Origin of the sequence: Pseudomonas sp. CFBP 8771 (assembly GCF_014841695.1) — a bacterium.
In the GTDB taxonomy this organism is placed as follows: domain Bacteria; phylum Pseudomonadota; class Gammaproteobacteria; order Pseudomonadales; family Pseudomonadaceae; genus Aquipseudomonas; species Aquipseudomonas baltica.
Window position 1 is genome coordinate 1 of record NZ_JACYUJ010000004.1, and the last position, 115,343, is coordinate 115,343.

Annotated in this window: 87 protein-coding genes, 1 tRNA gene, 1 rRNA gene and 4 pseudogenes (1 of these 93 running past the window's edge); 50 read left to right on the forward strand and 43 right to left on the reverse strand. The window is 62.3% G+C overall.

The annotated features are described in order from the left end of the window. Positions 1–134: 134 nt before the first annotated feature. Positions 135–250, forward strand: a 5S ribosomal RNA gene (gene rrf, locus IFT80_RS09925). A gap of 74 nt (positions 251–324) precedes the next feature. On the opposite strand, the pseudogene IFT80_RS09930 reads toward rrf, so the two are convergent. Then, positions 325–942 (reverse strand): annotated as a pseudogene (locus IFT80_RS09930) (GntR family transcriptional regulator); the annotation flags it as partial. A gap of 260 nt (positions 943–1,202) precedes the next feature. On the opposite strand from IFT80_RS09930, the gene lapG reads away from it, so the two are divergent. Together lapG and lapD are read left to right on the forward strand one after the other, a co-directional pair. Then, positions 1,203–1,865 (forward strand): cysteine protease LapG, encoded by a 663-nt coding sequence (gene lapG, locus IFT80_RS09935; RefSeq protein ID WP_240998858.1) that lies wholly within the window; start codon positions 1,203–1,205, stop codon positions 1,863–1,865. Between the two features lie 11 nt (positions 1,866–1,876). Then, complete coding sequence (gene lapD / locus IFT80_RS09940; RefSeq protein WP_192058787.1) at positions 1,877–3,829, forward strand: cyclic di-GMP receptor LapD; 1,953 nt, start codon at positions 1,877–1,879, stop codon at positions 3,827–3,829. A gap of 72 nt (positions 3,830–3,901) precedes the next feature. On the opposite strand, the gene IFT80_RS09945 is transcribed toward lapD, so the two are convergent. Next, positions 3,902–4,240 (reverse strand): tryptophan synthase subunit beta, encoded by a 339-nt coding sequence (locus IFT80_RS09945; RefSeq protein ID WP_122480651.1) that lies wholly within the window; start codon positions 4,238–4,240, stop codon positions 3,902–3,904. Positions 4,241–4,361: 121 nt separating this feature from the next. Next, the gene (locus IFT80_RS09950; RefSeq protein ID WP_192137478.1) at positions 4,362–17,366 is read right to left on the reverse strand and encodes a retention module-containing protein; all 13,005 of its coding nucleotides are present in this window, start codon (positions 17,364–17,366) and stop codon (positions 4,362–4,364) included. An 847-nt stretch (positions 17,367–18,213) separates the two neighbouring features. On the opposite strand from IFT80_RS09950, the gene IFT80_RS09955 reads away from it, so the two are divergent. The 7 genes from IFT80_RS09955 (at position 18,214) to IFT80_RS09985 (ending at position 27,014) form a co-directional block, all read left to right on the forward strand. Then, a complete protein-coding gene (locus IFT80_RS09955; RefSeq protein ID WP_122480649.1) occupies positions 18,214–20,367 on the forward strand; it encodes a type I secretion system permease/ATPase in 2,154 nt (717 codons plus the stop codon). Then, positions 20,357–21,733, forward strand: coding sequence for an HlyD family type I secretion periplasmic adaptor subunit (locus tag IFT80_RS09960; RefSeq protein ID WP_122714232.1), 1,377 nt, complete (start codon positions 20,357–20,359; stop codon positions 21,731–21,733). The genes IFT80_RS09955 and IFT80_RS09960 overlap by 11 nt, the downstream gene beginning before the upstream one ends. A gap of 212 nt (positions 21,734–21,945) precedes the next feature. Continuing rightward, positions 21,946–22,398: a MarR family winged helix-turn-helix transcriptional regulator gene (locus IFT80_RS09965; RefSeq protein ID WP_192137629.1), complete on the forward strand. Its 453-nt coding sequence runs from the start codon at positions 21,946–21,948 to the stop codon at positions 22,396–22,398. Next, on the forward strand, positions 22,395–24,485 hold the full coding sequence (locus tag IFT80_RS09970; protein ID WP_192137479.1) for an FUSC family protein: 2,091 nt from the start codon (positions 22,395–22,397) through the stop codon (positions 24,483–24,485). The genes IFT80_RS09965 and IFT80_RS09970 overlap by 4 nt, the downstream gene beginning before the upstream one ends. Further along, entirely contained in the window at positions 24,482–24,691 is a 210-nt protein-coding gene (locus IFT80_RS09975) for a DUF1656 domain-containing protein (RefSeq protein WP_043191852.1), read from the forward strand. The genes IFT80_RS09970 and IFT80_RS09975 overlap by 4 nt, the downstream gene beginning before the upstream one ends. Beyond that, on the forward strand, positions 24,688–25,578 hold the full coding sequence (locus IFT80_RS09980) for an efflux RND transporter periplasmic adaptor subunit (protein WP_192137480.1): 891 nt from the start codon (positions 24,688–24,690) through the stop codon (positions 25,576–25,578). The genes IFT80_RS09975 and IFT80_RS09980 overlap by 4 nt, the downstream gene beginning before the upstream one ends. Next, on the forward strand, positions 25,575–27,014 hold the full coding sequence (locus tag IFT80_RS09985; RefSeq protein ID WP_192137481.1) for an efflux transporter outer membrane subunit: 1,440 nt from the start codon (positions 25,575–25,577) through the stop codon (positions 27,012–27,014). The genes IFT80_RS09980 and IFT80_RS09985 overlap by 4 nt, the downstream gene beginning before the upstream one ends. A 46-nt stretch (positions 27,015–27,060) precedes the next feature. Here the strand turns inward: IFT80_RS09985 and IFT80_RS09990 are convergent, their stop codons facing one another. From IFT80_RS09990 to IFT80_RS10010, 6 genes and pseudogenes are all read right to left on the reverse strand, one after another. Then, positions 27,061–28,056, reverse strand: coding sequence for a zinc-binding alcohol dehydrogenase family protein (locus IFT80_RS09990; protein WP_192137482.1), 996 nt, complete (start codon positions 28,054–28,056; stop codon positions 27,061–27,063). A gap of 78 nt (positions 28,057–28,134) precedes the next feature. Continuing rightward, positions 28,135–29,022, reverse strand: coding sequence for a bestrophin family protein (locus IFT80_RS09995; RefSeq protein WP_192058793.1), 888 nt, complete (start codon positions 29,020–29,022; stop codon positions 28,135–28,137). Positions 29,023–29,133: 111 nt separating this feature from the next. After that, a pseudogene (locus IFT80_RS10000) lies at positions 29,134–29,763 on the reverse strand (LysE family translocator). 222 nt (positions 29,764–29,985) lie between these two features. Then, a complete protein-coding gene (locus IFT80_RS21865) occupies positions 29,986–30,858 on the reverse strand; it encodes a methyl-accepting chemotaxis protein (protein WP_425312020.1) in 873 nt (290 codons plus the stop codon). Continuing rightward, a pseudogene (locus tag IFT80_RS21870) lies at positions 30,841–31,956 on the reverse strand (methyl-accepting chemotaxis protein); the annotation flags it as partial. The pseudogene IFT80_RS21870 and the gene IFT80_RS21865, both read right to left, overlap by 18 nt. A gap of 326 nt (positions 31,957–32,282) precedes the next feature. Beyond that, positions 32,283–32,359, reverse strand: a tRNA-Arg gene (locus IFT80_RS10010). A 308-nt stretch (positions 32,360–32,667) separates the two neighbouring features. Between IFT80_RS10010 and gabD the strand changes: the two genes are divergently transcribed. The 3 genes from gabD to IFT80_RS10025 all read left to right on the forward strand — a co-directional run bounded on the left by gabD (position 32,668) and on the right by IFT80_RS10025 (position 36,921). Then, a complete protein-coding gene (gene gabD / locus IFT80_RS10015) occupies positions 32,668–34,110 on the forward strand; it encodes an NADP-dependent succinate-semialdehyde dehydrogenase (protein ID WP_122480676.1) in 1,443 nt (480 codons plus the stop codon). Between the two features lie 124 nt (positions 34,111–34,234). Then, complete coding sequence (gene gabT / locus IFT80_RS10020) at positions 34,235–35,515, forward strand: 4-aminobutyrate--2-oxoglutarate transaminase (RefSeq protein WP_192137484.1); 1,281 nt, start codon at positions 34,235–34,237, stop codon at positions 35,513–35,515. A 188-nt stretch (positions 35,516–35,703) separates the two neighbouring features. After that, positions 35,704–36,921: an HDOD domain-containing protein gene (locus tag IFT80_RS10025; protein WP_192137485.1), complete on the forward strand. Its 1,218-nt coding sequence runs from the start codon at positions 35,704–35,706 to the stop codon at positions 36,919–36,921. Positions 36,922–36,999: 78 nt separating this feature from the next. On the opposite strand, the gene IFT80_RS10030 is transcribed toward IFT80_RS10025, so the two are convergent. From IFT80_RS10030 to desA, 3 genes are all read right to left on the reverse strand, one after another. After that, positions 37,000–37,395: a hypothetical protein gene (locus IFT80_RS10030; RefSeq protein WP_192102763.1), complete on the reverse strand. Its 396-nt coding sequence runs from the start codon at positions 37,393–37,395 to the stop codon at positions 37,000–37,002. Positions 37,396–37,674: 279 nt separating this feature from the next. Continuing rightward, the gene (locus tag IFT80_RS10035; protein WP_240998864.1) at positions 37,675–38,664 is read right to left on the reverse strand and encodes a GGDEF domain-containing protein; all 990 of its coding nucleotides are present in this window, start codon (positions 38,662–38,664) and stop codon (positions 37,675–37,677) included. Positions 38,665–38,824: 160 nt separating this feature from the next. After that, complete coding sequence (gene desA / locus IFT80_RS10040) at positions 38,825–40,009, reverse strand: delta-9 fatty acid desaturase DesA (protein WP_122480636.1); 1,185 nt, start codon at positions 40,007–40,009, stop codon at positions 38,825–38,827. Positions 40,010–40,155: 146 nt separating this feature from the next. Here desA and dibA point away from each other — a divergent pair, with 146 nt between their 5' ends. From dibA to IFT80_RS10100, 12 genes are all read left to right on the forward strand, one after another. Beyond that, on the forward strand, positions 40,156–42,021 hold the full coding sequence (gene dibA, locus IFT80_RS10045) for a phosphodiesterase DibA (RefSeq protein WP_192137486.1): 1,866 nt from the start codon (positions 40,156–40,158) through the stop codon (positions 42,019–42,021). 117 nt (positions 42,022–42,138) lie between these two features. Then, positions 42,139–42,321: a sulfur starvation response protein OscA gene (gene oscA / locus IFT80_RS10050; protein WP_043191814.1), complete on the forward strand. Its 183-nt coding sequence runs from the start codon at positions 42,139–42,141 to the stop codon at positions 42,319–42,321. A 58-nt stretch (positions 42,322–42,379) separates the two neighbouring features. Further along, positions 42,380–43,390 carry a sulfate ABC transporter substrate-binding protein gene (locus tag IFT80_RS10055; protein ID WP_192137487.1) on the forward strand — a complete coding sequence of 337 codons (1,011 nt, stop codon included), beginning with the start codon at positions 42,380–42,382 and terminating at the stop codon, positions 43,388–43,390. A 141-nt stretch (positions 43,391–43,531) separates the two neighbouring features. After that, complete coding sequence (cysT, locus tag IFT80_RS10060) at positions 43,532–44,350, forward strand: sulfate ABC transporter permease subunit CysT (RefSeq protein WP_056844570.1); 819 nt, start codon at positions 43,532–43,534, stop codon at positions 44,348–44,350. Between the two features lie 14 nt (positions 44,351–44,364). Next, a complete protein-coding gene (gene cysW, locus IFT80_RS10065; RefSeq protein ID WP_122480633.1) occupies positions 44,365–45,231 on the forward strand; it encodes a sulfate ABC transporter permease subunit CysW in 867 nt (288 codons plus the stop codon). A 3-nt stretch (positions 45,232–45,234) separates the two neighbouring features. Then, complete coding sequence (locus IFT80_RS10070; RefSeq protein WP_122480632.1) at positions 45,235–46,224, forward strand: sulfate/molybdate ABC transporter ATP-binding protein; 990 nt, start codon at positions 45,235–45,237, stop codon at positions 46,222–46,224. A gap of 408 nt (positions 46,225–46,632) precedes the next feature. Further along, entirely contained in the window at positions 46,633–47,214 is a 582-nt protein-coding gene (locus tag IFT80_RS10075; protein ID WP_192137488.1) for an alpha/beta hydrolase, read from the forward strand. Between the two features lie 53 nt (positions 47,215–47,267). Next, complete coding sequence (locus tag IFT80_RS10080) at positions 47,268–48,215, forward strand: sigma 54-interacting transcriptional regulator (RefSeq protein WP_192137489.1); 948 nt, start codon at positions 47,268–47,270, stop codon at positions 48,213–48,215. 100 nt (positions 48,216–48,315) lie between these two features. Continuing rightward, complete coding sequence (locus IFT80_RS10085; protein WP_192137490.1) at positions 48,316–49,098, forward strand: MetQ/NlpA family ABC transporter substrate-binding protein; 783 nt, start codon at positions 48,316–48,318, stop codon at positions 49,096–49,098. A gap of 156 nt (positions 49,099–49,254) precedes the next feature. After that, on the forward strand, positions 49,255–50,334 hold the full coding sequence (locus IFT80_RS10090; protein WP_192137491.1) for an efflux RND transporter periplasmic adaptor subunit: 1,080 nt from the start codon (positions 49,255–49,257) through the stop codon (positions 50,332–50,334). After that, the gene (locus tag IFT80_RS10095) at positions 50,331–51,401 is read left to right on the forward strand and encodes an efflux RND transporter periplasmic adaptor subunit (protein WP_192137492.1); all 1,071 of its coding nucleotides are present in this window, start codon (positions 50,331–50,333) and stop codon (positions 51,399–51,401) included. Before IFT80_RS10090 ends, IFT80_RS10095 begins: the two co-directional genes overlap by 4 nt. Next, a complete protein-coding gene (locus IFT80_RS10100; RefSeq protein ID WP_192058817.1) occupies positions 51,398–54,457 on the forward strand; it encodes an efflux RND transporter permease subunit in 3,060 nt (1,019 codons plus the stop codon). Before IFT80_RS10095 ends, IFT80_RS10100 begins: the two co-directional genes overlap by 4 nt. A 141-nt stretch (positions 54,458–54,598) precedes the next feature. Here IFT80_RS10100 and IFT80_RS10105 read toward each other — a convergent pair whose 3' ends face one another. The 7 genes from IFT80_RS10105 to rpiA form a co-directional block, all read right to left on the reverse strand. Next, entirely contained in the window at positions 54,599–55,243 is a 645-nt protein-coding gene (locus IFT80_RS10105; protein ID WP_192137493.1) for a methionine ABC transporter permease, read from the reverse strand. Beyond that, entirely contained in the window at positions 55,233–56,363 is a 1,131-nt protein-coding gene (locus tag IFT80_RS10110) for a methionine ABC transporter ATP-binding protein (protein WP_192137494.1), read from the reverse strand. Before IFT80_RS10110 ends, IFT80_RS10105 begins: the two co-directional genes overlap by 11 nt. 2 nt (positions 56,364–56,365) lie before the next feature. Next, positions 56,366–57,157, reverse strand: coding sequence for a MetQ/NlpA family ABC transporter substrate-binding protein (locus IFT80_RS10115; RefSeq protein ID WP_122480623.1), 792 nt, complete (start codon positions 57,155–57,157; stop codon positions 56,366–56,368). A 118-nt stretch (positions 57,158–57,275) separates the two neighbouring features. Next, the gene (locus IFT80_RS10120; RefSeq protein WP_192137495.1) at positions 57,276–58,634 is read right to left on the reverse strand and encodes an LLM class flavin-dependent oxidoreductase; all 1,359 of its coding nucleotides are present in this window, start codon (positions 58,632–58,634) and stop codon (positions 57,276–57,278) included. Further along, positions 58,634–59,839 (reverse strand): SfnB family sulfur acquisition oxidoreductase, encoded by a 1,206-nt coding sequence (locus IFT80_RS10125; protein WP_192137496.1) that lies wholly within the window; start codon positions 59,837–59,839, stop codon positions 58,634–58,636. The genes IFT80_RS10120 and IFT80_RS10125 overlap by 1 nt, the downstream gene beginning before the upstream one ends. Before the next feature lie 20 nt (positions 59,840–59,859). Further along, positions 59,860–61,110, reverse strand: coding sequence for an SfnB family sulfur acquisition oxidoreductase (locus IFT80_RS10130; RefSeq protein ID WP_192137497.1), 1,251 nt, complete (start codon positions 61,108–61,110; stop codon positions 59,860–59,862). A 306-nt stretch (positions 61,111–61,416) separates the two neighbouring features. Continuing rightward, positions 61,417–62,094, reverse strand: a complete 678-nt coding sequence (gene rpiA / locus IFT80_RS10135) for a ribose-5-phosphate isomerase RpiA (protein ID WP_192137498.1) — start codon at positions 62,092–62,094, stop codon at positions 61,417–61,419. A gap of 137 nt (positions 62,095–62,231) precedes the next feature. Between rpiA and ilvA the strand changes: the two genes are divergently transcribed. Further along, on the forward strand, positions 62,232–63,746 hold the full coding sequence (ilvA, locus tag IFT80_RS10140) for a threonine ammonia-lyase, biosynthetic (protein WP_185794838.1): 1,515 nt from the start codon (positions 62,232–62,234) through the stop codon (positions 63,744–63,746). 171 nt (positions 63,747–63,917) lie between these two features. Then, positions 63,918–64,364 carry a DUF2269 family protein gene (locus tag IFT80_RS10145; RefSeq protein WP_185794839.1) on the forward strand — a complete coding sequence of 149 codons (447 nt, stop codon included), beginning with the start codon at positions 63,918–63,920 and terminating at the stop codon, positions 64,362–64,364. 263 nt (positions 64,365–64,627) lie between these two features. Here the strand turns inward: IFT80_RS10145 and IFT80_RS10150 are convergent, their stop codons facing one another. After that, positions 64,628–65,281, reverse strand: a complete 654-nt coding sequence (locus IFT80_RS10150) for a histidinol-phosphatase (protein ID WP_185794840.1) — start codon at positions 65,279–65,281, stop codon at positions 64,628–64,630. 140 nt (positions 65,282–65,421) lie between these two features. Here IFT80_RS10150 and IFT80_RS10155 point away from each other — a divergent pair, with 140 nt between their 5' ends. Then, complete coding sequence (locus IFT80_RS10155) at positions 65,422–65,901, forward strand: RNA pyrophosphohydrolase (protein WP_043191776.1); 480 nt, start codon at positions 65,422–65,424, stop codon at positions 65,899–65,901. A gap of 22 nt (positions 65,902–65,923) precedes the next feature. Then, positions 65,924–68,203 carry a phosphoenolpyruvate--protein phosphotransferase gene (gene ptsP, locus IFT80_RS10160; protein ID WP_043191774.1) on the forward strand — a complete coding sequence of 760 codons (2,280 nt, stop codon included), beginning with the start codon at positions 65,924–65,926 and terminating at the stop codon, positions 68,201–68,203. Positions 68,204–68,323: 120 nt separating this feature from the next. Here the strand turns inward: ptsP and IFT80_RS10165 are convergent, their stop codons facing one another. Continuing rightward, positions 68,324–69,250, reverse strand: coding sequence for a 2-hydroxyacid dehydrogenase (locus tag IFT80_RS10165; RefSeq protein ID WP_192137499.1), 927 nt, complete (start codon positions 69,248–69,250; stop codon positions 68,324–68,326). A gap of 275 nt (positions 69,251–69,525) precedes the next feature. Then, positions 69,526–70,605 carry a tartrate dehydrogenase gene (locus IFT80_RS10170; protein WP_192137500.1) on the reverse strand — a complete coding sequence of 360 codons (1,080 nt, stop codon included), beginning with the start codon at positions 70,603–70,605 and terminating at the stop codon, positions 69,526–69,528. 107 nt (positions 70,606–70,712) lie between these two features. On the opposite strand from IFT80_RS10170, the gene IFT80_RS10175 reads away from it, so the two are divergent. The 3 genes from IFT80_RS10175 (at position 70,713) to IFT80_RS10185 (ending at position 74,635) form a co-directional block, all read left to right on the forward strand. Then, positions 70,713–71,627, forward strand: a complete 915-nt coding sequence (locus tag IFT80_RS10175) for a LysR substrate-binding domain-containing protein (protein ID WP_192137501.1) — start codon at positions 70,713–70,715, stop codon at positions 71,625–71,627. A gap of 283 nt (positions 71,628–71,910) precedes the next feature. Further along, complete coding sequence (locus IFT80_RS10180) at positions 71,911–72,948, forward strand: ABC transporter substrate-binding protein (RefSeq protein ID WP_122480612.1); 1,038 nt, start codon at positions 71,911–71,913, stop codon at positions 72,946–72,948. Between the two features lie 13 nt (positions 72,949–72,961). Further along, the gene (locus IFT80_RS10185) at positions 72,962–74,635 is read left to right on the forward strand and encodes a GMC family oxidoreductase (protein WP_192137502.1); all 1,674 of its coding nucleotides are present in this window, start codon (positions 72,962–72,964) and stop codon (positions 74,633–74,635) included. Between the two features lie 321 nt (positions 74,636–74,956). Here the strand turns inward: IFT80_RS10185 and IFT80_RS10190 are convergent, their stop codons facing one another. Beyond that, the gene (locus IFT80_RS10190) at positions 74,957–76,384 is read right to left on the reverse strand and encodes an aldehyde dehydrogenase family protein (RefSeq protein ID WP_192137503.1); all 1,428 of its coding nucleotides are present in this window, start codon (positions 76,382–76,384) and stop codon (positions 74,957–74,959) included. 173 nt (positions 76,385–76,557) lie between these two features. Between IFT80_RS10190 and IFT80_RS10195 the strand changes: the two genes are divergently transcribed. The 4 genes from IFT80_RS10195 to IFT80_RS10210 all read left to right on the forward strand — a co-directional run bounded on the left by IFT80_RS10195 (position 76,558) and on the right by IFT80_RS10210 (position 80,424). Then, the gene (locus IFT80_RS10195) at positions 76,558–77,505 is read left to right on the forward strand and encodes a LysR family transcriptional regulator (protein ID WP_192056601.1); all 948 of its coding nucleotides are present in this window, start codon (positions 76,558–76,560) and stop codon (positions 77,503–77,505) included. Positions 77,506–77,644: 139 nt separating this feature from the next. After that, positions 77,645–78,349: an HAD-IA family hydrolase gene (locus IFT80_RS10200; RefSeq protein WP_122480608.1), complete on the forward strand. Its 705-nt coding sequence runs from the start codon at positions 77,645–77,647 to the stop codon at positions 78,347–78,349. 47 nt (positions 78,350–78,396) lie between these two features. Further along, positions 78,397–79,680, forward strand: coding sequence for an NAD(P)/FAD-dependent oxidoreductase (locus tag IFT80_RS10205; protein ID WP_163007704.1), 1,284 nt, complete (start codon positions 78,397–78,399; stop codon positions 79,678–79,680). Positions 79,681–79,713: 33 nt separating this feature from the next. Then, entirely contained in the window at positions 79,714–80,424 is a 711-nt protein-coding gene (locus IFT80_RS10210; protein WP_192137504.1) for a cupin domain-containing protein, read from the forward strand. Positions 80,425–80,531: 107 nt separating this feature from the next. Here IFT80_RS10210 and IFT80_RS10215 read toward each other — a convergent pair whose 3' ends face one another. The 8 genes from IFT80_RS10215 to IFT80_RS10250 form a co-directional block, all read right to left on the reverse strand. Beyond that, the gene (locus tag IFT80_RS10215; protein WP_043191751.1) at positions 80,532–81,023 is read right to left on the reverse strand and encodes an Lrp/AsnC family transcriptional regulator; all 492 of its coding nucleotides are present in this window, start codon (positions 81,021–81,023) and stop codon (positions 80,532–80,534) included. A 38-nt stretch (positions 81,024–81,061) separates the two neighbouring features. Continuing rightward, entirely contained in the window at positions 81,062–81,748 is a 687-nt protein-coding gene (locus tag IFT80_RS10220) for a hypothetical protein (protein WP_185794848.1), read from the reverse strand. A 320-nt stretch (positions 81,749–82,068) separates the two neighbouring features. Next, positions 82,069–83,361 carry a 4-aminobutyrate--2-oxoglutarate transaminase gene (gabT, locus tag IFT80_RS10225; RefSeq protein WP_192058845.1) on the reverse strand — a complete coding sequence of 431 codons (1,293 nt, stop codon included), beginning with the start codon at positions 83,359–83,361 and terminating at the stop codon, positions 82,069–82,071. Between the two features lie 214 nt (positions 83,362–83,575). Further along, the gene (locus IFT80_RS10230) at positions 83,576–84,664 is read right to left on the reverse strand and encodes an ABC transporter ATP-binding protein (RefSeq protein WP_192056596.1); all 1,089 of its coding nucleotides are present in this window, start codon (positions 84,662–84,664) and stop codon (positions 83,576–83,578) included. Positions 84,665–84,844: 180 nt separating this feature from the next. Next, positions 84,845–86,305 carry an NAD-dependent succinate-semialdehyde dehydrogenase gene (locus tag IFT80_RS10235; RefSeq protein WP_192137505.1) on the reverse strand — a complete coding sequence of 487 codons (1,461 nt, stop codon included), beginning with the start codon at positions 86,303–86,305 and terminating at the stop codon, positions 84,845–84,847. 137 nt (positions 86,306–86,442) lie between these two features. Further along, positions 86,443–87,240 carry an ABC transporter permease gene (locus IFT80_RS10240; RefSeq protein ID WP_122480602.1) on the reverse strand — a complete coding sequence of 266 codons (798 nt, stop codon included), beginning with the start codon at positions 87,238–87,240 and terminating at the stop codon, positions 86,443–86,445. Beyond that, positions 87,240–88,160, reverse strand: a complete 921-nt coding sequence (locus IFT80_RS10245; RefSeq protein WP_122801315.1) for an ABC transporter permease — start codon at positions 88,158–88,160, stop codon at positions 87,240–87,242. Before IFT80_RS10245 ends, IFT80_RS10240 begins: the two co-directional genes overlap by 1 nt. Before the next feature lie 304 nt (positions 88,161–88,464). Then, entirely contained in the window at positions 88,465–89,517 is a 1,053-nt protein-coding gene (locus IFT80_RS10250) for an ABC transporter substrate-binding protein (protein ID WP_192137506.1), read from the reverse strand. Between the two features lie 291 nt (positions 89,518–89,808). On the opposite strand from IFT80_RS10250, the gene IFT80_RS10255 reads away from it, so the two are divergent. Next, positions 89,809–90,435, forward strand: a complete 627-nt coding sequence (locus IFT80_RS10255; RefSeq protein WP_192137507.1) for a glutathione S-transferase family protein — start codon at positions 89,809–89,811, stop codon at positions 90,433–90,435. Positions 90,436–90,449: 14 nt separating this feature from the next. Here IFT80_RS10255 and IFT80_RS10260 read toward each other — a convergent pair whose 3' ends face one another. From IFT80_RS10260 to IFT80_RS10305, 10 genes are all read right to left on the reverse strand, one after another. Then, the gene (locus tag IFT80_RS10260; RefSeq protein WP_192137508.1) at positions 90,450–92,042 is read right to left on the reverse strand and encodes a M48 family metallopeptidase; all 1,593 of its coding nucleotides are present in this window, start codon (positions 92,040–92,042) and stop codon (positions 90,450–90,452) included. Further along, positions 92,039–92,398, reverse strand: a complete 360-nt coding sequence (locus IFT80_RS10265; RefSeq protein ID WP_122801319.1) for a hypothetical protein — start codon at positions 92,396–92,398, stop codon at positions 92,039–92,041. Before IFT80_RS10265 ends, IFT80_RS10260 begins: the two co-directional genes overlap by 4 nt. Further along, a complete protein-coding gene (locus tag IFT80_RS10270; RefSeq protein ID WP_192137509.1) occupies positions 92,395–93,768 on the reverse strand; it encodes a CHASE2 domain-containing protein in 1,374 nt (457 codons plus the stop codon). Before IFT80_RS10270 ends, IFT80_RS10265 begins: the two co-directional genes overlap by 4 nt. A gap of 203 nt (positions 93,769–93,971) precedes the next feature. Then, a complete protein-coding gene (locus IFT80_RS10275) occupies positions 93,972–94,262 on the reverse strand; it encodes a HigA family addiction module antitoxin (RefSeq protein WP_192137510.1) in 291 nt (96 codons plus the stop codon). Positions 94,263–94,275: 13 nt separating this feature from the next. Then, positions 94,276–94,554, reverse strand: coding sequence for a type II toxin-antitoxin system RelE/ParE family toxin (locus IFT80_RS10280; protein WP_122480594.1), 279 nt, complete (start codon positions 94,552–94,554; stop codon positions 94,276–94,278). 173 nt (positions 94,555–94,727) lie between these two features. After that, positions 94,728–95,003: a hypothetical protein gene (locus IFT80_RS10285; RefSeq protein WP_122480593.1), complete on the reverse strand. Its 276-nt coding sequence runs from the start codon at positions 95,001–95,003 to the stop codon at positions 94,728–94,730. A gap of 96 nt (positions 95,004–95,099) precedes the next feature. Beyond that, on the reverse strand, positions 95,100–96,368 hold the full coding sequence (locus IFT80_RS10290; protein ID WP_342214287.1) for an NAD(P)/FAD-dependent oxidoreductase: 1,269 nt from the start codon (positions 96,366–96,368) through the stop codon (positions 95,100–95,102). 5 nt (positions 96,369–96,373) lie between these two features. Beyond that, on the reverse strand, positions 96,374–97,126 hold the full coding sequence (locus tag IFT80_RS10295) for an amino acid ABC transporter ATP-binding protein (RefSeq protein ID WP_122480591.1): 753 nt from the start codon (positions 97,124–97,126) through the stop codon (positions 96,374–96,376). Beyond that, positions 97,123–97,791: an ectoine/hydroxyectoine ABC transporter permease subunit EhuD gene (gene ehuD / locus IFT80_RS10300; protein WP_122480590.1), complete on the reverse strand. Its 669-nt coding sequence runs from the start codon at positions 97,789–97,791 to the stop codon at positions 97,123–97,125. Before ehuD ends, IFT80_RS10295 begins: the two co-directional genes overlap by 4 nt. A 14-nt stretch (positions 97,792–97,805) precedes the next feature. Continuing rightward, entirely contained in the window at positions 97,806–98,570 is a 765-nt protein-coding gene (locus IFT80_RS10305; RefSeq protein ID WP_122480589.1) for an ABC transporter substrate-binding protein, read from the reverse strand. A gap of 215 nt (positions 98,571–98,785) precedes the next feature. On the opposite strand from IFT80_RS10305, the gene IFT80_RS10310 reads away from it, so the two are divergent. Next, positions 98,786–99,565: an IclR family transcriptional regulator gene (locus tag IFT80_RS10310; RefSeq protein WP_122480588.1), complete on the forward strand. Its 780-nt coding sequence runs from the start codon at positions 98,786–98,788 to the stop codon at positions 99,563–99,565. A gap of 28 nt (positions 99,566–99,593) precedes the next feature. Here IFT80_RS10310 and IFT80_RS10315 read toward each other — a convergent pair whose 3' ends face one another. Then, a complete protein-coding gene (locus IFT80_RS10315; RefSeq protein ID WP_192137512.1) occupies positions 99,594–100,724 on the reverse strand; it encodes a Fic family protein in 1,131 nt (376 codons plus the stop codon). Positions 100,725–101,345: 621 nt separating this feature from the next. Between IFT80_RS10315 and IFT80_RS10320 the strand changes: the two genes are divergently transcribed. The 3 genes and pseudogenes from IFT80_RS10320 to IFT80_RS21880 all read left to right on the forward strand — a co-directional run bounded on the left by IFT80_RS10320 (position 101,346) and on the right by IFT80_RS21880 (position 105,519). Further along, complete coding sequence (locus IFT80_RS10320; RefSeq protein ID WP_192137513.1) at positions 101,346–103,301, forward strand: hypothetical protein; 1,956 nt, start codon at positions 101,346–101,348, stop codon at positions 103,299–103,301. Positions 103,302–103,497: 196 nt separating this feature from the next. Next, positions 103,498–104,652, forward strand: a pseudogene (locus IFT80_RS21875) (FIST signal transduction protein); the annotation flags it as partial. A 372-nt stretch (positions 104,653–105,024) separates the two neighbouring features. Then, positions 105,025–105,519: a methyl-accepting chemotaxis protein gene (locus IFT80_RS21880; RefSeq protein ID WP_446730989.1), complete on the forward strand. Its 495-nt coding sequence runs from the start codon at positions 105,025–105,027 to the stop codon at positions 105,517–105,519. A 53-nt stretch (positions 105,520–105,572) separates the two neighbouring features. Here the strand turns inward: IFT80_RS21880 and IFT80_RS10330 are convergent, their stop codons facing one another. Further along, entirely contained in the window at positions 105,573–106,427 is an 855-nt protein-coding gene (locus IFT80_RS10330; protein ID WP_122714447.1) for a LysR family transcriptional regulator, read from the reverse strand. Positions 106,428–106,522: 95 nt separating this feature from the next. On the opposite strand from IFT80_RS10330, the gene IFT80_RS10335 reads away from it, so the two are divergent. From IFT80_RS10335 to IFT80_RS10375, 9 genes are all read left to right on the forward strand, one after another. Further along, entirely contained in the window at positions 106,523–106,756 is a 234-nt protein-coding gene (locus IFT80_RS10335; RefSeq protein ID WP_192137515.1) for a DUF1127 domain-containing protein, read from the forward strand. 154 nt (positions 106,757–106,910) lie between these two features. Then, positions 106,911–107,750, forward strand: coding sequence for an alpha/beta hydrolase (locus tag IFT80_RS10340; RefSeq protein WP_192137516.1), 840 nt, complete (start codon positions 106,911–106,913; stop codon positions 107,748–107,750). A gap of 99 nt (positions 107,751–107,849) precedes the next feature. Beyond that, positions 107,850–108,347: an RNA polymerase sigma factor gene (locus IFT80_RS10345; RefSeq protein ID WP_122480580.1), complete on the forward strand. Its 498-nt coding sequence runs from the start codon at positions 107,850–107,852 to the stop codon at positions 108,345–108,347. Beyond that, the gene (locus IFT80_RS10350; RefSeq protein WP_192137517.1) at positions 108,344–109,306 is read left to right on the forward strand and encodes a FecR family protein; all 963 of its coding nucleotides are present in this window, start codon (positions 108,344–108,346) and stop codon (positions 109,304–109,306) included. The genes IFT80_RS10345 and IFT80_RS10350 overlap by 4 nt, the downstream gene beginning before the upstream one ends. 109 nt (positions 109,307–109,415) lie before the next feature. Further along, entirely contained in the window at positions 109,416–111,836 is a 2,421-nt protein-coding gene (locus IFT80_RS10355) for a TonB-dependent siderophore receptor (RefSeq protein WP_192137518.1), read from the forward strand. A gap of 184 nt (positions 111,837–112,020) precedes the next feature. After that, on the forward strand, positions 112,021–112,935 hold the full coding sequence (locus IFT80_RS10360; RefSeq protein WP_192137519.1) for an alpha/beta hydrolase: 915 nt from the start codon (positions 112,021–112,023) through the stop codon (positions 112,933–112,935). A gap of 271 nt (positions 112,936–113,206) precedes the next feature. After that, entirely contained in the window at positions 113,207–113,440 is a 234-nt protein-coding gene (locus IFT80_RS10365) for a type II toxin-antitoxin system Phd/YefM family antitoxin (protein WP_192137630.1), read from the forward strand. Between the two features lie 87 nt (positions 113,441–113,527). Continuing rightward, positions 113,528–113,737 (forward strand): type II toxin-antitoxin system RelE family toxin, encoded by a 210-nt coding sequence (locus tag IFT80_RS10370; protein WP_342214282.1) that lies wholly within the window; start codon positions 113,528–113,530, stop codon positions 113,735–113,737. Positions 113,738–114,767: 1,030 nt separating this feature from the next. After that, positions 114,768–115,343 carry the 5' portion of a hypothetical protein gene (locus IFT80_RS10375; protein ID WP_192137520.1) on the forward strand. Its footprint extends 165 nt past the window's final position, so the window shows 576 of its 741 coding nt (coding positions 1–576); the start codon lies at positions 114,768–114,770; its stop codon lies beyond the right edge, outside the window.

Genomic DNA, 115,343 nt, shown 5'->3' on the forward strand with positions numbered 1-115,343 from the left:
CCATGTGAGAGTAGGTCATCGTCAAGATTCAATTCCGAAACCCCTATCTGCGCAAGCAGGTAGGGGTTTTGTCTATAAGTAGAAGTCCCAATATTTCGCTGAGGTTGGCTAAGCCAACCCGGCACACGGAATTTCTTGACGACCATAGAGCATTGGAACCACCTGATCCCATCCCGAACTCAGCAGTGAAACGATGCATCGCCGATGGTAGTGTGGGGTTTCCCCATGTGAGAGTAGGTCATCGTCAAGATTCAATTCCGAAACCCCTATCTGCGCAAGCAGGTAGGGGTTTTGTCTATAAGTAGAAGTCCCAATATTTCGCTNGACAGCCCGTACTGCATCGCGCTGTCTTGCAGCCTGCAACAGGTTCCGGTGATCGTCCTGAGCCGTGTTGCGCAATCCCATGGCTTCCAGATTGAAGCGCAGGAAGCGCTCCTCCTCGATCAGCCCTTCATCTATTAGGTTCAACAACCGGCGGTTACCGGCCTGTGCGTAAAGCGTCCAGTGGAAGGCCCGGTTGAGACGACTGATCTCGACGTAGTCCGAGGTTCGTTCCAGGCGCTCGATACAGTCCTGGGCGAAGGCGAAATCAGGCTCTTCCAGCAGGGGCACCGACAGGCGCAAGGCTTCGCACTCCAGAAGCATGCGCAGGGCGTAGGTTTCCACGGAATCGTGGTTGATCAGGGGGGCTACCACCGCGCCCTTGTGATGCACGACTTTCAGCAGGCCTTGTGCTTCGAGTTGACGCAGGGCTTCGCGCACGGGCATTCGACTGACGCCGAACAATGTGGCGAGTTCTTGCTGCCGGATGGCCATGCCACAGGGCAGGCGCCCGTCGTAGATCGCTGCGCGAATCCTTTCTTCGATCACCGAGCGTGCCAAGTGCGCGGGCACCTGTTCACTGCCCAGGATGCTGGCCAGCACAGTGGATTTTTCAGTCACGCCAAACAGCCTCAGTCAATTTGCGCCATCCTGACGTAAGCAGTTACACATTGAAAGATGGCAGGTTTGAATAACGTCCCAGCCAAGCCGATAGCCAGACGAAGTGCAGTGCCGAAGCGACGAACAGGCTGCACAGGGTCATGAGAAAGTGATTTCATCGTGCCATTGTTTTTTGTCATGCGCCCCCGCACCATGGTGGGCTGAATTGCCTCCCTGGCGGATCGAACACGTTGGTTACACGGCTGAAGTACCTACAGACGGTGCGCTGTCTCGCGATCGCCTTTGCCTTGGCAGGCACGTTGCTGGGCGGGCTTCGCGCCGACTGGGACTTCAATCAGATCAGTCGCCGTGCCGAGGCGCTGTATGGGCCTTTAGGTGAAGGTGCGCAGCGCATTGATGCGTGGCAACGGTTGTTGGCAACCCAGAAGCCGCTCAGCGAGGGCGAGCAGCTGGAAGTGGTGAACCAGTTCTTCAATCATCAACTGCGGTATCGAGAGGATCTCGATCTGTGGCGCGAAGTCGACTATTGGGCCACGCCGGTGCAGTCGCTGCTCAAGGGTGCCGGCGACTGCGAGGACTACGCGATCGCCAAGTACTTCAGCCTGCGCCATTTGGGCGTTGCCGCCGACAAGCTGCGCATCACTTACGTCAAGGCGTTGCGACAGAACCGTGCGCACATGGTACTCACCTATTACGCCACACCGACGGCCATGCCCCTGGTGCTGGACAGTCTGATGGACCCAATTCTGCCTGCCAGCCAGCGCCAGGACCTGCTGCCCGTCTACGCCTTCAACGGTGAGGGGTTGTGGCTCACCGGCGCTGGTGGCAACAAGAAGGTAGGGGATACCAAGCGCCTGTCGCGTTGGCAGGACGTACTGAAGAAAATGACCGCAGAAGGCTTTCCGGCGAGTCTGGATAATTAAGTGGAGCAACGATGTCTCTGTTCAAACAACTGTTGATCGCGATATGCCTGTTTCTGGTGGTGGCTTTCACTGGCAGCTTCATGGTCAGCCTGGAAAGTTCGCGCACTCAGTACGTCAACCAGCTGCGCTCCCACGCCCAGGATGCGGCCACGGCGCTGGCGTTGTCGCTCACGCCCAATATCGATGACCCGGCAATGGTCGAACTGATGGTCAGCTCGATCTTCGACAGCGGGTATTACGCCAGTATTCGCGTGGTCAACCTGGCGGACGACAGTGTCATCGTCGAACGTGCGGCCGAGCCGGACGGCAGCGGCGTGCCGGCCTGGTTCGTCAAGATGATCAACCTGGCGCCGGCCGGCGGTGACGCGATCGTCAGCCGCGGTTGGGAGCAGGCAGCCCGGGTCGAGGTGGTCAGCCACCCGATGTTTGCCGTGGCCAAGCTGTGGCAGGGCGCGTTGGGCAGCCTGGGCTGGTTGTTGCTGTGCGGCGCGGTCAGCGCCGCGCTGGGCGCGCTGCTGTTGCGGCGCCAGCTGAAGCCGCTGGACTACATGGTCGAGCAGTCGCACGCCATTGCGCGCAGGGAATTCCTCAGCCTGCCGGATCTGCCGCGCACTCCCGAGCTGCGCCGGGTGGTGCAGGCGATGAACCAGATGGTGGAAAAACTCAAGGCACTGTTCCACGAGCAGACCGTGCGCAGCGAACGGCTGCGTATCGAGTCGTACCAGGACAGTCTGACGGGCCTGGCCAACCGACGCTATTTCGAGATGCAGCTGCACACCCGTGTCAGCAATCTCGAGGAAGCCAGTGCAGGCTATCTGGTGCTGTTGCGCATCAACGACCTTGCGGGCCTCAACCAGCGCCTGGGCGGACAGCGAACCGATCAGTTGCTGCAGGCGGTGGGGCAGCAGTTGCTGCGCACCTGTGCGCGCCACCCTGAGACGCACAACCTGATCACCCGCAGCCGTGGTGGCGAGTTTTCCATACTGGCACCGGGCATGGTGCGCGAAGAGGCGCAGCAGCTCGCTCAGGAGCTCGACGCGAACCTGCGCAGTCTGGCGCAGACCGGCGCTACCGATCTGCTGCCGGTGGCTCACCTGGGACTGGCGCCGTACACCCCCGGTGACGACCCGCAGGCATTGCTCAAGCTGGCGGACGAGGCCCTGGCGCAAGCCGAGGGTGCCGGCGAGTGCAATTGGGTGTGTCTGGAGCACATGGCGCTGGCGACCGTGGAGAACGATCACCACGCCTGGCACATGCTGCTCGACGAGGCCTTGGCCAAAGGCCGCTTCCAGCTGTACTTCCAGCCGGTAGTGAGCAGCGTGGATACCACGCATGTGCTGCATCACAAGGTGCTGTCGCGGCTGATCGACGAGCAGGGCCAGGCGGTCGCTGCTGGGCGATTCCTGCCCTGGCTGGAACGCTTCGGCTGGTCGGCGCGACTGGATCGGCTGATGCTGGAGCTGGTCCTTGAGCATCTGCGCAAGCACGATGCCACACTCGCCTTGAACCTGTCGGCGGCCACTTTGAACGATCCCCAGGCGCTGGAGGGTTTGTTCGACAGACTGGCGCAGTATCCTGCCCTGGGCCCGCGCCTTACCCTGGAGATAGGCGAGGAGCAGATTCCCGAGCAGAACGTGCTCGAGCAGCTCACGCGGCGTTTGCGCAGCCTGGGCTACAGCCTGAGCCTGCAGCGTTTTGGCGGGCGTTTCAGCATGATCGGCAACCTGGCCCACCTGGGCCTTGGCTACCTGAAGATCGACGGTAGCTACATTCGCGCGATCAACGAGGAAAGCCACAAGCGTCTGTTCATCGAAGCCATTCAGCGGGCAGCGCACAGTATCGACTTGCCGCTGATTGCCGAGCGGGTCGAGACGGAAGGGGAGTTGCAGGTGATTCGCGAGATGGGTATTGCCGGCGTCCAAGGACAGCTGGTGGGCGAGCCGCAGCCCTGGAAGCTTGGCTAGGGCTGTTGCGCGTGCCTTCGCCTACCTTCGGACCGTGCCGTTGCCGGCGCGGTGGTGGAGGGGACGCAGGCTTCAGATCAAGCCGGTTTCGTCGTCGTTGATCAATTGATTCAGGCCGCCAAGCGCCACCCGTGCGCTGGAACGATCCTTGAGCTTGGCCTGGGCCGCTGCCGGTAGATCGGTCACACGGATGATGCCTTTGCTGGTCAGTACCTGGATCAGGTCATCGAGTACCCGAATCATGTCCAGATCGCTCTGCTTGAGCTGTTTCAGGCTGGTTTCGACCACATCGTTGGCGTACCACGCCTGTATCTCATGATGATCGGCAGGCAGGGTTTCTGTGGCCTCGGCAAAGGCTGCCGCTTCCACGCGGACCAATGCACCTTGTCGATCGCGTTGCACGTAGAACATCGAAGCGCTCCCATCGAAAAAAACCTGCCGAGACTGCAGGGCAGTCTCGGCAGAGATTACACGGATTCAGAACCAGTGGATGCCGCTGGCGGCCGACTTGCTGGGCCGGCCGCCGACTGCATCAGTCGTGGTGCTTGACCAGCAGGTCGCCACCGGAAATCAGCGACTTGATGGCATCGGTGCCGCTGCCCCAGTGCGCATTGTCGACCTTGATGGTGACGTCTGGCGTGACCGTGGCCGAAGCCGAGGTCATGCCGCCCTTGGTGCTGATCTGCAGGGTCGAGTTGCCGGCCGTGTCGGTGCTCAGCTTCAGGTAGTTCGCCAGGTTGGTCTCGGCGTCCGATGGCAACAGGTCGGACAGATCAAGCTTGTCGCCCTCGGCATGGCTGAAGTCCTTGATGGTGTCGGTACCTACGTCACCGGTCTTCCACACGAACGTATCTTTGCCGGCACCGCCGAAGAGCACGTCGTTGCCCGCGCCGCCGCGAATGGTGTCATCGCCGCGCTGGCCATAGATGATGTCGTTGCCATCACCACCGTTGAGGAAGTCGTTGCCCCCCTTGGCGACGGTGAACAGGCCGGCCTGGCCGTCTGAGCTGGCAGCGCCGACGTTGAACTCGCTGGCGTGCTTGGTGATGTAGTCATGCACCTGCTCGGAGGTGACGGAGCTGGTGTTGGTGACCGACTTCACGTACTCGCTCAGCGCCGTCGTGCCCTCGGTGGTGACGCCTGCCTTGGTGAAGGAGATGGTGTCGCCGAACAGGATGTCGTGACCGTCGCCGCCGTTGATGGTGTCGCCACCGGCAGTGATGAGGCTGTTTTTCAGTGCCGCAGCGATATTGGTGACGTCGATCTTGCTTTGTACTTCGCCATCGCTGTCGAATTTCTGCAAGGTTGCCACGGTGGCGCTGTTGGCGTTGTTGCCAACACCGATGGCTTCCACGGTCGACACCTTGGCCAAGGCTGCGAAGCCTTCGGCGGAGCCATCGATGACGGCACTGGTGGTGGTAGAGCCGTTGCCCTGGCGATTGCCGGCAGCGTCGAGGTAGTAGTTCGGTTCGCCGTCGGTGATCAGGTAGCTGAGCTTCACCGCGCCAGTGTTGCTGGTGGCCTCGGTACCGTTGAACCAGGTCGCCGCCTTGAAGAACGCCGACTCGTAGTTGGTGCCACCGGTTGCCGTGATCGCATTGAGGCCCAGGCCTGCCTTGATGGCATCCACCGACATGTTCGGCGTCAGCGTCAGCGTGGCGCCTTGCTTGGAGTCGGTGCCGAAGTCGACGATGGTCACCTTGACCGTGCCGCCGCCCAGGTTCTGCGAGAGCTGCTGGATCGCGGTGGCGACCGAGTCCTTCGCACTGGCCAGGGTGTCCTTCATGCTGCCCGAGCGATCCAGGATGTAGGCGATGTTGTAGCTGGCGCCGTTCTGGGTCTGGGTCGGGGTCACGTCGCCGACGATGATGTCGCGGCCGGTGGTACCGTCCAGCGTTTCGGTGCCGGCGTTGCCGGTGATCACACTGTAGCTCTGCTGGGTCGCCACGACGTGCACGGTCAGCGTTTGCTCGGCCGCCGATGCGGCCTCGGCACTGCCGTCCTTGGCAGTGGCATTGACCTTCAGGTTGATGTCGCCGACCGGGGCGTTGGCTGCGGTGGTAAGCGTCAGGGCAGACAGGTTCCAGGTGCTGACATCCGCCGTCTGGGCAGTGCTGCTGGCGGTGAAGCTGTGGGTACCGTCGCTGAGGGTGGCACCGGCCTGAATGTTGGAGATGGTCGTGGTCAGGGTTTCGGAGCCGTCACGGTCGACCAGTTCCGAAGAGATCGCTGACAGCGCGATTGCCTTGCCGGCCACGCCGGTGTTGCTGGTGGTGGCCAGCGTAATGTTGTCCAGCAGGCCGCCGAACGAGTTCTTGTCCACCGAAGCGAAAGTCAAGGTCTTGCTCGCCGTGCTGTCCACCGGCAATTGCAGGCTGTAATGCACCATGCCCGGTGTGGTGCCGTTGATCACGGCCACAACCTTGTCGCCCCACATGACCTTGATGTCGGAATCGCCTTCATGGCCTTTACGCGGCGAGTAGTCGAAGTCCAGCGTGTACAGGGAACCGGCCTTGGCGTTGGACACGACGGTGTAGAGGTCGCTGGCATCGCTTTCGCGGCCTTCCAGTTCGATGACCTTGGTGGTGCTGGCCGTGCCGTTGTAGACGCTGTAGGGATTGACCTCGATGTAGTTGCCGGCGTTGTTGGTTTTCCATGCCTCGCCCAGTTGGCTGACCTGAGCGCTGGTAACGGTGTTGGCATCGGCTGCCAGCGACCAGGTGGTCGGGCTGGCAACGCTGAGCAGCGGGGTGTCGCTGACGGGCGCCACGGTGACGTTCAAGGTGCTCACGGCACCGGTATCAGTGGTGTAGGTGACCGTCGGCAGGCTGCCGCTCCAGTTTTCGTAGGCCTTGATCGGGGTGTAGGTGTAGCTGCCATCGCTGGCGATGGTCAGGTTGCCGACCGTTACCGACTGGTTGCCGACGGTTGCGGTGACCGGCGCCGAGGCATGGCCGCTGGCGTCCATCGCGTAGCTGGTGCCGCCGATGCTGAACTTGGCCACGGTCAGGCTGTTGTCGCCGTCGCGATCATTGGTCAGCACGTTGCCGTTCAGTGTGACGCCTTCATCGACCGTGGCGGTATCGACCACCAGGTTGTTGTCGATGATGTTGATGGCGACACTGGCGTGGGCCGGATCTGTGGTCAGGCTCTGGAAGTTGCCACCGGTGACCGAGTCGATGGTCACCACCAGCTGTTCGGTGCCTTCGCGCAGTTGATCGCTCAGGGCGCTGATGGGGAAGGTCGCGGAGGACTTGTCGGCGTCGATGACCACGGTGGTCTGACCCTGGAAGTCGGCGCCGTTGGCGGCCTTGCCCGAGTAGTTCAGAGTGACGGTAACCTGGCTCTTGGTTTCGTTGCTCAGGGTCAGGGTGTAGATCGCCGACTGACCTTCGATGATCCGCTCGGCGCCCGTGATACCGATGGTGGTTTGTGGACCGGTTACGGCGGTGGTGGCCGAAACGCCCTGGTACTGCAGGTTTTCGAAGTTGCCGTCGATCAGCTTGCCGTCGGCAGCGCTGGCGATGCCGGCAATGGCAACGGTCAGGATACCGGCGCGCGATGCATCGTTGCCCACCGTGTAGTTGACGAAGCCTTGCTTGGCATTGGCAGCGATATCGATGGTCTGGCCGTTCGACAGTACCAGTTTCAATGCCTTGTCGGCGGCATGGTCGAGCGTGGCGGTGTACGTGATCACGCCGCCGTCGTTGACCGCCGAGGTGGCGTTCAAGGTGACCTTGGTGGCGTCGATGGTGTCGTTTACCAGCACATTGACCGGCGTGGTGCCTGGGACCAGCGTGACGTCGCCGCCACCGGTCACATTTTGGATAGTGCGGCTGACCGAGTCGGCATCCTTGTAGACGTCATCCAGCGGCGCAGCGACCGTGATGGCGCTTGCCGAGGCACCTTTGGCAATGCTGATGCTGTCGCCATTGCCGATGTCGACCCGGACGGTTTCCAGGGCGTTGACGGTATTGCCGTGCAGGTCGGTCAGGGTCGCGGTGTATTTGATCACACCGCCTTCGACTGCCTGCGGTTCGGCGGACAGGGTCACGACCACCGCTGGCTTGACTGCCAGCATGCTGTTGGCGACCACCGAAGTCGCGCCGTTCACGCCATTGCTCTGCACGCCAGTATCGGTCACTTCGACCGACACCTGGCGCACGGTGCTTTCCGGATGCTCGCCGGTCGCCTGGAACTTGATCGAGTTGATCAGCTCCTGATACGCGGCACGGCTGGCCATGCCTTCCAGGGTGATGGTCATGGTGCCATCGCTGGCAACGCCACCGACCTTGTAGCCAATGCCCTGGGCAGTGGTGCCATTACCGGTTTCGAACGCCGAGCTCAGGGTGTCACCGGCCATGGTGTTCTGGATGACGATCTTCGCACCCTGCAGTTGATCGCCGGCGCTGTTGTCCTTGTCGCTGATGCTCAGGCCCGAGACCAGGTTGACCGATTCTGCCGAGCCTTCGTTGAAGACTACCTGCTCGTCCATGACCACCACTGGCGCGGTGTTCACGGCGTCGACGATGACGTTGAGCGGCTGGGTGACCGACGCAGGGTTGGCCAAGTCAGCGCTCTCGGTGGCGATGGCCTTGACTGTCAGGGCCAGAGTGCCGATGAAGTCGGTCGGCGGCGTGATGGTGAGGGTCTTCAGATCCCACTGGGTGATATCGGCCGTGCCGTTGCCACCGGCTTCGGAAACATAGCTATGGTTGGCACCGTCGCGCAGCACCGCGCCCTCCGGGATACCGCTGATCTGAAGCACATGCTGCTCGGATTTATCGGCGGTGTCGCCAAAAGTCACGTTGATGGTGCTCAACTGGATCGCAGTGTTTTCGGCGCCGTGGTTCAGTTCGTAGCCGGCGTAGTAGCCATCACCATTGCCGTCGACGTGCGAGGTGACGGTGATGCCCTGGTTCACCAGGTCGGCGATGTCGGTGTACAGCGGCACGCCGCTCTGACCGATCGAGGTCGCAGGACCCTGGTCGACCGACAGGTTCAGGTCGTAGAAGCCTGGACCGTTCTGGTTGTGATGGTACAGGTCGAGGCTGTAGTAGCCGGTTTCAGCCGGCGTGATGCTGCCGCTGAAATCGCCCGAGGTTGGGTCGACACCGGCACCCCAATGGGCGGTGCCCAGGTCCTTGCCGCCAACGTTGATCAGCAGGCCGTCGTCGGCCTTGCCGCTGAAGGTGTAGGTCTTGCCGGCTTCGAGGAAGATCACGCCGGTGACCTTGGTCCCGGTGCCTTGCACGATGTTGGTGTCACCGACATCGGCGATGACCACGCCCGGACGACTGCCTGCTGCTTCGATGGTGGACTTGATCTGCGCGGGATCGGCGCCTTCGCCGGTCGTGCCCAGGCCCTGCAGGTCGGTGTAGGTGTACTTGATCAGACCGGTCGGAACGACGTAGCCCGGGGTCAGGCTCAGGATCGGCGCGTCGGCCACCGGCGCGATGTCGATGGTGACGGTGCCCGGCTTGCCCACCAGGGCATCGACCGTCGGGGTAAAGGTGAAGCTGGCGTAGTCGCTGCGCTGATCACCGGTGCCGGCGTTGTTGTAGGCATCGCTGCCCGACTCGTCGGCCACCGGGACAAAGCGCAGGACGCCGGTGTCGATCTGGGCCTTGCTGAAGGTAGTGCCCACGTCGGCCTGGGTCAGATCTCTCCAGCCCGTGCCGTCGTTGAACTGCAGCGAGCCGTTCGCCGGCAGGCTGGTGAACTTGATACCCAGGTCGAGGCCGGGGTTGGCGGTTGGCTGGATGTTGAACGAGGCCCAGTCCAGTGCCACGGCGGTGTCCTCGGTGCCGCTGAGCTTGTTGCCCGCCACGCCGTTGTTGTCGCCGTTGTCGCCGTTGTCGCCGACTACCGGAGCATCGTTGTCGATGATGGCGGTGTTGACGCTGGCAGCCTGCGGGTTGACCACCAGGCTTTCGAAGTTGTCGCCGGTTGGCGTGGCGATGGTCACCACGACGTTTTCGCGACCTTCGACCAGGCTGTCATCGACGATGGGCAGCTGGAACTGGACGCTGGTCTGGCCCTTCGGAATGGTCACGGTGATGCTGTCCTGACCTTGGTAATCGGCACGTGTCGCGCTGCCGCCGTAGGTCAGGTTCAGGGTCACCTGGGTGTCGGTGTTGGTCGGGTTGCTCAGGGTCAGGGTGTAGACGGCCGACTGGCCTTCGGTAGCCGACGCATCGCCAGTCAGCCCGATGGTGGTCACGTCGATGCTGTCGCCGACCGGGGTCACGACCGGGGTGGTGTTCGGGGTCAGTTGCTCGTAGGTGCCGCCGGTGGCGCCAGTGATCGTGGTGGAGATCGAGTCGGCGCCTTTGTACACATCGTTGCCAACCACGTAGGACACCGAACCCGACGTCTGACCCACGGGAATGGTGATGGTCTGGTTGTTCGACAGCGTCACGACGACCGGTGTGCCGGTCACGGTGTCACCTACGGTCGCGGTGTAGACGATGGTGCCGTTTTCCAGCACGCCGCCTGCAGGCGTTTGTGCCGTGAGCACGACATTGGTGACGTCGGTGACGGGGTCGACGATGACGTTCAACGGCTGGCTGACCGACGCTGGATTGGCGACATCGGCGCTTTCGGTGGCAGTGGCCGTAACGGTCAAGGCCAGAGTGCCGTTGTAGTTGGCCGGTGGCGTGATGCTCAGGGTTTTCAGGTCCCAGCCAGTGATGTCGGCTGTACCGGTGCCGCCGTCGTTGGAAAGGTAGCTGTGGTTGGCGCCGTCACGCAGCACTGCACCCACCGGGATGCCGCTGATCTGCAGCACGTGCTGTTCAGAGCCGTCACGTGTATCGCCGAACGAGACGTTGATGGTGCTCAGCTGGATGGCGGTGTCTTCGGCACCGTGATTCAGTTCGTAGCCGGCGTAGTAACCGTCGCCATTGGCGTCGACGTGCGAGGTGACGTTGATGCCCTGGTTCACCAGGTCGGCAATGTCGGTGTACAGCGGCACGCCGCTCTGACCGATCGAGGTCGCAGGACCCTGGTCGACCGACAGGTTCAGGTCGTAGAAGCCTGGACCGTTCTGGTTGTGATGGTACAGGTCGAGGCTGTAGTAGCCGGTTTCAGCGGGCGTGATGCTGCCGCTGAAGTCACCCGAGGTCGGGTCGACACCGGCACCCCAATGGGCGGTGCCCAGGTCCTTGCCGCCAACGTTGATCAGCAGGCCGTCGTCGGCCTTGCCGCTGAAGGTGTAGACCTTGCCGGCTTCGAGGAAGATCAAGCCGGTGACCTTGGTCCCGGTGCCCTGCACGATGTTGCTGTCACCGACATCGGCGATGACCACGCCCGGACGGCTGCCTGCCGCTTCGATGGTGGACTTGATCTGCGCGGGATCGGCGCCTTCGCCGGTCGTGCCCAGGCCCTGCAGGTCGGTGTAGGTGTACTTGATCAGCCCGGTCGGAACGACGTAGCCCGGGGTCAGGCTGAGGATCGGTGCGTCGGCCACCGGCGCAATGTCGATGGTAACGGTGCCCGGCTTGCCCACCAGGGCATCGACCGTCGGGGTAAAGGTGAAGCTGGCGTAGTCGCTGCGCTGATCACCGGTGCCGTCGTTGTTGTAGGCATCGCTGCCCGACTCGTCGGCTACCGGCACAAAGCGCAGTGCGCCGTTGTCGATCTGGGCCTTGGTGAAGGTGGTGCCCACGTCGGCCTGGGTCAGGTCTCTCCACTCGCCATTGTCGTTTTGGAGTTGCAGCGAGCCGTTGACCGGCAGGCTGGTGAACTTGATGCCCAGGTCGAGGCCGGGGTTGGCCGTCGGCTGGATGTTGAACGAGGCCCAGTTCAGCGCCACAGCGGTGTCTTCGGTACCGCTGAGCTTGTTGCCCGCCACGCCGTTGTTGTCGCCATTGTCGCCGACCACCGGAGCATCGTTGTCGATGATGGCGGTGTTGACGCTGGCAGCCTGCGGGTTGACCACCAGGCTTTCGAAGTTGTCGCCGGTCGGCGTGGCGATGGTCACCACGACGTTTTCGCGACCTTCGACCAAGCTGTCATCGACGATGGGCAGCTGGAACTGGACGCTGGTCTGGCCCTTCGGAATGGTCACGGTGATGCTGTCCTGACCTTGGTAATCGGCACGTGTCGCGCTGCCGCCGTAGGTCAGGTTCAGGGTCACCTGGGTGTCGGTGTTGGTCGGGTTGCTCAGGGTCAGGGTGTAGACGGCCGACTGGCCTTCGGTGGCCGACGCATCGCCGGTCAGGCCGATGGTGGTCACGTCGATGCTGTCGCCGACCGGGGTCACGACCGGGGTTGTGTTCGGGGTCAGTTGCTCGTAGGTGCCGCCGCTCACACCGGTGATTGCAGTGCTGACGGTATCAGCGCCCTTGTACACATCGTTGCCGATGACATAGGACACCGAACCGCTGGTGGCGCCGACTGCGATGGTGATTACCTGACTGTTGGACAGGGTGACCACCACGGGTGCGCCGGTCACCGGCGAATCGACGGTGGCGGTGTAGACGATGGTGCCGTTCTCGACAGCGCCGCCTGCTGGAACTTCGGCAGTGAGGACCACGTTGGTCACGTCGGTGACCGGGTCCACAATGACGTTCAATTGCTGGCTGACCGACGCCGGGTTCGCCGGGTCGGCGTTTTCGGTGGCGATGGCGGTGACGGTCAGGGCCACGGTGCCGTTGAAATCGGTCGGTGGGGTGAACGTCAGGGTAGTCAGATCCCAGTCGGTGATGTTGGCCGTGCCGTTGCCGCCGGCTTGGGCCGTGTAGCTGTGGCCAGCGGCGTCACGCAGTTCTGCACCGACCGGAATGCCGCTGATCTGCAGAACGTGCTGCTCGGAGCCGTCGCGCACATCGCCGAAGGAAACAACGATGGAGCTCAGCTGGATCGCGGTGTCTTCGGCGCCGTGGTTCAGTTCGTAGCCGGCATAGTAGCCATCGCCATTGGCGTCGACGTGCGGAACCACATCGATACCCTGCTTGATGATGTCGCTGATATCGCTGTAGACCGGCACGCCGCTCTGGCCGATCGAGGTCGCAGGACCTTGGTCGACCGAGAGGTTCAGGCCGTAGAAGCCTGGGCCGTTCTGGTTGTAGTGGTACAGGTCGATGCTGTAGTAGCCGGTTTCGGTCGGCGTGATGCTGCCGCTGTAGTCGCCCGAGGTTGGATCGATACCTGCGCCCCAGTGAGCGCCGTCCAGGTCTTTGCCGCCAACGTTGATCAGCAGGCCGTCGTCGGCCTTGCCGCTGAAGGTGTAGGTCTTGCCGGCTTCGAGGAAGATCAGGCCGGTGACCTTGGTCCCGGTGCCCTGCACGATGTTGGCGTCGCCCACATCGGAAATGATCACGCCCGGACGGCTGCCGGCCGCTTCGATGGTGGACTTGATCAGCGCAGGATCAGCGCCTTCGCCGTTGGTGCCCAGGCCCTGCAAGTCGGTGTAGGTGTACTTGATCAGGCCGGAGATGCCCTGGGCTACGGACAGCACGGGGACGTCAGCCACCGGCCTGATGTCGATGACCATGGTGCCCGGCTTGCCCACCAGGGCATCGACCGTCGGGGTGAAGGTGAAGTTGGCGTAATCGCTGCGCTGGTCGCCCGTGCCACCGTTGTTGTAGGCGTCGCTGCCCGACTCGTCGGCTACCGGGACAAAACGCAGTGCGCCGGTGTCGATCTGGGCCTTGCTGAAGGTGGTGCCCAGATCGGCCTGGGTCAGGTCTCTCCAGCCCGTGCCGTCGTTGAACTGCAGCGAGCCGTTCGCCGGCAGGCTGGTGAACTTGATGCCCAGGTCGAGGCCGGGGTTGGCGGTCGGCTGGATGTTGAACGAGGCCCAGTCCAGTGCCAGTACGGTGTCTTCGGTGCCCGTCAGTTTGTTGCCTGGAACGCCGTCGTTGTCACCCACCACAGGAGCATCGTTATCGATGATCGTGGTGTCGACGCTGGATGCCTGGGGATCGACCACCAGGCTTTCGAAGTTGTCGCCGGTCGGCGTGGCAATGGTCACCACGACGTTCTCGCGGCCTTCCACCAGGCTGTCATCGAGGATCGGCAGTTGGAATTGCACGCTGGTCTGGCCGCGCGGGATGGTCACGGTGATCGTATCCGGACCTTGGAAGTCGCTGCGCGAAGCAGTGCCGCCGTAGCTCAGGTTCAGGGTGATCTGCGTGTCGACATTGGTCGGGTTGCTCAATGTCAGGGTATAGGTCGCCGACTGGCCTTCGGTGACCGACGCATCGCCGGTGAGGCCGATGGTGGTGACATCGATGATATCGCCAACCGGGGTTACGACTGGCGTGGTGATCGGGGTCAGCTGTTCGAAGTTGCCGCCGGTTACACCGGTGATCGCGGTGCTGATCGTGTCGGCGCCTATGTAGACGTCATTGCCCAGCGCATAGGAAACCGTGCCGCTGGTTTCGCCAACGGCGATGGTGATGGTCTGGTTATTCGACAGGGTAACGACAACCGGCGTACCGGTGACGGGCGCGCCGACGGTGGCGGTGTAGAGGATGGTGCCGTTTTCCAGGGCGCCGCCCGCAGGGACGGTTGCGGTCAGTACGACGTTGGTCACATCAATGCTGTCGCCCACTGGCGTCACGACCGGGGTGGTGATCGGCGTCAGTTGTTCGAAGTTGCCGCCAGTCACGCCAGTGATGGCAGTGCTGATGGTGTCCGCACCGTTGTAAACGTCATTGCCCAGAGGGAAAGAAACGGTGCCGCTGGTTTCACCCACACCGATGGTAATGGTCTGGTTATTCGACAGGGTAACGACAACCGGCGCGCCGGTGACAGGCGCGCCGACGGTGGCGGTGTAGAGGATGGTGCCGTTTTCCAGAGCGCCGCCTGTAGGGACGGTGGCGGTCAGTACGACGTTGGTCACGTCGATGCTGTCGCCGACTGGCGTCACGACTGGGGTGGTGATTGGAGTCAGTTGTTCGTAGTCGCCACCGGTGGCGCTGGTGATTGCGGTGCTGATGGTGTCGGCACCGTTGTAGACGTCGTTGCCCAGAGGGAAGGAAACCGAACCGCTGGTTTCGCCAACAGCGATGGTGATGATCTGGCTGTTCGACAGGGTGACGACGACTGGGGAACCAGTGACAGGCGCGCCGACGGTGGCGGTGTAGAGGATGGTGCCGTTTTCCAAGGCGCCGCCCGCAGGGACGGTAGCGGTCAGCACAACGTTGGTGACGTCGATGCTGTCGCCGACTGGCGTCACGACCGGAGTGGTGATCGGGGTCAGCTGTTCGAAGTTGCCACCGGTTACGCCGGTGATGGCTGTGGAAACAGTGTCCGCACCGTTGTAGACGTCGTTGCCCAGCGCGAAGGAGACCGTGCCGCTGGTTTCGCCAACGGCGATGGTGATGATCTGGCTGTTCGACAGGGTCACGACGACCGGGGAGCCAGTAACGGGCGCGCCGACGGTGGCGGTGTAGAGGATGGTGCCGTTTTCCAAGGCGCCGCCCGCAGGGACGGTAGCGGTGAGCACGACGTTGGTCACATCGATGCTGTCGCCCACTGGCGTCACGACCGGGGTGGTGATTGGAGTCAGCTGCTCGAAGTTGCCACCGGTTACGCCGGTGATCGCAGTGCTGATGGTGTCAGCGCCGTTGTAGACGTCATTGCCCAGAGGGAAAGAAACCGTGCCGCTGGTTTCGCCTACGGCAATGGTGATGATCTGGCTGTTCGACAGAGTCACTACAACCGGGGAGCCAGTCACTGGCGCACCGACGGTGGCGGTGTAGACGATGGTGCCGTTTTCCAGAGCGCCGCCCGCAGGGACGGTGGCGGTGAGCACGACGTTGGTCACGTCGATGCTGTCGCCCACTGGCGTCACGACTGGGGTGGTGTTCGGGGTGAGCTGTTCGAAGTCACCACCGGTTACGCCGGTGATGGCAGTGCTAACGGTGTCAGCGCCGTTGTAGACATCGTTGCCCAGAGGGAAGGAAACGGTGCCGCTGGTTTCGCCCACACCGATGGTGATGGTCTGGCCGTTCGACAGAGTGACGACGACAGGGGAGTTAGTCACTGTCGCGCCAACGGTGGCGGTATAGAGGATGGTGCCGTTTTCCAGAGCGCCGCCCGCAGGGACGGTAGCGGTCAGGACAACGTTGGTGACGTCGATGCTATCGCCGACTAGCGTTACTACCGGAGTGGTGTTCGGAGTCAGTTGCTCATAGTTGCCACCGGTTACGCCGGTGATCGCGGTACTGACTGTGTCAGCGCCGTTGTAGACATCGTTGCCCAGAGGGAAGGAAACCGAACCGCTGGTTTCGCCCACACCAATGGTGATGGTCTGGTTGTTCGACAGGGTCACGACAACAGGCGAGCCAGTCACTGGCGCACCGATGGTAGCGGTGTAGACGATAGTGCCGTTTTCCAGGGCGCCACCCGCAGGGACCGCAGCGGTCAGAACGATGGTCGTAGTGTCGATCGAGTCGACGATGTTGACCACCGCAGGCGTCGTGCTCGGCACCAGGCTTTCGAAGTTGCCGCCGGTAGCACCGGTGATCGTGGTGTTGATGGTCGTCGGGTTGTTGTAGACGTCATTGGCCGGCGCGGCGACATCGACCGACCCCGAGGACTGGCCTGCCGGGATAGTGATGGTGGAGCCGTTGGAAAGGGTCACGGTCACCGGCGTCTGCGCCGGGTTGGTGAGCACGGCGGTGTAGGTGATGGTGGTGCCTTCGGTGACCGGGTTGTTGCCCACGGTCAGGGTCACGGTGGTGACGTCGATGGTGTCGTCGACACGGGTAACGGCTGGGGTCGGGTCGGTAGTGACCACCAGATCGCCACCGCCCGTGGTACCGGTGACCACCACGGAAATCTGCGACGGGTCGATATACGGCGTGTTGGTGTCCGGTACGGTGACGTTGACCGCGCCCGTGGTCTGGCCTGCGGGGATGAGCACCGACTGGCCGTTGGACAAGGTGACGGTCAGGTCGCTGGACGGCGCCTGGGTCAGGGTGGCGGTGTAGGTGATCACGCCGCCGGCTTCGGTGATGGCGGTAGTCGCGGTCACGGTCAGCGTAGCGGTACGCAGGACTGGCCCGTCGGCATCGGTATCAGCGTTGATCGGGTTGGTATCGCCCACGATCTCCCGCGCGTTCGGACCTGCAGCGCCGTTCGGGCCTTCGGTGGGATAGCCCACGGTTGGATCGACTTCACCCGCGGTTTCACTGAGCAATACGAAGCTGTGACTGCCGCCGCCTTCACCGCCGGTGTCATTGGCGCCGGGGCCCGCAGCGGTGGCTTCGAGGTCTTGGGTAGGGTCAGCGCCGGCCGCGATGGCCTGCTGCAATTCCGCTACCGAAGGGGCCGCCTGGGCAGTGGCCGCGCTCAGATCAGTGCTGGAGTCCGGGGTGTTGGCGCTCCATTGCGTCTCGCGCCCCAGATCGATGGTGCGGCCGTCAGCCAGCTCCAGCGTAACGGCACCCGCCGCGCCGGTAACCACCTGCTCCCCGGCGAACAGACGATCCCCTTCGATGAGCACACGGCGAATCCCCTCTGGGGATACTGCGAACACTTGGCCAACAATGCTTTTGACGATGGCAACAACACTGCTCATGTAGGGGACTCTCCGGGGGTGACCATTCGTTGGTACGGTGCCTGAACATCACCAAAGACGGCGACGGGCATTCGGTACATTTTTATGCTGTAATATTGACGCCAACTAATTGTCTAAAATTCGCAGAAATGAACTTTCTGACAATGTATTGACCTATTTGGCGCCATCCTAAACAATCCATTGTGTAATGTCACATTGATATTTCTCGGCTATGCAAAACGCCTCAACAGGGTGAGTTCATTGACGTCAAGACGGCTGCGACTGACGTTTTTTGCAGATGGATGTGACAAAAAAAGTCGCTTGTGAAATATCGCAGGGACGACACGAGAGATGTCCGCGCTACTTGGCCTGACCACAGGCTGCACGTAGCACGAATCCTGCCAGGCACAGGTTGGGCGCCGCGCAGCCTGTGCATGAGCGCGAGGTCAGCCCTGCGCCAATTATGCAAGTCATGGATGTGAAACGCATGTTGGCAAGTCATCGATGAATGCCGCACTGATAGTGCCGACCGATGGACATATATCGCATTGGAAAGTTCGCAATACTTGGTGTGCAAGTAATAACGGTTAACTCTTTGTGTTTATTGAAGAAAATCGCTGAGTGACACTCGGGGCAGCGAATGGCGACCGACCGTTGCTTGGCGAATGAAGCTGCAGAAGCGGGTGACTTGGCTCAGCGGTGAAACACCCTGGACGGCCATTCATCAAACGAGCCCATGCGCAGCCAGTCACCCCCGTGTACGCTGGCATCCGTTGTGCAAATACAACCCAAACCGCTACAAGACCAGGCGGGATGAAGCGATCCCGATGGGACCAAGGTGTTCAATGAGCGATAAGAGAGTGTCAGCGTGGATTCGGAATTAAGTTCGGTACTACTCAGCCAGGATCCACGCAGCCAGCACGACGACCCGTTGCTCGATGGCCTGCTGACCCTGTGCTCGCTGCATCACAAGCCCGCCAGCCGGGCCATGCTCACCACAGGCCTGCCGCTGCCTTCGCAGCGCCTGACCGCCGACCTGTTGCCGCGCGCCGCCGCGCGTGCCGGTCTGCAGGGCCGCGTGTTGCAGCGCAAGCTGGAGCAGATACCGTCCATCGCACTGCCGGCCATGCTGATGCTCAAGGATGCACGGTGCGCCGTGCTGCTGGGCTGGGAAGGCGATACCGCGCGCTTGCTGCTCAGCGAAAGCGATGGCGGTGAAGTGCGCGTGGCGCGCGAGGTGCTGACTCAAGACTTCACCGGCCGGGTGTTTTTCGCCCAGCCGCAGCACAAGTTCGACGTGACCAACGGCTCGCTGATCCCCCGCGCCCATTCCTGGTTCCGTGACACCCTCAAGCGCTCGCGTTGGCTGTATGCCGATGCCATTGCCGCCAGCCTGGTGATCAACATCATCGCCCTGGCTGCACCCTTGTTCGTGATGAACGTGTACGACCGAGTCGTGCCCAACCAGGCCACCGCGACCCTGTGGGTGCTGGCGGTGGGCATCTGTGGTGCCTACCTGTTCGACCTCTTGCTCAAGGGCCTGCGCAGCCTGTGCCTGGATCTGGCCGGCAAGAAGACCGACCTGATCATCTCGGCCACGCTGTTCGAACGCATCGTCGGCATGTCGATGAAAAGCCGCCCGGCTCGGGTAGGCAGCTACGCGCAGAACATTCACGAATTCCAGGGCATGCGCGACTTCCTCACGTCGCTGACCCTGACCAGCCTGATCGACCTGCCGTTCACCATTCTGATCTTGCTGGTCATCGCCCTGCTGGGTGGGCACCTGGTATGGATTCCGATCATCGCCTTCCCGCTGGCGCTGGGCATCGGTCATTTCCTGCAGAAACCGCTGACCAAGACTCTGGAGCGGACCATGGCCCTGGCCGCCGAGCGTCAGTCGAGCCTGATCGAGACCCTGGGCGGCCTCGATGCGGTCAAGGTCAACAACGCCGAAAGCGAGCGCCAGTACCAGTGGGAACAGACCATCGGTACGCTCAGCCGCCTGGAATTGCGGGTCAAGACCCTGTCCAGCCTGGCCATGAACATCACCCTGCTGATTCAGCAACTGGCCGGTGTGGCGATCATCATTTTCGGTGTGTACCAGATCATCGAAGGCAACCTGAGCATGGGCGGCCTGGTGGCCTGCTACATGTTGAGCGGTCGCGCGCTGGCGCCATTGGCACAGTTGTCCGGTCTGCTGACTCGCTACCAGCAGGCCAAGGTCACCATGGTCTCGGTCGACCAGATGATGGAGCTGCCGCAGGAGCGCAATTTCGACGAGCGTCCGCTGAGCCGTCAGGTGCTGCAGGGCGCAATGGAATTTCGCAACGTCGACTTCACCTACCCCAACCAGCAGAACCAGGCCTTGCACGGGATCAACCTGACCGTGCGCCCCGGCGAAAAGATCGGCATCATCGGCCGCAGTGGCTCAGGCAAGAGTTCGCTGGCCAAGTTGCTGGTGGGGCTGTACCAGCCCGATGCCGGCTCGTTGCTGGTCGATGGCGTGGACATTCGCCAGATCGACGTCAGCGAACTGCGCCACAACATCGGTTATGTGCCGCAGGACATTCAGCTGCTGTCCGGCACGCTGCGTGACAACCTGGTGTCCGGGGCCCGCTACGTCGATGATGAAATGGTCCTGCAGGCCGCCGAACTGGCCGGTGTGCACGAATTTGCCCGCCTGCATCCGCAGGGTTATGAACTGCAGGTCGGCGAGCGCGGACAGAACCTGTCCGGCGGCCAGCGGCAGAACGTGGCGCTGGCGCGGGCATTGTTGCTCAACCCACCGATTCTCTTGCTGGACGAACCGACCAGCGCCATGGACAACACCGGCGAGGAGCGCCTCAAGGCGCGTCTGCAAGCCGTCATCGAGAACAAGACCGTGATTCTGGTTACCCACCGTGCTTCGCTGCTGAGCCTGGTCGACCGCCTGTTGGTGATCGACCGTGGGCAGATTCTGGCTGACGGGCCGAAGGCTGCTGTCATGGAAGCATTGAAGAAGGGGCAGATCAGTGTTGCTTAAATCCTCTTCCGGCGGCTTCAAGAATTCCCTCGTACGTTATTTCAAGGGCTCCGATTCGTTGGAAGGCCAGCCCTTGCCCGAGGTCGAGAAGGCGCTGATCGACGATGCGCCGCGCATCGTGCGCCTGACCATCTGGGGCGTCATCGCATTCTTCGTGTTCCTGCTGACTTGGGCGCACTTCGCGGTGATCGACGAGGTGACCAAGGGCGACGGCAAGGCAATCCCTTCGTCGCGCATCCAGAAAATCCAGAACCTGGAGGGCGGTATCGTCGCCCAGATCTACGTCAAGGAAGGGCAGATCGTGGAGGCGGGCGCACCGCTGATTCGTCTGGACGACACACGTTTCGCTTCCAATGTCGGCGAAACCGAAGCCGATCGTGTGGCCATGGAGCTGCGCGTGGAGCGCCTGAGTGCCGAGGTCGAGAACCGACCGTTGAACATTACCGCCCAGGCACGCAAGTCGGTGCCCAACCAGGCGGCCAACGAAGAGTCGCTGTACATGAGCCGTCGGCAGCAGTTGGCCGATGAAATCGGTGGCTTGCAGCAACAGCTGGTGCAGCGTCAGCAGGAATTGCGTGAGTTCAGTTCCAAGGCCGAACAGTATCGCAACAGCCTGAACCTGCTGCGCCAGGAGATCAGCATGTCGGAGCCGTTGGTGGCCAGGGGTGCGATTTCGCCGGTCGAAGTGCTGCGTCTGCGGCGCTCGGAAGTGGAAACCCGTGGCATGCTCGACGGTACCACGCTGGCAGTGCCGCGGGCCCAGGCGGCCATCGGCGAGGTGCAGCGCAAGATCGACGAAACGCGCGGCAAGTTCCGCAGCGAGGCGCTGACCCAGTTGAACGAGGCGCGTACCGATCTGGCCAAGACCCAGGCCACGGCCAAGGGCCTGGAAGATCGGGTGAGCCGTACCATGGTGACCTCGCCGGTGCGAGGCATCGTCAAGCAGGTGCTGGTCAACACCGTAGGTGGGGTCATCCAGCCCGGCAGCGACATGGCCGAGATCGTGCCGCTGGATGACAGCTTGCTGGTGGAGGCGCGCATTCGTCCGCAGGACATCGCGTTCCTGCACCCAGGGCAGAAAGCGATGATCAAGTTCACGGCCTATGACTACACCATCTATGGCGGGCTGGAAGGCACCCTCGAACAGATCGGTGCCGACACGGTGCAGGATGAAGAGAAGAAGAACACCTTCTATCTGATCAAGCTGCGGACCAACAAGAGCCATCTGGGCTCCGATGAGAAGCCGTTGCTGATCATCCCGGGGATGGTAGCGTCGGTTGACATCATTACCGGCAAGAAGAGCGTGCTGAGCTATCTGCTCAAGCCCATCATCAAGTCCCGCGCCGAGGCATTGCACGAGCGGTAAGGATTCACCCGTTCGCGGCCGCTTACGCTCTGCTGTAGGAGCGGTCTGCGGCCGCGAAGGGCTTGTAGGGTGTGTCTGGTACACCGCGGTGTGCTTTTCGCGGCCGATGACCGCTCCTGCAAGGGATTGCATTCGGTCGCCAATTCTTGACGAAATGTTTCCGTTCCGCGAATATAGATAGTTAGCAAACTATGAATATTCGCACCCTTCCGATGAATATCGACAAGCTCCAGCTGAACATCAGCAGCGGCATGGTGGTCGCTTCGCGGCACTGGCGCCGTATCTGTCAGGCCACCCTGGCCAACTATGGCGTGTCCGAAGCCTGCGCCGTGCCGCTGTTGCTCATCGTGCGCCTGGGCGACGGCGTCCGGCAGGTTACGGTTGCCCAGGCGGCCGGCCTGGAAAGCCCCTCGCTGGTGCGGCTGCTCGACCAGCTCTGCACGGCCGGCTTCGTGGTCCGCACCGAAGACCCGACCGACCGCCGCGCCAAGGCCCTGAGCCTGACCGCCAGCGGCCGCGATCTTGCCGAGTCCATCGAAGGTGAGTTGGTGCGCCTGCGCCGCGAAGTGCTCAAGGACATCGCCCCGGCGGATCTGGAAGCGGCATTGCGTGTGGTGCGTGCCTTCGAGGAAGCGGGCCAGGGCACGCCGGGTGGCTACCCGTGAAAGGTTTCTTCAGCGACGTACCACCGGCCCGGGACTGGTTCTACGGCGTGCGAACCTTCGCCGCGTCGATGATCGCGCTGTACATCGCCATGCTCCTGCAGATGCCACGGCCCTACTGGGCGATGGCCACCGTCTACATCGTCTCCAGCCCCTTCGTCGGGCCCACCAGTTCCAAGGCGGTGTACCGTGCGGTAGGCACTTTCACCGGCGCTGCCGCTGCGGTGCTGTTCGTGCCGCTGTTCGTGCAGACGCCCTTCCTGCTGGCCACGGTCATCGCCCTGTGGACCGGCACGCTGCTCTACCTGTCGTTGCACCTGCGCACGGCCAACAGCTACGCCTTCATGCTGTCGGGCTACACCCTGCCGCTGATCGCCCTGCCGGTGGTGGACAACCCCACCGCCGTGTTCGACATCGCCAGCTCGCGTTTCCAGGAGATCTGCCTGGGCATCGTCTGCGCCGCCGTGGTGGGCGCAATGTTCTGGCCGCGCCGGCTCACGCCGGTGTTCATCGGCGCCGCCGGCAAATGGTTCGAAGATGCCGCCGGCTACAGCGACCACTTTCTGGCGCGCGACGTGAAAGCCGACGAGGTAGGCCCGCTGCGTTCGGCCATGGTCGGCACGTTCAACTCGCTTGAGATGATGATCGGCCAGCTTCCCCACGAAGGCGCGCGGCCGCAGTTGGTGCGCAACGCCGGGGAGCTGCGCGGGCGCATGATCCATCTGCTGCCGGTCATCGATGCGCTGGACGATGCGCTGTTTGCCATCGAACGCCGCACCCCTGAACTGGTGGCACGCCTGGCGCCGGTCATGGCCCTGGCGCGGCAGTGGCTCAAGGACAGCGTCGACGACCCCAGCCAGGCCCGCTGGCAAGCCCTGCGCGATGAGCTGCAAGCCATCCGCCCGAGCCCTGCGCAACTGGACGACCGTCGCGAGCTGCTGTTTTCCAACGCGGTGTACCGACTGGGCGAATGGGTCGACCTATGGCAGGACCTGCGCAGCCTGGAACTGGCGATCAAGACCGATAGCCGCGTGCCTTGGCGGGCGGTCTACCGGCACTGGCGCCTGGGCCGACTCAAGCCGTTCCTGGATCGCGGCCTGATGTTGTATTCGGTGTTTTCCACGGTCACGGCGATCATCGTCGCTTCGGTACTGTGGATTCTGCTGGGCTGGACCGACGGTGCCAGCGCGGTGATTCTGGCGGCGGTGGCGTGCAGTTTCTTCGCGGCCATGGACGACCCGGCGCCACAGATCTACCGATTCTTCTTCTGGACCGTGATGTCGGTGGTGTTTGCCAGCCTCTATCTGTTTCTGGTGCTGCCCAACCTGCATGACTTCCCGATGCTGGTGCTGGCCTTCTCGGTGCCTTTCATCGTCGTCGGCACGCTTACCGTGCAGCCACGTTTCTTCCTCGGCACCTTGCTGACCATCGTCAACACGTCGTCGTTCATCAGCATCCAGGGCGCCTACGACGCGGACTTCATGAATTTTGCCAACAGCAACCTGGCAGGCCCTGTCGGGCTGCTGTTCGCGTTCATCTGGACCCTGGTGGTGCGCCCCTTCGGCGTGGAGCTGGCGGCCAAGCGCCTGACCCGTTTCAGTTGGCGCGACGTGGTGCATATCACCCGTCCGGCGAGCCTGGCCGAACAGCGGGCGATGGGTGTGCAGATGCTCGACCGGTTGATGCAGCACCTGCCGCGCCTGACCATGACCGGCCAGGACACCAGTGCCGCGCTGCGCGATGTGCGCGTGGCGCTGAACCTGCTCGACATGCAGGCCTACAGCCCGCGGGTGCCCGCTGCCGTACGGCCGTTGCTGCATCAGGTGATAGAAGAGGTGGGCGGGTATTTCCAGGCCTGTCGCAAGGCCAGTGAACGCCTGCCTGCCCCCATGGGTCTGCTCATGACCATGGACCGCGCGCGCCGTGGCCTGACCGTGCAAGCCATGGGCGAGGCCGAAGAAGCCCGCGAGCATTTGCTGCACGCGCTGAGCGGCCTGCGCCTGGCGCTCCTGCCAGGTGCCGAAGTGGTCACCGAGGCGGGCGATGCCGCCGAACACCTGCCGCATGGCATCGATGGAGCACCGCTGTGATTGGTGAACTGGATATCAGCGGGATCTTCCTGCCCACCGTGCTGGTGATGATGGTGTTCACCTACGGCCTGTTTCTGCTACTGCATGGCGTGCTCAACCGCCTGCATTTCTACCGCCTGGTCTGGCACCGGGCTCTTTTCAACGTCGCTCTCTACGCTGTGCTGCTCGGCGCGGTAGACGCCATCTGTCGAAGCCTGATGCTATGAAAAAACCGATCCTCACCTTTGGCCGCCTGGTCCTGACCCTGCTGTTCGTGTGCCTGGCTGCGTTCATCGTCTGGCGCATGGTGATGTACTACATGTATGCGCCCTGGACCCGTGACGGGCATGTGCGCGCCGACATCATCCAGATCGCGCCGGACGTGTCCGGCCTGATCGAACACGTCAACGTGCACGACAACCAATCGATCAAGGCCGGTGACGTGCTGTTCACCATCGACCAGGACCGCTTTCGTCTGGCCCTGCGCCAGGCCCAGGCGAGCATGGCCGAGCGCAAGGAAACCCTGGCCCAGGCCGAACGCGAACTGCGGCGCAACCGCAGCCTCGGCAACCTGGTGGCCCGCGAGCAGCTCGAAGAGAGCCAGTCGCGCCAGCTGCGTGCCCAGGCCGCCTTGTCCGAGGCCCAGGTCGCGGTGGACGCCGCGCAACTGAACCTCGATCGTTCGGTGATCCGCAGCCCGGTGGATGGCTTCATCAATGACCGCGCACCACGCCCGCATGAATTCGTCACCGCAGGCCGCGCCGTGATGGCGGTGGTGGATGGCACCTCGTTCCATATCGATGGCTATTTCGAAGAGACCAAACTGGGCGTGATCCATGTTGGCCAGGCGGTGGACATTCGCATGATGGGCGACAACACCCGTTTGCAGGGCCGGGTGCAGAGTATCTCGGCCGGCATCGAAGACCGCGATCGAAGCAGCGGCAGCAACCTGCTGCCCAACGTCAACCCCGCCTTCAGCTGGGTGCGCCTGGCGCAGCGGATCCCCGTGCGCATTGCCTTCGAGAACCTGCCCGAGGGTTATCGCCTGATTGCCGGCCGCACGGCCACGGTGTCCATCATCGAAGACGGTGCGGTGGCGGGAGCGACGCCATGAGCAACGCCCTGCGCCTATCCAGCCTCGCTGCCGCGCTGTTGCTGTCGGCCTGCCAGATGGTCGGGCCCGACTACCACACCCCGTCGGAGGCCGCGCTCAACCGCAGTGACCTGCAGGGCGCGCTGGTCGAAGGTGACAGCAACGTGGTCTCGGCACCGGTGCCGCAGGACTGGTGGAAGCTGTACCACGACCCGCGCCTGGATGCGCTGGTGCGCCAGGCCATGGCCTCCAACACCGACCTGCGCGTGGCGGCCGCCAACATTGCCCGTTCGCGCGCGCAGATCGAGCAGGCCCAGGCCGAAGGCGGTTTCGACTTCAACGCCAAGGCCGAGGCGCAGCGGTTGCAGGAGTCGGGCGAGGCGTTCCTGATGACGGAAAAGTTGCCTGTGGATAACCTGGGCAGCGCATCCATCAACCTGTCCTATCAGTTCGACCTGTGGGGCACGCTCAAGCGCGGCATCGAAGCGGCGCGCGCCAATGCCGATGCCACCCAGGCGGCTGCCGACACGGCGCGCATCACCGTGGTGGCGGATGTGGTGCGTGCCTATACCCAGGTGTGCGCGGCCAACGAGGAATACGAGATCGCCCGGCACTCGCTGCAGTTGCAGCAAGAAGGCGTGCAGCTGACCCAGCGCCTGCGCGATGCCGGCCGTGGCGACGAGACCCAGGTCACCCGTTCCGAAACCCAGTACAAGTCCCTGGGCGCAGAGCTGCCTCGCTATCAGGCATCACGCCAGGCGGGCCTGTACAAACTGTCGATGCTGCTGGCGACACCGGTGGCACAGCTTCCGGCCGATGTGGTCGGGTGTGCGGAACTGCCCCACATCAGCCAGCTGATGCCGGTTGGCGACGGCGCCGCGTTGCTCAAGCGCCGTCCCGATATCCGCCAGGCCGAACGCCGGCTGGCGGCAGCCACCGCCAACATCGGTGTGGCGACCGGGCAGTTGTATCCAGACATCAGCATTGGTGCCACGGTTGGCACAGTCGGCATTCTGGACGATCTTGGGCACCCGGCTACCAACCGCTGGGGCATCGGCCCGTTGATCAACTGGAACGTTCCCACCAACGGGGCGCGTGCGCGGATTCGTGAGACCGAAGCCTCGACCCAGGCCGCCTTGGCCAATTTCGACGGTGTGGTACTCAACGCCATTCGCGAAACCCAAACGGGCCTGGCGCAATACGCTGCCCTGCTGCAGCGCCGCGATGCCCTGGCCGACGCTGAGCAGTCAGCGAAGCAGGCAGCGGATCAGACGCATCGGTTCTTCACAGCCGGCCGTGCATCGTTCCTGGCGGATCTGCAGGCAACGCGCACCTACACCGATGTGCGTGGCCAACTGGCGGCGGCCAACACCCAGGTGGCCATGGAGCAGATCAACCTGTTCCTGGCCCTGGGCGGTGGTTGGGAAAGCGCCCGGCAGGCGCCGGGCGCGCGTTGAGTCGGGCCACGTTGGTCGGGCTGGTTGAATGGGCCGGTTGAGGGGCTTAGAAGCCTTCCAGAACGATCTTGCCCTTGGCCTTGCCGCTTTCGATCAGCTCGTGAGCGCGGATCAGGTTGGCGGCATTGATCGCGCCGTAGTGCTCACCCAGAGTGGTACGCAGCACGCCGCTGTCGATCAGTTCGGCCACTCGCTCGAGCAGCTCGTGCTGCTTGATCATGTCCGGGGTCTGGAACAGTGAGCGTGTGAACATCAGCTCCCAGTGCAGCGACAGCGCCTTGCGCTTCATCGGCATCACGTCGAGGCTCTTCGGATCATCGATCAGGGCTAGCTGACCCTGGGGGCGCAGGGCCTCGATCAATTGCGCGAAGTGCGTGTCGGTGTGGGTCAGGCTGGCGACATGGTCGACCTGGCCGACGCCGATGGCTTCCAGCTGCGCCACCAGCGGCTTGCTGTGATCGATAACATGGTGGGCGCCCAGGTCGGTCACCCACTGGCGTGTTTCGTCCCGCGAGGCGGTGCCGATCACGGTCAGCCTGGTCAGCTTGCGCGCCAGCTGGGTGAGGATCGAGCCGACGCCACCGGCCGCGCCGATGATCAGCAGGCTCTGGCCTTCGCCACCGCCCTCGGGCACGCCCAGGCGGTCGAACAGCAACTCCCACGCGGTGATCGAAGTCAGCGGCAGGGCGGCGGCATGGGCGTTGTCCAGGCTTTGCGGCTTGTGCCCGACGATGCGCTCGTCCACCAGATGCAGCTCGCTGTTGCTGCCCGGGCGGTCGATGGCGCCGGCGTAGAACACGCTGTCGCCGACCTTGAACAGGCTCACCTGATCGCCCACCTGCTGAACGACGCCGACCGCATCCCAGCCCAGCACGCGCGGCTCGGTGACGGCGGCGCCGCTGCGCACCTTGGTGTCGACCGGGTTGACCGAAATGGCCTGGACCTGCACCAGCAGATCACGCGGGCCCGGGGTGGGCGCGGGCAGTTGCAGGTTGGTGAGCACGGACGCCGTGCCGTTCTGGGTATACGCAATGGCTTTCATAAGGGGTTCCCAAGTGGGTGCTATGGGTCGGCGCGCCCTTCGCAAAGGGCGCTCGCGGGTCACGAAAAGGTCAGAGGACTAGGCGGAGCGCATTTCCTGAGTATCTCGCTGCATCGACTGCAGGTTGCGTTCGATGTTCTCACACAGCGAATCCATCTGGATCTGATGTTCGCTGACCTTGAACGGACTCTGCAAGTCGGTGCCGATCCGCTCGATGGCCAGCAGCATGAAACCGACCACGGTAGACGCCAGCGGTGTGAACCATTCCAGCGAATCCACCAGGCCGATCGGTACGATCAGGCAGAACACGGTGATGAACAGGCGCGGAAAATAGACGTACGGGTAGGGCAGCGGGGTGTTGGCGATACGCTCCATGCCGCCCTGGCAGTTGGAGATGTCCACCAGCGTCGACTCCAGGCGCGCCAGGCGGATGCTGTCCAGGCGCCCGGCCTTGTACTCGCGGGCCAGCAAGGCCGCCGAGCCGGTCAGCAGGTCGTTGGAAAAGTTATTGGTGCTGTCGCGTCGTTCGAATTCTTCGGCGCTGATGAAGGCTGCCACTTCCGGTGGGCAGGGTATGTGCCGTACGTGCGCCGCCAGGCAGTTCACATAGGCCACATGGCGCCGCAGCAAGGTGGCCTTGACCGGATTCACGTCATCGCCCACGTCGTCGATCAAGGTCAGCACCTGGCGCGCATAACTGCGCGACGCATTGACCAGCAACCCCCACAGCGTTCGCGCCTCCCACCAACGGTTGTACGCGCTGCTGTTGCGAAAGCTGATCAGCACGATCAGCGCTGAACCCAGCAGCGTCAGCGGCATGATCGGCAGGCTCAGCTTGGTGTTGAGAAACAGCATGAAGTCGACGGTCACCGCGATATCCCACAGCAGCAGCCAGAACAGCGACCAACCGACGTAGCCCATGGTCTTGATGATCAAACGGTATTTCTTGGCGATGGCTTCTTTCATAAGCGGACCCTAGGCGATGAGCGTGCCTAGGTCGGACGCCGGCTTTGCCACAAGGTTCGTTGCACGCTAATGAATGGCCGTTACCAGTTGCTACAGGGTGATGGTGGCGTTTTAGGTATGTCCGCGGCGGGCGAACAGCAGGCCAGCGCCTGCCAGGCACAGCAAGCCACCACAGAAGCGATTGAAGCGACGTTTGGCCTGCACCGTATTCAGCCAGCGCTTGAGGTTTACGCCCAGGTACGCATACAGCCCAACCGCGACCCATTACAAAACCAGAAACAGCGCGCCGAGCACCGCAAACTGGGCCCCAACGGGTTGTTGCGGATCGACGAACTGCGGCAGGAACGCGGTAAATATCAGGATCGCCTTGGGGTTACCCGCGGCGATCAGGAACTCGCGGCGCAGCATCCGCCACAGGTTGGTACCACCGGCTGTAGAGTCCCCTGCCATGTCGACGGGCTCGCTGGTCCACAGGCTCCACGCCAGCCACAGCAGGTAGAGCGCGCCTACCGTCTTGATGGCCAGAAACAACCATTCGGATGCAAACAACACCGCCGCCAGTCCCATGGCCGCCAGCGCGATCATCGCGCTGAATGCTACCAGCCGCCCGAACCCGGCCAGGCACGCGGCCCTGTAGCCGTGGTGGGCGGCGTTGTTAATGGACAACAGGTTGTTCGGCCCTGGGGCCATGTTCAGGGCAAAGCAGGCGGGGATGAAAAGCAGGAGGGTGGTGAGGTCCATGGGGCTTTCCATTGACAGTGATTGGAACGAATGAGCCGGCCAAGCCGCTCGCATTGGCTTTATAGGTAGTCAAAGTAGTCGACGTTCTCTATAAAGTTGCCGAAAAAATAGAAAATGGTCCACCAGTTCTTGACCTGACTCGTTATTTGCCACCCATAAAAAAGCCCCGAGCTTTCACTTGAGGCTTTGATCTTGAGTCTGCGGTCCTTGCTGCTGACTTAGTTAAAGCACGAACTTACTCATCAGCCCCTGCAAATGCACACCTAGTCGCGCCAGTTCAACACTGGACGATGCGGTTTCTTCACTCGCCGACGCTGTCTGCTCGGAGATATCCCGGACATTGATCACGCTGCGGTTGATTTCTTCAGCCACTGCGCTCTGCTCTTCGGCAGAGGCGGCTATCTGCTGGTTCATTGATTCGATGGTTGCAATGGAGCGGCTGATGTTGCCTATCGAAGTGCCTGCATCGCGGGTCAGCGCCACGCTGTCATCGGTCAGCAGGCGGCTGTTCTCCAGGGTGGTCGCCACTTGGGCAGTTCGGCTGTGCAGGCCGTCGATCAGGGTGGCAATTTCTTCGGTGGAAGTCTGAGTACGTTGGGCGAGACTTCGGACTTCATCGGCGACCACGGCAAACCCACGTCCGGCTTCGCCCGCGCGGGCGGCTTCGATGGCGGCGTTGAGTGCCAGCAAGTTGGTCTGCTCGGCAACCGCCTTGATCACGTCGAGCACGCCACCGATCTTGTTGCTCTCTTGTTTCAACTCATCCATGGCCACTTTGGATCTACCGACTTCAGCCGCAAGCGTTTCGATTTGAAGCACCGCCTTGGACACCACTGCATCGCCTTCGCGCACTTCCTTGGAAGCGCTGACTGCCGCATCCGAAGCCTGCTCTGCATTTTTCGCTACTTCCTGAACGGTCGCCGCCATTTGATTCATGGCAGTCGCTACCTGATCGGTTTCACTGCGCTGGCTATTGACCCCGGCGCTGGTTTGCTCGGTGACGGCTGAGAGCTGTTCGGCCGCGCCTGCGATCTGAGTGACGCCATCACGCAAGCCGCCTATCAACTGGCGCAGGTTCAGGGTCATCTGGTACATGCTGGTCTGCAGCATGCCGATTTCGTCCTTGCGCGTGCTCGGCTCATTGTGGGTCAGATCACCGCGGGCCACACGGTCAGCCAACTGCAGTGTCTCGCGCAGTGGAACGACTATGAGGCGAGTGATGATCCACGCCGCCAGGGCGCTCATGACGAGTGCTGCGGTGAGCCACAAAACCAACATCCGGTTGGCCTGATTGACGTCTGCAAGGCGCAGGTCAACCTGGTTCTGCGCCAGTTGGTTGGCCGAACCGAGCAAGACTTCGATGTTCTTCGAGATCCCAGCCTGGCCTTGGTTGATGGTGGCTTGCGAAGACGAGAATCCATTGATGGCGGATCCATAGGCGTTCATCGAGTCCACCAGGCTGGAGACAGCGGAGGTATCCAGGCCGGAGCTTGTCAGGCTTTTCATGTAGTCGGAGGCTGCGGCAATCGAGGCGACGGCCAGCTGTTGAGCCTCGGGTTTAAGGGTGTAGGTGTACCCACGAACATCGAAGCGCATCTTTTGAAACAGCATGATTGCCCGGAGCACTGCATCGCGTTGCGCGGCGTCGCCATCCATAGAATTGGCCCGCCCATTCAGCTGTCGCAACTTGGCGTCTGCGGTGTCGGCCGCAGTGCCGAAGACATCTCTGCTGGCTTCACGCGTGTGGGTGGCAGCAATGATGCTGTTGTAATGATCCTTGTATTCCTTCATGGCCGCCATGGCCGCTTTCACGTGAGGAATATTAAGCTCGGAATTCAATACGCTGTTGAGGTAGGCGAGATGGTTATCGAGATTTTCGTAGGCTTTCAGCCAAGTCGTGGCATTGGCGTCGTCAGAGGTCTGGCCATAGACCAGCCGTGCTATGCGCATGTCTCGCGTCAGTGTGCTGAGCTTGGCAATGTCCGTGATGCGCTCGCTGCGCTCACTCATGGAGGCGATGCCTCTCCAGCCCGTCAAGGCGATCAATACGGTAAGTATGATAACTAGTGTGAAGCCAAGTATTAACTTCGATCTGACCGTTAAGTTGGTTAAAGCACTTTTCAACATGTGAGCCTCTCGAAATCGCTGTTTTAGTTTCTTCGGTCGGCTCCTCCATGCCAGTGCTGCGTTCATCCAATCGGCAGCGCAGAGGGAATCTTTAGCGAAGATTTTCACGAAAATGAGGTTTTCTTACATGCTGCTTGAAGCATAAAAAGTTCAATTTTTTTAATATTAAATGTAGCGGGTCGAAGCGCCAGGAAGCTACTGCTCGCTCGCAGAATGGCAGCAACAGCGTCACGTTGGGGTGGGCCTGATGCCACAGACACGAACACTGACGTTTGTATCCGACGTGCGTGCGCCATTTTTTGACGCGAAAATGATTTGAAAGGGTGCGAGGGGGTTGGAGCGATCAGCTGAGATCGTGCAGCACAAGCACGTGCTGCACGAAAAGGAGAAGATGGTGCACCAGGCGGGATTCGAACCCACGACCCCTGCCTTCGGAGGGCAGTACTCTATCCAGCTGAGCTACTGGTGCGACGCGGGCGCCATGATACCCATCTCGGGGGTGGTCGTCCATTGCGATAACCGGCACATCGTTTGTAATCTGCTACGGTGACACTCGTGCAAGCCGGGCATACCCAGGCTTGCAAGGCTTGTCGTTCTTTTTTTCGAACGGCTATTGTCCTTTACCGCCATAGATCCTAGGATTCGTTTGAGATTTCAAACGCTCTTGTCTGGTTGCTGATGCGCATGCGTTCATCCATGCGGTATTTCACCTCAGCCCGGGCGCCTTTTCATCCCTCCATTCGTGCCGTCACGTACGGCGCCATCAAGGAAGCCGACATGCAGCTCAAAGACACCTCGTTGTTCCGCCAGCAAGCCTATATAGATGGTGCGTGGCTGGGCGCCGACAGCGGGCAGGCCATCAAGGTCAGCAACCCGGCCACCAACGAAATCCTCGGCACCGTGCCGAAAATGGGCGCCGCCGAAACCCGCCGCGCCATCGAGGCTGCCGACAAGGCGCTGCCGGCCTGGCGTGCGCTGACCGCCAAGGAGCGGTCGAACAAGCTGCGCCGCTGGTTCGAGCTTATGATCGAAAACCAGGATGACCTCGCGCGCTTGATGACGCTGGAGCAGGGCAAGCCATTGGCCGAATCCAAAGGCGAGATCGTCTATGCCGCTTCGTTCATCGAGTGGTTTGCCGAAGAAGCCAAGCGCGTCTACGGCGACACCATTCCCGGCCACCAGCCGGACAAGCGTCTGATCGTGATCAAGCAGCCAATCGGCGTGACCGCCGCCATCACCCCGTGGAACTTCCCGGCCGCGATGATCACCCGCAAAGCGGGCCCGGCGCTGGCCGCAGGCTGCACCATGGTGCTCAAGCCTGCCTCGCAGACGCCGTTCTCGGCATTGGCGCTGGCTGAGCTGGCCGAACGCGCAGGCATTCCCAAGGGTGTGTTCAGCGTCGTGACCGGCAGCGCTGGCGACATCGGCAGTGAGCTGACCAGCAACCCGATCGTGCGCAAGCTGAGCTTCACTGGCTCGACCGAGATCGGTCGCCAGTTGATGGCCGAGTGCGCCAAGGACATCAAGAAAGTCTCGCTGGAGTTGGGTGGCAACGCTCCTTTCATCGTGTTCGACGATGCCGACCTGGACAAGGCGGTCGAAGGCGCGATCATTTCCAAGTACCGCAACAACGGCCAGACCTGCGTCTGCGCCAACCGTATCTATGTGCAGGACGGCGTTTACGACGCGTTCGCCGAGAAGCTGAAGGTTGCAGTGAGCAAGCTCAAGATCGGCAACGGTCTGGAAGAAGGCACCACTACCGGGCCACTGATCGACGACAAGGCCGTGGCCAAGGTCAAGGAACACATCGCCGACGCGGTCAGCAAGGGCGCAACCGTACTCACCGGTGGCAACGCGCTGCAGGGCAACTTCTTCGAGCCGACCGTGCTGGTCAACGTCTCCAAGGATGCCGCCGTGGCCAAGGAAGAAACGTTTGGCCCGCTGGCGCCACTGTTTCGCTTCCAGGACGAGGCCGAAGTAATTGCCATGTCCAACGACACCGAGTTCGGCCTGGCTTCGTACTTCTATGCCCGCGACATGAGCCGCGTGTTCCGTGTTGCCGAGGCGCTGGAATACGGCATGGTCGGTATCAACACCGGCCTGATCAGCAACGAAGTGGCGCCGTTCGGCGGCATCAAGGCCTCGGGCCTGGGCCGCGAAGGCTCCAAGTACGGCATCGAAGATTACCTGGAAATAAAATACCTCTGCATTTCGGTGTAACCCACCGCGCAGAACCCTTGGCGGCCGGCGGCCGCAGCAGTCGATCATCGTATGCTGCTGCGGTACGTACCGGCCGCTTTATCCTTGAATCACGCCGACCGATGAGCGGCGAATGAGGAATGTCATGAGCAAGACCAACGAATCCCTGATGCAACGCCGCCAGGCTGCCGTGCCACGCGGTGTGGGCCAGATTCACCCGATCTTTGCAGAGTCAGCGCAGAACGCCACGGTTACCGACATCGAAGGCCGCGAGTTCATCGACTTTGCCGGCGGCATCGCGGTGCTCAACACCGGCCATGTCCACCCCAAAGTGATCGCGGCCGTGCAGGCACAACTGCACAAGCTGACTCACACCTGCTTCCAGGTGCTGGCATACGAGCCGTACGTTGAAGTCTGCGAGAAGATCAACGCCAAGGTGCCCGGTGACTTCGACAAGAAGACCTTGCTGGTCACCACCGGCTCCGAGGCCGTCGAAAACGCCATCAAGATTGCGCGCGCTGCCACCGGTCGCGCCGGGGTGATCGCCTTCACCGGCGCCTACCACGGCCGCACCATGATGACCCTGGGCCTGACCGGCAAGGTCGTGCCGTACTCGGCTGGCATGGGCCTGATGCCCGGCGGTGTGTTCCGCGCGCTGTACCCCTGCGAACTGCACGGTGTGAGCGTCGACGATTCGATTGCCAGCATCGAGCGCATCTTCAAGAACGACGCCGAGCCCCGTGACATCGCAGCGATCATTCTCGAGCCGGTGCAGGGTGAGGGCGGCTTCTATGTCGCGCCGAAAGCCTTCATGCAGCGTCTGCGCGCCCTGTGCGACCAGCACGGCATCCTGCTGATCGCCGATGAGGTGCAGACCGGCGCAGGCCGTACCGGTACCTTCTTCGCCATGGAGCAAATGGGTGTTGCGCCCGACCTGACCACCTTCGCCAAATCCATCGCTGGCGGTTTCCCTCTGGCCGGCGTGTGCGGCAAAGCCGAGTACATGGACGCCATCGCTCCAGGTGGTCTGGGCGGCACCTACGCCGGCAGCCCGATCGCCTGCGCGGCGGCACTGGCCGTGATGGAAGTGTTCGAGGAAGAGAACCTGCTTGATCGCAGCAAGGCAGTCGGCGAGCACTTGGTAGCGGGCCTGCGCGCCATCCAGGCCAAGTACCCGGTGATCGGTGATGTGCGCGCACTGGGCGCGATGATTGCCATCGAGCTGTTCGAAGGCGGCGACACCCACAAGCCGAACGCCGCAGCAGTGGCCCAAGTCGTAGCCAAGGCGCGCGACAAGGGTTTGATTCTGCTGTCGTGCGGTACTTACGGAAACGTCCTGCGCATCCTGGTTCCACTGACTGCGCCTGACGAGCTGTTGGACCAAGGTTTGGCCATCATCGAAGAGTGCTTCGCTGAGCTGGCGTGAGTGATGTGAGTGCTTGGTAGGAAAAACCCGCTTCGGCGGGTTTTTTTATGGGGTGGTTTTAGTTTGCACCTCGTTTGCAGCCAGGCGGGTGATGCGCTAAAACCCTCTGCTTAATCCGTTTTTTTGCAGTACCGTTCAGACTCACTACCGAGAGTCATGCTGTCACCCTTGGCCCATGGAGTGCGCCTATGAATACCGCTACCAGCATGCCTCCTCGTGTGTTGATCGCCGAATCCGACCCTTGGATGCGTGATCTGTTGTCGCAGATGCTGCTCGATGTACGTTGCGATGCACGCCTGCAGGCGTGCGCCACGGGACCTGAGGCGCTGGAGCATCTGCGCGAGCCACCGGACTTGGTGATTGCAGCGCGCGAGTTGCTGGGCATCAGCGGTCTGGACTTGCTGCGCGGAGTGCGCAAGAGCCCTCGTCTGTCGGCCTTGCCGTTCATCTTGTTGAGCGAGCGCAGCGACAGCGCGAGCGTGCGCGAAGTGCTACCCCTAGCGCCGACGGCCTATCTGACCAAACCCTTGAATATGACCAGTTTGAAGGCGCGCCTGCAGACGCTGTTGTCTGGCTCCGCAGAGGTGGTGGTTTGCCGGATTCCGCAGATCGCTGCCGGTACCACTTTGGAACAGTATCTGACGCGCCGCCGCCTGGACTGCGACGGTGGGCCGCTGCTGTGCGACGTGCAGGCGGCGGTACAGCGGGCGCTGGGGCCAGAGGGCTTGAACCTGAAGGTGCTGGAAGCCAACGTGCGCAGCGACCCGCAAGTCACCGGGGTGCTGGTGAGCGCCGCCAACAGTGCGGCGAAACAGGGCGCGGCGCCGGTGTTGACGCTGATGCAGGCCTTGCAAGCGCTGGGCCCTACGCAGAGCATGAATCTGCTGCTGGGCATGACCACCCGGCCCAGTGCCTACCTGAGTGACCCGCTGCTGCTCGAACAAGCCGAAATTTGCTGGAACCGCTCGACCCACACGGCCGAATTCGCTCGCAACATTGCCCGCCAACAGAATGTGGACGAGTGGCGCTGCTATTGCGCAGGCGTGTTGCACTGCCTGGGCGATCTGGCGCTGCTGCGCGTTTTGCAGGAATGGCGTCTGGCAGGCGGTGAGCTTGACCAGACGAAGCTGACTTACGCGCTACGAACGTTTGGTGCGCCTTATGGCTCGGAATTGCGCCGACGCTGGCGATTGCCGCTTGAGCTGCGCGAGATGATCGCCGCGGCCTACCAGTTGGGCGGCGGGGTGTACTCAAGGGAAAAACTGATCGTGAATATTGCAGCGCAGATGGCATCGCTGGGCGCCGACGAAGACGTCACCCAGATAGCCCAAGGCAAACCAGCACGGTTGCTCAAGATAGGCGTGTCGCAGCTGAACTGGTGGCGGGGCGCGCCAATGATTCGCTGACGCGCTGGACTACGCCGGGACATGAATAAAGGCCTCTATCTGATCACTGGCCTTGGGGGTGATCGAGAGAGGTGGGGATCACCCACCCCAGCAATTGTCGAAAATCTTCTGTGCGATCCACGGCAGGTCACGTTGAAATTCTGGAAATACCTCGAAGCGGCCCAGCATGCGGTCGGTGCAGATGAATACCTTTTGGCCAGAGCCTGCGATGGTGCAGATACCGCCAAAGCTGACATTACCTTCGCGCGATGTGGTAACCGGCAAGGTATAGAGGCTTTCACATGACTGGATTTCAGTAGTGTTTTGATTCCAAAGAGCGTTGTCTCTGAATTCTTTTGTGACAGACTCCCAGTCCTCCAAATCAACTTTGGTTAACCTGGAATAAGCAGGGGGAAAGCTTAGGCAGTTTTCGCTACCACAATTAGCCGTAACCGATAGCGGGATAAGTGTGGCAATTATACATAATTGTTTCATGTGTAACTCCTTGAGTAGTTATTCTCCGTAGCTTCATGGAAAAGTAAACCATGACCTAACATATGGCTCAAGGAAACGAATTTGTCTTTTTGATAGAGAACAATGAAGTTGGCTAGCACAACCTCCACCCAATGGGCTTTGATCTAGGTAGATAATTCTGCAAATTGATACAACATGGTTGAATTCCCTAATGGGCCAGACGCGATCAATTCAGCACGGTTGCATATAATAGGCGTGTCGCAATTGAACGAGTGGCCGGGGACACCAATGGTTCGCTGACTAGGCCGGCACGATCTGGTTCTTGCCTTGGCGCTTGGCCTGGTACATGGCGGCGTCGGAACGCGAGAAGAGGGAGTCAAGCATTTCGTCTTGCGGCTGAATACTGGTCAGGCCCTGGCTTACCGTCACGCCGTAGTTCTTGCCATTGTGGTGGAAGCTCAGGCGCTGGATTTCGCGCTGCAGGCGCTCGGCGATCTGCATGGCCATGTCCGGCGCGCAGCCCGGGAACACGGCGGCGAATTCTTCACCACCGATGCGCCCGAACAAGTCGCCACGGCGCAGTACCGCACGGCCGGTTTCGGCGATGCGTTGCAGCACGTGGTCACCTTCCTGGTGGCCATAGGTATCGTTGATCATCTTGAAATCGTCGATGTCCAGCAGCAGGAAGGCCATGGGCGTGTCGTTGAGGCGGGACTGCTCGAACTCGCGGTGGGCGCATTCGAAGAAGTGTCGACGGTTGCTGCTCTGGGTCAGGACATCGGTGGTGGCGAGGCGTTGGAGCTCGCCTTCAAGGTGCTTCTTTTCGGTAATGTCCTCGGCGATACCCACCACGATCACGCGTTGGCCTGCATCCACCTGGTGGCTGACGAAGCACTTGTCGCTGAGCCAGCGGATCTGGCCATCGGCGCTGATAATGCGGTATTCGCGGTCTTCGACGGCGCCCTTGTCGAGCACTTCGGCCAGGCTGCGATCGGCGTAGTCCAGGTCATCCGGATAGATGCTGTCGCGCCATTCGTTGTAGTCAGCCAGCAGCAAACCCACCGAGCGGCCGAAAATCCGTTCGTAGGCGGGGCTGACGTAGATCATCTGCTGGGTTTCCCAATCGAACGCCCAGAGTACCGCGTTGACGCTGACCAACAGCGAGCTGAACAGCTGCTCGCGCTCCTTGAGCCGCGCGACCTCACCCTGGGCATGCATCAAGGCCAATAGGGTTTCAGCGGCTTCGGGTAGAGGTTTGACGGGTGTAGAAGGTAATTTTTTATTGACCATCATCACGGCATCTCAGAGGCGTTGGGATTACTGCGAACGGATGCGCGAAAAGCGCGGCCAAGGCATGATCCCAGGCGGTAGCGCTATGAGTCTGAGAGCGGAAAATTGTAACGAAGTTCCGAACGGCGCGCCTTGGGGCCAAGGCGCACCGATAAACGGCTCAGGCTGCAGCAGGCCTCAGCGAGTACGTCTTGAGCTGGGTCGCGAAGTCGCGCAGCGAGTGAATGCCACTGGCTTCGGCCTCTTGGATCCAATCCTTGATGGCGGCGAGCATATCATGACCGTTGGAGCTGGTGCGCGCCCAGATCTGTTGCAGGGCCAGGCGCTTTTCATAGATGACGCGCAATGCGTGGCTGTGTTCGAGCATCGTCTGGATGTGCAGGTGATGCCCTTCGTCCAGCAGGCTGGTTTCACGCGACAGCAGGCGCTTGGCCCGGCGGAACTGGTGACGTACCGATTCGTCGACCCTGCTCAGCTCCTGTTGCACCAGCGGCGCGATCACCAGCTTGCGGTACTGCGCCATGATCTGGAAGCGATTGTTGAGGATCGCCATGGCGGTGTCCATGTCGAGCTGGCCCTTGCCTTCCACGCGGTGGGCAATCGGTGCCACGCGCTGGACCTTGGCCAGGCGCAGCCAGGTAAACAGCTTGATCCAGGCCCAACCCATGTCGAACTCCCATTTCTTGACCGACAGCTTGGCCGAATTGGGGTAGGTGTGGTGGTTGTTGTGCAGTTCTTCGCCGCCGACGATGATGCCCCACGGCACCAGGTTGGTGGCCGCGTCGCGGCATTCGAAGTTGCGGTAGCCCACGGCATGGCCGAGGCCATTGATGACACCGGCTGCCCAGAAGGGAATCCACATCATCTGCACGGCCCACACGGTCAGGCCGAGAGCGCCGAACAGCAACAGGTCGATGACCAGCATCAGGACCACGCCAGTGTGGCGGAAGCGCGAGTACAGGTTGCGCTCGATCCAGTCTTCGGGGCAGTTCTTGCCATAGATGCGCAAGGTGTCGGGGTTTTCCGCCTCTTTGCGATAGAGCTCGGCGCCGGTACGCATCACGGTGCCCAGGCCTTTGATCACAGGGCTGTGCGGATCGTCGACGGTTTCGCATTTGGCGTGGTGCTTGCGGTGGATGGCGGTCCACTCGCGGGTGTTCTGGGCAGTGGTGAGCCAGAGCCAGAAACGGAAGAAATGCTTGAGCCCGGCGTTGAGTTCCAGCGAGCGGTGGGCGGAATAGCGGTGCAGATAGACAGTGACGCTGATGATGGTCACATGGGTCAGCAACAACGTGACTGCCACCACTTGCCAGGCGGACAGATCGAGAAAACCGTTGTACCACATAGGCGGGAAGGCCCTCGGTTGGGTGGGTAATGCGTGCAGCGCATTATCGACTAGCTATCAGATAAAGCCAGTCGCTCTTTTAGATAAGAGTCGCTGAATGTTTCTATTCTATAATTGGTACACATTTTGTGTGGCCGATTGACCCTATGTCTGTTTTATCTCGGGTTACAGCGCGCGGCGTTGTGATTTACCTGATTGTCTGTGTGGTGTGGTTTCTGTTGTGCGGTCATGTGGCAAACGGCCTTTTCGGAGCGTCGTCGGCCGGATGGGGGGTTCATCTGGCCGGTTGCGGTGTGTGGTTGCTGGGCAGTGCGTTCGCCTTTGGCTGGCTGCGGGCGCGGCAGGCCAATCGCGAAAGCCGACGTTTGTCGGCAGCGGTTTTCGACTGCACCGCCGACGGCGTGCTGGTGACCGACACTGCAGGGCGCATCCTGCAGGTCAACCGGGCCTTCATGGCGATCACCGGGTATGCCGAGGACGAAGTGCTCGGGCAGAACCCGAACACGTTCAAATCCGGGCAGCATCCGCCGGCCTTCTATCAACAGATGTTTCGCACGCTGGCCGAGCACGACCAGTGGAGCGGCGAGATCTGGAACCGGCGCAAGGGCGGCGACAGCTACCCGCAGTGGCAGACCATCCGCGCGATCCGCGATGATCGGGGCAAGCTGAGCCACTATGTGGCGGTGTTCTCCGACATCAGCGCGATCAGGCATTCGCAGCGCGAGCTGGCCCATCTGGCACACCATGATCCGCTGACCGGGTTGCCCAATCGCCTGCTGTTCAGCCACCGCACCGAGCACGCCTTGAGTACGGCCAGGCTTGCGCAACGCTGCTGCGCGTTGTTGCTCATCGACCTCGACCACTTCCAGAACGTCAACGACAGCTTCGGTCATGGCGTGGGCGATCGGTTGCTGATGGCCGTGGTCGAGCGTCTGCAGTGCGGGTTGGGCGAGGAGGTGACCCTGGCGCGGTTGGGCGGCGACGAGTTTGCCGTGCTGATGGAAGGCGAGTTGCGCACAGGGCAGGCGACGGCGCTGGGGCAGGGGTTGCTAGAAGGCCTGCGCGCGCCCTTCGCCATCGACGGGCACACCCTGTTCATCAGCGCCAGCATGGGCATCAGTCTGTTTCCCGACGACGCGCAGGGTGCCGAGCAGCTGTTGCGCAACGCCGACTCGGCGCTGTTCCAGGCCAAGGCACGGGGCCGTTCGAGCTATGCCCTGTATACCCAAGAGCTGACCACCCGCGCCCAGCAGCAGATCGAAGTGACCGCAGAACTGCGCCAGGCCCTGGCCGACGGGCAGTTGCGGGTGCACTACCAACCGGTGCATGCGCTGCGCGACAAGGCCATGGTCGGGGTGGAGGCGCTGGTGCGCTGGCAGCACCCGGAGCGCGGCTTGGTGCCGCCAGGGCAGTTCATACCGATCGCCGAGCGCAGTGGCTTGATCGCCGAGATCGACACCTGGGTGCTGGCCACCGCGTGCCGCCAGATGCGGCAGTGGCAGGTCGAGGGCAAGGCACTGGATTTCGTCGCGGTGAACATCTCCAGCCGTCTGTTCAGCCACCATGATCTCTACCGGCAGGTCGAGAGAGTTCTGGCCGAGACAGAGCTGGCGCCTGCGCATCTGGAACTGGAAGTGACCGAAAGTGCGGTGATGGATGATCCGGACCGCGCACTGGAGCAATTGCATCACCTGCGCGATCTGGGTTTGCAACTGGCGATCGACGATTTCGGCACTGGTTATTCATCCTTGCTCAGGCTCAAGCGCCTGCCGGTCCACAAGCTCAAGATCGACCAGGGTTTCGTCGCCGGCCTGCCCGGCGACGAGGACGATGTGGCGATCACCACGGCGATCATCGCGCTGGCGCACAGCATGGGCATGCAGGTGCACGCCGAGGGCATCGAGCAGGCGAATCAGGCGCAGTTCCTGCTGGAGCACGGTTGCGGACTGGGCCAGGGCTATTGGTTCGGCCGTCCGGTGCAAGCCGCTGCGCTGCAATGGCAGGTCCAGTAGGTGCGTATAAAAACTTCTGGTTATATGAAAATTCTTAAACAGTATTTTTAAGAATAATAAGACCGCTCTACTATCGCGCTCACGCCACCTTGGCACCCCTTATCCAGGAGCATGATCATGAGCGCATCGCTACGCAGCGTCGAAGGACAGGACGAAGCCACCATTCTGCGGGAAATTCAGAGTGCGCTGCGCGACCTGCGTTTCGGTGCGGTGGAGATCACCGTACACAACGCTCAAGTCGTGCAGATCGAACGCAAGGAAAAATTCCGTTTGCAGAACCCGGGCAACAAGCCCAGCTGAGTACGCGTCCTGCGTAGCAGCCATAAGAAAAATACCCGCCATTCCAGGAGCTTCGTCCATGTCTATCCGCCGTTATGCCTTGGCAGCCCTCGCCAGCGCCGTATTTGCCGGCTCCGCCGTCGCCAAGGACTACGAGCTGCTCAACGTGTCCTACGATCCGACCCGCGAGCTGTACCAGGAATACAACGCCGAGTTCGTCAGTTTCTGGAAAAAGGAACACGCGGGCGACACCGTGTCGATCAAGCAATCCCACGGTGGTTCGGGCAAACAGGGCCGCGCGGTGATCGACGGCCTGCCCGCCGATGTGGTGACCCTGGCGCTGGCCGGTGACATCGACGAGATCAGCCGCTTGGGCAAGTCCATCCCGGAGAACTGGCAGACCCGTCTGCCGGACGCCAGCACGCCCTACACCTCGACCATCGTGTTTCTGGTGCGCAAGGGCAACCCCAAGGGCATCAAGGACTGGGGCGACCTGATCAAGAATGATGTCTCGGTGATCACGCCGAACCCGAAGACGTCCGGCGGCGCCCGCTGGAATTTCCTGGCAGCCTGGGCCTACGGCCTGAAAGCCGGCGGTGGCGACGAGGGCAAGGCCAAAGAGTACGTGCAGACGCTGTTCAAGCACGTGCCGATCCTGGACACCGGTGCACGTGGCTCGACCATCACCTTCGTCAACAATGGTCAGGGCGACGTTTTGCTGGCCTGGGAGAACGAGGCGTTCCTGGCATTGAAGGAAGACGGTGGCGCGGACAAGTTCGACATTGTCGTGCCTTCGCTGTCGATTTTGGCTGAGCCGCCGGTGGCTGTGGTCGACAAGAACGTGAAGAAGAAGGGCAACGAGGAAATCGCCGAAGCCTACCTCAAGCACCTGTACAGCCCGGCTGGCCAGGAAATCGCTGCGAAGAACTTCTATCGTCCGCGCGACAAGGATGTGGCAGCCAAGTATGCGAAGCAATTTCCAGCGCTGAATCTGGTTACTATCGACAAGGATTTCGGCGGGTGGAAAACCGCACAGCCTAAATTCTTCAATGATGGTGGGGTGTTCGATCAGATTTATCAGGCTCAATAAGATTCGTTGAGGCGGCTGGCCTCTTCGCGGGCAGAGGGCTCGCCGCCCGCCCCGCTCCCACAGGTCACCGTAAAGCCTGTGGGAGTGGGCTCTGCCCGCGAAGAGGCCCGATTGCGTAAACCGTATTCATCAAGGACTTCTATGTCGCGTCGTATCTCCCCCGTCATACCCGGCTTCGGGCTGACGCTGGGCTACACCGTCGTGTACCTCAGCCTGATCGTGCTGATCCCCCTGGCCGCCATGTTCGTGCATGCTGCGCAGCTGACCTGGGAACAGTTCTGGACCATCGTTACCGCACCTCGCGTACTCGCCGCACTGAAACTCAGTTTCGGCACGGCGTTGTGTGCGGCGATCATCAATGGAGTGATCGGCACCCTGCTGGCCTGGGTGCTGGTGCGCTACACCTTTCCCGGACGCAAGATCATCGATGCGATGATCGACCTGCCGTTCGCCCTGCCCACGGCCGTGGCAGGCATTGCCCTGACGGCGCTGTATGCACCCAACGGCCTGGTTGGGCAGTTCGCCGCCGACCTGGGTTTCAAGATCGCCTACACCCCCTTGGGCATCACCCTGGCCCTGACCTTTGTCACCCTGCCGTTCGTGGTGCGCACGGTGCAGCCGGTGCTGGCCGACATCCCGCGCGAGGTCGAGGAAGCCGCAGCCTGCCTGGGTGCCAAGCCGTTGCAGGTGTTCCGCTTCATCCTCGCGCCGGCGCTGTTGCCTGCCTGGCTCACCGGTTTCGCGCTGGCGTTCGCCCGCGGCGTGGGTGAGTACGGATCGGTCATTTTCATTGCCGGCAACATGCCGATGAAGACCGAAATCCTGCCGCTGCTGATCATGGTCAAGCTGGACCAATACGACTACACCGGCGCCACGGCCATCGGAGTGATGATGCTGGTGGTTTCCTTCATTCTGCTGCTGCTGATCAACTTGTTGCAGCGGCGCATCGAAACCCCTTGAAGGAGGCTCCGCACATGTCTGCATCTTCCATTGCTGCCTCCACCAATGCGGCCCGGCGTGGCAGCGCAACCTCGCGGCGGGTGTTGATCGCCCTTGGCTGGCTGGTCTTCGCCGTGTTTCTGTTGCTGCCGTTGCTGATCGTCGTGTCCCAGGGCTTGAAGCAGGGCCTGGGAACCTTTTTCGCGGCGATCTTCGAGCCCGATGCGCTGTCGGCGCTCAAGCTGACGGTGTTCGCCGTGCTCATTTCGGTGCCGCTGAACCTGGTGTTCGGCGTCAGCGCCGCGTGGTGCGTGAGCAAGTATTCGTTTCGCGGCAAGAGCATTCTGGTCACGTTGATCGACCTGCCGTTCTCGGTGTCGCCGGTGATTGCCGGTCTGGTCTATGTGCTGATGTTCGGCGCTCAGGGCCTGTTCGGGCCGTGGCTGCAGGACCACGACATCCAGATCGTGTTCGCCTTGCCAGGTATCGTGCTTGCCACCATCTTCGTGACCGTGCCGTTCGTGGCCCGCGAGCTGATCCCGCTGATGCAGGAACAAGGCACGCAGGAAGAGGAAGCGGCGCGTCTGCTGGGCGCGAATGGCTGGCAGATGTTCTGGTACGTCACCGTGCCGAACATCAAGTGGGGACTGATCTACGGCGTGGTGCTGTGTACCGCGCGGGCCATGGGTGAATTCGGTGCCGTGTCGGTGGTGTCCGGGCACATTCGCGGCGTGACCAATACCCTGCCGCTGCACGTGGAAATTCTCTACAACGAATACAACCATGTCGCCGCCTTTGCCGTTGCGAGCCTGTTGCTGATCCTGGCGCTCTTCATCCTGCTGCTCAAGCAGTGGAGCGAGTCCCGTATTGACCGCCTGCGCAACAGCGCCGCGGAGGAATGATTAATGTCGATCGAAGTTCGTAACGTCAGCAAGCGCTTCAATGCCTTCCAGGCCCTGGACTCCATCAATCTGGACATCCAGAGTGGCGAGCTGGTGGCTCTGCTGGGCCCATCCGGGTGCGGCAAGACCACCTTGCTGCGCATCATCGCCGGCCTGGAGACGCCCGACCAGGGCAGCATCGTGTTCCACGGCGAGGACGTCTCCGGGCACGATGTGCGGGATCGCAACGTCGGTTTCGTGTTCCAGCACTACGCGCTGTTCCGACACATGACGGTGTTCGACAACGTCGCCTTTGGCTTGCGCATGAAACCCAAGCGCGAGCGGCCCACCGAAACGGTGATTGCGCAGAAGGTGCATGAGCTGTTGAACATGGTGCAGTTGGACTGGTTGCACGATCGCTACCCCGAGCAGTTGTCCGGGGGACAGCGCCAGCGTATTGCCCTGGCCCGTGCCCTGGCGGTCGAGCCCAAGGTGTTGCTGCTCGACGAACCCTTCGGCGCGCTCGACGCCAAGGTGCGCAAGGAGCTGCGTCGCTGGCTGGCGCGCTTGCACGAGGACATCAACCTGACTTCGGTCTTCGTGACCCACGACCAGGAAGAAGCCATGGAAGTGGCGGATCGCATCGTAGTGATGAACAAGGGTGTCATCGAGCAGATCGGTTCGCCAGGCGAGGTGTACGAGAACCCGGCCAGCGACTTCGTCTATCACTTTCTGGGCGACTCCAACCGCTTGCAGTTGGGTGGTGAGGAGCATGTGCTGTTTCGTCCGCACGAAGTGTCGCTGTCGCGCCACGAGCTGGACGACCATCATGCCGCCGAAGTGCGTGACATTCGTCCGTTGGGCGCAACCACGCGGGTGACGCTCAAGGTCGAGGGGCAGAGCGAGCTGATCGAGGCCGAAGTGGTCAAGGACCATGACAGCCTGAGTGGCCTGGCGCGGGGCGAGACGTTGTTCTTCAAGCCCAAGGTCTGGCAGAAGGCGTCAGGTCTGTAGCAGCGGCGCAAGCCGCGTCCGAATTCAACGCGGTGCGTCAGAGACACCGCGTGTACCGCCGACGCGGCTCGCGCCGCTGCTACAGAAGATCACGCGCACCTTGTAGCAGCGGCGCAAGCCGCGTCCGGGGTCGATGCGGTGCAGCAGGCAGACTGTACGTGCCGCCGACGCGGCTTGCGCCGCTGCTACAGAAGATCACACGCACCTTGTAGCAGCGGCGCAAGCCGCGTCCGGGGTTATGCGGTGGCAGCAGGCAGACCGCGCGTGCCGCCGACGCGGCTTGCGGCGCTGCTACGGGGCTGATTGACCTTTATTTTGGTTATTAATAAATAGCTTCTTATTCCTTAACGAATATAACTCCTTTCCTTATACTGGCCTCCAACGCAACGTTTGCAGGAGGCGCATCCCATGCGCAATGAGTCGATCCGCTATCTGATCGTGCCAGGCTGGCAGGGCTCGTCCGACGACCATTGGCAAAGCCATTGGCAACGAACCCTGCCCAACAGCGCGCGTGTCGAGCAGGACGACTGGCTCACGCCACGGCGTGAAGACTGGGTCGCGGCGCTGGACCGCGCGGTGAATGCCAGCGCCGATCCGGTGATTCTCATTGCTCACAGCCTGGGATGCGTGACAGTCGCCCACTGGTCGGTCGCCGCCTCGCTGGTTTCGTTGCGCAAGGTTCGCGGAGCCCTGCTGGTGGCGCCCGCAGACGTAGAGCGCCCGGCCTGCTCGCCGGCCCTGCGCAACTTCGCACCCATCCCCAAACACCTGCTGCCATTCCCCAGCCAAGTGGTGGGCTCGGACAACGACCCTGCGGCCAGTGCTACGCGAGCCTTGCAACTGGCCCGCGACTGGGGCGCCGAAGCCGGCATTCTGGCCGGTGCCGGGCATATCAACGTCAAGTCCGGGCATCGACGCTGGGAACAGGGGTTTGCCTACCTCTATCGCCTGCAGAGTCGCATGGACCAGCACATCCAGCTGCGCGCCTGAATGCCCGACAACCGAGTACGCCGCCTGCAGCCAGGCCGGTGGGAGCCTTGCCCATGACCGCATACAACGACACCTTCGGCCAGCCGCTGCTGACCTTTCCCGACGCCGACAAGAGCCCGCTGAGCATCCGCGCCAAGGCGCTGGTGTTCGTCGATCCGCGCTCGCGACGCTTGCGCGAGGAGCTCGAGCGGCTCGCGCCCAAGGCACTGCCGGTGCTGATTCAGGGTGAAAGCGGCACCGGCAAGGAACTGCTTGCCCGCCACATTCATCGCGGCAGTGATCGTGGCGGCCTTTTCGTCTCGGTCAATTGCGGCGCGATCAGCCCGACCTACGCCGATGCCGAGCTGTTCGGCTACAGCGCAGGCGCCCACAGCGGCACGGCCAGCAGCCGGGCCGGATGGTTCGGCTCGGCCAACGGCGGCACGCTGTACCTGGACGAGATCGCCGACCTGCCGCTGGCGATCCAGACCAAACTGCTCGCGGCGTTGGAAACCCGTGAAGTGACCCGCGTCGGCGCGGCCCAGCCCAATCCCGTGGACGTGCGCCTGGTGGCGGCGTCGAGCATCGATCTGGGCCAGGCCGTGGCCGCGGGGAAATTCAACGAACGGTTGCACGCCTATCTGGGCGAAGGCCGCCTGACCTTGCCGCCGTTGCGCGAGCGGACCGGCGATATCCTCGCCCTGGCCGAGTATTTCCTGGGCATCTACAGCCACCGTCTGAACCTGGCGGTGCCGCTGATCAGCGCCGATACGCAGCGAGCGCTGGAGCACCACGATTGGCCCGGCAATACCCGCGAGCTGGAAAACGTCATCCATTTTGCCTTGCTGGTCAGCCGCGGCGACGAGATCCTGCCCGAGCATCTCAATCTGCCAGCGGCCGCGAACACGGACCTGCTCGTGCATATCGAGCAGCTGTTGACGCAGGCGGCCGAGCACGCCGACCCGACTGTCTTGGCAGCGCTACTGAACCGTAGCCTGGAATATCTGGGCAAAAAGGCATAAGCAGCAAACTAAAAGGTATTTGTAGGAATATTAATTCCCGGTATTGTCCGCGCAAGGCTGGCCGATTGCTGCCGCCGCCACCCAATTTCAAGGACTTAGCATGAAAAAGGCTTTGCTGTTCACCGCTCTGGCGGCCTCCCTGTCTTTCGGCCTGGCCAACGCGGCAGAAAAACTCGTGATCGCCGCCACGCCGGTTCCCCACGCCGAGATCCTCGAGCTGATCAAGCCGACCCTGGCCAAGGAAGGCGTCGAGCTGGACATCAAGGTGTTCACCGACTACGTGCAACCCAACGTACAGGTGAACGAAAAGCGTCTGGACGCCAACTACTTCCAGACCCTGCCGTACCTGGAAAGCTTCAACAAGGGCAAGGGCACCAACCTGGTCACCGTGATCGGCGTGCACGTCGAGCCCTTCGGCGGTTACTCGAAGAAGGTCAAGTCGCTGAGCGAGCTCAAGGACGGCGCCACCGTCGCCATCCCCAACGAGGGCAGCAACAGCGGCCGTGCGTTGATCCTGCTGCAGAAAGCCGGCCTGATCATCCTGAAGGACCCGAGCAACGCCCTGGCTACTCCCAAGGACATCGCCAGCAACCCCAAGAACCTCAAGTTCAAGGAGCTGGAATCGGCCATGCTGCCGCGCGTGCTGGACCAGGTCGACCTGGACATGATCAACACCAACTACGCACTTGAAGCCGGCCTGAACCCGGCCAAGGACGCCTTGGTGATCGAAGGATCGGATTCGCCTTACGTGAATTTCCTGGTGGCCCGTCCGGACAACAAGGACAGCCCGGCCATGCAGAAACTGGCCAAGGCGCTGACCAGCCCCGAAGTCAAAGCCTTCATCGAGAAGAAGTACAGCGGCGCGGTATTGCCGGCGTTCTGATTCCCGAGTGTGACAACGGTTCACCTGAGCGCCGACAGCTTGTACAGTGTCGGCGTTTTGCTTTGTCCGGGCAGGGCCATTCCCGGCAAATGAACCTCGCATCACGGCCACAGTCGCATACACACCTGGCATCACAGCGCACGCAAAGGAGCCTGCATGGCTGGTCCTCGTTGGAAGGTTGTAGGGGTTTCCCTTTTGTTGGTTGCGCTGGCGGGGTGTGGTGAAGACAAGCCCATCGAGCCGACGCATCCGCGCGTGCGCGTGGAGAATGTACAGAGCGGCGAGTTCGCCGCTGCGGTCAATCTCACCGGCGATGTGCAGGCGCGCATCCAGACCCAGTTGTCGTTCCGCGTCGGTGGCAAGATCATCCAGCGGTTGGTGGACGTGGGCGATCATGTCAGCGCACGGCAGGTGCTGGCGCGCCTGGACCCCAAGGACCTGCAGACCAACGTCGATTCGGCCAAGGCTGCAGTGGCCGCCGAACAGGCACGTGTGAAACAGACATCGGCGGCCTTCGTGCGCCAGCAGAAGCTGCTGCCCAAGGGCTACACCAGCCAGAGTGAATACGACTCGGCCCAGGCGGCGCTGCGCGGTGCGCAGAGTTCGTTGGCGGCGGCGAGCGCCCAGTTGGCCAATGCCCGTGAACAACTGAGCTACACCGAGCTGGTGGCCGACGCCCCAGGCGTGATCACTGCCCGCCAGGCCGAGGTTGGCCAGGTGGTGCAGGCCACTGCGCCGATCTTCGGCCTGGCCCGCGATGGCGACCGCGATGCGGTATTCGACGTGTACGAGTCGCTGTTTGCCCAACCGGCCGGCCAGCAGCCGATCACCGTCAGCCTGCTCGACGAGCCGGCGATCAAGACCACCGGCACCGTGCGCGAAGTCACCCCAGCGGTGTCCGCGCAGACCGGTACGGTGCGCGTGAAGATCGCCCTGCAAGGCCTGCCCAAGGGCATGGACCTCGGCTCGGTGGTCAACGCATCGCTCAACGGTCCGGGCAAGACCAGCGTCGAGCTGCCCTGGTCGGCGTTGACCAAGGACATCGCCGAGCCTGCCGTGTGGGTGGTAGGGGAAGGCGACAAGGTCAATCTGCGCAAGGTCGACGTGGGCCGTTACCTGACCGGCAAGGTGGTGATCGCCGATGGCTTGAAGAACGGCGACCGCGTGGTCGTCGCCGGCGGGCAGTTGCTGCACCCGGACATGCAGGTGGAAATTGCCGAGGAGCGCCAGCCATGAAGGCGGTGATCGCGTTGTCTGCGGCCTTGCTGTTGCTGGCAGGCTGTTCGAAGGAAGAGCAAGCTCCCGAGCCGATCCGCCCGGTGCTGTCGGTCGAGGTCAAGGGCCTGGACCAGCAGAGCCTGGGTCGCTTCGCGGGCAATATCCAGGCGCGCTACGAAAGCACGTTGGGCTTTCGCGTATCGGGGCGTATCGCCCGGCGTGCGGTGGATGTCGGCAGCCAGGTGGAGAAGAACCAGCTGCTGGCCACCCTCGATCCGACCGACCAGCAGAACCAGTTGCGTTCGAGCCAGGGTGATCTGGCCCGCGTGCAGGCGCAGTTCATCAATGCCCAGGCCAATGCTCGCCGCCAGCAGGAGTTGTTCGACCGTGGCGTCGGTGCGCAGGCTGGCCTGGACATCGCCCAGACCGACCTGAAGACCGCCCAGGCCTCGCTCGACCAGGCCAAGGCCGCCGTCAGCCAAGCCAGGGATCAACTGGGCTATAGCGAGCTGCGCGCCGACCACGCCGCCGTGGTCAATCAATGGAAAGTGGAAGTCGGGCAAGTGGTGAGCGCCGGTGAAGAGGTGGTGGTACTGGCCCGTCCCGATATCAAGGAGGCGGTCATCGACCTGCCAGACGGGCTGGCCGAAACCCTGCCCGAGGGCGTGGAGTTTCGTGTGCAGTCCCAGCTCGACCCGAGCGTTGCCACCACCGGCACCCTGCGTGAGCTGGAGCCGCGGCCCGACAGTGCCACGCGCACCCGGCGCGCACGCCTGACCCTGCGCGAAAGCCCCGCCGGCCTGCGCCTGGGCACGGCGATCAGCGTGACCTTGAGTTCAAGCATCGCGCAGCGCCTGGAATTGCCGGAGACCGCAGTGCAGGAAGTCGATGGCAAGACCCAGGTGTGGTTGGTGGACGTCCAGAACAAGACCGTCAACCCGCGCCCGGTCACCGTGCTCAGTCGCGACCGTGGCGTCGTAGTGCTGGGCAGCGGTGTGCAGGCGGGTGAGCGCGTGGTCAGCGCTGGCGTCAACAGCCTGAAACCCGGGCAGAAAATTAAACTGGACGAGGCGAGCCGGCAATGAAGGGAAGTTTCAACCTGTCCGACTGGGCGCTCAAGCACCAGTCCTTCGTCTGGTACCTGATGTTCGTCGGCCTGCTGATGGGCGTGTTTTCCTATTTCAACCTGGGCCGTGAAGAAGACCCGGCGTTCGCCATCAAGACCATGGTCATCCAGAGCCGCTGGCCGGGCGCGACCCAGGATGAAACGCTCAAGCAGGTCACCGACCGCATCGAAAAGAAGCTCGAAGAGCTGGACTCCCTGGACTACGTGAAAAGCTACACGCGGCCTGGCGAGTCGACGGTGTTCGTGTACCTGCGCGACACCACCAATGCCAAGGCGATTCCAGAGATCTGGTATCAGGTGCGCAAGAAGGTCGACGATATTCGCGGCACCTTCCCCCAGGGCCTGCAGGGGCCTTCGTTCAACGATGAATTCGGTGACGTGTTCGGCTCCATCTACGCCTTCACTGCCGACGGCCTGAGCATGCGGCAGCTGCGCGACTACGTGGAGCAGGTGCGCGCCGAGATCCGTCAGGTCGAGAACCTGGGCAAGGTTCAGTTGGTAGGCCAGCAGGACGAAGTGATCTACCTGAATTTTTCCACGCGCAAACTGGCCGCGCTGGGCCTGGACCAGCAACAGGTGGTCGGCGCGCTGCAGGCACAGAATGCGGTGACGCCGGCGGGCGTGATCGAAGCAGGGCCGGAACGCATTTCGGTGCGCACCTCGGGCCAGTTCAAGTCGGAAAAAGACCTGGAAACGGTCAACCTCAGGCTCAACGACCGCTTCTACCGGCTGACCGATATCGCCGACATCGAACGTGGCTACAAAGACCCGGCCGCGCCGATGTTCCGCTACAACGGCCAGCCCGCCATCGGCCTGGCCATTGCCATGAAAGACGGCGGCAACATTCAGGAATTCGGTACCGCGCTGCATGCGCGCATGAACGCGTTGACCGCGCAGTTGCCGGTGGGCGTGGGCGTGCACAAGGTTTCGGACCAGGCCGAGGTGGTCGAGAAGGCCGTCGGTGGGTTCACCAGCGCTTTGTTCGAGGCCGTGGTCATCGTGCTGATCGTCAGCTTCATCAGCCTGGGCGTGCGCGCCGGCCTGGTGGTGGCCTGCTCGATTCCGCTGGTGCTGGCCATGGTCTTCGTGTTCATGGAGTACAGCGGCATTACCATGCAGCGCATTTCCCTGGGGGCGTTGATCATCGCCCTGGGCCTGCTGGTGGACGATGCGATGATCACCGTGGAAATGATGGTCACTCGCCTGGAAGCGGGTGACAGCAAGGAGGAGGCGGCTACCTTCGCTTACACCTCGACCGCATTCCCGATGCTCACCGGCACTTTGGTCACCGTGGCCGGCTTCGTGCCGATCGGCCTGAACGCCAGCTCGGCCGGTGAGTACACCTTCACCCTGTTTGCCGTGATCGCGGTGGCCATGCTGGTGTCCTGGGTGGTGGCGGTGCTGTTCGCACCGGTCATCGGCGTGCACATCCTGAGCAAGAACGTCAAACCCAAGCCGGAGCAGCCGGGGCGTGTCGCGCGCTGGTTCCACAGTGGTCTGCTGGGCTGCATGCGCCACCGCTGGCTGACGATCATCGGCACGTTGCTGCTGTTCGCCGCGGCGCTGTTCTGCATGCGTTTCGTGCAGAACCAGTTCTTTCCCTCGTCCGACCGCCCGGAAATCCTGGTGGACCTGAACCTGCCGCAGAACGCTTCGATCAACGAGACGCGCAAGGCGGTCGACCGCCTCGAAGCCACGCTCAAGGATGATCCGGACATCGCGCGCTGGAGCACTTACATCGGTCAGGGCGCGATCCGTTTCTATCTGCCGCTTGACCAGCAGTTGGAGAACCCTTACTACGCCCAGTTGGTGATCGTCAGCAAAGGCCTGGAGCAGCGTGGCGCGCTGACCGAGCGCTTGAAGAAGCGCCTGCGCGAAGACTTCGTCGGCATCGGCACCTACGTCCAGGCGTTGGAAATGGGGCCGCCGGTAGGCCGGCCGATCCAGTATCGGGTCAGCGGCAAGGACATCGACCAGGTGCGCAAGCACGCCATCGAGCTGGCCACGCTGCTGGACCAGAACGCGCACGTCGGCGAGATGATCTACGACTGGAACGAGCCGGGCAAAGTACTGCGCATCGACATCGCCCAGGACAAGGCGCGGCAGTTGGGCTTGTCGTCCGAAGACGTGGCCAAGCTGATGAACACCATCGTCAGCGGCTCGGCGGTGACCCAGGTCAATGACGATATCTATCTGGTCAACGTGGTCGGCCGTGCCAACGACGCCGAGCGCGGTTCGCCGGAAACCTTGCAGAACCTGCAGATCGTCACGCCCAGCGGCACCTCGATTCCGCTGCTGGCCTTCGCCACCGTGCGCTACGAGCTGGAGCAGCCGCTGGTGTGGCGGCGTGATCGCTTGCCGACCATCACCTTGAAGGCGGCGGTCAGCGACGATATCCAGCCGACCGATCTGGTGGCCCAGCTCAAGCCCGAGATCGAGAAATTCGCCGAAGGCCTGCCGGTGGGTTACAAGGTGGCCACCGGTGGTACGGTCGAGGAAAGCGGCAAGGCGCAGGGACCCATCGCCAAGGTGGTGCCGTTGATGCTGTTCCTCATGGCGACCTTCCTGATGATCCAGCTGCACAGTGTGCAGAAGATGTTCCTGGTGGCCAGCGTGGCGCCGCTGGGCATCATCGGTGTGGTGTTGGCGCTGGTGCCGACCGGGACGCCCATGGGTTTCGTGGCGATTCTCGGGATACTGGCGCTGATCGGTATCATCATCCGCAACTCGGTGATTCTGGTGACCCAGATCGACGCCTACGAGCGCGATGGCTACAAGCCGTGGGATGCCGTGCTGGAGGCAACCGAGCATCGACGCCGGCCGATCCTGCTCACGGCGGCAGCCGCCAGTCTGGGCATGATCCCGATCGCCCGCGAGGTGTTCTGGGGCCCGATGGCCTACGCGATGATCGGCGGAATCGTGGTGGCGACCTTGCTCACCCTGTTGTTCCTGCCGGCGCTGTATGTGGCCTGGTACCGGATCAAGGAAGACGAGGGCGAGGGGAAGGAAGCTTGATTCAGGTTGGGCAAAAGAAAGTAGGGTGCTCCGTCTGAGATACCGCAGCGTGGCGTTCGCGGCCACGGACCGCTCCTACGCAGGACATTATCCCCCGTAGGAGCGGTCAGCGGCCGCGAAGGGCGCATCTCGGTTCCGCGACTAGCGCTTGTTGAGCACCCGCGCCAATCGGTCGCCGCCGAACTGGATCAGGGTCACCAGGGCCACCAGCAACACGATGACCGTGAGCATGATCTGGCTGTCGAATCGCTGGTAGCCATAGCGGTAGGCGATGTCGCCTAGCCCGCCGGCACCGATCGCACCAGCCATCGCCGATGAATTGATCATGGTCACCAAGGTGATGGTAAAGCCGGCCACGATGCCCGGTCGCGCTTCGGGCAGCAGCACGTGCCAGACGATGTGCCAGCGTCGGCAGCCCATGGCTTGCGCGGCTTCGACCAGGCCATGGTCGACCTCGCGCAGGCTGACCTCGGCAATGCGCGCAAAGAACGGCGTCGCAGCGATGGTCAACGGCACCACGGCCGCCCACACGCCATAGGTGGTACCGACGATCAACCGGGTGAACGGGATCAGCGCCACCATCAGAATGAGAAACGGCACCGACCTGAACAGGTTGACGAACGCGCCCAGCACGCGGTTCAGCGCGGGCGCCTGGTAGATACCGCCACGGTCGCTGGTGACCAGCACCACGGCCATCACCACGCCCACGGGCAGCGCGATCAACGAGGAAACGCCCACCATCAGCAAGGTGTCCAGGGCGCCCTGCAACAGACGATCAAACCACATAGCCCAGCTCCTCTACTCGTTGTGCCCATTGCCCGGCGCGTTGCAGCAGATGCTCGCGGTCGTGGGGCGAATTGCTTACCGCCACGACCAGATTGCCCAGTGCGCGACCTTGAATCCGTTCGATACCGCCCTGCAGCAGGCTGACCTGGCCACCCAGCAGGTTGAACAACGACGACAGGTCCGCCTCGCCGGCCTGTGCCCCGGTCACGCGCAGTCGCAGTACCAGCGCTGCGCCAGGCGTTGCAGGCGTGCTGCGCAGACGGGCGCGCAGTTCCTCGGGCAGGCCGTGTTGCAGCGGGGCCAGCAAGGTCCGACTGACCTCATGCTGGGGGTTGCCGAACACCTGCCACACCGGGCCCTGCTCAACCACCTGGCCGCCTTCGAGCACCACCACGCGGTCGCAGATGGCGCGGATAACGGCCATTTCGTGGGTGATCAGGATGACCGTCAGCCCCAGCCGCTGGTTGATATCGCGCAACAGGGCGAGAATCGACTCGGTAGTCTCCGGGTCCAGCGCCGAGGTGGCTTCGTCGCAGAGCAGAATCTGCGGGTCGTGCACCAGCGCCCGGGCGATGCCGACACGCTGCTTCTGCCCGCCGGACAACTGCGCCGGATAGGCGTCGCGCTTGCCTTGCAGGCCAACCAGTTCGAGCAGTTCACCGACCTTGCGCCAGCGCTCGGCCTGGGGCACACCGGCGACCTTGAGTGGCAACTCGACGTTCTGCCACACGGTTTTCGCCGACATCAGGTTGAAGTGCTGAAAGATCATGCCGATGCGCCGTCGCAGGGCCACCAGGCGGTCCTCGTCGAACTCGCCGATGTCCACCTGATCGACCAGCACGCGCCCGCTGCTGGGCTGCTCAAGCCGGTTGATGGTGCGGATCAGCGACGACTTGCCAGCGCCGCTGCGGCCGATGATGCCGAACACTTCGCCACGCTCGATGGTCAGGTCGATGCCCTGCAGCGCCTGCACGGGGCCCTGGGCGCCCTCATAGGTCTTGCCGACGCCGGTGAAACGCACCAGCGCATTGGCCAGTTGTGGATGCAGTTCCAGCGGCTCGGCAGGCCGGGCAATGCCGGCGGTAGCGGCCAGCCTGCGTTGCACATTGGTGGTGGGCATGCTCACTCCTTCCAGCCGACTTGGTAGAGTTTGCCGTTGACCTTGTCGAGCGAGGCGCGCACCACCGGCGAATGCTGGTAGATGTCGATGAACTTGGCCAGGCGCGGATCGTCCTTGCGCTCGGGCTTGATCACGAACTGGATGACGTATTCAGGATGATCCAGACCATCGAACAGCAGCGCCGAGCCTGCGTCGAAGGTCTTGGACAGGCGAATGTAGGCCGGGTAGCCCTGCACCAGGTCGGCGTCATCGTAGGCGCGCACCAACTGCACCGCCTCGACCTGGAGAATCTTCAGGTTTTTGGGGTTGGTGAGAATGTCCTCTTCGGTGGCCTTGTAGCCAACCCCCGGCTTGAGGGTGATCAAGCCAGCCTTCGCCAGCAGTTGCAGGCCTCGGCCGCTGTTGATCGGGTCATTGGCAATGGCGACGGTCGCGCCCTTGGGCAGTTCGTCGAAGCTTTTGTAGCGTTTGGCATACAGGCCGACGTTGTTGATGATGCCCGGCGCATACGGCACCAGATCGGTCCCGGCCTGGGTATTGGCGTTTTCCAGGAACGGCATGTGCTGGAAGTAGTTCACGTCGATGTCGCCGGCGGCCAGGCTGACGTTGGGTGCGATCCAGTCGGTGAATTCCACCAGCTTGACGGGCAGGCCCTGTTTCTTGGCTTCCTCCACGGCGCTTTCCAGGGGGATGGCGAACGCGGCGGTGGTACCGACGATCAGCGGCTTGTCATCGGCGGCATGGGCCAGGCCGGCGAGGAGGGTGAGGGCGAGGAGCAAGGTGGGTTTGAGCATGTTGGGTTTCCAGTGATTTATTGTGTTGTTTGGGGTGGCCTCTTCGCGGGTAGAACCCGCTCCCACATGAGCGTGCGCTCGTTGATTGTGGAAGCGGGCTTCCCGCGAAGAGGCCCGATCAGGCACCGCGCTTGTAACTGAAGCCAGCATGCCCTTCAGGCAGCCCCGGGCCTTGGCCGAAGACTTTTTCGCGCAGCGTGCCCTGGGCATAGGCGGTCTTGTACGAACCGCGTGCCTGCAGCACGGGAATCACCAGGTCGATGAAGTCGGCGTAGCTTTCCGGGGTCACCGTGCGGGTCAGGTTGAAACCGTCCAGGCCGGTCTCGACGATCCAGGCTTCAAGGTCGTCGGCGACCTGTTCCGGATTACCGACCAAGGTGATGTAGCGCCCGCCCAAGGCGTGCTGATCGAGCAGCTTGCGCCGGGTCCAGTCGTTGTTCTGCAAGGTCTTGGTGGCCGACTCGATGGCATTGCCCTTGACGTACTCAATGGGCTCGTCGAGTTCGTAGCGGGCGAAGTCGATTGCCGTAGAGGCGGCGAAGTGGGCGACACCGGCCTCGGCGCTGGCGTAGCTGCGGTACTCGTCATGCTTGGCCCGGGCCTGCGCCTCGGTGGCGGCGACGATGACCGTCAGGCCCATGAAGACTTTCACCGCCTGCGGGTCGCGGCCGGCCGCGCGGGCTGCGTCGCGCACCTTGTCCACCTGAGCGCGGGTGGCCTGCTTGTTCTGCCCGCTGATGAACACGCATTCGGCGTGCTGACCGGCGAACTGCAGGCCGCGTGCCGAACTGCCCGCCTGGAACAATAGCGGCGTGCGCTGCGGTGAGGGTTCGCACAGGTGGTAACCCTGGACCCGGTAGAACTCGCCTTCATGCTCTACCTTGTGGACTTTTTCCGGCTGGGCATAGATGCGCCGTTCGCGGTCCTCGATCACGGCATCGTCCTCCCAACTGCCTTCCCAGAGTTTGTACAGCACCTGCAGGTATTCGTCGGCCTGATCGTAGCGACGGTCGTGCTCCACCTGGTGGGTCAGGCCCATGGCCTTGGCGGCGCTGTCCAGGTACCCGGTGACGATGTTCCAGCCCACCCGGCCACGGGTCAGGTGATCGAGCGTGGACAGGCGCCGGGCGAACAGGTACGGCGCCTCGTAGGTGAGGTTGGCGGTCAGGCCGAAACCCAGGTGGCGGGTAACCGCGGCCATGGCCGAGACCAGCAGCAACGGGTCGTTGACCGGCAGCTGGATCGACTCCTTCAGCGTCACGTCGACCGAGTCCTGATAGATGTCGTAGACCCCGACGATGTCGGCGATGAACAGGCCGTCGAACAGGCCGCGCTCCAGCAACTGGGCCAGTTCGGTCCAGTACTCCAAGGTCTTGTACTGGCTGGAGGTATCGCGCGGATGGGTCCAGAGGCCGTGGTTGATGTGGCCCACGCAGTTCATGTTGAAGGCGTTGAGCAGGATCTGTTTCTTGCTCATCAGATCGTCCCCCGGCGTGGTGGTAGCTGGTCGTTGAGGTAGTAGTTGCCGATGGCGTGGTACTTCCAGCGCACCGGGTCGTGCAGGGTGTGTACGCGGGCATTGCGCCAATGCCGGTCGAGGCCGTGCTCGGCCAGGGTGGCCTGGCTGCCGGCCAGCTCGAACAGGGTGCTGCCGGCGGCCAGGGAGATTTCGGTACTGAGCGCGCGGGCTTCGGCAACGGCGATCGAGGCGGCGCCGACGGTTTCGGCGGTGGGCTCGGCCTGCGCCTGGTCGAGCACTTCGCCTGCGCGTTCGAGCAAGGCTTCGGCAGCGTGTAGACGGATGGCCAGATGACCGAAACTCTTGAGTGACAGCGGGTCTTCCACGGCTTTGTCGCTGGTGGCGTCGATCCATGGCCGAGTGCGGGTGCGGACGAACTGCAAGGCGTCCTCGAACGCTCCGCGGGCAATGCCGGTGTCGATTGCGGCGTGGAGGATCTGCGCGAACGGGCCGACCGTGGTGGGCCGTTCGAACGCGCTTTGAAACGGCACGATGGCGTCGGCGCTGACCCAGACATTGTCGAACACCACCGAGCCGCTGCCCGTGGTGCGCTGGCCGAAGCCGCTCCAATCGTCGATGACCTGTACACCGGCACTGTCGGCGGGCACGAAAGCCAGTTGTTGCACGCCCTGTTCATCGACCACCGAGGTAGGAATGCACTGGGCATACAGCGCGCCGGTGGCGTAGAACTTGCGACCATTGATGCGCAAACCGTCGCCGTCGCGGGTCAGGCGCGTGGTGCGGTCATGGGCGGTTCGCGTGCCCAGTTCCGCCAGGGCGTTACCCAGCCGCTGGCCTGCCAGCACGTCGGCGTACAGGCGCTTTTGCTGCGCCGGGCTGCCGTTGATGCGCAGGACTTCCAGGGCATAGAAATGATTCTGTGGGATCTGCCCCAGCGAGCCGTCGGCGGCGGCCAGCAAGGCAATGACCTGGGCCAGGGTGACGTTGGACACAGCCGCTCCGCCGAATGCCTTGGGCACGCTGATGCCGCCCAGGCCAGAGCGCGAGAACAGCGCCAGTTCGCCATGGGGCAACAGCCGTTCGCGGTCGCGCAGGGCGCTGTCGCGTTGCAACAGGGGAGCCAGTTGGCGGGCAACGTCCAGGGCCTGTTGGTCGTTGGCGATCAATGCGACGCCGTCGAGGGGGTGGGGCAATGAGCTCATGCTGATCTCCAGCGGTCTGGTCAAATCCAGGAATGGCGCGCAGGCAGGCTGCCGTTCAGGTGGTAGGCGCCGATAGCGTGGTATTTCCAGCGCACGGGATCGTGCAGGGTGTGCACGCGGGCATTGCGCCAGTGACGGTCGAGGTTGAACTCGGCGAGGCTGGCGCGGCTGCCGGCCAGCTCGAAGAGCTTTTCGCTGGCGTGCAGGGCGATTTCGGTGGTGATCACCTTGGCCTCGGCCACGGCGATCGACGCCTGGCCTGCCAAGGTGGCGTCCACGGGCGCGTGGCGAGTCTGGTCGAGCACGCGCGCGGCCTTGCGCAGCAGTGCCTGGGCCGCGTGCAGTTCCAGCTTCAGGCGACCGATATCGGCGATCACGAAAGGGTCGTCGCTGGCGCGCTCGACCCCGGCGTCGATCCACGGGCGGGATTTCTCGCGGACGAAGGCGATGGTGTCGTCGATGGCCGCAGCGGCAATGCCGGCGTCGATGGCCGCTTGCATCAGTTGCGATACGGCGCCCTGAATGTTCGGTTGCTGCGCCTGGCGCCAGATCTCTACGACATGGGTGTCGGGCACCTGCACGTGTTCCAGCACCACGGTGCCGCTGGCGGTGGTGCGCTGGCCGAAGCCAGACCAGTCGTCGATGATTTGCAGGCCGGGTGTGCCGCGCCGCACGAAGGCCATGACCAGGCGTTGGTGCTCATCCACGGCCTTGACCGCTACCCAGTGGGCGAACAGCGCGCCGGTGGAGTAGAACTTTTGTCCGCTGATCTGCCAGTCGTCTCCGTCGCGGACGATGCGAGTCTTGATCTCCAGGGTGTCGCGGGTGCCGCGTTCGGGGCCGCCATTGCCGATGCGCGCGCCTTGCAGCACGGCGCTGAACAGCGTCTGCTGCTGGTGCGCGGTGGCGGTGCCGCGAAGCATCTGCAGGATGCCGAAATGGTTTTGCGGAATCTGCCCCAGGGCCGGATCGGCGGCGCTTATCAGACGGAACACCTCGGCCAGGGTTTCGAAACTGACGTCCAGGCCGCCGAAGGCACGTGGCACGGTGATACTGCCCAGGCCGCTCGCGGTGAACTGCTCGATCAGTTGCCAGGGCAGCTCGCGGTGCTGGTCGCGCCGGGCGGCATGGGTACGGGCGCTGGCGGCGAGGGTTTGCGCGGCGTCGAGCGCGTCGAGGTCATTGCGCAGTATCTGCGGGGGCACGAGCGCCGGGCCGTCGTCGGCCGGCAAGGTTTGGGAGTGTTCGCGGGAAATCGAGTGGGTGACCATACCGTCCTCACGTCATGCACGGCGTATGTCGCCTTGCTTGGGTGTACGCAGGTCCGGTGGTCCGGTGTATATACCCTAATCGTTTGTTAAGTTTAAATGAACTAACGATTGGGAATATGGATAGATGGGTTTTTCACCCCAGCCATGTCATGTAGGAGCGGCCGATGGCCGCGAAAGGGGCGCAGCAGTGTGTCAGGTACAGCGCAGCGTGTTCTTCGCGGGCAGAGCCCGCTCCCACAAACTACCGTGTGTCAGGGACGCCGCAGTGTGTCCTTCGCCGCCCGCCTCCGCTCCCACAATAGAGGGTCAGGCGGGGCGGGTGAGGGTCTTTACGCCTTCGGCAGTGCCCAGCAGCAGCACATCGGCCGGGCGAGCGGCGAACAGGCCGTTGGTGACCACGCCGACGATGGCATTGATCTGCGTTTCCAGCGCCACCGGGTCGGTGATCTGCATGTTGTACACATCGATGATGATGTTGCCGTTGTCGGTCACCACGCCTTCGCGATAGACCGGGTCGCCGCCCAGCTTCACCAACTGGCGCGCGACGTGGCTGCGGGCCATGGGAATGACTTCCACCGGCAGTGGAAACTCGCCCAGCACCGGCACCAGCTTGCTGCCATCGGCGATGCAGATGAAGGTGGTGGCCACGGCAGCGACGATCTTCTCGCGGGTCAGCGCAGCGCCGCCGCCCTTGATCAGGTTCAGGTGCTCGTCGCTTTGATCGGCGCCGTCGACATAGAATTCCAGGTCACCGACGCTGTTGAGTTCGTACACCGGGATGCCATGGCCCTTGAGCCGCGCAGCGGTTGCCTCGGAGCTGGCCACGGCGCCGTCGAAGGCGCTCTTGTGCTGGGCCAGCGCATCGATGAAGCAATTGGCGGTGGAACCGGTGCCGACACCGACAACGCTCTTTTCGCCCAGCTTGGGCAGAATGAAATCCACGGCAGCCTGGGCGACGGCCTGTTTGAGTTGGTCCTGGGTCATGCAAGCTCCGCAGCGGCAGTTGGGGCTCTAGTGGTTGCGGCCCCGAAGCCACGCATTATAAGGGCAAAACCTTGGTTTTGCGGTGGTCGTTGGCTTAGACTCATCGGCCCCGCCCGTTATCGTCAGTGATGTCTGCCATGCTCGAACAGTACGTAAAGATGATCCTCACCTCGCGCGTCTACGACGTCGCGGTGGAAACCCCTTTGCAGCCCGCCGGGCAGCTGTCCGAGCGTCTGAACAACAAGATTCTGCTCAAGCGCGAAGACCTGCAGCCGGTGTTCTCGTTCAAGATTCGCGGCGCTTACAACAAGCTGTCGCAGCTCACCGCGCAGGAAGCAGCATGCGGCGTGGTCACCGCGTCGGCCGGCAATCATGCCCAGGGCCTGGCGCTGGCGGCGCGCGAGCTGGGCATCAAGGCCACCATCGTGATGCCCAACACCACCCCCGAAATCAAGATCGCAGGTGTGCGCTCGCGCGGCGGCATCGTGGTGCTGCATGGCGATTCGTTTGCCGAAGCCCTGGCCCACTCGCTCAAGCTGGTGGACGAGCAGGGCATGGTCTACATCCATCCCTACGACGACCCCTACACCATTGCCGGGCAGGGCACCGTGGCCATGGAGATTCTGCGCCAGCATCCGGGCGATCTCGATGCGATCTTCGTACCGGTGGGCGGTGGCGGGTTGATCGCCGGCATTGCCGCGTACGTCAAATACCTGCGGCCGGGCATCAAGATCATCGGCGTCGAGCCGGACGACTCCAACTGCCTGCAGCAGGCCATGCACGCTGGGGAGCGCGTGGTGCTGCCGCAGGTCGGGCTGTTCGCCGATGGCGTGGCGGTGGCGCAGATCGGTCACTACACCTTCGAGATCTGCAAGGACCACGTGGACGAGGTGATCACCGTCAGCACCGACGAGATCTGCGCGGCGATCAAGGACATCTACGACGACACCCGTTCCATCACCGAGCCTGCGGGCGCGCTCGGGGTCGCCGGGATCAAGAAGTACGTCGAGGCCCGAGGCGTGTCGGGGCAGACCCTGGTGGCGATCGATTCGGGCGCCAACGTCAACTTCGATCGGCTGCGCCACGTGGCCGAGCGAGCCGAGCTGGGCGAGGGCCGTGAGGCCATCATCGCGGTGACCATCCCCGAGCGTCCGGGCAGCTTCAAGGCGTTCTGCGAGGCCATCGGCAAACGGCAGATCACCGAGTTCAACTACCGCTACCACACCGGCCATGAAGCGCACATTTTCGTCGGGGTGCAGACCCATCCCGAGCGGGACCCGCGCGCGGTGCTGCTGCAGACCCTCGAGGCGCATGGCTTCCCGGTGCTGGACCTGACCGACAACGAACTGGCCAAGCTGCACATTCGCCATATGGTCGGTGGCCATGCGGTCAGGGTCAGTGACGAGATGGTGCTGCGCTTCGAGTTCCCCGAGCGTCCGGGGGCACTGTTCAACTTTCTCGACAAGCTGGGCGGGCGCTGGAACATCTCGATGTTCCACTACCGCAACCATGGCGCCGCCGATGGGCGTGTGGTGGCTGGGTTGCAGGTGCCCGAGGATGAACGCCATCTGGTAGCCGGCGCGCTGGCCGAGATCGGCTACCCGTTCTGGGATGAAACGGATAATCCGGCGTACAAGTTGTTCCTGGGGTAGTGATGCGGTGCACCGGCTTGAGTCCGCGGTGTGCCATTCGCGGGCAGAGCCCGCTCCCACAGGGGCGATGGGGTGTGCCAGTTGTTACAGGGGTAGGTCTCGCTGCGCTGAACTCGATGGCTGCTACGCTTGTCGATGATGCATCGTAATGGCCCACGGGGATCACGCGTCATGGAAAGCCTGGCGGTTCTGAAAATATTCCACGTCGCTGCCACTGTTGTGCTGCTGGGCAGTGTGGCGGCCGTCATCTACCGAGCCTGGCGCAGCTGGAAGGGCGGCGACCGGCTACCGTTCGCCAGCACCCTGCAACGGCCCTGGGTGTATGCCTGGCTGGTCATGGCCCTGAGCCTGGTGAGCTTTCCCGTCACGGGATGGTGGCTGGTGCACAGGGTCGGTTGGCCTTTGGGGCAAACCTGGATTCTCACCGCTGCGGTGCTGTATGTGATCGGCGGAGGGGTCTGGTTGCTGCTGATCAACCGGGTGAACCGCCTGCGCTTCGCGACTGGGTTGAACGAAGGCGTAATTGCGGCCAAGCGCCGCAATGTGTTGATCATCGCGACCGTTGCAGTGGTGGTGCTGCTGTCGATCATCGGCTTGATGGTGACCAAGCCTGCCTGAGGCAAACCGAGGCGCATTCTTCGAGGCCGATGACCGCTCCTACGGTTGGTCCCGATCCCTGTGGGAGCGGGCTCTGCCCGCGAAAAGAGCGCCGCGGTGTATCAGACAAACCGCAGCGCATTCTTCGCGGCCGATGACCGCTCCTACGGTTGGTCCCGATCCCTGTGGGAGCGGGCTCTGCCCGCGAAAAGAGCGCCGCGGTGTATCAGACAAAGCGCAGCGCATTCTTCGCGGGCAGAACCCGCCCCTACAGTTAGCAGCTATCAGCGCAGGGAGATTTCTTTCCAGCCGCGGCGTTTGGCTTCTTCATGCAGGCGTGGGTCCGGGTCCACCACCACCGGATGGGTGACCTGCTCTAGAAGAGGCAGGTCATTCATCGAGTCACTGTAGAAATAACTGTCCTGCAAGTCGTAGCCGTTTTCCTCCATCCAGCGATTCAAACGCGTCACCTTGCCTTCCTTGAAGCACGGCACGTCGAAGCTGTGCCCGGTGTAGCGGCCGTCAACCATTTCGACTTCGGTTGCCAGCAAGGTCTCCACCCCAAGCCGCGCAGCGATCGGTCCGGTGACGAAGCGGTTGGTAGCAGTGATGATCACCAGCTTGTCACCCGCATCGCGATGCTGTTGCAGCAAGGCCGCGGCCTTGGGCAGCATGATGGGCTCGATGCAATCGCGCATGAATTCGCGATGCCATTCATCCAGTTGCGCCACGTCGGTCGCCGCGAGGATTTCCAGGGTGAAATCCAGGTACGCATTCAGGTCCAGGCGGCCGGCCAGGTAATCCTCGTAGAACTCATCGTTGCGTGCCTTGTACGTGTCGGCATCGAGAATGCCGCGTGTGCACAGATAGTCGCCCCAGGCATGGTCGCTGTCGCCGCCGAGCAGCGTGTTGTCGAGGTCGAAGAGGGCCAGGCGCATGAAATGACTCGCATGAAGTAAGGAAAAGGCCCACAGAATACGGACTTTTCACATGCGTGCACATAAGCTACGCGGCGTCGTTGCTGCCTTCACAGGCTTTGTGGAACAATGCCAGAACATGCGTTTACGAGGTTGTTGCCGTGATCGACCCCGATGGTTTTCGCCCTAACGTTGGCATCATTCTTACCAATGACGCCGGTCAGGTGCTATGGGCTCGGCGTATCAATCAGGACGCCTGGCAATTCCCGCAAGGGGGTATCAACCCTCAGGAAACGCCGGAAGAGGCCTTGTACCGCGAGCTGAATGAAGAAGTCGGGCTGGAACGCCAGGATGTTGAAATACTTGCCTGCACCCGCGGCTGGTTGCGTTATCGTCTACCCCAACGCCTGGTGCGTACGCACAGCCAACCGCTGTGCATCGGCCAGAAACAGAAGTGGTTCCTGCTGCGCCTGGTGTCCAATGAGCAGCGCGTGCGCATGGACCTGACCGGCAAGCCCGAGTTCGATGGCTGGCGCTGGGTCAGCTATTGGTATCCGCTGGGCCAGGTGGTGACATTCAAGCGCGAGGTCTACAGACGCGCGCTCAAAGAGCTAGCCCCGCGCCTTCTTTCGCGCGACTGACGACGGAGTTCGACCCCGAGCCATGCTCAATACGCTGCGCAAGATCGTCCAGGAAGTCAACTCCGCCAAGGATCTCAAGTCGGCGCTGGGGATCATCGTGCAACGCGTCAAGGAAGCCATGGGCAGCCAGGTCTGCTCGGTGTACCTGCTGGATCTGGAAACCAACCGTTTCGTCCTCATGGCCACCGAAGGCCTCAACAAGCGTTCCATCGGCAAGGTCAGCATGGCCCCCAACGAAGGCCTGGTGGGCCTGGTGGGCACGCGCGAAGAACCGCTCAACCTGGAAAATGCCGCCGGCCACCCGCGTTATCGCTACTTCGCCGAAACCGGTGAAGAACGCTACGCGTCGTTCCTCGGCACGCCGATCATCCACCACCGGCGTGTGGTGGGGGTGCTGGTGATCCAGCAAAAGGAGCGGCGTCAGTTCGACGAAGGCGAAGAAGCCTTCCTGGTCACCATGAGCGCGCAACTGGCGGGCGTCATCGCCCACGCCGAAGCCACCGGTTCGATCCGCGGCCTGGGGCGCCAGGGCAAGGGCATCCAGGAAGCGCGTTTCGTCGGCGTGCCCGGCTCGCCCGGCGCGGCGGTCGGGACCGCGGTGGTGATGCTGCCGCCGGCCGATCTGGACGTGGTGCCCGACAAGAGCGTCAGCGACATCGATGCCGAGCTGGCGTTGTTCCAGAACGCCCTGGAAGGCGTGCGCAACGACATGCGCACCCTGTCGGCGAAACTGGCCACGCAGCTGCGCCCCGAAGAGCGGGCCCTGTTCGACGTCTACCTGATGATGCTCGACGACGCTTCGCTGGGCAGCGAAGTGACCAACGTGATCAAGACCGGGCAGTGGGCCCAGGGTGCGCTGCGCCACGTCGTCACCGAGCACGTCAACCGCTTCGAATTGATGGACGACGCGTATCTGCGCGAGCGCGCCTCCGACGTCAAGGACCTGGGGCGGCGCCTGCTGGCCTACCTGCAGGAGGCGCGTCAGCAAACCCTGGTCTACCCCGATAACACCATCCTGATCAGCGAAGAACTGTCGCCGGCAATGCTCGGCGAGGTGCCGGAAGGCAAGCTGGTGGGCCTGGTGTCGGTATTGGGCTCGGGCAACTCCCACGTCGCCATTCTGGCGCGTGCCATGGGCATTCCGACGGTCATGGGCCTGGTCGACCTGCCGTATTCCAAGGTCGACGGCATCAAGATGATCGTCGATGGCTACCATGGCGAGGTCTACACCAACCCCAGCGACATTCTCAGCAAGCAATTTGCCGATGTGGTCGAGGAAGAGCGGCAACTGGCGCTGGGCCTCGATGCTTTGCGCGAGCTGCCCTGCGTGACCCTGGACGGCCACCGCATGCCGCTTTGGGTCAACACCGGCCTGCTGGCCGATGTGGCCCGTGCCCAGCAACGCGGCGCCGAGGGTGTGGGGCTGTACCGCACCGAAGTGCCATTCATGATCAACCAGCGCTTTCCCAGCGAGAAGGAACAACTGGCGATCTACCGTGAGCAGCTGGCGGCCTTCCACCCCCTGCCGGTGACCATGCGCAGCCTGGACATCGGTGGTGACAAGTCGCTGTCGTATTTCCCCATCAAGGAGGAAAACCCGTTTCTGGGCTGGCGCGGTATCCGCGTGACCCTCGACCACCCGGAAATCTTCCTGGTGCAGACCCGCGCCATGCTCAAGGCCAGCGAGGGCCTGAACAACCTGCGTATCCTGCTGCCGATGATATCCGGCACCCATGAGCTGGAAGAAGCTCTGCACCTGATCCACCGGGCCTGGGGCGAGGTGCGCGACGAAGGCACCGACGTGCCGATGCCGCCGGTGGGGGTGATGATCGAGATTCCCGCAGCGGTGTACCTGACCAAGGAACTGGCGCGGCAGGTCGATTTCCTTTCGGTCGGCTCCAACGACCTGACCCAGTACCTGCTGGCCGTGGACCGCAACAACCCGCGCGTGGCCGATCTCTACGACTACCTGCACCCGGCTGTGCTGCAGGCGTTGCAGCACGTGGTCACCGAGGCGCATGCCGAAGGCAAGCCGGTGAGTATCTGCGGCGAGATGGCTGGCGATCCGGCGGCGGCGATCTTGTTGATGGCCATGGGGTTCGACAGCCTGTCGATGAACGCCACCAACCTGCCCAAGGTGAAGTGGATGCTGCGCCAGGTGAACCTGAGCAAGGCCAAGGAGCTGCTGGCGCAGTTGAGCAAGATCGACAACCCGCAAGTTATCCACAGCTCGCTGCAACTGGCCCTGAAGAACCTGGGCCTGTCGCGGATGATCAATCCGAGCACGCCGAAGAAGCATTGAGGCGTGCTGCAAGCGGTCAAGGCCGCAATGGCATCCCTGCAGATCAAATGAAGCACCGCAGTGCTCGTTTCGCGGCCGAAGACCGCTCCTACGGTAGATTCTGTATCCCTACGCTTGCCACTAGTAGCCTGTCCCAGGCTCCACCAGACCTGCCATAGGTTCACCCCGTTGATGCCGGCGGATGTTGTCCAGCAGCACCTGGAATGCCGAATGCGGATCGGTCATGGCGCCGATATGTGGCGTGAGCCAGATTTTCGGGTGGCTGAGGAAGGGGTGATCGCTGCGCGGCGGCTCTTTTTCCAGCACATCGACGATCGCATGGGCCAGATGGCCTGAATCCAGCGCGGCCAGCAGGTCGCTTTCCACCAGATGGCCGCCGCGGCCAAGATTGATCAGGCTGGCGCCGGCCGGCAGCGCGGCGAAAGTCTGCGCATCGAGAATGCCAGCGGTGTCGGCGGTCAAGGGCAACAGGCACAGCAGGATGTCACAGCTGCCGAGAAAGTCCGGCAATTGCTCGCGGCCGCCATAGCAGTGCACGCCGGGCAGTGTCTTGAGCGTGCGCGACCAGCCACTCAAGGCAAAGCCGAACGGCCGCAGCGCATTCAATGCCGCCTGGCCCAGATTGCCCAGGCCCATCACACCGACGCGGCGCTTGCCGGCCTCCAGCAGCGGATGGATCGCCCACTTGCCCTCGCGCTGTTGCTGCAGATAGGTCGGCATCTGGCGATGCAGGGCGAGCACGGCGAAGCCGGCGTACTCGATGATGCCCTGGGCAATGCCGGGGTCGAGCATGCGTACCACGCTGACCGCTTCGGGAACGTGCGCAAGGTCGAACTGATCCACCCCCGCCGACGTGGCGAAAACCACCTGCAGTTGGGGGAATCGGTCATACAGGTCCGCTGGCGGCTGCCAGGCGGCGAAATAGCGTACCTGCGCCGGGTCGCCGATGTCCGGCCAGAAGCGCAGGGGAATATCCGCTGCGTGCTCGGCGAACAAGGCCTTCCAAGCCGACGCACGCTCGTCGGGGACTTTGAACAGCAGCGTCATAAGGTGGGTTCTCGCTGACGATCGGAAGGAACACCGACGATGCCAGATTGCCGCGCAACATTCTCCCGAATCGAGCGGGCGAAACAGAACAAGTTGACCGTAGCAGCGGTGCAGTGTGGGAGCGGGGCTCTGCCCGCGAAAGGGCCGGTGCGGTGTGTCAGGGGTACCGCGGCGTCTGGTTCGCGGCCGATGACCGCTCCTACGAGCTGCGCAATCCCTGTAGGAGCGGCCTGTGGCCGCGAAAGGGGCGGTGCGGTGTCAGGGGTGCCGCGGCCTCAACAGGCGGCAGCGATGGCTTCGCCCAGGGCGCGGGTGGTGCCGGTGCCGCCGATGTCGGCGGTCAGCGGTGCGTGTTCCGGGCCCATGGCCAAGACCTTTTCAATGGCCGCCAGAACAGCCGCGCCAGCCTCCGGATGGCCGAGGTGTTCGAGCATCATGGCGCCGCACCAGATCTGCCCGATGGGGTTGGCCACGCCCTTGCCGGCGATGTCCGGCGCCGAGCCGTGCACCGGTTCGAACAGGCTGGGGAAGTTGCGTTCCGGATTGATGTTGGCCGACGGTGCGATGCCGATGGTGCCGGTGCAGGCCGGGCCAAGGTCGGAGAGAATGTCGCCGAACAGGTTGCTCGCCACCACCACGTCGAACCAGTCCGGATGCAGCACGAAGTTGGCCGTGAGAATGTCGATGTGGTACTTGTCGACGTTCACTTCCGGGTACTTCTTGCCCATCTCGACCACGCGCTCGTCCCAGTAAGGCATGGTGATGGCAATGCCGTTGGACTTGGTGGCCGAGGTCAGGTGCTTCTTGGGACGGCTCTGCGCCAGCTCGTAGGCAAACTTGAGAATGCGATCCACGCCAACACGGGTCATCACCGTTTCCTGCAGGACGATCTCGCGGTCGGTGCCGGGAAACATCTTGCCGCCCACGCTGGAATATTCGCCTTCGGTGTTCTCGCGCACGACCCAGAAATCGATGTCACCAGGCTTGCGGTTGGCCAGCGGTGCCTTCACCCCAGGCATCAGCCGGCAAGGGCGCAGGTTGACGTACTGGTCGAACTCGCGGCGGAACTGCAACAGCGAATCCCACAGCGACACATGGTCGGGCACAACGTCGGGCCAGCCCACGGCGCCGAAGTAGATGGCGTCGTAGCCCTTGAGCGTTTCGAACCAGTCGTCCGGCATCATCTTGCCGTGAGCCAGGTAGTAATCGGCGCTGGCGAAGTCGAACCAGTCCCACTGCAAGTTCAGGTCGTAGCAGGCCGCCACGGTATCCAGCACACGGACCCCTTCGGGCATGACTTCCTTGCCGATGCCGTCACCGGGAATCACTGCAATCTTGTAATTGGACTTGCTCATGGTGCCACTCCACGGGTTGATGAACTTGCCGACTCAGTGTAATCAGGGTGTGCGGATTAATAATTGGCCTGTTGGTTAAGCCATTCTTAGATTCAGGTAAACAATCCATGAGCATGATCGACGACCTGAGCTTCTTTCAGCAGGTGGCCACCCGCGCCAGCCTGACCGAGGTGGCCCGCCATCTTGGCCTGTCGCTGCCAGCGGTGAGCAAACGGCTGAGCCAACTGGAACAGCGCCTGGGCGTGCAGTTGCTGCAACGCACCACGCGACGCTTGTCGCTGACGCCCGAAGGTGTGCTGTATCTGGAAGGCGGGCGGCCGATCCTGCGTCAGCTCGATGAACTGGAAAGCGCGCTGGGCACGCGTCAACCGACCCTGCACGGGCGACTGCGGATCAACGCCACCCTGGGCTTCGGCCGACGGCATCTGGCTCAGGTGATCTCGGCGTTCGCGCGCCTGCATCCCGAACTGGAAGTATCCCTGGAACTGAGCAGCCAGCCCATGAGCCTGCTCGATGATCAGTTCGACCTCGGCGTGTTCATGGGCGAGCCGCCCGATTCGCGGCTCATCGCCGTGCGCCTGCTGGAAAATCCGCGCGTGCTGTGCGCATCACCGAGATACCTTGAAGACATGCCTGCGCCCACCCGGGTGGCCGATCTGGCCGCCCACAACTGCATCGTGCTGCGTCAGTTCGGCAGTGATTACGCCATCTGGCGCTTTCGCAAGGATGGCCAGGACTACGCGCACAAGGTGACCGGGACGCTGTCGAGCAATGATGGCGAGGTGGCGCTGGGGTGGGCGCTGGACGGCCACGGTTTGATTTTGAGGTCGCGCTGGGACGTGCAGGCCCATTTGGCAAGTGGCCGGCTGCAGGCACTGCTGACCGATCATCAGGCGCCGCAGGCCGACGTGTTTGCGATGTACCAGCAACGGCGCCATACGCCCCAGCGCATCACCGCATTCGTGCATTACCTGCGCGAGGCGCTGGGCCAACGATTGCCGTTTGCGGTCGGTGACCTGTAGCAGCGGCGCGAGCCGCGTCCGGCCTCGACGCGGTGGGGCAGATGTACCGCGGCGTTGGTGGCGCGGCTCGCGCCGCTGCTACAGGGTAAGCGTGCCGGGGTGGGTATAGATAACCTGAAATCATGGTGGTACTGACTAATGGTGCATTGTCGCGCAGGCTTCGCCTCTTGTACCTTCCAGCGGTCCCGCTCGGTCAAACAAAAATACAGAACCGGTGCAAACATGGGCTACCCGTCGAGGTTTTTGTCGCTGCCGAATTAATCTACCCCCAGGATGATTTGCCATGAAAACCTTGTCTTTCGGTTCTGTCCTATCCCTGTTGTACGTGGCCATGGCGTGTTCCACCAGCGCCCAGGCCGAGCAGATTACCTTCGTGTCCCAAGGTGGCGTGTATCAGGAGGCGCAGACCAAGGCCATCCTCGACCCCGCCGCCAAGTTGCTTGGCATCACCATCAAGCAGGACAGCGTTCCGGACGCCTGGCCCATGGTCAAGGCCCAGGGCGAAACCGGCAAGCCGGTATGGGACGTGATCGACACCCCGCCTTCGAACTGTATCCGTGGCGGCCGCGAAGGCCTGATCGAGCCGCTGGACCTGGCGAAAATGCCTAACGTCAAGGGCATGCCCGAGGCCTATCGCACGCCTTACTCGGTGGCCTACGAGTTCTATTCCTCGGTACTGGGCTACAACACCAAGAGCCTGAAGAAAGTACCGCAAAGCTGGGCCGACTTCTGGAACGTCAAGGACTTCCCCGGCACCCGCGCATTGCGCAACGACCCCATGGGCACCCTGGAAGCGGCGCTGATTTCCGACGGCGTGCCGCGCGACAAGCTCTACCCGCTGGACGTCGACCGCGCCTACAAGCGCCTAGCCCAGATCAAGCCGGACATCGCCGTGTGGTGGAGTTCGGGCGGGCAATCGGCGCAGCTGCTCAACGACGGTGAAGTGGACATGCTGATGATCTGGAATGGCCGCGTAGGCGCGGTGAAGAAAGACAACGCCGATGTCGACTTCACCTACAACGACGGCATCCTGCAGAACACCCAGCTGTGCATCCTCAAGAACGCGCCGAACCTGGCCCAGGCGGTCAAGTTCGTCGACACCGCAGTGTCGCCCGATCTGCAGGCCGACCTGCCCAAGTACATCGATTACGGCCCTGGCAACCCCGCCGCGTTCGCTACTGGCAAGCTCAGCGCCGAACGGGGCAAGGAGCTCCCAAGCTCGCCGGAGAACGCCGCCAAGCAGGCGCTGATGTCCGAAGAGTGGTGGTCGTCGGCTGACGGTATTGCCGCCAAGGACCGCTGGTTGAAATTCGTCCAGTAAGGCGGCCGCAAGCGTGATCGACTATCTGATTCTCGGCGGCGGCAGCGCGGGGTGCGTGCTCGCCGCGCGGCTGTCCGAAGACCCCAGCAAGCGCGTGTGCCTGGTGGAAGCCGGGCGTGACATTGCGCCGGGCAAGATGCCCGCGGCCATCGCCAGTCGCTACCCCGGCCGCGCCTATCTGGATGGGCGCAACATCTGGCAGCGCCTGACCGCACGCATGTCCACCCAGGGCAGCCGTCGCTATGAGCAGGCGCGCCTGCTCGGCGGCGGATCGGCGATCAATGCGCTGATGACCAACCGCGGGGCGCCGGATGACTACGACGAGTGGGGGCGGCTCGGTGCCGAAGGCTGGAGCTGGGAAAACTGCCTGCCGTACTTTCGCAAACTCGAAACCGACTGCGATTTCAGCGGGCCGCTGCACGGCAGCGACGGACCGATACGGATCCGGCGTACGGCGCCGGCCTTTCTGTCGCCCTTCGTGAAAGCGGTCATGGGCGTATTGGCGACTCGTGGCCTGCCCACCCGCCCGGACCAGAATGGGCAGTGGCAGGATGGCGTCTACGTGGGTGCCATCGGTGTCAGCGAGCAGGGTGAACGGATTCCGGTGTCGGTGTGCTATCTCACCGACGAGGTGCGTGCCCGCCCCAACCTGACCCTGCGCACGGAGTGTGTTGTGGACCGCGTGCTGTTCCGCGGCACCCAGGCGGTGGGCGCGCGTCTGCTGGGCCAGGCCGGCGTGGCCGAGGAAGTGTTTGCCGGGGAGGTGATCGTCTGCGCCGGGGCGATTCACAGCCCTGCGTTGTTGATCCGCAGTGGGGTTGGCCCGCTGGACCAATTGCTCGATCTGGGCGTGCCGCTGGTGGCCGACCGGCCGGGCGTGGGAGGCAATCTCATGGAGCATCCGTCGATTGCCGTGTCGGCGCTGCTGACGGCGCAGGGACGAACACCTCACGTCGACGAGCATCACGAGCAGGCCATCGTACGCTTTTCATCCGGGTTGCCGGGCACGGTGCCGGGTGACATGCACGGTGCGATCCTGTCGCGTTCCGGCTGGCACTCGGTGGGCTACCGGCTGGGCACGATGTTTTTCTGGGTCAACAAGTCCTACTCGCGAGGGCGGGTGCAGGTGACGTCGCTGGATCCGTTGCAGGAGCCCGAGGTCAGTTTCTCGATGCTGTCCGAAGCCCGTGACCTGCAGCGGTTGAAGCAGGCCCTGCGCATGGGTGCCGAGACGCTGTCGGCACCGGGGCTGGGCGGTCTGCGCAGTGTGGTGTTTCCATCCAGCTACTCGCCGCGGGTGGCCAAGGTAGCGATGCCTGGCCGTTTCAATGCCCTGCAGCGTGGGCTGTTGAGCGTGCTGCTGGACATCGCCGGCCCCTTGCGCGGGCTGTTGGTGCGAGGCCTGGTGACCCAAGGTGTGACCCTGGAAAAGTTGCTGGCCGACGACAAGGCACTGACGGCGTTCGTGCGCGCCAATGTGGGCGGCACCTGGCATCCGTCAGGCACATGCCGCATGGGCCGCGCGGAGGATCCCCAGGCAGTGACCTCGAGTGACGGGCGGGTGATCGGGGTAACGGGATTGCGGGTGTGCGATGCGTCGTTGATGCCGTCGATTCCATGCGCCAACACCAATGTGCCGACCATCATGATGGCCGAGCGTATCGCCGATCTGATCAAGGCGGGGTGAGGCGACGGTGTTTCAGGCAGACCGCGGCGCCTGGTTCGCGTCCGATGACCGCTCCTACGGGTGGCCGGTCAACGGTAGGAGCGGTCATCGGCCGCAAAGGGCGCGCTGCGGTGTTTCAGGAAGGCCGCGGCGTCTGGTTCGCGGCCGATGGATGCCCCTACGGGTTGCCGGTCAACGGTAGGAGCGGTCCTTGGCCGCGAAGGGCGTGCTGCGGTGTTTCAGGAAGGCCGCGGCGTCTGGTTCGCGGCCGATGGATGCCCCTACGGGTTGCCGGTCAACGGTAGGAGCGGTCCTTGCCCGCGAAGAGCGCGTTGTGGTGTGTCAGGTACCCCAACCCACGATACCCTTCACCTCTAGAAACGCCTCCAACCCCCATTCGGCATATTCGCGGCCATTGCCCGATTGCTTGTAGCCACCGAACGGCGCCGCTGCGTCCCAGCTGGGATAGTTGATGTAGACGCTGCCGGCGCGCATCTTCAGGGCCACCTGGCGTGCCCGCGCAAGGCTGGCCGACTGCACGTACGCCGCCAGGCCGAACACACTGTCGTTGGCCATACGTACCGCGTCCTGCTCATCGGTATAGGGCTGGATCACCAGCACCGGGCCGAAGATCTCCTCACGGGCAATCGTCATCTGTGCATCCACCCCGGCAAAGATCGTTGGCTGCACGTAATACCCGAGGTCCAGCCCGGCCGGCCGGCCCAGACCGCCACACACCAACTGCGCCCCTTCCTCGATGCCGATGGCGATCATCCGCTGGATTGCCTGGTATTGCCGGTCACTGATCACCGGGCCCAGGGTCGTGGACGGGTCGTCGGGCGCGCCGACTCGATGGGCCGATGCCGCCGCGCGAGCGATCGCCACTGCCTGGTCGTGCAGCGCGGCGGGTACCAGCATCCGTGTGGGCGCGTTGCAGGACTGGCCACTGTTGCCGAAACACCCGTTGACCCCTGCCGTCACCGCTGCGTGCAGGTCCACATCGTCGAGCAGGATATTGGCCGACTTGCCGCCCAGTTCCTGGTGCACCCGCTTGACCGTCGGTGCGGCCAGCCGCGCCACCTCCACGCCGGCCCGGGTGGAGCCGGTGAACGACACCATGTCCACGTCGGGGTGACTGGCCAGCGCTGCGCCCACGCCAGGCCCGTCACCATTGATCAGGTTGAACACGCCCGCCGGCACTTCGGCGCTGTGCAGCACTTCGGCAAAAATGATGGCGTTGATCGGCGCGATCTCGCTGGGCTTGAGCACCAGGGTGCAGCCGGCGGCCAGTGCCGGTGCCACCTTGCAGGCGATCTGATTGATCGGCCAGTTCCAGGGCGTGATCAAGGCCACCACGCCGACTGGCTCCTGGTTGATCAGCGTGGTGCCGCGCCGGGTGCGGAACTCGAAGCTGTCCAAGGTGCGCAGCATCTGCTCCAGGTGACGCTTGCCGATACCGGCCTGCCAGTCATGGGCCAAGGCTCGCGGTGCGCCGACCTCCTGCATGATGGCCGCGGCAATGTCGTCGTAGCGGGCCATGAACGACTCGAGGATCCGTCCGAGCAGCGCCTTGCGCTCGGCCGGAGTGGTAAACGCAAAGTCGGTAAAGGCGCGTCGCGCCGCCGCGACCGCCGCATCGACATCGGCCTGTTCACCCAAGGCGATTTCGGTAAACGCCTGCTCGCTGGCCGGATTGATCACCGCCAGGCGCCGCGCGCCCGACGGCTCGACCCATCGTCCGTCTATATAGAACTTCAACGCGTTGTCCAAAATTCGCTCTCCACCAGTGATAAAAAAGGCCGATGCGCCTGCGTCCCCGTAGCAGCGGCGCAAGCCGCGTCCGAGTTCGCTGCGGGGAAAAAGGAGTTACGTGCCGTCAGAATAGGAACGGTTTTCCTGTCAGGGCAATTTACTAATAGTTTTCCCAGGCATAAACTCAGGTCATGTCCAACCTTCGCAGAAAACTGCCCAGCTCCGGCTCCTTGTTCGTTTTCGAGGCAGCCGCCCGTTGCGGCAGTTTCACCCGTGCGGCCGACGAACTCTGCGTCAGCCAGCCTGCCGTGAGCCGCATGCTCTCGCGCCTGGAAGAACACCTTGGGGTACAGTTGTTCGAACGCGTTCGTGGCGGCGCGCGGCTCACCGAAAGCGGGACCCTTCTTTACCGCCGCGTCCAGGAAGGTTTCGACACCATCGAATCGGCCATCGGCGAAATCTCGGCCCGCGCTACCGGCATGGAAACCATCACCCTGTCGGTGTCCACCGCGTTCACCACACACTGGCTGATGCCGCGCATGAGCCGTTTCAGCGAGCGCTTTCCCGCGGTGGACATGCGTTACCAACTCATGTCCGGGCGCATCGGCGGGCCGTTGATGGATGTCGACCTGGGCATGCGCTACCTCGACGCCGGCAGCGTCAAGGCCGCAGACAGCCTGGTTCTCCCCGAGATCACCCTGCCCGTGTGCAGCCCGCAATACCGTGCCGGCGTACCGAGCGGCAAGGGCAAGAATGCAATGCCTGCGCTGATCCACATGGACAACCAGGACCGTACCTGGGCGGCGCCTTTCGACCAGGGTGGACGCGCAGACAATGCCCTGGTGTTCTCCGATTATGCGGTGGTGGTGCAGGCCGCCCTGCTTGGCCAGGGCATGGCCCTGGGTTGGCTCAACGTGGTCTCGCACTGCCTGGCCAACGGGCAGTTGCTGCCGGTGGGTGACGAGGTCACGGTCAGTGCCCGGCACTGCTGCCTGGTGACACCGGCCAACCGTCCGAGCCGCCCTATCGTGGAAAGCGTGCGCCAGTGGATCATCGAAGAAATGCAGGCCGACATCGTGCGCGTCGACGCGCTTTACCCACAGTTATGCCTGGCTCGGAAGATCGCGGAGGCGTCATGAACACAGGTATGCCGCCATCGCGGGAAAAACAGTAGGTTATGCCCTGAGGTAAGGACAAAACAGAACATATGGCGATTCACCCGGCTGATAATTGAACCACACCTTGCACCTTCCCCTGGTTCATCATGCGGAGCGCCCTATGTCATTCAAGCAGTTCAAAGCCCTGACGTTCGATGTCGTCGGCACCCTGATCGATTTCGAAGCCGGCATTCTCAACCATGTGCGCGAAGTGGCTGGCGAAGCGGGCAAGGCGTGCAGCGACGACGACATTCTGAAGGCCTACCGCGATGCCCGCGCGATGCCCGATTCGGGCTGGTGGCCGGATGACCTGGAGCGCTGCTATCACTTGATCGCGCGCCAGCTCGGCTTGCCGGACAGCGACGAATACGCCCGCGGCCTGGCGTTGGCGGTGGAAAACTTCCCGGCCTTCCCCGACTCGATCGAGGCGCTCAAGCGTCTGCACAAGCACTTCAAACTGGTGGCCACCACCAACTCGCAGATCTGGGCCTTGAACCACATGGCCAAGACCCTCGACGAGCCGTTCGATGTGCGCGTGACCGTCGATGACGTGCGTTTCGAGAAGCCCGATCCGCAGTTCTTCGCCTACACCCGTGGGGTGCTGGCCACGCAGGGCATCGTCTTCGAAGAGATTCTCCACGTTGCGCAGAGCCAGTACCACGACATTGGCGTGGCCATGCGCCTGGGCTACCAGACCTGCTGGATCGAACGTCGCCACGCGCAGAAGGGCAGCGGCGGCACCCTGGAATCCGAGCACACCAAGCCGCACTACCATTTCACCTCGTTGGCGCAACTGGCCGACGCGGTCGAACAGGAACTGGGCTGACAACAGCGGCGCTTGCTCCGAGCGCCGCCTTCTGGTGGAAACCGGCTATGACTGCGAAGAGTTTATGGGCGGCCACCGCCCGACCGGCCCCGGCCCTGCAAGCATTGCAGGGCGAGCGGCAGTGCGACGTGGTGATCGTCGGTGCCGGCTACACCGGGCTGTCTGCGGCTCACCACATTGCCCTGAGCGGCCGCGAGCCATTGATTCTGGAAGCCAATACCCTGGCCTGGGGCGCCAGTGGCCGTAACGGCGGCGTGGTGTCGCCCAAGTTTCGCGTCGGCTTTCCTGCCCTGATGCAGCGCTTCGATCGCGACACCGCTCTGCACATGTACCGCACCGGTTATGCCGCCGTGGACAGCCTGGTGGAAATGATCGACAGCCTGGGCATCGAGGGCGCGCAGTTGCACATGGGTGGGCACATTGCCGCGGCCCACAACGAACTTGCCTTGAACGGACTGCGCAACACCGCTGACTGGATCAAGCGCGAAACCGGCGGCGAGTCGTCGCGCATGATCGACGCGGCGCAGGTGCGGGAAATGACCGGCTCGACCCTTTTTCACGGCGGGCTGCTGACGCCGAAGGCGGGCGGCATTCACCCGCTCAACTATGCCCGGGGCATGGCTCACAGCCTGAACGAGCGCGGCGTGAAGATGTTCATCAACAGCCCGGCGTTGCAGGTTCGCCAGGAAGGCGACCGGATCATCGTGCAGACGCCCCAGGGTCGAGTCAGTGCCAGACAGGTGGTGTATGCCACCAATGGCTATTCCGACCAGAGCGCCGCGACCGATACTCTGCACCGACGGCTTATTCCCTTTCGTAGCGCAATCATCGCGACTGCACCACTGCCGGCCGACGTATTGGCCACGCTGATGCCCGGCGGTCAGGTCTGTGGCGACACCAAACGCATGCTGCGCTGGTTCCGGGTGGTCGGCGACCGGTTGATCTTCGGCGGCCGCGGGGCGTTCGGCAAAGACGATTCGGACAGCGCCTTCGCCACCCTGCAACGCAGCATGGGCGTGGTGTTTCCGGTCCTGCGCGACCAGCCCGTGGCGTTTCGCTGGTCTGGGCTGGTGGCCATGACCCTCGATTACCTGCCCCATGCAGGTCAACTGGACGCGCGCAGCTTCTATGCCATCGGCTACAACGGCGGTGGCGTGGCGATGTCCACTTACATGGGCAAGCAACTGGCAGCCATGACCGCGGGCGAACCGGTGCAACTGGGCCTGCTGGCGGGCGACACGTTCAAACCCATTCCCCTGCATGCCTTTCGCGCGCCGGGTGTACGCTTGGCGGCAGGTTGGCAACAACTGCTGGATGCCATCGGCCGCTGAGCCGCGAACTTCTTCATTGCCAAGACGAGACCTATGCCCCCGATCCTGCATTATTCACAGCCCGCCATCGAACGCCGTCTACCCGTCGCCGCCTTTGCGTTGCAGGACGACCCCCTGGCGGCCGGCCGTACCGTGCATTTCCATGACCCCCACACGGGCTGCGCGGTGGGCGCCTCGACCAGCGTCGGCGCCAATTTGTCGATTGATGATTTTCCCTGGGTCGAACTGGGGATTGTGGAGGCCGGCGAGCTGACCCTGCAGGGCGAGGGCTTCGACCTGCGTCTGAAGGCTGGGGATTGTTTCGTGGTGCCTCGTGGTGTGGCAGTGCGCTGGCAGCATCGCGGGCAGTTGCGACGTCTGTTCATGGCTTTCCCCGGCTTGCCGCCGAGCAATGACATGCCTCGCACGCCGCTGAAGATCGACTTCGCTCAATCACTGCCGCCCAGCGAGCCGCCGTCGGCAACAGTGCTGCTGACCCCGGCTCCGAAAGCCTGGAGCGCAACGCTGTTCAGCGCGGCCAACTTGCGCATCGGTCTGTGGCAGTGCGAGCCCTATGCACGCAAGCAGGTGCAGCCAGGCTACAGCGAGCTGATGTTCATTCTGGAAGGCGCAGTGACCTTGACGCCCGAGCAGGGCGACGCCTGTACGGTCAGCGCCGGCGAGGTCGTGGTGGTGCCGGCGGGGGCGACCAATGCCTGGTCGAGCGAGCAGACGGTGCGCAAGGTGTTTTGCATTTTGAGTTGAGGCGGCGTAACGGCCGGACGCGGCGTGGGATGTGTAGGGTGGGCGGACGTGAACATCGGCCTGTAGCAGCGGCGCGAGCCGCGTCCGGGGTCACCGCGGTGCGGGAATCAAACCGCGCGCACCAAACTGCGCAACGGCACAGCGCTCTTGAGCACCGGGCTCTTGATGACGATGTAGCTGAAATACTTGTCGATACCGATGTTCTTGTCGAGGATCGACTCCATCAGCTCCTGGTAGTGCTGGATGCTGCTGCACAGGAACCGCACCAGGTAGTCATACCCGCCGCTGATCAAATGGCATTCGAGCACCTCGTCGATGTTGCGGATGCTCGATTCGAACTTCACGAAATCGGCGCGTTTGTGGTCCGACAGGGTCACCTCGGTGAACACCGTGACGGAGCTGGCGAACTTGGCCAGATTGACGTGCGCTTCATAGCCACTGATGTAGCCCGCCGACTCCAGGCGTTTGACCCGTTGCAGGCAGGGGCTGGGGGACAGGCCAACGGCTTCGGCGAGGCTGACGTTGGTCATGCGCCCGTCCTTCTGCAGCTGCACCAAAATATTGATGTCGATGCGATCCAGTTTCGTTGCAGCATCCATGGGGTGGACCTCGTCAAGTCAAAGCATGAACGTGGGCCTCAGGCGTGCAATGCCGTTTGATGGGCATGGGCGAGGTCCGCAAGGCTGGCGTATTCACAGCGCTTGCCGTCCAGAGCCTGGGGCGAAAGATTCCATGGCTGGCGGTGGTCACGGTGCAGGGTACACACCGGAAAATCCACGCGCAGGTTCCAGGGGTCATCCGTTTCGGTACTGCGCACCGGCAGCAACTGCGAGCGCTCCAGGCCCAGGCGCTGCAGCTCGGTGGCGAGGCTGCTGTGCCAGTCATCGTTGCAAGGTTCGATGACCGCATCGAATGCCACCGGCAAGCGTTGGGTCAGGGCGCCGACATCGATGCCGTGGGGTGGGGCGATCAGTATCAACCGGTAGAACTTGCTCAGGTACTGCAGGGCGCCGGGGGCGTCTTCGAAGATCGGCCAATGGGCCGACGAGCTACCGAAAGCCACACTTTCATCCCAGCCGGGAATCACATGCAATCGGTGCGCCATGCGCTGGTACAGCTGGCCGTGGAACGCACTGGCACTGGGGTTGCCGCCCGCCTGGCCGAGCTCCTGGGCGATGGCGCGGTAGGCCGTCAGCAGTTGCGCGTCACTGCCGGGAGTCTCGCTCTGCACCGACAAGGGTCGCAGGCCTTCGAGAATGCCCCGTTCACGGTCGACCAGGGTGGCATAAGAGAACCCCAGGGCCTTGTACTGTGTGACTTTCATGGAATGCTCCTGAGCGACGGTATGAAGGGCTTCCCTGCAGACTCCTACAGCTTTTCCACCGTAGGAGCGGTCGGTGGCCGCGAACAGCGCGCCGCAGTGTGCCAGGTGTACCGCGGCGCATTTTTCGCGGCCGCTGACCGCTCCTACGTTTGGACCTGATCCCTGTAGGAGCGGTCGGTGGCCGCGAACAGCGCGCCGCAGTGTGCCAGGTGTACCGCGGCGCATTTTTCGCGGCCGATGACCGCTCCTACGTTTGGCCCTGATCCCTGTAGGAGCGGTCCGTGGCCGCGAAGAGCGCGCCGCCCGCCCCGCTCCCACAGTCAGGCCCCGGCTTTTGCCAATGCCGTGTCGAGCATCTGCAAGGCTTCTGCCACCTGCTCGGCGCTGGTCACCAGCGGCGCGAGGAAGCGGACCACGTTGCGATACAAACCACACTTGATCACCAGCAACCCCGCCTGGCGCGCTTGGTCGATGACCCGCTGGGCCAGATCGGCATCGGCGCTGTGCCCGGCATCGTCCTTGACCATCTCGATGGCCAGCATGAAGCCCAGGCCCCGCACATCACCGATGCGCGGATAGCGTTTCTGCAGCCCCAGCAAGCCCTCGCGCAACTGCACCGCACGCTGCTCGCCCTGCGCCAGCAGGTCTTCGTGCTCGAACAGGTCCAACACCGCCAGCGCCGCCGCACAGGCCACGGCGTTGCCACCGTAGGTGCCGCCCAACCCACCGGGCGTCGGCGCATCCATGATCTCGGCTCGGCCCACCACGCCCGACAGTGGCATGCCACCGGCCAGCGACTTGGCCACCGTGACCAGATCCGGCTGGATACCCGCATGCTGGAAACCGAACATTTTCCCGGTGCGGCCGAATCCAGCCTGGATTTCATCGGCGATCAACACGATGCCATGCTGCGTGCACAGCGCACGCAGCGCCTGGAGAAACTCGACCGGCGCGGCCAGGAAACCGCCGTCGCCCTGCACCGGTTCGATCAGGATCGCCGCTACCCGATCCGGCGCCACGTCGCTGGCAAACAGCTCGTGCAACTGCGCCAGGGCGTCGTCGCTGCTGATGCCGCGATAGGCATTGGGGTAGCTGGCGTGATAGATCTCCGCCGGGAACGGGCCGAAATTCTGTTTGTAGGGCTGGCTCATGCCGGTCAAGGTCACCCCCAACAGGGTGCGTCCGTGGAACCCTCCGCGAAACGAAATCACCGCAGGCCGCTGGGTGTAGCCGCGGGCGATCTTGATGGCGTTTTCCACCGCTTCGGCGCCGGAGGTGAACAGCACGCTCTTGTAGTGCTCGTCCCCGCCGACCAGCACGTTCAGCCGCGCGGCCACATCAATGTAGGTCTCGTAGGCCGCTACCTGAAAACTGACATGGGACACCTTGCCCACCTGGCTGCGCACCGCCTCGACCACAGCGGGGTGATTGTGGCCGACATTGAGCACGCCGATGCCGCCGACAAAATCCAGATAGCGCTTGTTGTCCACATCCCACAGCTCGGCACCCTGGGCGCGCGCGGCCACTATCGGGTGCGCGGTGGCGATGCCACGGGGCACGTGTTGTTCGCGCAGGGCCAGCAGGCGTTGATTTTCGGTCAGTGCAGAATTCATCTCGATCTCCGTGAGCGCCGAGCGTGGCGGGTGATGTGATCAGGATAAGGAGTGGCGCAAATCACAAGCACCGAAGTTGCGGGTTGCGCTGGGGTGTTTGCGTTTTTTTTGCGGGTGGGGCGGTAGATTCGGTTGTTTGGATGGTGGGGTGTCAGTGCTAGCCTCTTCGCGGGCGGCGGGCCCTCTGCCTGCGAAGGGGCCTGCACTGACCTCTTCAAACCCCGGCGCGCGGCACCACGATGGTGTCTTCCGGATGCAGGCGCATCAGCATCGGCGAGCCGATCGGCGGCAGGCTCAGGTTGCCTTCGTGGTGGCTTGGCTGGCGCAGGCTGACGGTGGGCCCACCGTCCAGATCGACGAAGACCTTCAAGCTTTCGCCCTGAAAGACGATGTCTGCGACGCGCCCGCTCAGACGGTTCCATTCAGGCCCGGCGCTGGCGCTGTCCAGCAGCAGCTTTTCCGCTTGCAGCGCCAGGAATACATCGCCCGTAGCGGGCACCGGGCGCGTGGTGCGCAGGGCCGTGGAGCCCAGGGTCAAACCGTTGTTCGCGCTGCGTTGCAGCGGCACCAAGGTGCTTTCGCCGATGAAGCTGGCGACGAAGTCGTCCGAAGGGTGGTCGTGCAGGCGGCGTGGCGTGTCGACCTGAACCAATTGCCCGCCGCGCATGATGGCGATGCGGTCGCTCATGGTCAGCGCTTCACGCTGGTCGTGGGTGACGTAGATCATGGTCGCGCCCAGGCGCTTGTGCAGGGCGCGCAGTTCGATCTGCATGGTCTCGCGCAGCTGCTTGTCCAGCGCCGACAGCGGCTCGTCCATCAAGATCAGCTTGGGTTCGAAAACGATGGCTCGGGCCAGCGCCACACGCTGACGCTGGCCGCCGGAAAGCGCGGCAATCGAGCGCTCTTCGTAGCCACTCAGTTCCACCGTGGCCAGGGCCTGTTTGACCCGCTCCCGGCTCTTGCCCGCGCTTTCGCCGCGGGCACGCAACGGGAAGGCCACGTTCTCGCCCACGGTCATGTGCGGGAACAGCGCGTAATTCTGGAAGACCACGCCGATTTCGCGCTTGTGCGGCGGCATCAGGGTGACGTTGCGCTCGCCGAACAGGATATTGCCGGAGCTCACCCGTATGAAGCCACCCAGAATGCTCAGCAAGGTGGTCTTGCCCGAACCCGAGGGCCCCAGCAGCGACATGAACTCGCCGGCTTCCACCTTGAGATTGACGTTGTCCAGCGCCTTGAGGCTGCCGTAGTGCTTGCTGACCTGGTTGACGCTGACCGATTCGAAACCTTCAGTGAAATTCATCTGTGGTGCTCCAGAAAATGCTGAATAGGTGGTCATGGGTTACCTGACAATCCGCGCTGCCCGCCGACGCGGCTCGCGCCGCTGCTACAGGAGAATGCGATCGACAAGGGAATGCGATCTTCTGTAGCAGCGGCGCGAGCCGCGTCAGGGCCGTCATGCGATGCCGATGCCCGACACAGATCAACCCAACCCACCGATGTGCCAGGCCTTCACTTCAAGGAATTCGTCCAGGCCATACTTGGATCCCTCGCGGCCGGTGCCCGATTGCTTCACGCCGCCGAAGGGCGCCACTTCCATGGAGATGATCCCGGTGTTCAAGCCGACCATGCCGAACTCAAGACGCTCGCCCACGCGCCAGGCGCGGCGCATGTCCTGAGTAAAGTAATAGGCCCCCAGGCCATAGGGCGTGGCATTGGCCAGCGTCAGCGCTTCGTCCTCAGTGTGGAAGCGGAACAGCGGCGCCACGGGGCCGAAGGTTTCCTCGCCGGCCAGCAGCATGTCGGCGTGGGCGTCCAGCAACACCGTGGGCTGCACGTACAGGCCATCGTTTTGCGGCAACCCACCAATGGCAACGGTAGCGCCTTTCTCCACGGCATCGCTGATGTGGCGGGCCACCTTGTCGACTGCCGCGGCGTTGATCAACGGGCCGATGGTCACACCCTCGGCCAGACCGTCGCCAACCTTCAGCTCGGCCACCGCCGCCTTCAGGCGTTCGGCGAAACGTTGGTAGATGCCGTCCTGCACCAGAATGCGGTTGGCACACACGCAGGTCTGCCCGGCGTTGCGGAATTTGCTCTGCATGACGCCGGCAATGGCCAGGTCCAGGTCGGCGTCATCGAACACGATGAACGGCGCGTTGCCGCCCAGCTCCAGGCTCAGGCGCTTGATGGTCGTGGCGCACTGGCTCATCAACAGCTGGCCGACGCGGGTGGAACCGGTGAACGACAGCTTGCGCACGGCCGGGTTGCTGGTCATCTCGCCGCCCACGCCTGCCGGCAGGCCGGTGAGCACGTTGAACACCCCGGCCGGAATGCCTGCGCGTTCGGCCAACACCGCCAGGGCCAGGGCCGACAGCGGGGTCATCTCCGACGGCTTGACCAGCACCGGGCAACCGGCGGCCAGGGCCGGTGCGCACTTGCGGGTGATCATGGCGTTGGGGAAATTCCACGGGGTGATCGCCGCGACCACGCCGATCGGCTGCTTGAGTACCAGGATGCGGCGGTCGGCAGCGGGTGAAGGAATGGTGTCGCCATAGATGCGCCGCGCTTCCTCGGCGAACCATTTGACGAAGCTCGCACCGTAGGCAATTTCACCGCGCGACTCGCCCAGGGGTTTGCCCTGTTCGGCGGTCATGATCAAGGCCAGGTCTTCCTGGTTGTCCATGATCAGTTGGTACCACTTCTCCAGCAATTTGGCGCGCTCGGCCGCAGGCACTTCGCGCCAGGTGACGAAACAGGCCTCGGCGGCGGCAATGGCGCGCCGGGTTTCGGCTGCCTGCAAGGCCGGTACGTTGGCGATCACGCTGCCATCGGCTGGATTGGTCACGGCAAGGGTGGCGCCGTCATCGGCGGTGATCCACTGGCCATTGGCGTAGGCGCGCTCGACGAGCAGGGAAGGGTCACGCAGTGAATGCTTCAACATGATCAAGGTGCCTTTGCAGTCCGAACGATGGACCTAGTGTAGAAATGTCCACGCAGCGGGCGATGCCGAGATGGGGCACGCGGCGCGGCGCGGATGCTGAATTGCGGTGGGGTGGCGGCAGGCTGTGCTGGGGGGTGTTACCCCTGCTTGTTCCGCCCAGCCACCACCACCAGAATCAGCGACGCCAGAATCAGGATCGAACTGATCGCCGCAATCGTCGGGTCGATTTCGTCGCGCAGTGCAGTGAACATGCGCTTGGTCAGGGTCTGGTTGTCACCCCCGGAAATGAACAGCGCTACCACCGTTTCATCCAGCGAAGTGATGAACGCGAACAGGGTTGCCGAAACCACGCTGGGCTTGATCTGCGGCAAGGTCACCGCCATGAACGCGCGAAAGCGGTTCATGCCCAGACTGCGCGCGACCATCTCCTGCGACATGTCGAAATTGCGCAGCCCGGCGAGCAGGGCAATGATCACGTAGGGCAGGGCCAGCATGATGTGCGCCAGTACCAGGCCGGTCAGCGAGCTGATCAGCCCCACCCGCGCGTAGACGAAGAACACCCCCGCCGCGATCAGGATGATCGGCACCATCATGGGCAGCAGCAACACGATCTGCAGGGTGCGGATGACCTTCAGGCTCGAGTTGTTGATGGCGTAGGCCGCGGCCATGCCGATCGGCAGGCTCACTGCAGTGGTCACTACGGCCGTGATCAGGCTGACCCGCGCCGCCGACATCCACTCGGCACTGTGGAAGAAGGCTTCATACCAGCGCAGCGACCACTCCTTGGGCGGGAACTGCAGGAAGCGCGCCTCGGAGAACGACATCGGTACCACGATCAGCACCGGGATGATCAGGTACAGCAGAATCGCCGCGACCAGCACGGTGAACAGCACATGCGACAGGCGTAGCTGGCGCAGGTAGGCAAGCGTATTCATCAGCGTGCTCCCAGGATGCGTTCGATGGGGATGAAGCGGTTGATGCCCCAGAAGATCAGGAACACCACGAACAGCAGCACCAGGCCCACCGCACTGGCGGCGCCCCAGGCGTGATAAAGCTCGACGTTGCGCTGCACCAGCATCGACACCAGGATGGTGCGACCGCCGCCCAGCAGTTCAGGGGTGATGAAGAAGCCCAGGCAGATCACGAAAACCAGGATGGAACCGGCCATCACACCCGGCGCCGCCATCGGCAGGAACACCCGGCGAAAGGTGTAGAAGGGTTTGGCGCCCAGGCTTTCGGAAGCCTGCATCAGGTCCTGGGGAATCTTCTTCATCACCGAATACAGCGGCAGCACCATGAACGGCAACATCACGTGTAGAGTGCCGATCACCGTGCCGGTGGTGTTGTGCATCATGTTCAGCGGTTGGTCGATGATGCCCATGTCCAGCAGCGTCTGGTTGACCACCCCGCGCCGCTGCAGCAACACCAGCCAGGCGTAGGAGCGCACCAGCACGCTGGTCCAGAACGGCAGGATCACGCAGATCAGAATCAGGTTGGCCCAGAAGCCCTGCAGGCGCGAGGCGGCGTAGGCTATCGGGAAGCCCATGACGATGGACAGCAGGGTCACGATCAGGCTGATCTTGAACGTCAGGTAGAACGTATCCCAGTAGATGCGTTCTTCGAAGATGCGCGCGTAGTTGGCCAGCGAAAAGCCGTCTTCGGTCTGTACCGACTGGAACGCCAGCCAGCACATCGGCAGGATCAACAGCACCACCACCATGAACAGCGCCGGGGCGAGCAGCAGCAACATCGAGGTATTCTCCCGACGTTCCTCGCGCGCCAGGGCATCGGCATTGCTTGCAGGCGGCTCGCTGTGGGCGTCAGGCATGGATTTGGCGAGATAGGCGTTGGACATGGAACGATTCCTCACGGCCGAGCGCCGGTGAAACAGCGCAAGCAGCTTGTTGTTGGTCGGTCATGGCGACCCTCAAGGTTCAATGTACCGACTCAGCCAAGAACGAAACGGGCTTAAAAGGCCTGCGCCGGAGTGGTTTGTTTCGTATTGAGGGTGGGCGACAGCAGCAACTGCGTTGGCCCCTTCGCGGGCAGAGACCCGCTCCCACAAAGGCAGCGCTCAGGTGCCCCGTTTCAGAGGCAGGCTTCAGGCATACTTCTGTGGGAGCGGGGCTCTGCCCGCGAAGAGGCCCGCCCTGGCACGCCTACTTTTTCTGCACAAAGGCCAGCCAGCGCTCTTCGGCCTTCACCCCTTCCTGCGACGCCCACCACTTGGCCGACAGCAGCGCCTGACGCGAGATGTTTTCGGGCGAAGACGGCAGCTCGGTCGCGCGTTCGGCAGGAATGGTGCCGGTCTTGAACGCCTCGGGGTTCAGCGGGCCGTAGTCGATGATCATCGGCAGCGCCGCCTGCAGCTTGGCGTCGATGGCCTCGTTGACGAACTTCATCGCTGCCGTCCGGTGCGCCGTACCCTTGAGCACGCACAGCGAGTTGGTTTCCAGCACGCCCTGGTTGTAGTCGAAGGCTACCGGCGCACCGTCGGCCTGCACCGCCGTGATGCGACCGTTCCAGGCCTGGATCATGTCCACCTCGCCGTCACTGATCAACTGCGCCGACTGCCCGCCGGACGTCCACCAGGTGGCAATGTGCGGCTTGATTTCCTCGAGCTTCTTGAAGGCCCGCTCCACGTCCAGCGGGTACAGCTTGTCAGGCGCCACGCCGTCGGCCATCAAGGCAATCTCGAGGGTGGGGCGCGGCAGGTTGCGCAGCGAGCGCTGCCCCGGAAATTTCTTCGTGTCCCAGAAATCCGCCCAGGTCCTGGGCACGTTGTCGCCCTTGAAGGCATCGGTGCGATACGCCAGCACGGTGGAGTAGCTGATGTAGCCGACGGTGTAGTCGTCCTTGAGCGCCGCCGGAAGCTGCGCAGCGTTCGGCACCAAGGCTGGGTCCAGCTTTTCGAACAGGCCTTCGGCCTCACCGCGCAGGCAATCGCCGGTGGGCAGGTCGACCACGTCCCAACTGACCTTGCCGCTTTCGACCTGGGTCTTGATGATCGGGTAGGCCTTGGGCGAGCTGTCCTGCCTGAGGGTCAGGCCAAGCTTCTTGGCCGCCGGTTCGAGGATGGCCTTGCTCTGTGCCTCCTGGTAGGCACCGCCCTGCGATACGAAGGTAATGTCTTCTGCCCAAGCCTGCCCGAAGGCGCCGACCAGCAGTGCAAGGCTTGCGAACTTGAATGCGCGCAGTGGCGTCGGTGTCATGTACGGGACTCCTGAAGGTTGGCAGGTGGGAGGCGAGCTGGTTGTTGTCGCTCGGTCGTTCTGCTGGACCGCTGCTGTCCAATCTACCGCCAGGGGCTGCGCGCAAGCGGCCACAAATCGGCGCCGTCGAAGCGTTTTATTGCGAAAACACCGAGTGGCGCAGCAGGAACTGTTTTGCCCACAGGAAGCTATCGAGATGAGTGAAGAGCGCGCTCCCCGCGCAGGGATTTTTTGCACTCTGCAGGTCAGGCCGGGTCTGCTCTTAACCTGCCCCTACAGAAGGTCTTCGTCATGATCACCGTTCACCACCTGAACAATTCACGCTCGCAACGCATCATCTGGCTGCTGGAAGAGCTTGGCGTGCCTTACGAGATCAAGCGTTATGAACGCGACACCAAGACCAACCTCGCGCCAGCCGAACTCAAGGCCGTCCATCCGTTGGGCAAATCGCCGATGATTCAGGACGGCCCGCACACCATCATCGAGTCCGGCGCCATCGTCGATTACCTGATCCGTCGTCACGGCCAAGGCGCCCTGCAGCCTGACCCGGCCAGTGCCACCTACGACGAGTACGTGCAGTGGCTGCACTTCGCCGAAGGCTCGGCCATGCTGCCGTTGATGCTCAATCTGTACGTCGGCCGTCTGGGCGAAGCCGGCGCGCCGCTGCATCCGCGCATCGAATCCGAACTGGACAACTACCTGGGCTACCTGAATACCGCCCTCAGCCTGACGCCTTACCTGGTGGGTGAAGAACTGACCGGCGCCGACGTGCAGATGAGCTTCGTCGGCGAGTTGGCCAAAGCCCAGGGCAAGCTGGACGCCTACCCCCACCTGGCTGCCTGGGTCGAGCGCCTGCAAGCACGGCCGGCGTATCAAAAAGCGCTGGAGCAGGGCGGCGAGTACAAGTTCGCCAAGTGAACACGCGACGCGCCTCAGGCCGGTAGCAGTTTCTTGCAACCGTCCTTGCGCGTCGGGTACTGCGCGCACTTGCGTGCCAGTAGCTTGACCTGTGCGTCGTCCTTGAGCCGTTGGTTGGCGGCCAGCTTCTCGGTGATGAAAAGCTCTTCGGAGCCCAGTGTCCTTTCCGCTTGGGCAATCAGCGCCAGGGCTGCGCGTGGATCGTCGTTGCGCAGATGGTGAGCGATCATCAAGTCATACAGCTCAGGGCTGGCCAGTGACCAGTCTTTGATCGACTGCAACTCGATCAGCGCTTCGCGGCGTTTGCCCTGCGCCATGTCGACACTGAAGGCGGCTCGACGGATGCCGGGCTGGTCGCGTACCGCAGACGTCAGCGCCCGGTCGCTGAACAGCTGCGCTTCGCGCAGTTTCTTTTGTTCAAGTGCCACGGTCGCCGCATAGGCGTCCTTGTAGGCTTGCAGCGACGGTGCGACCGCGCCAGAGGCCCGCAATCGCTGCCAGTCATCGGCATTGACCGGCGCACGTCGTTGCCCATCGTACTGGCGTTGCAGGTACTGGCGCAGTTCGGTATCGCGGTCCAGCGGCGACATGTGCGAGCGCTGGAAATACTGGCCTGCGGCAGTGATGCCGGTGGCCAGCCCTTGATTCAAGGTGACTTCCACCTCCTTGACCAAGCGATCGACCTGCAGGTTCTGCAACGACGCCTGCATGGCTTCCTTTCGCTGCGTGGCAAAGCTGCCGAGCAAGGACTTCTGCTTGCCCTGGAAATCGCTCAGGCGCTGCAGGCTGTGGCTGGCGGCGCGCGGAGCATAGCCGGCCTTGATCATCAAGTCGGCACCCAGCAGATCGGCCTGGTCCTCTTGGCTGCGCCCCCAGGCCGTGCTCCAGATGTTTTCCGAGAAGCTGTTCACCAAGGCCGTATACAGCACCGTATTGCCCACGGTTTTCTGCATGCCCTGCGGGTCCTTGCTGATGAACTTCAAGCTGCCCGAGCTACGGTTCACTCCGGTGTCAGCGATCATGGTCGCGAGCACCACCGAGGTTGCCACGTTGCTCAGCACAGCATTCTGCTGCTGGAACGCTGCCCGTCGATCATGATGGTGCAGCAGTACGTGGCTCATTTCGTGCCCCAGCATCGCCGCGATCTCGTCCTCGCTCTGGACGTTGTCGAGCATGCCCAAGGGGACGAACAGATTGCCGTACGGGTCGGCCGATGGCCCGAAACCGTAGCTGTCGATGACCTTCACCTGCAGAGCGGGCAACTCGCCTGGCCAACCTTTGCCGAGCCTGCCGACGATGCCTTGCAGGTACGTCTGCAAAGGTGGAATGAGCACCACATTGTGCTGGCGAATTTCCCCGGCCGGGACCGCCATGCCGTCATAGCTCAGGCGCTGTGCGCTGACCCGTTGCGGGTCGAGCCTGTAGTACTGGCGTACATCCGCCGTGTCCAGATAGCGTCCTTTGACCTGGGATTGGGTAGAAGGCCCTACCAGGTTCCTGAATGCAGCATCTGCGCCCTTGAGCGTGCCACAACCACCGAGCAGCAGGCAGGCCAAGGCGCAAAGGCTGGTGTGCAAAGCCCGGTCCCTCACCGTCCCGGCGCTCATGGTTTGCTGCAGCCAGAACCGAAGCCGATGGTCGAGGCGTTCCGGGTGTCGGCCTTCTGGCTGATGGGCAGGCTTTCGCAAGGCGTGGTAACGATCTTGCCTTCGCTCAAACGCAGGTCCATGGTGTCCAGCCAGACTTTGCGTCCGCCAAGCTCGACCTGTACCTGATCCAGATTCGGGTGGGTGGCCAACACCTGCAACGGCGGCTTGGGTGCATCCTTCACAGGCAACCTGCCCTGAGATTTGCCATGCTCGTCGAGCAATGTCAGCGGATCGGCTTCATAGGCGTCGACGGTGGTGGCCAACACACTCGGGCTGCACAGCGCTGCCAACAGCAAAAACGTGATTCGGGTCATCCTTGAGTTCCTTCTACAAGTGAAATACGAGCGCGCCTGCGCTGGGCGAAATAACGCACGAGCGATCGCCATCGCCGCTTGGCAAACAGGCTGATCGGCGCTGAGATGATTGAAATCGACAACACGGCAATGGCCAGGACATTGGCCGGGCTGATGTTGTTTTGCCACAGTCCCCAGCACAGCACGGCCAGTGCTGCCTGGACGATGGCCCAACTGAACAGGGGGGCGCGCCACGCTTTGGCGCGACGATGGCGGCGCCGTCGATACCAGGCACGCAGACCGACGATGACGATGACGAAACCCAGTTGCACCAGGTCCAGCCAACTGATCGATAGCCAGAAATAACTGTCCGGATCGCGTTGATACGCATCGTGGTAGGTCACCAGGTTGTCCAGCGCCATGGCGTGCAGGTACACCCCTGGCAGCAGGCCGTGCACCGGCGTTTGGGTAAGGTCGCCGGCCGAGGTGATCTGAGCCCCCACCAGCACCAGTTTGTCGCTGAGCAACTGCCGCAAGAGCGCACGGTCCTCGGGCGAATTGGCTTCCAGGGCGCTGGCCTTGAGGGTGAGGGTATAGGCACAAGTGGCCTGGCCGCTGTCGCCGAACTTCCAGAAGATCGCCTGCCATAACTGGGCATACCAGGCGTTGCCCGCTACCGAGCATTCCGCCACCGAGGTGGCCAGCGATTGCAGGGGTGACAGTGCCCTTCCCCAGCGCAGCGCGATGGGTGCGCGTTGCGCTGCCTGGGCTGCATCGACAGGCAGCCCGGTACATTCGCGGTCGCGACAAAACTCGCGGTACAGACCCAGCGCTGGCGTTTCGATCAGCCCCTGCGACGTCTCGACGGCCAACGGGTATCGGTCGCCGACATCGCTCCACTTCACCAGTGCACGACGGCTCATCTGGTCCAGCGCCGCCAAAGCGTTGGCCTGACCGTCGACACCGCGGGTCTCGCCGGTGTTGGCCAACAGAAGCGAGATGCCCTGTTCTCGATAGCGCTCGAAGACATTGACCAGCAGTTGGCTGCCGTTGTCGGCATCATTGAGTGAGTGGTCGTGGCTGTACATCAAGTCCACGAAGACCGCCCGCGGTTTGTAGGCCAACAGACGCCTGAATAGCTGGCTTTGCTGCGCATAGGGCAGGGGCCAGAAGGTGGCGTTGCGCATGAGGTAGGCGTCGTCGATCAGCACGACGACCACCTGCTGCTGCCCAGTGTCTGGGTAGCTGCTGGCGGCGATGCGATTGATCCACTGCGAAGACGCAGCGTCACTGGAGCTGGAAAGCCCGAAGGGGTCCAGCAGTGCGATGCAGCCTATGAACAGGCCGAGCAGCACCTGCCCCAGCCAGAATCGAAAATAGTTAGCCTTCATCCGTGGCCTGATCAGCGAATCCCTGTGTGTCGGCTTTGTAAAGGAATTGGACAGATGATGTCAAGGCGATGGCAGGCTGAGCCGCGTAGCGACGAGTACGCCACCAAGAAGTTTCGCGAGGACAACCCAGGACCTACCATGCATTCGTCAAGGCCCTGGCTGAAGCTGCCGACTTCGTCTAGACGGAGTTGAGGGCAGAGCAGTCAAGACACGGAAGCGGCAAACGGCTCGATCAGCGGTTGCTCGCGGTGCTCTGCCTGCCATAGATCCCAATCAGCCTGAACGGCCAGCCAGGTGCGTGCTTTGCCGATTCCAGCACGCTCCAGGCGAACGGCCAGGTCCGGGCTGATGGGGGCATGACCGTGCAAGATCCGTGAAAGGGTTTCCCGGGCATAGCCCAAGCGCCGGGCGAACTCCGCGATCTTGATGTCCAGGGCCGGAAGTACATCTGCCAGCAACGCTTCGCCGGGATGAGGAGGGTTGTGCATAGGCATGGCGCAGTCATCCTTAGTGATAGTCGAGGTAATCGAGCAGTTCGACGTTGCCGTCCTCGAAGCGAAAGATCAGCCGCCAGTTGCCGCTCACCGTTACCGACCAATACGTCACGAGATCACCCTTGAGTGGATGTAGCCTCCACCCAGGCATGTCGACATCGCCAGCATCAATGGCGCGCTCCAGAATCGGCAAGATGCGAGCAAGGCGTTTGGCATGATCAGCGCAGATACCCTTGGTTGATCCGGTTTCGAAGAAAGCCTTCAGGCCCTTGTGTCGAAAGCTTTTTATCATGCTTATTCCGTGATGTAAACGATCACGCTTCCTGCGTATCGGCATCTCAGAGTAACGACATTGTGAGAGGTCTTCGAACACCCGGCTGTTTCCAAATGTGGTCTGGAGCCAAGCGCCCGGTACAAAAAAGCCCCGTCCATCACTGGCGGGGCCTGGGCCGATCGCGTTGCGATTTACTTCTTCTCGGGCGCCTTGATCTCGTCCGGTACGTCCGAGGACAGCGCCTGGTGGCGGTCCTCGGTCACGCGCTTCTCACGGGCCTTGTCGTGTTCTTCGGCGGCTTCGGCTTTTTCCTCGGCGGCTTGCGCAGGCTTGCCTTCGGCTTGCTTCTGGGCGGCGGCTTCGGTGTGCTCGTTGGCTTTCTGCACATGGTCTTCGGAGGTCTTGTCACAGGCCGCCAGGCCCAGGGCGGAAATCATCAGCAGAGCGAGGGAAAGTTTCTTAGGCATGGAGGTGCAACCATTGTTCGGAGTGAACCCCTTTGAAACCGGCGCACGGCGATTGGTTCACCGCCAATCCCGTGCGCGACGCTCTGCCGCAGGCGCTCAGCTCACGTTCAAACGGTCGAGCAGGCTGTACCAGGCCACGCCTGCGCCGATGTAAAAGCGTTGCAGGCCATGCATGGGCAGCTTCTGCAGAGGGCTCACCGGGTAGGCAAATTCGGCACGGCTGTCGCACAGGCTGGCAGCCAGTTGTTGTCCCAGGCTGGTACACAGGGCGATGCCGCGGCCATTGCAACCCAGTGCCAGGGTCAGGCCCGGCGCGGGTTGGTGCACGTGGGGCATGAAGTCCCGGGTGATGGCGATGCGTCCGGCCCAGCGGTACTCGAAATCCAGCTTGCCCAGCTGCGGGAAGAGCAACGCCAGCGAGCGTTCCAGATGGCCGAAATCCTGAGGTGCGTCGGGATCGCTGAAGGTGCCGCGGCCGCCCATCAGCAACCGTCCGTGGCTGTCCTTGCGAAAGTACAGCAGTAGCCGCTGCGCCGTGGACACGGTCTCCTGTCCGGGCAGAATGCTCTGTGTCGCCGCCCCCTGCAGCGGCCGGGTCGCAACGATGAAACTGTTCGCCGCCAGGACGCTCTGTGCCATGCCCGGCCACAGGCCATCGCTGTAGCCGTTGGTGGCGAGCACCACCTGGGTTGCGTTGATCTGGGCGCCACTGGCCGTCTGCACCTGCCAGCCTGACCCCACTGGCTGCAACCCGGTCACCGGGCTCTGCCCATGGACACTGGCGCCAGCCGCTTGCGCCGCAGTGACCAGCCCGCGGGCATAGGCCAGGGGCTGGATGGCGCCGGCGCGGCCATCCAGCCAACCGCCGGCGAACGCTTGGCTGCCCATGCGCGCAGCGACCTCGCCAGCATCCAGGCGCTGCACCGGCACCCCGCGTTTCTCCCACTGCGCGGCGCGAGCGTGCAGGCCAGCCACACCCTTGTGCGAATAGGACACCTGCATCCAGCCCTTGCGCACCGCTGCACACTCGATGCCGTGGCGCTTGATCAGGTCGAACACCAGGTCGGCCGAGCGCGACACGGTGTCGATCAACGGCTCGGCGATGGCTGCGCCGTACAGCCGCACCAGTTCGTCCGGGTCATGCTTCAAGGTCGGGTTGACCTGCCCGCCGTTGCGCCCCGAAGCGCCCCAGCCCGGCTCCCGCGCCTCCAGCACGCACACGCTGACGCCACGCTCGGCCAAGTGCAGCGCAGTGGACAGGCCGGTGTACCCGGCGCCGACGATCACCACATCGTACGTACCCGACTCGCGCAATGGCGGGGTGACCCGCGCAGGCGGCGCGGTCGCCGCCCACAGTGAAGGCACATCGATCATGGCTGGCTCCGGGTGCTGGTGGTCGGGTGCAAGACCCGGCGCAGGAAATCCTGGGTGCGCGGGTGCTGCGGATTGCCCAGCACCTCGTCGGCCGGTCCGGTCTCCACCAGATAACCGCCGTGCAGGAAGCACACGCGGTCGGCGACCTCGCGGGCAAAGCCCATTTCGTGAGTGACGACGATCATGGTCATGCCTTCGTCGGCCAGGGTGCGCATCACCTGCAGCACATCGCCCACCAGCTCCGGGTCCAGCGCCGACGTCGGTTCATCGAACAGCATGGCCTCAGGCTTCATTGCCAGTGCGCGGGCGATGGCCACACGCTGCTGCTGGCCACCGGACAACTGCTCCGGGTAGGCATCGGCCTTTTCCGCCAGGCCGACCTTGTCGAGCAACGCCAGCGCCTCGCTGCGCACCTGCGCGGCCGGTTCGCCCTTCACGTACAGCGGCCCCTCCATCACGTTCTCCAGCACCGTGCGATGGGGGAACAGATTGAAGCGCTGGAACACCATGCCCATGCGGCTGCGCAGGGTGTGCACCGTCTTGCTGCCGCGCTGCACGGTTTCACCGAAGGCCTGGATCGAGCCACCTTCATAGGTTTCCAGCGCATTGATGCAGCGCAGCAACGTCGATTTGCCCGAACCCGACGGGCCGATCAGGCACACCACTTCGCCTTTCTGCACTTCGAGATCGACCCCGTGCAACACGCGGTGGTCGCCATAGTTCTTCTGCAACTGGCTGATCTTGATCATGCCTTCTTCCTCCGGCTCAGACGCTGCTCCATGCGCCGCAACCCGTACACCAGCGGCAGGCTCATCAGCAGGTACAGCAAGGCCACCAAGGTGTAGACGGTCATGTTCTGGAAGGTCGACGAGGCAATCAGCTGGCCCTGGCGGGTCATCTCGGCCACGGTGATGGTCGACACCAGCGAGGAGTCCTTGAGCATCATCACCAACGTATTGCCGTAGGGCGGCAGCGCGATACGAAACGCCTGCGGCAGGATCACCCGGCGCATCATCATGAACGAACGCATGCCCAGCGCTTCCGACGCTTCGCGCTGGCCCTGGTCGACGGCAATGATGCCGGTCCGAAAGTTTTCCGCCTGGTACGCCGAGTAGGCGATGCCCATGCCGATCACGCCGGCCTGGAAGGCGGTCAGATGAATGCCCATCTCCGGCAGCACGAAATATATATAGAACAGCTGCACGATGATCGGCAGCCCGCGGATCACGTTGATCACCGTGCTTGCCGCCCACGACAGCGCGCGGATTGGCGACAGCTTGAGCAGCGCCAGCACCAGCCCGAGCACGCTGCTGAGCAGAAAAGACAGCACCGTGATCTGGATGGTCACCCACGCACCCTGAAGCAGAATCGGCAGGAAGTCCTGCGCGTTCTGCAAGAATTCAGCAAGCTTCATGGTCGCTCCTCAGCCTACACGCCCCACTTCTGCACGATGCCCTGCAGCGTGCCGTTGGCCTTGATGGTGTCGATGGCTTTGTTCAGGCGCTCCAGGGTTTCGCTGTCACCCTTGCGCACCACGAAGCACACATCGCCTACTTTGGCCGGCGTGTAATCCGCAGCCAGCTTCACCCCTTTGAAGGTGTTCTGACGAATCTGGTAGGCCACGATCGGCTGGTCGGCCACGGCGGCCTTGATGCGACCCAGGGACAGGTCACGAACCATCTCGGCAATCGAATCGTAGGTGCGTACTTCCTTGAAGATGCCCATTTTGTTGACCAGGTCGTAGAAAGCGGTGCCCGCCTGGGCGCCGATCACTTCACCCTTCAACGCATTGAGGTCGGGGTAGGCGGTGTTGTCGTCGGCACTGACGATCAGGCCTTCGCCGTAGGAATAGACCGGCGTGCTGAAGTCCACCACCTTGGCGCGCTCTTCGGTCTTGAGCATGCCCGCCGAAATGAAGTCCAGCTTGCCCGACGTCAGCGACGGGATCAGCGCCGCGAAATTGGTCTGTTCCATCTGCGTGCCGAAGCCGCCCGCCTCGCCGACTGCTTTGGCGATGTCGACCATCATCCCCTGAATGCTGTTGCTCTTGATGTCCAGAAAGGTGAAGGGCGAGCCCGTGGCGGTTGCACCAACCTTGTACATCGGTGCCTCGGCAGCGTGCACCAGAGAGGCACCGAGCGTCATGCAGATACCGAGCGCGAAACGGCGAAACAGAGGGGAAAGGCTGTTCATCGGGTCACTCCAGAAGGAATCGGAAGGTGGGTACCGCCATGCGGTCCTGAGGAAGGTCGCAAGCTCTGTGCCATTCCAGGTCTTTGCTATCAATTTACGCAGCTGAAAAATCGTTAAACGGAGGTTTCGTATCGCTATACGATTTTCAGGCCCGGTATTTGCTGTTTGATAGCTGTCGTCCGGGTTCAATCACTGCTCATTTCCTTGAGGCCCTCATGTCCGAAGATCGCAACAGCCTGTTCAACCAGTCCCTGGAAAAAGGCCTGGCCGTACTGCGTACATTCAGCGCCAAGCGCCGCAGCATGAGCCTTGCAGAGATCGCCGAAGCCGCCCACATGACTAAAAGCTCGGCCCAGCGCATGGTGTTCACCCTGGAAAGCCTGGGTTACCTTCGGAAACACTCGCGCACTCGGCATTACCAGTTGACCCCACATGTGCTGGAACTGGGCTTCAGCTATCTGGACGCTCACTCGCTGATCGAGGTGGGCAACCCGTTTCTCGCCGAACTCACTCGGCTGACCGGCGAGACCGCCTGCCTGACCGAGCCCACCGGTGTGGAAATGACCTACATCGCGCGCTTCGTCAGCGCCCGCTTCGTACCCGTGCACATGCCCATCGGCAGCCGCGTGCCGATGTACTGCACCGGCTCCGGTCGTGCCTACCTCAGCGCCCTGCCACCCACCGAGGCCCTGGCCCTGGTGCAAAGCAGCGCACGCGTCGCGCACACCCCGCACACCCACACCGACGTGGACGAGATCATGGCCTCGCTGCAAACCGTGCGCGAATGCGGCTACGCGGTGAACACCCAGGAACTGTTCCTCGGCGACATGACCATCGCCGCCCCCGTCATCGGCGGCAACGGCCGCCCCGTGGCCGCCGTCCACGTGGTCGCCCCCACCAGCCGCTGGACCCGCGCCGACGCCGAAAGCCAGCTGGTGCCGGCGTTGATGCAGTGTGTGCAGGTGTTGAGCAATTCGGCGCGGAGTTTGGGGTAGGGAGCGAGGGTAAACGTGGCACGCAGACTTACCTTGCTGCGACGATCCGATAGCGCGTACTCCTACCCCCACCTGGCAATCGTTGCAGCAGGCCCTTTTCCAATAGATCGGCGAGATGGCGTGTGGCGGTGGCCTTGCTGACCTTCGCTACCGCTTGATACTGCGCGGCGCTGATCCCTTCTTCGAATCCCTTGGCGCCACCATCGAGCAGGCGATTGATCACTTTCAGCTGCTCCTTCGATAACGGCAGCGCACGGTGCGCCTGCCAGAAGCGCGCCTTGTTCAGCACTCGATCGATGTTCTTGATCGCTGCGGTAATTGCTGCGAGCAACGTCTGAAGAAACCACACCAGCCACGGCGTGACGTCCATGTCGGATTTCTGCGTTTGTTCCAGAACCGAGTAGTAACCCACCCGGTTGTCCAGAATGCTGGCTGACATCGCGTAGAAACGCACCGCTTGGTGGTCACCCTGGGCAAGCGCCAGGTCGGTGAGCGCGCGGGTCAAACGACCGTTGCCGTCGTCGAAGGGGTGCAGAGTCACGAACCACAGGTGAGCGAGACCCGCGCGCAACAGGGGATCCAGCGTGGTCGACGCCACGTTGAACCAGTCAACGAACGTTTCAAGCTGCTGTTCCAGCCCGTGCCTAGATGGGGCTTCGAAGTGCACCGTTGGCCGATCCAGCCGGCCCGACACTACCTGCATCGGCTCATTGCCACGCAACTCACCCACACGCACCGGCGTGTGCAGCTGACTCGAATCGTCCGCTGGAAACAGCAGCGAATGCCACTGCAGCAAGCGCTCTACGCTCAAAGGTTGAGCGTGATTGCACGTTGCATCGACCATCAATTGCGCCAGACCCTCGCTGCGCGAAGTTCTCTGCGCCTCTTTGGGCTCGTGTACACCCAAGCGGCGAGCCAGGGAAGATCGAACCGAACCGGCATTGAGTGCCTCACCCTCGATTGCCGAGGACGTGATGATGTTCTGCAGCAGCGTATCGAGCATGCCCTGTCGGCTGCTCTCATCACCCACGGCGCCGAGCCTGCCCAATAGCCGCCCTTGCTCGCTTGTGCATTGACGCAGCAGGTCAGCCAGCTTGTCGGGTTGCCAGGAGAATTGCGGCCATTGAGGTTGCTGCCAGATCCACTGGGGCATGAGCATTCTCGCCTTGATGAGCCGATTGGGGAGCTTATTCGGCTCATATTGTGAGCCGAATGTTGAGTGTATTCGGCTCATGCTGGATATCAAGGACTGTTTCAAGGTGCGTAGTTTGTGATGTATTGCTGTAGTCCATAGGCGATCAGTACCTTGGCAATACAGCCTTCCATAGGGTTATTGCTGAAGTGTTGGAGTTACACGACCGCGGCGAGCGCCTACTCACAGTAAAGATAGCGAATTCAACGCGCCATTTAGAAGGGTTGTGCTATTGGTTTGAAAGCTGCGGCGGGCGCTCGATTGGCTCCAGAGCACAGCCAGTATTGGTCCAATGCAGGCTGTTGAAAAGGTCGTGCAGGTTTGAGACTGTCTAGTGTCTACCCGCGGGCGCGACTCTGCTTGAAACGTCCGTTAAAAATTATCATCCCTGCCCAACCTGCAGATCCGGACAGCGGTACAAATCAAGGTGGCATACTTCTGTACCTCCCTGAAAGAGGTGCATTGAAAGCCCCCCGGACCGGTTGGCACGTCGGTCACGGGACTACCCGTATAGTGACGTTTGCATGATGAGTGATGGGTGGCGCAGCCACGGCCCTCGTGAAACGTACCGCTTGGCAATGAGAGTCTATGCACGCCGAACATGTTGATTTATCCCATCCCGTTTTCCTGCCTGTCGCCGAGGAAACCTGTTTACGCCTGCTCGCCGAGGACGGTGCGGCCCAGCTTGAATCTCTGAGCGGTCCGGAGCTGGCTGCCGTGCTCGTCATTCAAAACCTGGCACAGGCCGCTGAAAAAGACTTGAACGCCGCTGGGGCCGAAAGAATATTGGCCAAGTTGATCGGATGGGCCGTGGCCTCTCGAGAACCGACCGGCCTGTTATCCGAAGCACAACGCTTGTTCGACCAAGGCAAGCTGTATTACGGCCTTGAGGCGATCAAACCCCTGAAACTGCGTTTGCTGGAAGACGAAGAGGTCGCCGCCCAGGATTATCTCTTGCCTGGGGGGGAGTGGGATAGCAGCTTCAGTATTCGACACTACCGAGCGAACAACCCCTACCGCGAGCATGTGATTACGCCGCGGCATCGGGAGCGCTGGTTGAGCGACGCGCAAGACAACCTGCTGCGCACCTTCCGCGCCAATCTGAATGAAGACTTGCATGTGCAAGGTTATGCCGGCGTCGGGAAAAGCCATTTGCTGGGCGCACTGCTGGAGTTTCTGCGCCCCGAAACCACCCTTGTACTGGCGCGCACGAAGAGCAAGCTTGAAGTCTTGCGCAAGCACATGGGCGGAGATCGCGACAGAAAAGCCGGCTCCACCTTCCAGGGCTTTGCGCACGCACTGCTGAAGCATTCCAGGTTCAACACGGCAACGGCCCCGGCCAGATTGCCGACGAAGCAGGCACTGGCTCTGGAACTCAACATCCTGGGCCTGCGTCAGTATGACGGGCCGACTACCTTGGGCCTGTGCCTCAAAGTACTGGAAAACTACAGCGCTTCCAGAGACTACAGCTTGAGCGCTGCACATCTTCCGCATTTCCAGCAGGCATTGACCAGTGAGGATGCCAAGGTGTTGCTCGAGTATGCCAGACGCCTATGGCGGTACTTGGACTCGACCCCGGCATGGGCAGGTCATGGGTATTTCGCCACGCTGTTGATGATCAAACGTGCCAGCTTGGCGGACTGCGTGGTACCGGCACGGTTTACCCATGTGCTCATCGATGAAAGTCAGGACATTCCCGCGTCGCTATTGCAGATCATCGAGCGTGGCAAACAAGTGTTGATCACCCTTGGCGACGAGTATCAGCAGATCAAGGGTGCAACTGTGCCGCGCCGTCATGGAGTGCGTCGCAGTGATATCAGCTATTCGTTACGTTCGGGGCGCAACGTGGAGAAGTTGGTCAACCCGCTTATCTCTCGGCACTCGGCCAAGAGCAAAGTGTATTTCGAGGGGGCTCGCAACGCGGACGTACGAGTGGAACATTATCACGAGGGTTTCGTGCCACCTGAAAGCTGTGCGGTGTTGACGGCTTCGCATTGGGACACCATGAAATGGGTCATGCAGCTTCACGACGCCAACTGTGGCTTCAGCTTCCTGAACAAAAAGGCTCAGGACGACCTTCAGCACTTCATGTCCACGGCCATCGCGCTCTACAAGCCTGAATATTACAGCCTTGACCATCATGGCAAAGGCGCACACCCGGATCTTAACGAATTGCTCGACTGGGCCCAGGTGCGCGAAGCCAATCGATACGACAATTCGTTCTCATGGGTAGAAGACGCGCTGGAGAAGGGGTTCAACGTTGCAGACATGACACGGCTGAACCGCTTGCAAGGCCAGCTCGGCACCAGTTGTGTGCTGATGATGGCCCAGGACGCTGGCGGAATGGAGTTCGATCAGGTGCTACTGACCCCCGAGCTGCTTACCACGGGGGCGTTCAAGGATGCCTACGAATTCGACGAGCGAATTTGTGCAGTGTATGTCGCAATTTCCCGCGCTCGGCACCAGCTGTACATTCCTTACGATGTGGAGGAGTGGGTTGAATACCATAAGGGCCAGGCATTTCGGCAGCTTCACGGTTATTGATGATGCATTTTGAATGCTTGCAAGAAAGCGTTCGGTCTGGCGGTTGGAACGCAGGCACACAACCCGGCAGGTCACAGTAGCCTCGATCCCCATAAACCCGACCACCTGCTTCAAGTCCCCCTTCCCAAGGCCGATAGGAGAACCAATGCAAGCCCCCGCCCCGCGTGGGCTGTGCCCTCTTCTAGCGAGCCCAGTGATGAACCTTTTCAAACGCTTCAACAACGCCCGCGCAAACAGCCAGGGCGCCGTGAGCCTGAGTTGCACGGCCGGTGAGCTGGACCGTGCGCTGGCCGGTTTGCGCGCGGATCCCGTGCTGGTGACAGGTTTCGTCTCGCCCCACCTGGACATCGACAAGGTCGCGGCCAGCGTCAGGCAGCGCTTTCCCAATGGCACCATCAGCCTGTGCACAACCTCGGGTGAGCTGTGCAACAGCGCCGATGGCCTGTACTGCGCCGCAGGCGAGCATTGGGACCGTATCGTCCTGCAGTGCTTCGAGCGCAGCGTGATTGCCTCGGCGGAAGTGGTCATGGTGCCGCTGGAGTGCGAAGACATTCGCAAGGGCGGCAAACGCATGGAGATGCGCGAGCGCATCGAAAAGCTGGTCAACAACATCAAGCGCGTGCAGGTCAGCACGCCCATCGACCACCGCGACACCCTGGCCTATGTGGTGTTCGACGGGCTTTCGGCGTCCGAATCGTTCTTCATGGAGGCGCTCTACGAATCCGGTCGCTTCCCGTGCCTGTTCGTCGGCGGCTCTGCCGGCGGCAAATCGGACTTCCAGAAAACCCTGATCCATGACGGCAAGCGCAGCTATCAGAACCATGCGCAGATCGTCTTTCTGAAGACGGCTCCGGATATCCGCTTCGGTGTGTTCAAAAGCCAGAACTTCGAACCGGTCGGGCTGACGTTCAGCGTGCTCACCGCCTCCGTCGAAGACCGTACCATCGACCAGGTGATCGACAGCAACGGCAACATCATGAGCATGGTCCAGGCCCTGTGCAACGCCTTCAAATGCGACAGCCACTCCCTGGAAAAGAACCTGGCCGAGTACTCCTTTGCCATCCGCGTCGGCAGCGAATTGTTCGTGCGCTCCATTGCCCGCATCGACCACACCCAGCAGATCATCCAACTGTTCTGCGACGTCGCACCGGGCGAAGAACTGGTCATGGTCAAGCGCACGCCGTTGCGTCAGGCCACCGAGACCGACTACCGAAAATTCCTGCAAGGCAAGGGCGGCCAACCGGTCGCCGCCATTCTCAACGACTGCATCTTGCGCAGGCTCAACAACGCCAATGACTTGGGCAGCATGCGCGGGCTGTTTGGCGATGTGCCGGTGGTGGGTTTCTCGACCTTCGGCGAAATCCTCGGCCTGAACCTCAACCAGACCCTGACCGCGATCTTCTTCTTTCACGTCGCCAAAGGCGCCTCGTTCACCGACGAATACGTGGACCGCTTCATCGCTCACTACGGCGAATTCAAAGCGTTCTTCCTGCGCCGCCAACTGAAGAAAATGGTTGGCTTGAATCACGTAGTGGTCAAACAGATCGAGGCCTTCAAGCGCAACGACTTCACCAGCGCCCTCGACACCCGTGGCCTTGACAACGGCATCCTTCCCGTCTTCAAAGGCCTCGCGGCCCTGGGTCAGGTGCTCTCTGACGCGGGCGAGCAACAGGAGCAGATGGCCACCCAGATCAAGCATTACTCCGGCGAACTGCACCTTTCCATGGACGACCTGGCGGCCACCATCGACCGGCAGAACACCGTTTCCAGCCAGGCCGGCAGCACCGTCGAAGACCTTGCCCGGCAGGCAGACGAAGCGGTGCTGGGCGCACGTGCGCTGGCCAGTTCGAGCCTGCAGATTCAGTCCATCGTGCAGGTGATCCAGCAGATTGCCGGGCAGACCAATTTGCTTGCGCTGAACGCTGCTATCGAAGCAGCTCGCGCTGGCGAACTGGGCAGAGGGTTTGCAGTGGTGGCCGACGAGGTGCGCAAGTTGGCGGAGATCACACGCAAGAATGCGGCGGATATCGGCGTGGATGTCGACCTGCTGTCGAGCGAGATTCAGCGGGTGGCTCAGCAGATCGAAGACCAGTCCACCGGGGTGGGCGCGCTGAGGGAGATGCTGGATACCCTGGAGGCATCGAGCCAGGCCACGGAAGGCACGGCGAGGCGCACCAAGGGTATTGCGGATACGTTGACCGGGCTGACGCGGGGGTAGGGGAGCTTTGCGCAGGTTGGGGATCGGTCATGACGTCGAGCCTGCTCCGGTACTCAAAGCCTGAACCCCTCGACGATATGCTCAGCCAATGCATCGATCATCGGCGACCGGGTATCTGGGTTGCGCAGCAGCATGATGCTCGCCAATGGCAACAAGGGCATGCCCTCGGCTTCGCCGATGATCCGCAGCCCCGGCGTGATCAGGCTCTGCAACTGTGCGGTGACCGCCAGGCCAACGCCGACCGCGGCCATTATCGCCGCGAGGCTGGGGCTGGAGTAGGCGATCCGGTACGGCTTCTGCGCGGCGTCCAAGGCATTGCACGCCCATATCCGGCAAAAACAGTCGGTATTGAACATCGCCAGTGGCACGGGCGTTTGTTCATGGAGAAAAAAGCCCTCGGCTTCGGCCCACACGAAGCGTTCCTGACGCAGCAGCTGGCCGACTTCGCGCCCGGGCTCACGGGTAACGATCGTCAGATCCAAATCCTTGCGTTGCATCAATTGCCGGGAGCTCTCGCAATGGACCTCCACCTGCACCAGCGGAAACGCCTGGGCGAAGCCGGACAAGATCCCCGGCAGAAAGCGCATGGCGTAGTCGTCCGGAGTGCCGATGCGCACGGTGCCGACCATGTGCGGCTCGCGCAGGGTGGTGAACACTTCGCTGTGCAATTTGAGAATGCGGCGCGCGTAACCCAGCAGAATCTGCCCTTCAGCCGTCAGCTTCACCTGCCGGCCATCACGTTCGAACAATTGCCGACACAGCACGTCCTCCTCGAGCCGCTTCATCTGCATGCTCACTGCCGATTGAGTGCGGTTAACCCGCTCGCCGGCCTTGGTGAAACCGCCTTCATCGGCGATGGCCACGAAAGTACGCAGGACTTCCGAGTCGATGCTCTGGTAATGGGACATTGATCAATCTCTGAGATGCACAGCATTCAAAACATTCGTTGGATTGATGTTAAGCCTGAACCGAGAATCAAGCCATCAACCCGGAGGATGAGCAGATGAAAGGTCAAACAATGAATGCCTGTGTTTCGCATAGCTGCTGCACCCAAAGTGAATCAGCAAGGTTTTTTGCCAATCCATGGAAGCGTATCGCGCGCTGGTATGAACTGACTCGGCAACGGCATCAACTCGAGCAGATGAGTGACGCCGGGCTCAAGGACCTGGGCTTGAGCCGGGCGGATATCTATAAAGAGATCGAGCGCCCGTTCTGGGACGATCCGTTCTGCAAGTAAATCGGTTTGGCCATCGCCAGAGCAAGACAAACGACGCCGTCATCCGTCTTATGGGCATGCGAGAGCATTCTCCACCGCGCAGGTGTGCCGGTCGGCTTCCTTGAGGTCGACGACATCCGCTTGCGGGCCTGCCCAACGAGGACCGTCTGAAATCATGATTCGTAAAATAATTGCAGTGTTCACCGCCTGGCTTGTTGGCGCGGCGATGGCCGCTCATGCGCAGCCGGTCACGCTGGACGGTACCGAGCAATGGACCATGCAAAGCGAAGGCGGGCTGGAATACCGCATCATGATCAGCCTTCCCGAGGGTGACGTGCCTTACACCGGCGGTTATCCAGTGATTTATCTGTTGGATGGCAATGCCTATTTTCCGGCGTTTCATGCCGCCAAGCGCGCACAGGCCAAATTGCGCGGATCCATCCTGGTAGCCATCGGTTATCCGAGTGACACGCCCCTGGACTTCGCCAGGCGCGCGTTCGACCTGACCCCACCTGCGCCCGCCGATCGCAACACACCTCCACAAGGCGGTCAGGATCTGTTTCTCGATTTTATCCAGACGCGCCTGATGCCCAAGGTGTCCGAGCATTTCAAAGTCGACGAAGACCAGCGCAGCCTGGTCGGGCACTCGTTCGGCGGCATGCTGGGCGTGTACGCGATGTTCACTCGGCCGACTCTGTTTCAACACGTCGTAGCAGTCAGCCCCAGCCTGTGGTGGCGTGACCAATTCCTGCTGGCACCTGAACGCGCCTTCACCGAACGCGTCCGCGCCGGGCAACTCGACATGACGCAGACCAGCCTGAGTATCGTGATGGCCGAACGCGATTCGGTCCAGGGGATCCAGGATGCCAGGGCGTTGTATTCACGCCTGCAGGAGTTGTCCGGTACCGGGCTGCGCACCGGCTTTGTGGTCGAACCTGGCGAGGACCACGCCTCCATACCCTTTCGCATCCCCAATCAGGTCCTGGGTGAGTTGATTGGCGCAAGGCGCTATTGAGCAGGCAGGAAAGCGCAGGCAACAACGCCTTCGCAAGCGCAAATGATTCTCTTTGTGATATTTTCCTGCCCTTGCCACTCCGCCTTTCAAGGTTCCTTCATGTCCGGCCCAGATCTCAAGGCGCTGTACCTCGCCCACCGCAGCGAAATTCAGGATTACCTGGACCGTCGTTTGCGTTGCAAAGAGACCGCCGCCGATCTGACTCAGGACACGTTCATTCGCCTCTCCGAACAAATGGGTCGAACGCCGATTGCAAACTTCCGTGCGTATCTGTTCTCCAGCGCCCGCAATCTGTTCATCGATCACACCCGGCGCCAGGAGCATCGCAAAGGCGAGGCCCTCGACCCGCAGACAACCTCAAGCTTCGAGCCGTCCACGCCAACGCTTGAACAAGCGGCAATTGCCCATCAACAACTGAATACGTTGAACGTCGTGATCCAGAACATGCCCGCGCCCTGTCGCGAGGTGTTCCTGATGGTGCGCGTGGAAGGCCTGACCTATGTGGAAATAGGCCAGCGACTGGGTATTCCTGCCAAAACCGCATATAGCCGCATGGTGCGCGCCCTGGATCTGCTCAAGATCGGTATGTCCGAATGAGCGCCGAACCACCACCAGCGTCCCCTGTGGCGCACGTTGACGACATAAGCCATCAAGCCAGCGCCTGGTTTGCGTTGATGCACGGCGGGTCGCCCACTGCAGCCGAGCAGGCGGAGTTGGCCGCGTGGCTGGATGCCGACCCCCGAAATGCCGAGGCCTATGCCCAGCTCGAGCACCTGTGGGCCGCGTCCGCGCAGTTGCATTCGCTCAACGCGGCACCGGCCGCTGCGCAGCTGTCTCGACGGCGTTTCGTCGGCATGGGCATCGCCGCCAGTGCCGTAGCCGTCAGTGCATGCGCCTCCATGCTATGGCTCAACGATATGGGCCTGCCGTTCGCCGATGTCCGCAGCGCCGTGGGCGAGCGGCGGACGGTCAGCTTGCCCGATGGGTCCACCGTCGACCTTGCCGGCCATACCGCATTGAATGTGGATATTTCGCCGACCCGGCGTGCCGTGGAACTGCTTCACGGCGAGGCTTACTTCACTGTGCTGCCTGCAGCCGCCGGTGAGTTCACGGTCAACAGCCGATCCGGGCAGGTGATGGCCGCCGAGGGCGAATTCTGTCTGTCATGCGATGACGCATCGACACTGCTGACGGTAAGCCGCAAGACGGTCCGTGTGGTAACGGCCAACCAGCAGATCGATCTGGCAGAGGGCCTGTCGCTGCGTTTCAGCAGTGATCGGACCGGCCCCATCCAGCATGCCGAACTGGCCCAGGTACTCGCCTGGCGCAGCGGACGCCTGGTGTTCTTCGACAAGCCGTTATTTACGGTCATCGATGAGTTGCAACGCTGGCGCCAAGGCCGAATCTTCATCATGGACAAGCAACTCGCCAGCCGCCGGGTCAGTTTGATACTCAACCTGGACAAGCCCGAGCAGATGCTCGATGCCATCACCAAAGCCCTGGCGGTGCGTGTGGATCGTTACACCGACCTGATCACCCTGATCTATCCCGCCTGATCCCGCAGAAAAATCTTTTACGCACCCTCAGGGAATCTCGTGCGCTCATGCGTCTTAGCCTGACTGATTGGTATTCGCATTTTCGCGCACTTCCTGGGGTACGACCGTAATGGCAAGGCAACTCAACCATGAATCCAGCATCGACAGCCGCTGGCAGCGCAACGCGCTGGGCACCGCATTGGCGTGCACACTGCTCGTCGGCGCACTTCAGGCTCATGGCGCGCAGGTCAATTCGGCGGCGACGTCCGTAGAGCGGCTGTCACTCAATATTTCCGCGCAACCCCTGCGTCAGGCCTTGCTCCAGTTCAGCCAGCAGTCCGGCCAGAACGTGCTGTTGGACGGCAACCTGAACAGCGCCCTGCGCAGCACTGCCGTGGAGGGCCGCTACTCGTCGGAGGAGGCACTGGCGAAACTGCTGCAGGGCAGTGGCTACACCTTCGCCCGAACCGATGCCATGACCGTTTACCTGGTTCCGGTGCAGAACACGCAGGCCAGCAGCGAAATCCTCCTGGCGCCCACGCAGATCCAGTATCAAACCTCCGGCGACGTCAGCCCAACCCGCGGTTACCGGGCAAACCCGGTGTCCAGCACCACTCGCCTGGGCCTGAGCGACAAGGAAACCCCGCAAGCGATCACCGTGATTACGCGCGAGCAGATGGACGACTTCCAGCTCAACAGCGTGAAAGACGCGCTGCGTAACGCACCGTCGGTGACCGTGGAACAGTTCGAAACCGATCGCACCGCCTTTACCTCACGTGGTTTCAAGATCGAGAACTTCGAGTTCGACGGCATGAGCCTGCCGTTCTCCGGCGGCGTATTGGTCGGCGATCAGGACATGACCGAGTTCGAGCAGGTCGACGTGCTGCACGGCGCCAACGGCTTGATGAGCGGCACCGGCGATCCGTCTGCCACGGTCAACCTGGTGCGCAAACGCCCCACGGACACGTTCCAGGCGCGGGTCGACAGCAGCGTGGGCTCGTGGGACAACCGCCGCTTGAGCTTTGACGTGTCGGGTCCACTCAGCCAAAGCGGGAACGTTCGCGGACGCTTCATCACCTCCCATGACAAAGGCAACTCCTACCTCGATCAGTACGGCCATGAGGTCAACGTCGCGGCAGGCCTGCTGGCTTTCGACCTGTCCGATGCCGACACCCTCACCGTAGGCTTCACCCAGCAGAACAGCTACTCCAATGGCAGCACCTGGGGCGCCTTGCCCATCGCCGACTACCAGGGCAACCGCATTCACTACAGCAGCCGCAGCTCCAGTGTCGGCCAGCCCTGGACTTACTGGGACGTGCACACCCAGCGCGCCTTCGCCGAGCTGACCCACGCGTTCGACAATGGCTGGACCAGCACCCTGACCCTGGCCGGAATGAAGCAGGATTCCGACACCAAGATGTTCTACGCCATCCCCGCCAGCGCGGACCAGGTGTATGGCTATATCAACCGTACCACCAGCAAGGAAGAGCAAGTCACCGCCGAAGCGAAACTGTCCGGACCCTTCGCGCTGTTCGGCAGGGAACATGAACTGACCCTGGGCGCCAACTACGGCCGCACCCACCACGACGAGGTCGGGCATTACAAAGATGCATCCGGCAACCAAATGGTGAGCCTGGCCGACGCGCTGTCCGGCAACGTCGTGCAACCGCCGCTGAACTACACCGACGACCTCAATACCCAGCTGTTCACCGACCGACAAAAGAGCCTGTTCGCCGGCGCGCGCTTCAGCGTTGTCGATGACCTGCACTGGATTGCCGGCGCACGCATGCTCAGCGCCGACGGCGATGGCGCCGGGTACGGATCGCCCCACGACACACGGGTGCACGGCAAAGTGACCCCGTACACCGGCCTGGTCTACGACCTCACCCCACAGTGGAGCCTGTACACCAGCTGGACGAAAATCTTCAAACCGCAATACCTGCGCAGCACCAGCGGCGGCTTGATCCTTCCGCTCGAAGGCAAAAGCCTGGAAGTGGGTGTCAAAGGCCTCGTGCTCGATGAGCGACTCACCCTCACCGCTGCCGCGTTCAAAACCGATCAGCAAAACGTCGCCGAGCTCACCGGCGAAATCGTCGGTGGCCAGTACCTGTACCGCGGCACTAACGTCAAAAGCCACGGCTTCGAACTGGGCGCGTCGGGCGAAGCGCTACCCGGCCTGGACATAGCAGGCGGCTATACCTTCGTGCAGATCGAAGACGACAACGGCGACGACACCCGCAAGTACATCCCCACCCACACCCTGCGCGGCAGCCTGACCTACCGCCTGCCCGAGATGCCCAGCGTCAAGGTAGGCACCCGTTTCCAATGGCAGAGTGCAACCGAGGTCGACACCAACAGCAACGTGCGCCAAGAGGCTTACGCGCTGGTGGACTTGATGGCCAGCTACGACATCGACGACAACTGGAGCACCTCGCTGAACCTCAACAACGTCACCGATCGCAAGTACTTGCTGTCGCTGTATCAGTCGTCAGGGTCGACCAACTACGGCGCGCCGCGCAATTTGACGGCTTCGGTGACGTGGAAGTACTGAGAGGGCTTGTTCCGGCCGGATGGGCACAGGTTAGCGTGAGCTGATAGTGAGTCGTCGATCATGAATGCTTGAAAAATATGCGGAGCTCAGTGCGGTCGGTCGAAAGTGAGGTAGCTTTCCTGAAGCACCCAACAAGATACTAGGGTGCGTAAGAAATTCTCGTCCACCGACTGAGTGAGCTTTCATGAATCGCCGCAATTTCATCCTGGGCGCCGGCACGGCAATGCTGATGTTGAAACTGGCCGCCGCTCAGGCCAATGACCCACCGGCCAACAGCGAAACAGTCGAGCTGTGGAGCGGCGTACCGCCAGGTGGAGGCGGACCGTCGGGAGATAACACCCTCACATCCCATGGCTCTCTGAGCAACGTCACCCGCCCTTACCTGCAGATATTCAAGCCCGCCAAACCCAATGGAAAAGCCGTGATCGTCGCTGCTGGCGGGGGCTATAAACGAATCGAACTTGGGATCGAGGGATGGCCCCTGGCCGATTGGCTGACGGAGCGCGGGTATACCGCGTACGTGCTGGCCTACCGCTTGCCAAGCGAAGGCTGGAACGCCGGCAACATCGTAGCGCTGCAAGATGCACAACGCGCGCTGCGCATCGTTCGCAGCCGGGAAAAGCATGTGACCCTGCTGGGCTTTTCGGCGGGTGGGCATCTGATGGGCATGACCGCGACGCTTGGCGATTCTCAGACGTATGTCGCGCAAGACAGCATCGATTCGATCTCCGCCGTCGCTGAGGGGGCGGCGTTGATCTATCCACCCATTACGTTGGAGCGGCCTTATACATATACCTCGACTCACAAGGTATTGGTGGGGCCAGATGCATCGGCGCAAGAAGAGGCTGAGTGGTCTGTGCAGAACCGTGTAACTGGCAGCACACCGCCCGAGTTCTTGGTGCAGGCGGAGGATGACTCCGTGGTTGATCCGCACAATACGCTGATCATGGCTGCGGCTTGTGAGCAGCGTGGGGTGGCTGTGGAGATGCATCGGTATGCGACTGGTGGGCATGGGTTTGGGTTGGGGAGGAGAGGGACGGCGAGTGGGGAGTGGCCGGGGAGGTATGAGGCGTGGTTGGGGAGGTTGGGGGTGGGGTAAGGAAGGGTACTTGAAGTAAGCCTCAAGTTTGCTCATTTCATCGCTGCTGACGAATTGTGCATGTGTAGATGCTCGTAAGCAGTGGCAACGTATACATCCCTTTGCACATAAACTACTTCGACGGCGCGCATTCTATCGATCAATCCTGAGCTGCCACCGGTGCAGCCGGTCTGAATACTACATATCAACGCGTCTTAATCTTCTGACCAAGAAGGGGTTAACCATGGCTGCACTACTGAATCGAGCTGAGCAGGCGGTTTCTGAGACGGCTATGGCTCGCAACTTTAGCGCGCGCTTGAATGACGTCACTAGCGGCGACATCTCACACTTAGTGATCTTCAAGGACAACGAGCCAGCCGCCGTGCTTGTGGGCATCGACGGCTACCAAGCCATGCAGGACGAGCTTGAAGATCTGCGTTCTGAACTGCTTGCGATCAACCGCCTGCCTAGCCTTGAGAACGACGTTACCGTGAGCCTCGAGGATATGGAGGCTCGGTTCAAATAGGTAATGAAGATGAAGGACTGGACTGTTCGGTTTCATTCACTGATAGACAAAGGGCTCTAGCTGTTTGGCACTGCTGAAGCTAAGGGAGTGCTGAAGGTCATTCGTGAGCGTATTGCCGAGGGGGAGCCCGACAAGGTCGGCAAGGCCTTGCGCGGGCCACTGGCCGGGTACCGCCGGATTCGCACGGGCGATGTACGTATCGTCTACCGCATCAACGGTACTGAAATCATCTTGGTCGTGTGCGTAGGTGCACGTCGCGATGACGAGGTCTACGACGCAGCAGTAAGAAGGGTGTGAACCAAGACCCGCCTCGCGGGTTTTTTACGCCTCACGATCAACCACCAATATGGACATTATGGGGCGATACGTGCTCTCCGGGAATTTCGGGGGCTTCCGGCCATCCTCGAAGCTCAAGGCACCGAAGCTGCAGATCGGTGTATTGCTCGGCGGTCAGAGACGTTGCCAACCTGGCTTTCACCTCATCCGATCATGGGCATCTCGCGCCATGCGCATTACCAGTGCAATTAGAGCTGGGCTGGAACGCTTGCGTGGCAAGGCTTTCCGAGAATTCGAACGGAAAATTACCTCGGTTACCTGTTTCCCATGGCTCACCATGAAAACAGATCAGCCACGCTGGGAGGGGGCTCGTTGGTGGCTGCACGCTTGGCTGCGGGGCAATGGTGCTCAGGCGTCTACCCACGCTCCATCGCATGCTTGTTACGTACGTTGTTATGTGCTGGACAAAAACAAAGGGCCTGCATCGCTGCAGGCCCTTGTTTTGTATGGTGCCGGCACCAGACGAACGGTATGTTCTGCGGGACTAGGTTTTCGGGCGTCTGGAGTTCGCTGGAAAATTTGGCGTAACCCGACGAGTAACTATCGATAATTCAGCTAGTTATGGAATTCAGTGGAGTCGAACCCGGGTCCGCAAAGTCTCGATGCTATCCATCTACTTGATTTAGCTATCCCCAAAGAATGGGGTAGGGACAGAGGGTAGGAAATTTATTGCACTCCTCTGTCGACGCTCAATCGCACCCGATCAAAAAATCATCAGTGGCGAAGGGCACGCTCAGTTATTGGGTACCTAACGTCGAAAGGTGTGCTACTTGCGTTACCTTAGCTACGGCCTGACGCCTCCGGTACCCCTCCGAGCAAATTGGCTCAAGGCTATGGACATGGTGCTGGCAAAATAGTAGCGTTGCTCGCTACACTGCTCTTTGTATCGGGGTAGACCTACCATGTGTTTTACTGCACTTTCTGGTTCGCTATCGAGATTACAGGAGCTATAGTTAGAGCGCTTCAAGGCGATACTTAAGGATGAGCGAGTATGCGGCGTGGTCGTTATTATTTAGCGAGAGTTATCAAGCTCGGCCAGTTAAATCAAGAAAAGCTGTTAGATGCTATTGCTCAAGCGCCAGTTGTGGTGCTTGGTCAGTTTGAATGGACAATCACAGATGTAATCGACAGGCGTGATTCTCCCACACCTTACATATTCGGTAATCTCGCTAAATATTCTAGAAATGGAGAAGTAACGATAGTCAATGAGCCTGCTAAACAGCAGCGTCAAGCTCAAGCCCCCTATCTTCTGGAGGCTAGTGCCCCCTTTGTCTATCTTCCGGATTTCTCGGGTCTCGCGTTTCTGCATGTCTGGAATGGAATTCAAGAAGACATATTCCCTCGGCGATTCAAGGCAATTATCGAGTCTGCATATGATAATTTTTTTGTAGGTTGCACAGTAGAACCAGTTGCGGACTACCGGGCTTTCTTGGAGAAGCTTCAGTCACTAGACATTATTACTGAACTCTCCGCAAAGGTCCATCCACCTAACCCTTTGTTTGGTCGTCTTTGGGGTGGTTTAGATAAATATGTAAGACGGCGCCAAGCCGATGAAGTCTCGGTCCGG

Coding starts and splice junctions, on each gene's coding strand:
- lapD (WP_192058787.1), top strand. CDS start 1,877: ATGTCTCTGTTCAAACAACTGTTGATCGCGATATGCCTGTTTCTGGTG.
- IFT80_RS09945 (WP_122480651.1), bottom strand. CDS start 4,240: ATGTTCTACGTGCAACGCGATCGACAAGGTGCATTGGTCCGCGTGGAA.
- IFT80_RS09950 (WP_192137478.1), bottom strand. CDS start 17,366: ATGAGCAGTGTTGTTGCCATCGTCAAAAGCATTGTTGGCCAAGTGTTC.
- IFT80_RS09965 (WP_192137629.1), top strand. CDS start 21,946: ATGAATATCGACAAGCTCCAGCTGAACATCAGCAGCGGCATGGTGGTC.
- IFT80_RS09980 (WP_192137480.1), top strand. CDS start 24,688: ATGAAAAAACCGATCCTCACCTTTGGCCGCCTGGTCCTGACCCTGCTG.
- IFT80_RS09985 (WP_192137481.1), top strand. CDS start 25,575: ATGAGCAACGCCCTGCGCCTATCCAGCCTCGCTGCCGCGCTGTTGCTG.
- IFT80_RS09990 (WP_192137482.1), bottom strand. CDS start 28,056: ATGAAAGCCATTGCGTATACCCAGAACGGCACGGCGTCCGTGCTCACC.
- IFT80_RS09995 (WP_192058793.1), bottom strand. CDS start 29,022: ATGAAAGAAGCCATCGCCAAGAAATACCGTTTGATCATCAAGACCATG.
- IFT80_RS21865 (WP_425312020.1), bottom strand. CDS start 30,858: ATGTACCAGATGACCCTGAACCTGCGCCAGTTGATAGGCGGCTTGCGT.
- gabD (WP_122480676.1), top strand. CDS start 32,668: ATGCAGCTCAAAGACACCTCGTTGTTCCGCCAGCAAGCCTATATAGAT.
- gabT (WP_192137484.1), top strand. CDS start 34,235: ATGAGCAAGACCAACGAATCCCTGATGCAACGCCGCCAGGCTGCCGTG.
- IFT80_RS10025 (WP_192137485.1), top strand. CDS start 35,704: ATGAATACCGCTACCAGCATGCCTCCTCGTGTGTTGATCGCCGAATCC.
- IFT80_RS10030 (WP_192102763.1), bottom strand. CDS start 37,395: ATGAAACAATTATGTATAATTGCCACACTTATCCCGCTATCGGTTACG.
- IFT80_RS10035 (WP_240998864.1), bottom strand. CDS start 38,664: ATGGTCAATAAAAAATTACCTTCTACACCCGTCAAACCTCTACCCGAA.
- desA (WP_122480636.1), bottom strand. CDS start 40,009: ATGTGGTACAACGGTTTTCTCGATCTGTCCGCCTGGCAAGTGGTGGCA.
- dibA (WP_192137486.1), top strand. CDS start 40,156: ATGTCTGTTTTATCTCGGGTTACAGCGCGCGGCGTTGTGATTTACCTG.
- oscA (WP_043191814.1), top strand. CDS start 42,139: ATGAGCGCATCGCTACGCAGCGTCGAAGGACAGGACGAAGCCACCATT.
- IFT80_RS10055 (WP_192137487.1), top strand. CDS start 42,380: ATGTCTATCCGCCGTTATGCCTTGGCAGCCCTCGCCAGCGCCGTATTT.
- cysT (WP_056844570.1), top strand. CDS start 43,532: ATGTCGCGTCGTATCTCCCCCGTCATACCCGGCTTCGGGCTGACGCTG.
- cysW (WP_122480633.1), top strand. CDS start 44,365: ATGTCTGCATCTTCCATTGCTGCCTCCACCAATGCGGCCCGGCGTGGC.
- IFT80_RS10070 (WP_122480632.1), top strand. CDS start 45,235: ATGTCGATCGAAGTTCGTAACGTCAGCAAGCGCTTCAATGCCTTCCAG.
- IFT80_RS10075 (WP_192137488.1), top strand. CDS start 46,633: ATGCGCAATGAGTCGATCCGCTATCTGATCGTGCCAGGCTGGCAGGGC.
- IFT80_RS10080 (WP_192137489.1), top strand. CDS start 47,268: ATGACCGCATACAACGACACCTTCGGCCAGCCGCTGCTGACCTTTCCC.
- IFT80_RS10085 (WP_192137490.1), top strand. CDS start 48,316: ATGAAAAAGGCTTTGCTGTTCACCGCTCTGGCGGCCTCCCTGTCTTTC.
- IFT80_RS10090 (WP_192137491.1), top strand. CDS start 49,255: ATGGCTGGTCCTCGTTGGAAGGTTGTAGGGGTTTCCCTTTTGTTGGTT.
- IFT80_RS10095 (WP_192137492.1), top strand. CDS start 50,331: ATGAAGGCGGTGATCGCGTTGTCTGCGGCCTTGCTGTTGCTGGCAGGC.
- IFT80_RS10100 (WP_192058817.1), top strand. CDS start 51,398: ATGAAGGGAAGTTTCAACCTGTCCGACTGGGCGCTCAAGCACCAGTCC.
- IFT80_RS10105 (WP_192137493.1), bottom strand. CDS start 55,243: ATGTGGTTTGATCGTCTGTTGCAGGGCGCCCTGGACACCTTGCTGATG.
- IFT80_RS10110 (WP_192137494.1), bottom strand. CDS start 56,363: ATGCCCACCACCAATGTGCAACGCAGGCTGGCCGCTACCGCCGGCATT.
- IFT80_RS10115 (WP_122480623.1), bottom strand. CDS start 57,157: ATGCTCAAACCCACCTTGCTCCTCGCCCTCACCCTCCTCGCCGGCCTG.
- IFT80_RS10120 (WP_192137495.1), bottom strand. CDS start 58,634: ATGAGCAAGAAACAGATCCTGCTCAACGCCTTCAACATGAACTGCGTG.
- IFT80_RS10125 (WP_192137496.1), bottom strand. CDS start 59,839: ATGAGCTCATTGCCCCACCCCCTCGACGGCGTCGCATTGATCGCCAAC.
- IFT80_RS10130 (WP_192137497.1), bottom strand. CDS start 61,110: ATGGTCACCCACTCGATTTCCCGCGAACACTCCCAAACCTTGCCGGCC.
- rpiA (WP_192137498.1), bottom strand. CDS start 62,094: ATGACCCAGGACCAACTCAAACAGGCCGTCGCCCAGGCTGCCGTGGAT.
- ilvA (WP_185794838.1), top strand. CDS start 62,232: ATGCTCGAACAGTACGTAAAGATGATCCTCACCTCGCGCGTCTACGAC.
- IFT80_RS10145 (WP_185794839.1), top strand. CDS start 63,918: ATGGAAAGCCTGGCGGTTCTGAAAATATTCCACGTCGCTGCCACTGTT.
- IFT80_RS10150 (WP_185794840.1), bottom strand. CDS start 65,281: ATGCGCCTGGCCCTCTTCGACCTCGACAACACGCTGCTCGGCGGCGAC.
- ptsP (WP_043191774.1), top strand. CDS start 65,924: ATGCTCAATACGCTGCGCAAGATCGTCCAGGAAGTCAACTCCGCCAAG.
- IFT80_RS10165 (WP_192137499.1), bottom strand. CDS start 69,250: ATGACGCTGCTGTTCAAAGTCCCCGACGAGCGTGCGTCGGCTTGGAAG.
- IFT80_RS10170 (WP_192137500.1), bottom strand. CDS start 70,605: ATGAGCAAGTCCAATTACAAGATTGCAGTGATTCCCGGTGACGGCATC.
- IFT80_RS10175 (WP_192137501.1), top strand. CDS start 70,713: ATGAGCATGATCGACGACCTGAGCTTCTTTCAGCAGGTGGCCACCCGC.
- IFT80_RS10180 (WP_122480612.1), top strand. CDS start 71,911: ATGAAAACCTTGTCTTTCGGTTCTGTCCTATCCCTGTTGTACGTGGCC.
- IFT80_RS10195 (WP_192056601.1), top strand. CDS start 76,558: ATGTCCAACCTTCGCAGAAAACTGCCCAGCTCCGGCTCCTTGTTCGTT.
- IFT80_RS10200 (WP_122480608.1), top strand. CDS start 77,645: ATGTCATTCAAGCAGTTCAAAGCCCTGACGTTCGATGTCGTCGGCACC.
- IFT80_RS10205 (WP_163007704.1), top strand. CDS start 78,397: ATGACTGCGAAGAGTTTATGGGCGGCCACCGCCCGACCGGCCCCGGCC.
- IFT80_RS10210 (WP_192137504.1), top strand. CDS start 79,714: ATGCCCCCGATCCTGCATTATTCACAGCCCGCCATCGAACGCCGTCTA.
- IFT80_RS10215 (WP_043191751.1), bottom strand. CDS start 81,023: ATGGATGCTGCAACGAAACTGGATCGCATCGACATCAATATTTTGGTG.
- IFT80_RS10220 (WP_185794848.1), bottom strand. CDS start 81,748: ATGAAAGTCACACAGTACAAGGCCCTGGGGTTCTCTTATGCCACCCTG.
- gabT (WP_192058845.1), bottom strand. CDS start 83,361: ATGAATTCTGCACTGACCGAAAATCAACGCCTGCTGGCCCTGCGCGAA.
- IFT80_RS10230 (WP_192056596.1), bottom strand. CDS start 84,664: ATGAATTTCACTGAAGGTTTCGAATCGGTCAGCGTCAACCAGGTCAGC.
- IFT80_RS10235 (WP_192137505.1), bottom strand. CDS start 86,305: ATGTTGAAGCATTCACTGCGTGACCCTTCCCTGCTCGTCGAGCGCGCC.
- IFT80_RS10240 (WP_122480602.1), bottom strand. CDS start 87,240: ATGAATACGCTTGCCTACCTGCGCCAGCTACGCCTGTCGCATGTGCTG.
- IFT80_RS10245 (WP_122801315.1), bottom strand. CDS start 88,160: ATGTCCAACGCCTATCTCGCCAAATCCATGCCTGACGCCCACAGCGAG.
- IFT80_RS10250 (WP_192137506.1), bottom strand. CDS start 89,517: ATGACACCGACGCCACTGCGCGCATTCAAGTTCGCAAGCCTTGCACTG.
- IFT80_RS10255 (WP_192137507.1), top strand. CDS start 89,809: ATGATCACCGTTCACCACCTGAACAATTCACGCTCGCAACGCATCATC.
- IFT80_RS10260 (WP_192137508.1), bottom strand. CDS start 92,042: ATGAGCGCCGGGACGGTGAGGGACCGGGCTTTGCACACCAGCCTTTGC.
- IFT80_RS10265 (WP_122801319.1), bottom strand. CDS start 92,398: ATGACCCGAATCACGTTTTTGCTGTTGGCAGCGCTGTGCAGCCCGAGT.
- IFT80_RS10270 (WP_192137509.1), bottom strand. CDS start 93,768: ATGAAGGCTAACTATTTTCGATTCTGGCTGGGGCAGGTGCTGCTCGGC.
- IFT80_RS10275 (WP_192137510.1), bottom strand. CDS start 94,262: ATGCCTATGCACAACCCTCCTCATCCCGGCGAAGCGTTGCTGGCAGAT.
- IFT80_RS10280 (WP_122480594.1), bottom strand. CDS start 94,554: ATGATAAAAAGCTTTCGACACAAGGGCCTGAAGGCTTTCTTCGAAACC.
- IFT80_RS10285 (WP_122480593.1), bottom strand. CDS start 95,003: ATGCCTAAGAAACTTTCCCTCGCTCTGCTGATGATTTCCGCCCTGGGC.
- IFT80_RS10295 (WP_122480591.1), bottom strand. CDS start 97,126: ATGATCAAGATCAGCCAGTTGCAGAAGAACTATGGCGACCACCGCGTG.
- ehuD (WP_122480590.1), bottom strand. CDS start 97,791: ATGAAGCTTGCTGAATTCTTGCAGAACGCGCAGGACTTCCTGCCGATT.
- IFT80_RS10305 (WP_122480589.1), bottom strand. CDS start 98,570: ATGAACAGCCTTTCCCCTCTGTTTCGCCGTTTCGCGCTCGGTATCTGC.
- IFT80_RS10310 (WP_122480588.1), top strand. CDS start 98,786: ATGTCCGAAGATCGCAACAGCCTGTTCAACCAGTCCCTGGAAAAAGGC.
- IFT80_RS10315 (WP_192137512.1), bottom strand. CDS start 100,724: ATGCTCATGCCCCAGTGGATCTGGCAGCAACCTCAATGGCCGCAATTC.
- IFT80_RS10320 (WP_192137513.1), top strand. CDS start 101,346: ATGCACGCCGAACATGTTGATTTATCCCATCCCGTTTTCCTGCCTGTC.
- IFT80_RS21880 (WP_446730989.1), top strand. CDS start 105,025: ATGGACGACCTGGCGGCCACCATCGACCGGCAGAACACCGTTTCCAGC.
- IFT80_RS10330 (WP_122714447.1), bottom strand. CDS start 106,427: ATGTCCCATTACCAGAGCATCGACTCGGAAGTCCTGCGTACTTTCGTG.
- IFT80_RS10335 (WP_192137515.1), top strand. CDS start 106,523: ATGAAAGGTCAAACAATGAATGCCTGTGTTTCGCATAGCTGCTGCACC.
- IFT80_RS10340 (WP_192137516.1), top strand. CDS start 106,911: ATGATTCGTAAAATAATTGCAGTGTTCACCGCCTGGCTTGTTGGCGCG.
- IFT80_RS10345 (WP_122480580.1), top strand. CDS start 107,850: ATGTCCGGCCCAGATCTCAAGGCGCTGTACCTCGCCCACCGCAGCGAA.
- IFT80_RS10350 (WP_192137517.1), top strand. CDS start 108,344: ATGAGCGCCGAACCACCACCAGCGTCCCCTGTGGCGCACGTTGACGAC.
- IFT80_RS10355 (WP_192137518.1), top strand. CDS start 109,416: ATGGCAAGGCAACTCAACCATGAATCCAGCATCGACAGCCGCTGGCAG.
- IFT80_RS10360 (WP_192137519.1), top strand. CDS start 112,021: ATGAATCGCCGCAATTTCATCCTGGGCGCCGGCACGGCAATGCTGATG.
- IFT80_RS10365 (WP_192137630.1), top strand. CDS start 113,207: ATGGCTCGCAACTTTAGCGCGCGCTTGAATGACGTCACTAGCGGCGAC.